This is a genomic window from Cupriavidus basilensis (assembly GCF_008801925.2).
Taxonomy (GTDB): domain Bacteria; phylum Pseudomonadota; class Gammaproteobacteria; order Burkholderiales; family Burkholderiaceae; genus Cupriavidus; species Cupriavidus basilensis.
The window spans coordinates 1,082,131-1,197,473 of record NZ_CP062804.1 but is presented as its reverse complement, the minus strand read 5'-3'; the positions used below and the strand labels follow the sequence as shown (position 1 = coordinate 1,197,473).

93 protein-coding genes and 1 riboswitch (2 of these 94 only partly in view) are annotated in these 115,343 nt (G+C 66.9%); of the genes, 44 read left to right on the top strand and 49 right to left on the bottom strand.

The genetic code is table 11. From position 1 onward, the window contains the following. A protein-coding gene (locus F7R26_RS26175; protein ID WP_150991309.1) for an aminotransferase-like domain-containing protein crosses the window boundary here: on the bottom strand, window positions 1–242 show its beginning. The gene continues 1,084 nt to the left of window position 1, outside the view; 242 of the gene's 1,326 nt are visible here — the first part of the coding sequence; its start codon is at window positions 240–242; its stop codon lies off the left edge, out of view. A 132-nt stretch (window positions 243–374) separates the two neighbouring features. Between F7R26_RS26175 and F7R26_RS26170 the strand changes: the two genes are divergently transcribed. After that, window positions 375–1,004, top strand: coding sequence for a LysE family translocator (locus tag F7R26_RS26170; protein WP_150991306.1), 630 nt, complete (start codon window positions 375–377; stop codon window positions 1,002–1,004). A gap of 216 nt (window positions 1,005–1,220) precedes the next feature. Here F7R26_RS26170 and F7R26_RS26165 read toward each other — a convergent pair whose 3' ends face one another. Next, a complete protein-coding gene (locus F7R26_RS26165; RefSeq protein WP_150991303.1) occupies window positions 1,221–2,303 on the bottom strand; it encodes a porin in 1,083 nt (360 codons plus the stop codon). Window positions 2,304–2,873: 570 nt separating this feature from the next. Between F7R26_RS26165 and F7R26_RS26160 the strand changes: the two genes are divergently transcribed. Further along, window positions 2,874–3,356 (top strand): tripartite tricarboxylate transporter TctB family protein, encoded by a 483-nt coding sequence (locus F7R26_RS26160; RefSeq protein ID WP_241754729.1) that lies wholly within the window; start codon window positions 2,874–2,876, stop codon window positions 3,354–3,356. Between the two features lie 5 nt (window positions 3,357–3,361). Then, on the top strand, window positions 3,362–4,903 hold the full coding sequence (locus tag F7R26_RS26155) for a tripartite tricarboxylate transporter permease (RefSeq protein ID WP_150991300.1): 1,542 nt from the start codon (window positions 3,362–3,364) through the stop codon (window positions 4,901–4,903). Window positions 4,904–4,930: 27 nt separating this feature from the next. Here the strand turns inward: F7R26_RS26155 and F7R26_RS26150 are convergent, their stop codons facing one another. Both F7R26_RS26150 and surE read right to left on the bottom strand, forming a co-directional pair. Next, the gene (locus F7R26_RS26150; protein WP_150991297.1) at window positions 4,931–5,845 is read right to left on the bottom strand and encodes a LysR family transcriptional regulator; all 915 of its coding nucleotides are present in this window, start codon (window positions 5,843–5,845) and stop codon (window positions 4,931–4,933) included. A gap of 149 nt (window positions 5,846–5,994) precedes the next feature. Next, complete coding sequence (gene surE, locus F7R26_RS26145) at window positions 5,995–6,765, bottom strand: 5'/3'-nucleotidase SurE (protein WP_150991294.1); 771 nt, start codon at window positions 6,763–6,765, stop codon at window positions 5,995–5,997. 221 nt (window positions 6,766–6,986) lie between these two features. Here surE and F7R26_RS26140 point away from each other — a divergent pair, with 221 nt between their 5' ends. The 4 genes from F7R26_RS26140 (at window position 6,987) to F7R26_RS26125 (ending at window position 11,077) form a co-directional block, all read left to right on the top strand. Further along, window positions 6,987–7,922, top strand: coding sequence for a DMT family transporter (locus F7R26_RS26140; RefSeq protein ID WP_150991292.1), 936 nt, complete (start codon window positions 6,987–6,989; stop codon window positions 7,920–7,922). Then, window positions 7,906–8,721, top strand: coding sequence for a helix-turn-helix transcriptional regulator (locus F7R26_RS26135; protein WP_150991288.1), 816 nt, complete (start codon window positions 7,906–7,908; stop codon window positions 8,719–8,721). The genes F7R26_RS26140 and F7R26_RS26135 overlap by 17 nt, the downstream gene beginning before the upstream one ends. Window positions 8,722–8,889: 168 nt before the next feature. After that, on the top strand, window positions 8,890–9,858 hold the full coding sequence (locus tag F7R26_RS26130) for a ferritin-like domain-containing protein (RefSeq protein WP_241754728.1): 969 nt from the start codon (window positions 8,890–8,892) through the stop codon (window positions 9,856–9,858). Window positions 9,859–9,937: 79 nt separating this feature from the next. Further along, entirely contained in the window at window positions 9,938–11,077 is a 1,140-nt protein-coding gene (locus F7R26_RS26125) for a glycosyltransferase (RefSeq protein ID WP_150991285.1), read from the top strand. Window positions 11,078–11,113: 36 nt separating this feature from the next. Here the strand turns inward: F7R26_RS26125 and hpnA are convergent, their stop codons facing one another. After that, complete coding sequence (gene hpnA, locus F7R26_RS26120) at window positions 11,114–12,115, bottom strand: hopanoid-associated sugar epimerase (RefSeq protein ID WP_150991282.1); 1,002 nt, start codon at window positions 12,113–12,115, stop codon at window positions 11,114–11,116. A gap of 158 nt (window positions 12,116–12,273) precedes the next feature. Here hpnA and ispH point away from each other — a divergent pair, with 158 nt between their 5' ends. Continuing rightward, window positions 12,274–13,275 (top strand): 4-hydroxy-3-methylbut-2-enyl diphosphate reductase, encoded by a 1,002-nt coding sequence (ispH, locus tag F7R26_RS26115; RefSeq protein WP_150991280.1) that lies wholly within the window; start codon window positions 12,274–12,276, stop codon window positions 13,273–13,275. Between the two features lie 33 nt (window positions 13,276–13,308). Beyond that, window positions 13,309–14,475 (top strand): adenosyl-hopene transferase HpnH, encoded by a 1,167-nt coding sequence (hpnH, locus tag F7R26_RS26110; RefSeq protein ID WP_150991278.1) that lies wholly within the window; start codon window positions 13,309–13,311, stop codon window positions 14,473–14,475. A 110-nt stretch (window positions 14,476–14,585) separates the two neighbouring features. Here the strand turns inward: hpnH and F7R26_RS26105 are convergent, their stop codons facing one another. Next, complete coding sequence (locus F7R26_RS26105) at window positions 14,586–15,233, bottom strand: MlaC/ttg2D family ABC transporter substrate-binding protein (RefSeq protein ID WP_150991276.1); 648 nt, start codon at window positions 15,231–15,233, stop codon at window positions 14,586–14,588. A gap of 281 nt (window positions 15,234–15,514) precedes the next feature. Between F7R26_RS26105 and hpnN the strand changes: the two genes are divergently transcribed. Both hpnN and F7R26_RS26095 read left to right on the top strand, forming a co-directional pair. Further along, the gene (gene hpnN / locus F7R26_RS26100) at window positions 15,515–18,184 is read left to right on the top strand and encodes a hopanoid transporter HpnN (RefSeq protein ID WP_150991274.1); all 2,670 of its coding nucleotides are present in this window, start codon (window positions 15,515–15,517) and stop codon (window positions 18,182–18,184) included. Window positions 18,185–18,204: 20 nt separating this feature from the next. Further along, window positions 18,205–19,005: an MlaA family lipoprotein gene (locus tag F7R26_RS26095; RefSeq protein WP_150991272.1), complete on the top strand. Its 801-nt coding sequence runs from the start codon at window positions 18,205–18,207 to the stop codon at window positions 19,003–19,005. Between the two features lie 25 nt (window positions 19,006–19,030). Here the strand turns inward: F7R26_RS26095 and F7R26_RS26090 are convergent, their stop codons facing one another. From F7R26_RS26090 to F7R26_RS26065, 6 genes are all read right to left on the bottom strand, one after another. Beyond that, window positions 19,031–19,666, bottom strand: a complete 636-nt coding sequence (locus tag F7R26_RS26090; protein WP_241754776.1) for a phosphorylase — start codon at window positions 19,664–19,666, stop codon at window positions 19,031–19,033. A 53-nt stretch (window positions 19,667–19,719) separates the two neighbouring features. Further along, window positions 19,720–21,735, bottom strand: coding sequence for a squalene--hopene cyclase (gene shc / locus F7R26_RS26085; protein ID WP_150991268.1), 2,016 nt, complete (start codon window positions 21,733–21,735; stop codon window positions 19,720–19,722). A gap of 93 nt (window positions 21,736–21,828) precedes the next feature. Next, window positions 21,829–22,677, bottom strand: a complete 849-nt coding sequence (gene hpnD / locus F7R26_RS26080) for a presqualene diphosphate synthase HpnD (protein ID WP_150991266.1) — start codon at window positions 22,675–22,677, stop codon at window positions 21,829–21,831. Window positions 22,678–22,930: 253 nt separating this feature from the next. After that, entirely contained in the window at window positions 22,931–23,182 is a 252-nt protein-coding gene (locus F7R26_RS26075; RefSeq protein WP_150991264.1) for a hypothetical protein, read from the bottom strand. Between the two features lie 146 nt (window positions 23,183–23,328). Continuing rightward, window positions 23,329–24,921: a gamma-glutamyltransferase family protein gene (locus F7R26_RS26070; protein WP_150991262.1), complete on the bottom strand. Its 1,593-nt coding sequence runs from the start codon at window positions 24,919–24,921 to the stop codon at window positions 23,329–23,331. Window positions 24,922–25,021: 100 nt separating this feature from the next. Further along, window positions 25,022–26,062 (bottom strand): Bug family tripartite tricarboxylate transporter substrate binding protein, encoded by a 1,041-nt coding sequence (locus tag F7R26_RS26065; RefSeq protein ID WP_150991260.1) that lies wholly within the window; start codon window positions 26,060–26,062, stop codon window positions 25,022–25,024. Between the two features lie 311 nt (window positions 26,063–26,373). Here F7R26_RS26065 and F7R26_RS26060 point away from each other — a divergent pair, with 311 nt between their 5' ends. Next, a complete protein-coding gene (locus F7R26_RS26060; protein ID WP_150991258.1) occupies window positions 26,374–27,312 on the top strand; it encodes a LysR substrate-binding domain-containing protein in 939 nt (312 codons plus the stop codon). 130 nt (window positions 27,313–27,442) lie between these two features. On the opposite strand, the gene F7R26_RS26055 is transcribed toward F7R26_RS26060, so the two are convergent. Beyond that, window positions 27,443–29,104 carry an S-layer protein gene (locus F7R26_RS26055; protein ID WP_150991256.1) on the bottom strand — a complete coding sequence of 554 codons (1,662 nt, stop codon included), beginning with the start codon at window positions 29,102–29,104 and terminating at the stop codon, window positions 27,443–27,445. A gap of 367 nt (window positions 29,105–29,471) precedes the next feature. Here F7R26_RS26055 and F7R26_RS26050 point away from each other — a divergent pair, with 367 nt between their 5' ends. Next, complete coding sequence (locus F7R26_RS26050) at window positions 29,472–29,948, top strand: YjjA family protein (RefSeq protein ID WP_150991255.1); 477 nt, start codon at window positions 29,472–29,474, stop codon at window positions 29,946–29,948. Window positions 29,949–29,993: 45 nt separating this feature from the next. On the opposite strand, the gene F7R26_RS26045 is transcribed toward F7R26_RS26050, so the two are convergent. Next, window positions 29,994–31,550 (bottom strand): methyl-accepting chemotaxis protein, encoded by a 1,557-nt coding sequence (locus F7R26_RS26045; RefSeq protein ID WP_150991253.1) that lies wholly within the window; start codon window positions 31,548–31,550, stop codon window positions 29,994–29,996. A gap of 300 nt (window positions 31,551–31,850) precedes the next feature. Then, a riboswitch (cobalamin riboswitch) is annotated at window positions 31,851–32,108 on the top strand. 125 nt (window positions 32,109–32,233) lie between these two features. Between F7R26_RS26045 and F7R26_RS26040 the strand changes: the two genes are divergently transcribed. Genes F7R26_RS26040 through F7R26_RS26030 form a run of 3 tightly spaced genes read left to right on the top strand, consistent with a single transcriptional unit; the run spans window position 32,234 to window position 37,132 of the window. Further along, window positions 32,234–34,498 (top strand): TonB-dependent receptor, encoded by a 2,265-nt coding sequence (locus F7R26_RS26040; protein WP_150991251.1) that lies wholly within the window; start codon window positions 32,234–32,236, stop codon window positions 34,496–34,498. Between the two features lie 7 nt (window positions 34,499–34,505). Then, a complete protein-coding gene (locus F7R26_RS26035) occupies window positions 34,506–36,020 on the top strand; it encodes a PepSY domain-containing protein (RefSeq protein WP_150991249.1) in 1,515 nt (504 codons plus the stop codon). Window positions 36,021–36,073: 53 nt separating this feature from the next. Next, complete coding sequence (locus F7R26_RS26030) at window positions 36,074–37,132, top strand: HoxN/HupN/NixA family nickel/cobalt transporter (RefSeq protein WP_150991247.1); 1,059 nt, start codon at window positions 36,074–36,076, stop codon at window positions 37,130–37,132. 117 nt (window positions 37,133–37,249) lie between these two features. Here the strand turns inward: F7R26_RS26030 and F7R26_RS26025 are convergent, their stop codons facing one another. From F7R26_RS26025 to F7R26_RS25975, 11 genes are all read right to left on the bottom strand, one after another. Further along, entirely contained in the window at window positions 37,250–37,567 is a 318-nt protein-coding gene (locus F7R26_RS26025) for a HigA family addiction module antitoxin (protein ID WP_150991245.1), read from the bottom strand. 33 nt (window positions 37,568–37,600) lie between these two features. Then, entirely contained in the window at window positions 37,601–37,879 is a 279-nt protein-coding gene (locus F7R26_RS26020; RefSeq protein ID WP_150991243.1) for a type II toxin-antitoxin system RelE/ParE family toxin, read from the bottom strand. 169 nt (window positions 37,880–38,048) lie between these two features. Continuing rightward, window positions 38,049–38,525 carry a vWA domain-containing protein gene (locus F7R26_RS26015; RefSeq protein ID WP_150991241.1) on the bottom strand — a complete coding sequence of 159 codons (477 nt, stop codon included), beginning with the start codon at window positions 38,523–38,525 and terminating at the stop codon, window positions 38,049–38,051. Between the two features lie 197 nt (window positions 38,526–38,722). After that, entirely contained in the window at window positions 38,723–39,787 is a 1,065-nt protein-coding gene (locus F7R26_RS26010; protein WP_150991239.1) for an ATP-binding protein, read from the bottom strand. Continuing rightward, window positions 39,784–43,614, bottom strand: a complete 3,831-nt coding sequence (gene cobN, locus F7R26_RS26005) for a cobaltochelatase subunit CobN (protein ID WP_150991237.1) — start codon at window positions 43,612–43,614, stop codon at window positions 39,784–39,786. Before cobN ends, F7R26_RS26010 begins: the two co-directional genes overlap by 4 nt. A gap of 72 nt (window positions 43,615–43,686) precedes the next feature. Beyond that, window positions 43,687–44,769, bottom strand: a complete 1,083-nt coding sequence (cobW, locus tag F7R26_RS26000; RefSeq protein WP_150991235.1) for a cobalamin biosynthesis protein CobW — start codon at window positions 44,767–44,769, stop codon at window positions 43,687–43,689. A gap of 215 nt (window positions 44,770–44,984) precedes the next feature. Next, window positions 44,985–49,103, bottom strand: coding sequence for a cobaltochelatase subunit CobN (locus tag F7R26_RS25995; RefSeq protein WP_193692247.1), 4,119 nt, complete (start codon window positions 49,101–49,103; stop codon window positions 44,985–44,987). Next, the gene (locus F7R26_RS25990; protein ID WP_150987263.1) at window positions 49,103–49,519 is read right to left on the bottom strand and encodes a DUF2149 domain-containing protein; all 417 of its coding nucleotides are present in this window, start codon (window positions 49,517–49,519) and stop codon (window positions 49,103–49,105) included. The genes F7R26_RS25995 and F7R26_RS25990 overlap by 1 nt, the downstream gene beginning before the upstream one ends. Then, entirely contained in the window at window positions 49,519–50,205 is a 687-nt protein-coding gene (locus F7R26_RS25985) for a MotA/TolQ/ExbB proton channel family protein (protein ID WP_150987261.1), read from the bottom strand. Before F7R26_RS25985 ends, F7R26_RS25990 begins: the two co-directional genes overlap by 1 nt. A 128-nt stretch (window positions 50,206–50,333) precedes the next feature. After that, window positions 50,334–51,236, bottom strand: coding sequence for a polysaccharide deacetylase family protein (locus F7R26_RS25980; protein ID WP_150987259.1), 903 nt, complete (start codon window positions 51,234–51,236; stop codon window positions 50,334–50,336). 561 nt (window positions 51,237–51,797) lie between these two features. Beyond that, complete coding sequence (locus F7R26_RS25975) at window positions 51,798–52,298, bottom strand: DUF6630 family protein (protein ID WP_241754726.1); 501 nt, start codon at window positions 52,296–52,298, stop codon at window positions 51,798–51,800. 654 nt (window positions 52,299–52,952) lie between these two features. Between F7R26_RS25975 and F7R26_RS25970 the strand changes: the two genes are divergently transcribed. The 6 genes from F7R26_RS25970 (at window position 52,953) to F7R26_RS25945 (ending at window position 61,036) form a co-directional block, all read left to right on the top strand. Next, window positions 52,953–53,120: a hypothetical protein gene (locus tag F7R26_RS25970; protein ID WP_170301916.1), complete on the top strand. Its 168-nt coding sequence runs from the start codon at window positions 52,953–52,955 to the stop codon at window positions 53,118–53,120. Between the two features lie 119 nt (window positions 53,121–53,239). Beyond that, window positions 53,240–55,996 carry a magnesium-translocating P-type ATPase gene (mgtA, locus tag F7R26_RS25965; RefSeq protein ID WP_150987255.1) on the top strand — a complete coding sequence of 919 codons (2,757 nt, stop codon included), beginning with the start codon at window positions 53,240–53,242 and terminating at the stop codon, window positions 55,994–55,996. 128 nt (window positions 55,997–56,124) lie between these two features. Beyond that, a complete protein-coding gene (locus F7R26_RS25960; RefSeq protein WP_150987253.1) occupies window positions 56,125–56,847 on the top strand; it encodes an MgtC/SapB family protein in 723 nt (240 codons plus the stop codon). Between the two features lie 1,076 nt (window positions 56,848–57,923). Continuing rightward, on the top strand, window positions 57,924–58,901 hold the full coding sequence (locus F7R26_RS25955; protein WP_150987251.1) for a Bug family tripartite tricarboxylate transporter substrate binding protein: 978 nt from the start codon (window positions 57,924–57,926) through the stop codon (window positions 58,899–58,901). 72 nt (window positions 58,902–58,973) lie between these two features. Continuing rightward, window positions 58,974–60,173, top strand: a complete 1,200-nt coding sequence (locus F7R26_RS25950) for a CaiB/BaiF CoA transferase family protein (protein WP_150987249.1) — start codon at window positions 58,974–58,976, stop codon at window positions 60,171–60,173. Next, on the top strand, window positions 60,170–61,036 hold the full coding sequence (locus tag F7R26_RS25945) for a citryl-CoA lyase (protein ID WP_150987247.1): 867 nt from the start codon (window positions 60,170–60,172) through the stop codon (window positions 61,034–61,036). Before F7R26_RS25950 ends, F7R26_RS25945 begins: the two co-directional genes overlap by 4 nt. A gap of 18 nt (window positions 61,037–61,054) precedes the next feature. Here F7R26_RS25945 and F7R26_RS25940 read toward each other — a convergent pair whose 3' ends face one another. The 3 genes from F7R26_RS25940 to F7R26_RS25930 form a co-directional block, all read right to left on the bottom strand. Beyond that, the gene (locus tag F7R26_RS25940) at window positions 61,055–62,284 is read right to left on the bottom strand and encodes a GGDEF domain-containing protein (RefSeq protein WP_170301915.1); all 1,230 of its coding nucleotides are present in this window, start codon (window positions 62,282–62,284) and stop codon (window positions 61,055–61,057) included. A 218-nt stretch (window positions 62,285–62,502) separates the two neighbouring features. Next, window positions 62,503–63,231, bottom strand: coding sequence for an IclR family transcriptional regulator (locus tag F7R26_RS25935; RefSeq protein ID WP_150987245.1), 729 nt, complete (start codon window positions 63,229–63,231; stop codon window positions 62,503–62,505). Between the two features lie 284 nt (window positions 63,232–63,515). Beyond that, complete coding sequence (locus F7R26_RS25930) at window positions 63,516–63,974, bottom strand: hypothetical protein (protein WP_150987243.1); 459 nt, start codon at window positions 63,972–63,974, stop codon at window positions 63,516–63,518. Between the two features lie 721 nt (window positions 63,975–64,695). Here F7R26_RS25930 and F7R26_RS25925 point away from each other — a divergent pair. From F7R26_RS25925 to F7R26_RS25915, 3 genes are read left to right on the top strand one after another with little or no spacing between them, the layout of a single operon-like run. Further along, window positions 64,696–65,928, top strand: a complete 1,233-nt coding sequence (locus F7R26_RS25925) for an efflux RND transporter periplasmic adaptor subunit (RefSeq protein WP_150987277.1) — start codon at window positions 64,696–64,698, stop codon at window positions 65,926–65,928. Window positions 65,929–65,943: 15 nt separating this feature from the next. Continuing rightward, window positions 65,944–69,174, top strand: coding sequence for an efflux RND transporter permease subunit (locus F7R26_RS25920; protein WP_150987242.1), 3,231 nt, complete (start codon window positions 65,944–65,946; stop codon window positions 69,172–69,174). Window position 69,175: 1 nt separating this feature from the next. Next, the gene (locus F7R26_RS25915) at window positions 69,176–70,675 is read left to right on the top strand and encodes an efflux transporter outer membrane subunit (protein ID WP_150987240.1); all 1,500 of its coding nucleotides are present in this window, start codon (window positions 69,176–69,178) and stop codon (window positions 70,673–70,675) included. Window positions 70,676–70,705: 30 nt separating this feature from the next. Here F7R26_RS25915 and F7R26_RS25910 read toward each other — a convergent pair whose 3' ends face one another. The 3 genes from F7R26_RS25910 to F7R26_RS25900 all read right to left on the bottom strand — a co-directional run bounded on the left by F7R26_RS25910 (window position 70,706) and on the right by F7R26_RS25900 (window position 73,928). Next, window positions 70,706–71,476, bottom strand: a complete 771-nt coding sequence (locus F7R26_RS25910; RefSeq protein ID WP_150987238.1) for a class I SAM-dependent methyltransferase — start codon at window positions 71,474–71,476, stop codon at window positions 70,706–70,708. A gap of 88 nt (window positions 71,477–71,564) precedes the next feature. Next, on the bottom strand, window positions 71,565–72,584 hold the full coding sequence (locus tag F7R26_RS25905) for a hypothetical protein (protein WP_150987236.1): 1,020 nt from the start codon (window positions 72,582–72,584) through the stop codon (window positions 71,565–71,567). Between the two features lie 195 nt (window positions 72,585–72,779). Further along, complete coding sequence (locus tag F7R26_RS25900; protein WP_150987234.1) at window positions 72,780–73,928, bottom strand: 4-hydroxyphenylpyruvate dioxygenase family protein; 1,149 nt, start codon at window positions 73,926–73,928, stop codon at window positions 72,780–72,782. A gap of 468 nt (window positions 73,929–74,396) precedes the next feature. Here F7R26_RS25900 and F7R26_RS25895 point away from each other — a divergent pair, with 468 nt between their 5' ends. Next, the gene (locus F7R26_RS25895) at window positions 74,397–75,230 is read left to right on the top strand and encodes a shikimate dehydrogenase family protein (RefSeq protein ID WP_150987232.1); all 834 of its coding nucleotides are present in this window, start codon (window positions 74,397–74,399) and stop codon (window positions 75,228–75,230) included. A gap of 398 nt (window positions 75,231–75,628) precedes the next feature. Here the strand turns inward: F7R26_RS25895 and aroQ are convergent, their stop codons facing one another. Together aroQ and F7R26_RS25885 are read right to left on the bottom strand one after the other, a co-directional pair. Then, window positions 75,629–76,078: a type II 3-dehydroquinate dehydratase gene (gene aroQ, locus F7R26_RS25890; RefSeq protein WP_150987230.1), complete on the bottom strand. Its 450-nt coding sequence runs from the start codon at window positions 76,076–76,078 to the stop codon at window positions 75,629–75,631. 77 nt (window positions 76,079–76,155) lie between these two features. Further along, the gene (locus F7R26_RS25885) at window positions 76,156–77,208 is read right to left on the bottom strand and encodes a Gfo/Idh/MocA family protein (RefSeq protein ID WP_150987228.1); all 1,053 of its coding nucleotides are present in this window, start codon (window positions 77,206–77,208) and stop codon (window positions 76,156–76,158) included. A gap of 130 nt (window positions 77,209–77,338) precedes the next feature. On the opposite strand from F7R26_RS25885, the gene F7R26_RS25880 reads away from it, so the two are divergent. The 4 genes from F7R26_RS25880 to F7R26_RS25865 all read left to right on the top strand — a co-directional run bounded on the left by F7R26_RS25880 (window position 77,339) and on the right by F7R26_RS25865 (window position 82,437). Beyond that, window positions 77,339–78,298, top strand: a complete 960-nt coding sequence (locus F7R26_RS25880) for a LysR family transcriptional regulator (RefSeq protein ID WP_150987226.1) — start codon at window positions 77,339–77,341, stop codon at window positions 78,296–78,298. Between the two features lie 291 nt (window positions 78,299–78,589). Beyond that, window positions 78,590–80,002, top strand: a complete 1,413-nt coding sequence (locus F7R26_RS25875) for an MFS transporter (protein ID WP_150987224.1) — start codon at window positions 78,590–78,592, stop codon at window positions 80,000–80,002. A gap of 341 nt (window positions 80,003–80,343) precedes the next feature. Further along, window positions 80,344–81,405, top strand: coding sequence for a porin (locus F7R26_RS25870; RefSeq protein ID WP_150987222.1), 1,062 nt, complete (start codon window positions 80,344–80,346; stop codon window positions 81,403–81,405). A 72-nt stretch (window positions 81,406–81,477) separates the two neighbouring features. Further along, window positions 81,478–82,437: an AEC family transporter gene (locus tag F7R26_RS25865; RefSeq protein WP_150987220.1), complete on the top strand. Its 960-nt coding sequence runs from the start codon at window positions 81,478–81,480 to the stop codon at window positions 82,435–82,437. A 24-nt stretch (window positions 82,438–82,461) separates the two neighbouring features. On the opposite strand, the gene F7R26_RS25860 is transcribed toward F7R26_RS25865, so the two are convergent. Beyond that, window positions 82,462–83,229 (bottom strand): IclR family transcriptional regulator domain-containing protein, encoded by a 768-nt coding sequence (locus tag F7R26_RS25860; protein WP_150987218.1) that lies wholly within the window; start codon window positions 83,227–83,229, stop codon window positions 82,462–82,464. A 131-nt stretch (window positions 83,230–83,360) separates the two neighbouring features. Between F7R26_RS25860 and F7R26_RS25855 the strand changes: the two genes are divergently transcribed. From F7R26_RS25855 to F7R26_RS25845, 3 genes are all read left to right on the top strand, one after another. Beyond that, complete coding sequence (locus tag F7R26_RS25855; protein WP_150987216.1) at window positions 83,361–85,244, top strand: bifunctional sugar phosphate isomerase/epimerase/4-hydroxyphenylpyruvate dioxygenase family protein; 1,884 nt, start codon at window positions 83,361–83,363, stop codon at window positions 85,242–85,244. A gap of 46 nt (window positions 85,245–85,290) precedes the next feature. Then, on the top strand, window positions 85,291–86,115 hold the full coding sequence (locus tag F7R26_RS25850) for a 3-oxoadipate:acetyl-CoA acetyltransferase (RefSeq protein ID WP_150987214.1): 825 nt from the start codon (window positions 85,291–85,293) through the stop codon (window positions 86,113–86,115). Window positions 86,116–86,203: 88 nt separating this feature from the next. Then, a complete protein-coding gene (locus F7R26_RS25845) occupies window positions 86,204–86,749 on the top strand; it encodes a shikimate kinase (protein WP_150987212.1) in 546 nt (181 codons plus the stop codon). A 54-nt stretch (window positions 86,750–86,803) separates the two neighbouring features. Here the strand turns inward: F7R26_RS25845 and F7R26_RS25840 are convergent, their stop codons facing one another. The 6 genes from F7R26_RS25840 to soxC all read right to left on the bottom strand — a co-directional run bounded on the left by F7R26_RS25840 (window position 86,804) and on the right by soxC (window position 92,697). Beyond that, the gene (locus F7R26_RS25840) at window positions 86,804–87,700 is read right to left on the bottom strand and encodes an ABC transporter permease (protein ID WP_150987210.1); all 897 of its coding nucleotides are present in this window, start codon (window positions 87,698–87,700) and stop codon (window positions 86,804–86,806) included. Window positions 87,701–87,719: 19 nt separating this feature from the next. Beyond that, window positions 87,720–88,568, bottom strand: coding sequence for an ABC transporter ATP-binding protein (locus F7R26_RS25835; protein ID WP_150987208.1), 849 nt, complete (start codon window positions 88,566–88,568; stop codon window positions 87,720–87,722). A gap of 1 nt (window position 88,569) precedes the next feature. After that, window positions 88,570–89,604 (bottom strand): ABC transporter substrate-binding protein, encoded by a 1,035-nt coding sequence (locus F7R26_RS25830; RefSeq protein WP_416351364.1) that lies wholly within the window; start codon window positions 89,602–89,604, stop codon window positions 88,570–88,572. 118 nt (window positions 89,605–89,722) lie between these two features. Next, window positions 89,723–90,640 carry a TauD/TfdA dioxygenase family protein gene (locus tag F7R26_RS25825; RefSeq protein WP_150987206.1) on the bottom strand — a complete coding sequence of 306 codons (918 nt, stop codon included), beginning with the start codon at window positions 90,638–90,640 and terminating at the stop codon, window positions 89,723–89,725. A 205-nt stretch (window positions 90,641–90,845) separates the two neighbouring features. Further along, on the bottom strand, window positions 90,846–91,445 hold the full coding sequence (locus F7R26_RS25820; protein ID WP_150987204.1) for a c-type cytochrome: 600 nt from the start codon (window positions 91,443–91,445) through the stop codon (window positions 90,846–90,848). Further along, window positions 91,432–92,697: a sulfite dehydrogenase gene (soxC, locus tag F7R26_RS25815; RefSeq protein WP_150987202.1), complete on the bottom strand. Its 1,266-nt coding sequence runs from the start codon at window positions 92,695–92,697 to the stop codon at window positions 91,432–91,434. The genes F7R26_RS25820 and soxC overlap by 14 nt, the downstream gene beginning before the upstream one ends. 251 nt (window positions 92,698–92,948) lie before the next feature. Here soxC and F7R26_RS25810 point away from each other — a divergent pair, with 251 nt between their 5' ends. Genes F7R26_RS25810 through F7R26_RS25785 form a run of 6 tightly spaced genes read left to right on the top strand, consistent with a single transcriptional unit; the run spans window position 92,949 to window position 99,012 of the window. After that, window positions 92,949–94,046 (top strand): ABC transporter substrate-binding protein, encoded by a 1,098-nt coding sequence (locus F7R26_RS25810; RefSeq protein WP_150987200.1) that lies wholly within the window; start codon window positions 92,949–92,951, stop codon window positions 94,044–94,046. 4 nt (window positions 94,047–94,050) lie between these two features. Continuing rightward, on the top strand, window positions 94,051–94,899 hold the full coding sequence (locus tag F7R26_RS25805) for an ABC transporter permease (RefSeq protein ID WP_150987198.1): 849 nt from the start codon (window positions 94,051–94,053) through the stop codon (window positions 94,897–94,899). Window positions 94,900–94,933: 34 nt separating this feature from the next. After that, window positions 94,934–95,755, top strand: coding sequence for an ABC transporter permease (locus F7R26_RS25800; protein WP_150987196.1), 822 nt, complete (start codon window positions 94,934–94,936; stop codon window positions 95,753–95,755). Between the two features lie 56 nt (window positions 95,756–95,811). Next, window positions 95,812–96,654, top strand: a complete 843-nt coding sequence (locus tag F7R26_RS25795) for an ABC transporter ATP-binding protein (RefSeq protein ID WP_150987194.1) — start codon at window positions 95,812–95,814, stop codon at window positions 96,652–96,654. Between the two features lie 31 nt (window positions 96,655–96,685). Further along, window positions 96,686–97,636 (top strand): TauD/TfdA dioxygenase family protein, encoded by a 951-nt coding sequence (locus F7R26_RS25790; protein WP_150987191.1) that lies wholly within the window; start codon window positions 96,686–96,688, stop codon window positions 97,634–97,636. A gap of 11 nt (window positions 97,637–97,647) precedes the next feature. After that, window positions 97,648–99,012 (top strand): LLM class flavin-dependent oxidoreductase, encoded by a 1,365-nt coding sequence (locus tag F7R26_RS25785; RefSeq protein ID WP_150987189.1) that lies wholly within the window; start codon window positions 97,648–97,650, stop codon window positions 99,010–99,012. A 91-nt stretch (window positions 99,013–99,103) separates the two neighbouring features. Here the strand turns inward: F7R26_RS25785 and F7R26_RS25780 are convergent, their stop codons facing one another. The 9 genes from F7R26_RS25780 to cyoA all read right to left on the bottom strand — a co-directional run bounded on the left by F7R26_RS25780 (window position 99,104) and on the right by cyoA (window position 108,922). Beyond that, entirely contained in the window at window positions 99,104–100,198 is a 1,095-nt protein-coding gene (locus tag F7R26_RS25780; RefSeq protein WP_150987187.1) for a porin, read from the bottom strand. A 91-nt stretch (window positions 100,199–100,289) separates the two neighbouring features. Continuing rightward, window positions 100,290–101,627, bottom strand: coding sequence for an MFS transporter (locus F7R26_RS25775; protein ID WP_150987185.1), 1,338 nt, complete (start codon window positions 101,625–101,627; stop codon window positions 100,290–100,292). Window positions 101,628–101,700: 73 nt separating this feature from the next. After that, window positions 101,701–102,645, bottom strand: a complete 945-nt coding sequence (locus F7R26_RS25770; RefSeq protein WP_150987183.1) for a PDR/VanB family oxidoreductase — start codon at window positions 102,643–102,645, stop codon at window positions 101,701–101,703. Then, window positions 102,645–103,700 carry an aromatic ring-hydroxylating oxygenase subunit alpha gene (locus tag F7R26_RS25765; RefSeq protein WP_150987181.1) on the bottom strand — a complete coding sequence of 352 codons (1,056 nt, stop codon included), beginning with the start codon at window positions 103,698–103,700 and terminating at the stop codon, window positions 102,645–102,647. Before F7R26_RS25765 ends, F7R26_RS25770 begins: the two co-directional genes overlap by 1 nt. 62 nt (window positions 103,701–103,762) lie before the next feature. Continuing rightward, window positions 103,763–104,551, bottom strand: a complete 789-nt coding sequence (locus tag F7R26_RS25760; protein WP_150987179.1) for a GntR family transcriptional regulator — start codon at window positions 104,549–104,551, stop codon at window positions 103,763–103,765. A 389-nt stretch (window positions 104,552–104,940) separates the two neighbouring features. After that, the gene (locus tag F7R26_RS25755) at window positions 104,941–105,315 is read right to left on the bottom strand and encodes a cytochrome o ubiquinol oxidase subunit IV (protein WP_150987177.1); all 375 of its coding nucleotides are present in this window, start codon (window positions 105,313–105,315) and stop codon (window positions 104,941–104,943) included. Further along, window positions 105,315–105,965: a cytochrome o ubiquinol oxidase subunit III gene (cyoC, locus tag F7R26_RS25750; protein ID WP_150987175.1), complete on the bottom strand. Its 651-nt coding sequence runs from the start codon at window positions 105,963–105,965 to the stop codon at window positions 105,315–105,317. The genes F7R26_RS25755 and cyoC overlap by 1 nt, the downstream gene beginning before the upstream one ends. Window positions 105,966–105,968: 3 nt before the next feature. Further along, on the bottom strand, window positions 105,969–107,945 hold the full coding sequence (cyoB, locus tag F7R26_RS25745) for a cytochrome o ubiquinol oxidase subunit I (protein WP_150987173.1): 1,977 nt from the start codon (window positions 107,943–107,945) through the stop codon (window positions 105,969–105,971). An 8-nt stretch (window positions 107,946–107,953) separates the two neighbouring features. After that, window positions 107,954–108,922, bottom strand: a complete 969-nt coding sequence (gene cyoA / locus F7R26_RS25740; RefSeq protein WP_150987171.1) for a ubiquinol oxidase subunit II — start codon at window positions 108,920–108,922, stop codon at window positions 107,954–107,956. A gap of 691 nt (window positions 108,923–109,613) precedes the next feature. On the opposite strand from cyoA, the gene F7R26_RS25735 reads away from it, so the two are divergent. The 5 genes from F7R26_RS25735 to F7R26_RS25715 all read left to right on the top strand — a co-directional run. Beyond that, on the top strand, window positions 109,614–110,582 hold the full coding sequence (locus tag F7R26_RS25735; protein WP_150987169.1) for an aliphatic sulfonate ABC transporter substrate-binding protein: 969 nt from the start codon (window positions 109,614–109,616) through the stop codon (window positions 110,580–110,582). Window positions 110,583–110,703: 121 nt separating this feature from the next. Then, entirely contained in the window at window positions 110,704–111,978 is a 1,275-nt protein-coding gene (locus F7R26_RS25730; protein ID WP_043356075.1) for an O-acetylhomoserine aminocarboxypropyltransferase/cysteine synthase family protein, read from the top strand. A gap of 463 nt (window positions 111,979–112,441) precedes the next feature. After that, window positions 112,442–113,254, top strand: a complete 813-nt coding sequence (locus F7R26_RS25725) for a MetQ/NlpA family ABC transporter substrate-binding protein (RefSeq protein WP_150987167.1) — start codon at window positions 112,442–112,444, stop codon at window positions 113,252–113,254. A 210-nt stretch (window positions 113,255–113,464) separates the two neighbouring features. Beyond that, window positions 113,465–114,448, top strand: a complete 984-nt coding sequence (locus F7R26_RS25720) for an aliphatic sulfonate ABC transporter substrate-binding protein (protein ID WP_150987165.1) — start codon at window positions 113,465–113,467, stop codon at window positions 114,446–114,448. Between the two features lie 375 nt (window positions 114,449–114,823). Continuing rightward, on the top strand, window positions 114,824–115,343 hold the beginning of the coding sequence (locus F7R26_RS25715; RefSeq protein WP_150987163.1) for a methyl-accepting chemotaxis protein. Its footprint extends 1,289 nt past the window's final position; only the first 520 of its 1,809 coding nucleotides appear in the window; it begins with the start codon at window positions 114,824–114,826; its stop codon lies off the right edge, out of view.

Below are 115,343 nucleotides of genomic sequence, written 5' to 3'. Positions count from 1 at the left end.
TGCTCCAGGCCCAGGCCGCGCGGCAGCGAGGTGTCGCGCACGAAAGTACCACGGCCGGTCTCGCCGACGACCAGCCCGATGGACTCCAGCTCCCGGTAGATGCGCGATGCGGTGGCCAGGGCGATGCCATGCTGCTTCATCAAGGCGCGAACGGTCGGCAATTGCGTGCCTGGCGGCAGCCCCCCCTCGCGAATGCGCCCCGCGATCTCGTCCATGATGGTTTTGTACCGGGCTGGGATCATGCCTTGGCCTGCGCGCCTTGATCGGATCGTTCTTTGTATCTAGAACAATTTTTTGTTTGTATCAGGCACAAAGATTACGCTACCAGCCTCGACAACGTAAAGGGCTCTGCGGAGCTATCTGGAAACCTGGGCATGACCGAATTCGCTACCTTGTCGGTGTTCGCCGCGGCCGTGATGGCGCTGCTGCTGTCACCCGGGCCAAACATGGCCTTCGTCATGGCACACGGCGTCACCTACGGCCCCGGCGGCGGCGCGGCGGCCGCGCTCGGCATTGCCGCGGCAGACCTCGTGCTGACCGTCCTGACGGCAACCGGCATCACCGCCGCAATTGCCGCCTGGACCCCGGCGCTCGACCTGATCCGTTATGCGGGGGCCCTGTACCTGCTGTGGATGGCCTGGAAAGCGCTGCGCCGCCCGCTGCTGCCGCTGGGCGCGGTGACCCGGCAGGCCTCGTTGAAATCGGTGTTTTTCCGCGCTACGCTGAACAGCTTGCTGAATCCGAAAGCGTTGCTGTTCTTCATGGTCTTCCTGCCGCAGTTCGTGGACCCGGGAAAAGGCAACGTGGCCCGGCAGCTGATTGTCCTGGGCTGCGTGCTGACGGCGATCAGCACCGTGTTCCACGGCCTGCTGGGCGCGGCTGGCGGGTCGGCACAGCGGTTCCTGAGCCGCAACCCGCGTGCCGCCGTGTTCCAGAAATACGGGCTTGCCGTGGTGCTGGCGCTGCTGGCGCTGAGGCTGCTGGCCATGCCGAGGGTGTCCTAGCTGGCGAAATGACCTCGCGGTATCAAAGGTCGATTGCGTCCATGGCGGCGGCGGCCTTGCTCACTTCACGCGGTTCGGCAAAAAAGAGAAAAAAGGCCGGTCAATCTGACCGGCCAAGCGATCCTCGCGCAAAAGCAAGGTCGATATGATTGTTGGCGGCATCCTCCATGCGCAGGATGCCGCCCAGGTGCTGCTCAGTGGCCGCTCGGATGCGGCTTAGAAGCGGTGACGCACGCCGACGGTGGCGCCGGTCTGGTTCGCGCCCGGCAGTGCCGTGCCGGCACCGTTCAGGCCCAGGGTGGAGCCCGACTTGTTCTTCACGTAGCCGATGTTCAGGTAGGCGTCGGTACGCTTGGACAGCGAGTAGTCGCCCGACAGCACGTACATCCACGAATCCGCGCCGCTGTTCTTCAGGTCGGTGTAGTACGCCGCGCCGGTCAGCTGGAACGCAGGCGTGAACTTGTACTGCGCGCCTGCCCAGTACACATTGCTGCGGGTGACGGTGGCCGTGGCGCTTGCCGTGCCGTCGTCACGCAGCCAGCGGTAGCCGGCAAACACCTTGGCATCGCCAAAGGCATAGGACGTGCCGATGGCCGCGCGCTTGGCGGTGCGATCCTGCAGAGCCACCGACGAACCCTGGAACTGGTCGTACGCGGCGCCAACGGAGAAGCCACCCGCCGCGTAGGCCAGGCCCGCGCCGTAGTTGCGCCCCACCTTGCTTGCGCCCGGCACTTCGCTGCCGTTGGTCACCGTGGCATCGCGCCCGGTGCTGTAGAAGCCGGTAGCCGTCAGGCCGCCGAACTTGCCCGTGTACTTGAAGGCGTTGTCGGCACGGCCGTTGAACAGCGAGTCGACACTGTTGAGCGAGTAGCGCGGGCCGACGGCCATCGGGTCATAGGCGCCGAACAGGTCATACAGCGAGTTTTGCTGGCGACCCAGCGTCACGGCGCCGAAATTGCCCTGCAGGCCCACGTACGACTGGCGGCCGAACAGGCGGTTGCCCTGGCCCGAGGCGCCGGTATCGATATCGAAGCCGCTTTCCAGCACGAAGATACCCTTCAGGCCACCGCCCAGGTCTTCGCTGCCGCGCAGGCCCCAGCGCGAGCCCGACAGGTTGCCGGAGTTCATGCGGGTAGCGGTGCCACCCGCGGAGCCAGTGGCCGGCATGTGGTTGATGACTTCAATGCCGACGTCGGCAATGCCGTACAGCGTGACGCTGGACGAGGAGGTTTGGGCGAACGCTGCGCCGGAGGCTGCGGCAGCAGCCGCGGCAGTCATTGCAAGGAGAGCTTTCTTCACTGATTTTCTCTGTCTTATGGATGGATGAGGCAGTCTTCCGCCAGCCGCGGGCAACCATGCGATAGACGCCGTGAACCGCACCCGTGGCGGCAGACCGCATTGTCTAGGTCTTTTGTGAAAGCTTGATGTCGCTTTGCATGGCTACATGTCTGCATGACTGTCATTGCAACCATCCAGGTACGCCTTACGCTGCAGCGATCCGGCTGGATATAGCACAACGTGATGCAAATGGATTTCCGCGGGTCGCTGGCGGCGGGTGAGCAGTGCACCACTTGGCCGCTGCATGGCTTGAGATCCGCCGCGGAAGTTCCCTGCCCCATGGATTTTCAGCGCTAGGGATTACGCGTAGCCACGAGAAATTCTCTTCAACATCTCTGTCCCGAAAGCCGATTGCAAGCCGTCGGAAAGCCGTTTGGAAGATGCCGTTCCTACAGTCTCGACACCCGCTCACGCCCGCGATGAAGTCGCGGCAAGGCAAGGGCGTAAAAACAGGAGACGGAGAGACCACCTCATGCATCGACACACCAACGCACGCTACCGCTCGGGTAGCCGGACCAGAGGGGACCTGCAATGAACACCCCCTCGCGTTTCAAGAAGGACTACTACGGCGGCGGGCTCATGACGCTGATCGGGCTCGCCACGCTAGTGGCCGGCCTGCAATATCGCACCGGTACGCTGAGCCACATGGGGCCCGGGTTCTTCCCGGCAGCGGTAGGCGCGCTACTGGCGATCGTCGGCATGCTCATCGCCATCTCGGCGCGCAAGGAGCCACCGGCGCAAGCCCAGGCATCCGGACACGGGCATGGCGCCGGGCTGCCGGATCTGCGCGGCTGTGCCTGCATCATCCTGGGCGTGCTCGCCTTCTTGCTGCTGGGCAAATATGGCGGCCTGATCCCCGCCACCTTCGCCATCGTGTTCATCTCGGCGCTGGGCGACCGGAGCAATACCGTGAAGCAAGCCGCCATCCTGGCACTGGCGATGTGCGTCATCGCCACGGTCGTGTTCTGGTGGGCGCTGCAGTTGCAGCTGCCGCTGTTTGCCTGGGGGGTCTGAACATCATGACCGCGAACGCTCTGCATGATCTCTGGTTCGGCTTTGGCGTTGCCTTCCAGGGCTCCAACCTGATGTGGTCCTTCTTCGGCGTGCTGATGGGAAACCTGATTGGCGTGCTGCCCGGCATGGGCGCGCTGTCGGCCATTTCCATCCTGCTGCCGCTGACCTATGCCATGCACCCGGTACCCGCCATCCTGATGCTGGCGGGGATCTTCTATGGCTCGCAATATGGCGGCGCCATCGGCGCGATCCTGCTCAACCTGCCCTCGCACCCGCCGCATGCGGTCACCTGCCTGGACGGCTATCCGATGACGCGCGCCGGCAAGGGCGGCACGGCGCTGGGCATCACCATGATCTGCTCATTCTTCGCCGCGTCGGTGGGCATCATCGTAATGATCTTCGCCTCGCCGCTGCTCACCGAGATTTCGTTCAAGTTTGGCCCAACCGAGATCTTCTCGATCATGCTGCTGGGCTTGCTGGCCGGCTCCACCATGTCGCGCGGGTCCCCGCTGAAAGGCGTGGCGATGACGCTGTTCGGCCTGATCTGCGGCTGCGTCGGCACCGACGTGAACAGCGGCACCTTCCGCCTGGCGATGAACATCCCCGAGCTTAGCGACGGGCTGGAACTGGTCGCCATCGCCATGGGCCTGTTCGGCGTGGCGGACTTCCTGCTCAATGTCAACCGGATGAGCGTGATCGCCAGCAAGGCCAAGCTGCGCATCCGCGACATGCGGCCCAGCCTGGCCGAGCTCAAGACCGCCTTCTGGCCGATGGTGCGAGGCACCGCGGTAGGCACCGTGTTCGGCGCCATGCCCGGGACCGGCCCCACCATCACGACCTTCGTCGCCTATGCCCTGGAGCGCAAGATCTCCAAGACGCCGGAGAAGTTCGGCACGGGCATGATCGCGGGTGTCGCCGGGCCGGAAGCCTCCGCGCACTCCAAGACGCAGGTCGATTTCATCCCCACCATGAGCCTCGGCATTCCGGGCGACGCCGTGATGGCGCTGATCCTTGGCGCGCTGATGATCCAGGGCATCGCCCCGGGGCCGCAGCTGATCAGCGATCACCCCGACATCTTCTGGGGCCTGATCGCCAGCTTCTGGATTGGCAACCTGCTGCTGATCGTGCTGAATGTCCCGCTGATCGGCGTGTGGGTCAAGCTGCTGCAGGTGCCCTACCGCTACCTGTTCCCCTCGGCCATGTTCTTCATCGTGGTCGGCGTGTTCAGCACGCAGAACAGCCTGTTCGAGATCTGGGAAGTACTGGCGTTCGGCGTCATCGGCGCGGTGCTCATGTGGCTCGGGTTCTCTGTCGCGCCCATCCTGCTTGGCTTCGTGCTCGGGCCGATGGTGGAAGAGAACTTCCGCCGCTCGCTGCTGCTGTCGCGCGGCGACATGATGGTGTTCGTGCATCGCCCCATCAGTTGCGTCTTCGTCGTGCTCTCAGCCCTGCTGCTGACCGGGGTCACGTACTCTGCGTGGCGAGCCAGCCGCGGCGCGGGCAAAGGGGCTGTGCTTGCCGCCGGCGAGCTTGCCGTCAACGAGTAGCCACGACGCAAGCCTGCACCGACGCGGCTAGCCCGGGAAAGGATAGTCCGCGTCGAACGCCGCGAAACGCGCCTGCAGGAACTCGATCAGGCGGCGCTGCCGGTAGGACGGAAACCGGCTCTGCAGGAACACCAGCTGCAGCGGCACGCTGTCCTGGTACCACTCGGGAAACAGCAGCACCAGGCGGGCGGCGCTGACGTCGGCCGCGACATCGAACCAGCTTTTGAAAGCGATGCCATGGCCCGCCAGCGCCCAGTCGCGCACCACCGCGCCATCATCGCTGGTGCGCCGCCCGTTCGCCTCCACCTCCAGCCGGGACTGGCGCGAGCGAAACGGCCAGCGCATGCGCGCCTGCCCGCCTGGCGCGAGGCATAGCATCTGGTGCTGCGCCAGCGCCTCGGGCGACGCGGGCGTGCCGCAACGCGCCAGGTACGCCGGCGCGGCCACCGCCACGCGGCGCGTCAGCGCAAGCTGCCGGCGCACCAGCCCCGAATCCTCCAGCCAGCCCACCCGCACCGCCAGGTCGACATTGCTGCGATACAGGTCAGCAAGCGTATCGCCGATGGACAGTTCAAGCGAAAGCTGCGGATGCGCCACCAGGAAATCGTCCAGCCAGCCACGCAACAAGGCGCGCCCCAGGTCGGCGGGCGCCGAGAGTCGCAGCGGCCCGGCCAGTTCCTCGCGCTGCTCCGCCAGTGCGCCCTCGCCCTCCTCCAGCGCCGCCAATGCCTTGCGCGCTGCCTCCAGGAACACCCGCCCCTCCTCGGTCAGGCGCATGCGGCGGGTGGTGCGGGCGAACAGGCGCGCGCTCAGGCGTTGCTCCAGGCGGATCAGGGCGGCGCTGGCGGTGGCGGCGGTCCGGCCCAGTTCGCGCGCGGCCGCGGAGAGGTTTTCAAGCTCGGCGGTGCGGACAAAGAGTTTCAGGTCGTCTAGGGAGTACATTCAAAGCAGTCCGGTACGCATTGCCGAGCGTCATCATGCAGGGCGACGTAATCGCCATGGGCATGCCGCCGGTATCCATGAAACCGGGCGACAGGATCGAAATCGATATCGGAGGCATTGGTGGACGAGCGCTTGAGGCGCGCATCACCTCAAAGGCGCCCCGCCAGCTCCGCGGCCGCCTCCTCGTCGGTGCGCTCGAAGCGCAGCGGCGTCACCGAAATGGCGCCCCGGCCGACCACCACCGCCTCGCTGTCGTCGGTATCCGGCTGCGGCCCGCGCGAAAACTGCAGCCAGTGATACGGAATGCCGCGCGGGTCGACATGGGCCCGCACGGCAAGATCCTTGACGAGGCCGACGCCCTGGCGGGTGACGGTGAGCGGGCCGGCTGACCCGGGCTCCACATCGGGGAAGTTGACGTTCAGGCAGGCCTGCGGGTTCCAGCCGGCGGCAAGCAGGCGGCGGATCACGCCGGGCGCCAGCGCGCGCGCCGTTTCCCAGCGCACCGCGTTGCGATCGGTGAAGGCCTGGCTCAGCGCAATGGCCGGGATGCCCAGCAGCACGCCGGTCATGGCGGCGCCGACGGTGCCGGAGAACACGGTTTCGAGGCCGAGGTTGGCGCCACGGTTGATGCCTGACAGGACCAGGCTCGGCGGGGTGTCGGCCATCAGGTGCCGGGCGGCCATGACGACGCAGTCGCCCGGGGTGCCGCTCACGCCGAAGCGGCGCTCGCCCTGCTGGCTGATGCGCAGCGGCGCGTGCAGGCTCAGGGAGTGCGAGGTGCCGCTCTGGTCATGCTCGGGCGCGACCACCCAGACCTCGCGCGCCAGCGTTGCCGCCACGGCTTCGAGCACGGCCAGGCCGGGGGCGTCGATGCCATCGTCGTTGGTGAGGAGTACGCGTTCCAATAAGGGTTCGGACATGGTGATAGAGGACCGTGGGTTGACGAATGCCGGGCTGCCCTTGCGCGGCACGGAGCGTGCGGCATCGCAGTCGGGGCCAGCGCCAGACTATAAACCGAAGCCGTGGCGGTTCGGCCGCGCGTTGCCGGATTTGCCAAGACAGGACGGCATCGGGCGACTAGCCTGCAGCCCATTGTCGATCATTGCCGCCCCCGCGCGCGCCGCCGGCGCGTTGAAACATCATGCCCTCATCCCGCCTCAGCGTCCCCGCCTCGGCCGCCTGGCTGTCCAGCCTGGCTTTTGTGCTGATCTGGTCGACCGGATTCATCGTGGGCCGGGCCATCGTGCCGCTAGCCCAGCCCAGCCTGTTCCTGCTGGCCCGCTTCTCCCTGGCGGCTGTGCTGTTCGCGGCCGTGGCCATGGCTGGCGCGGCGCGCTGGCCAGCATTGCGCGAAGTGCCGCGGCACTTGCTGGCGGGCGCGCTCCTGCATGGCAGCTACCTGGGTGGCGGCTACTGGGCCATCGCGCATGGCCTTGCGCCGTCGGCCATGGCCTTGCTCGGTGCCTTGCAACCGCCGCTGACCGCGCTGCTGGCAATCCCGTTGCTGGGGGAGTTTCCGTCCCGGCAGGGCTGGGGCGGGCTTGCACTGGGCTCCCTGGGCGTAGTATTGGTGGTGGCACCCGCCACCCTGGCCAGCGCACCCAGCCCCGTTTCGCCGTGGGTGGTACTGGTGGCGGTCATCTCCATTCTCTCCATCACCATGGGCACGATCCTGCAGAAAACCTCGATTGCCGCGGCCGACCTGCGCGCCAGCATGGCCTGGCAGAACGTGGGCGGCGCCCTGGTGGCCGGCGCGCTGGCATGGCTGCTGGGGGAGTCGCACTGGCAGCCGGGCATGGCGCTTTGGTCGGCACTGGCCTGGGCCACGCTGGTGCTGTCGGGCCTGGGCACCTATCTGCTGGTGCGCATCGTCAGGCGCGGGCAGGCTGCCACCGCCGCGTCGCTGATGTTCCTGGCGCCGCCGCTGGCGGCGCTGCAGGCCTGGCTGCTGTTTGGCGACAAGCTCGGGGTCCTGCAGTTACTTGGCCTGCTCGTTGCCGGCATTGGGGTCTGGCTATGCCAGGCCGCCCAGGGCGCCGGGACCCCGCGCAAAACCCGCCATGCCGCCGCACGATGAAGATGTTGTGCAGCTAGCCCAGGCGGGCCGGCCGGCGCCGCTGGTGGAGACCCGCGTCTACCAGCCGGAACGGCAGTGGCATCGCCATGACTACCACCAGGTCCTGTTCGGCCTGGACGGTGCCTGCGAGCTGGAAATCGGCGGCCACCTGCACCGGCTCGATCCCTGCGGCGGGCTGATCGTGCCCGCCGGGGAGCGTCACGACTTCCTGGGGCTGGACGACAACCGGCAGTTGGTGCTGGACATTCCGCCGGGCTCGCTCGCGTTGCCGGCCGCGCTGATGGACCGGCCCAAGGCGTTTGCCATCACGGACGGCTGGAGCGAACGCGTGCGGCGCCTGGCTACGCTGCCCCAGGCAACCAGCTCCCCGCAACATCACTGGCAACTGGCCGCTACCCTTGCCGCCGACCTGGCGCAGGCGTTGGGCGTGGGCGGCCGCGCCCGGCCCACGCATTTTCCGCTGGCGCAAATCGACGCCTACCTGCGCCAGCACCTGGATACGCCGCTGCGGGCCGACCAGCTCGCGGCACGGTTCGGCTGGAGCGTGCGGCGCTTCCACACCCTGTTCTGCGACGCCTTTGGCGATACGCCGCATCGCTACCAGACGCGCCTGCGGCTGGACCAGGCCGCGCGCCTGCTGGCGGACCGGACCCAGCCACTGGCGGATATCTCGCTGGCGCTAGGCTTTCCCGACCAGACCACCTTTACGCGCAGCTTCACCCAGCGCTTCGGCATGCCGCCGGGGGCATGGCGTGCGGGCCTCGGGCTGGCGAACATCGCCTTGCCGCCATCGCGCTAGCGCGCGAGCGGCGGTCCAGCACCAGGCCTAAGTCCCCCCCTGCGTTGCGTTGCGTTGCGTTGCCTTTCCATGCCGTACCCTGCGCGTGCCGTGATGCGGGTGCGGCACGCGCAAGCGCGCCGGCCACGCTAGAATTACCCCCGGACCATCAACCGCCAGGGGAGCAGGATGTCAGACGCGCTTGCCACACCCAGCAGGACCAGCGAGCCGAGCACCGAGGCCAGGGCCGCCGCCGTGGTCGCTGCCCTCGCCAAGGCCGAGATCGACCAGGCCGACCATGCCATGCGCAACTGGACCGACCCCGAGCCCGGGCCGGTCCGCATCGGCTCGCCGCAGCATCTGCGCATGTTCTGCAATATGCTGCTGCAAACCCACAACCCCTACAAACCCGCCGTCATCGATTGGCCCAGGCTTGACCCGGATGCCCTGCACCGGGTGACCTCGCTGCCAATATGGGATATCGCGGTGCAGACCGAAGGCCGCGCCTCCGTGCGGGTGCAGGCCTTCGCCGATACCGTGACCAACCCCCTGCTGCGCAGCGCGCTGGAAATGGATGGCGGCGAGGAGGCACGCCACAAGGTGGTGCTGTCGAAACTGGTGGAAGCCTACGGCATCGCCCTGGCCCCCGAGCCTGAGTACCGCCCGCCAGCTGACGTGGAGTGGGGCTGGCTGGTCACCGGCTACAGCGAGTGCATCGATAGTTTTTTTGCCTTTGGCCTGTTTGCCGCGGCCAAGCGCTCGGGCTTCTTCCCCGCGGAACTGGTGGAGACGTTCGAGCCGGTCATCCAGGAGGAAGGCCGCCACATCCTGTTCTTCGTCAACTGGGCGGCATGGTATCGCCGCAACCTGCCCTGGTGGCGGCGCCCGCTTTACACGCTCAAGGTGATGCGGGTGTGGGCCTTCCTGATCTGGGAGCGCGTTGGCATTGCGCGCGGTATCGATGCCGACGGCGTGGCCAAGGACGCCAATTTCCCCATGAACAGCACGTCCTCGCTAGCCGAAGCCCTGTCGCCGCGGGCGATGATCGAGCTTTGCCTGGCCGAGAACGATCGCCGCATGGCCGGCTACGATCCACGCCTGCTGCGCCCTGAAACCGTGCCCAAGCTGGCCCGGCTTGCCCGGCGCCTGTTGCGCTGATGCGTGATGCGTGATGCGTGATGCGCTAACACGCTGATGCCGTTGCTGCCCTACCCATCCTGTCCTGGAGTTTTTTGAGATGTTTGTGTTGTCCCTGATCTCGCTCGCCATCTGGTGCGTGCTGCTTGCCGGCCGTGCCGGCTTCTGGCGAGTGCGCAAGCCCGGCCCCGCGCCCGCGCCCGCGCAATGGCCTGAGGTGGTCGCCATCATCCCGGCTCGCAACGAGGCGGACGTGATTGGCGGCGCCGTCGCCAGCGTGCTGGGCCAGGACTATCCCGCTGCGCTGCGGCTGGTGGTGGTGGATGACCATAGCACCGACGGCACCGCCGACTTCGCGCGCAGCGCAGCGGCTGCGCTGGGCAAAGCGGATGCGCTGACCGTGATCACGGCGCGCGACCTGCCGGCCGGCTGGAGCGGCAAGGTCTGGGCGCAGTCCGAGGGCCTCGCCGCCGCCGACAAGGCAGCGCCCGGAGCCGGCTGGGTATGGCTGACGGACGCCGACATCCATCACGGCAATGGCGTGCTGGCCCGGTTGGTGGCGCGCGCCGCCCATGAGCAGCGGGACCTGGTGTCGTTGATGGTGCGGCTGCGCTGCGCATCTTGGTGGGAGCGCCTGATCGTCCCGGCCTTTGTGTTCTTCTTTGCCAAGCTCTACCCGTTTGCGCGGGTGAACAATCCGCGCAGCAGCGTGGCGGCGGCGGCCGGCGGCTGCATGCTGGCGCGCCGTGCCGCGCTGGCCCGCATTGGCGGATTTGCCGCGATCCGGGGCGAACTGATCGATGACTGCAGCCTGGCTGCCTGCATCAAGCAAGGTGGCTCGATCCGCCTTGACCTGGCCGACGACAGCATTTCCGTGCGCCCCTACGATGACTGGCGCAGCCTGTGGGACATGATTGCCCGCAGCGCCTACACCCAATTGCATTACTCGCCGCTGCTGCTGGCCGGCGCCGTGGCCGGCATGGTCCTCACCTACCTGGCGCCGCCCTTGCTGGCGCTGGGCGGCGGCCTGCGGCTGTGGCCGGCATGGGCGGCCTGGCTGGCCATGGCGCTGGCCTACGTACCGATGCTGCGTGAATACCGCCAGCCGCTCTGGCTGGCCCCCCTGCTGCCGGTGACGGCGTTGTTCTACCTCGGCGCCACGGTCGACTCCGCGCGCCGCTACTGGCTGCGCAAAGGCGGCCAGTGGAAGGGACGCGCGCAGGCGCCCCAACGGGGCTGATGGTCAGGACTGACCGTCGGGGCCGACCGTCGACGCTTATCCCAGGTAGCCAGCGCTACGGAACCAGTCGAGCGCTTCGCTCAGCCCTTGTTGATAAGGCCGCGCCTGATAGCCTAGCGCCAGGCGGGCCTTCTCCGAGCTGAAGAACATGCGGTACTTCGACATCGACAGGCCGTCCGCCGTCAGGAAAGGCTCCTTGCCGGTCATGCGCGCCACCGCCTCCGCCGCGTAGGCGAGCGGGTAAAGCGGCCAGCGCGGCAAGCGCATGGTGGGGGCACGCCGCCCCGTCATGGCCGCAATATCGGCCAGCATCTGTTGCAGGCCCACGTCCTGCCCGCCGAGGATGTAGCGTTCGCCGGTCACGCCGCGCGCCAGGGCCAGCATATGGCCTTCGGCCACGTCGTCCACGTGCACCAGGTTGAGGCCGGTATCGACGAAGGCGGGAATCTTGCCGGTGGCGGCCTCTACGATGATGCGCCCGGTGGGCGTGGGCCGCACGTCACGCGGACCGATCGGCGTGGAGGGGTTGACGATCACGGCAGCAAGCCCGTCGCGGGTCACCATGCGCTCCACCACGCGCTCAGCCAGCACCTTGCTGCGCTTGTAGGCGCCAATTGCCTCATGGCCGGCCATGGCGGCCTCTTCCGTCACCGGCGCGGTGGCGCCCGCCACGCGCAGGGTAGCCACGCTGCTGGTGTAGACGATGCGCTCGACCCCGCAAGCTTGTGCCGCCCCCATCACTGTCTCGGTGCCAGCCACATTGGTGCGCACGATTTCCTCGGGATCCGGCGCCCACAGGCGGTAGTCCGCCGCCACGTGGAAGAGATAACGCACCCCGCGCAGCGCGCTTTGCATGGCGCGCGCGTCGCGCATGTCGCCCTCGGCGATCTCTACGGGCAGGCCCTCCAGGTTGCGGCGCGGGCTGCCGGCGCGTACCATCGCCCGCACGCGAAAACCGCGCGCCAGTGCCTGCCGCGCCACTGCCGAGCCGAGAAAGCCGGATGCGCCGGTTACCAGGACGTAGTCCCCTGAACTCATATCACCCACCGAAAAAACCCTCAAAGTGTTGCTGGCCGTAGCCAGGTGCCAGGCAAAGGTTGCGGCACCGGTATATAGTAACCACCGTATGACGGGAAAGTGATTCCGGAATATCAACTTATGCTGAACCCGTTGACTGGGTCGGGGGGCCTATCTTTATGCAGGTGATTCTTGCTCAACCCCGTGGTTTTTGTGCTGGTGTGGTGCGCGCGATCGAGATTGTAGACCGTGCCCTCGTCAAACACGGAGCCCCGGTGTTCGTGCGACACGAAATCGTGCACAACAAGCACGTGGTCGAAGGGTTGAGACGCAAAGGCGCGCAATTTGTGGAAGAATTGGACGAAGTGCCGACCGGCGCCGTCACCATCTTCAGCGCGCATGGTGTCTCCAAGGATGTCGAGAGCGATGCGAAGGCCCGCCAGCTGCACTCGATCGACGCGACCTGCCCCCTGGTGATCAAGGTCCACACCCAGGGGCGCCAGTACGCCGCCAGTGGCCGCACCGTGATCCTGATCGGCCATGCCGGCCATCCGGAGGTCGAGGGCACGATGGGGCAAATTCCCGGCAAGGTGATCCTGGTGCAGAGCGAAGCGGAAGTCTCCCTGCTCGACCTGCCCGCGGACACCCCGGTTGCCTACGTGACCCAGACAACGCTCAGCGTGGACGACACACGTAATATAATTGCCGCCCTGAGCCGGCGTTTTGCCAATCTGGTCGGGCCGGATACGCGTGACATCTGCTACGCCACGCAAAACCGCCAAAGCGCCGTGCGCGAGCTCTCCAAGCAGGTGGAAGTGATCCTTGTGATCGGCGCCACCAATAGTTCCAACTCCAACCGCCTGCGTGAAATCGGCACGGAGAGCGGTGTGCCCAGCTATTTGATTGCCGATGGCAGCGAACTGAACCCCGAGTGGGTGCGCGGCGTCGAAGTTGTCGGGATCACGGCCGGCGCCTCCGCCCCCGAGGAAATGGTCAATGACGTGATCGCCACGTTGCGCCAGCTCGGGCCGGTGGACGTGTCGGTCATGGACGGCCGCGAGGAACACGCCGAATTCCGCTTGCCGGCCGAGCTGGCCGATCCGTCGCCACGCAGGCAGGCAGCCGGCACGGCCACCGCCGAAGCCGCGCCGCAGCCAGACCCGCAAACCGCCGCTGGCTAACGCCCGGGCGCCCCTATAACAAGGAAGTACATTTTGGCCATTCCCTTTTTGCAGGTTGCCCGCGTGGGCGCCTATGTCGTCAAGCAGCACCTCTCGGGCAACAAGCGCTATCCGCTCGCGCTGATGCTCGAGCCGCTGTTCCGCTGCAACCTGGCCTGTAACGGCTGCGGCAAGATCGACTATCCGGATCCCATCCTGAACCAGCGCCTGTCCGTCGAGCAGTGCCTGGGCGCGGTCGACGAATGCGGCGCGCCGGTGGTGTCCATTGCCGGTGGCGAGCCGCTGCTGCACAAGGACATGCCCACCATCGTCAAGGGCATCATTGCGCGCCGCAAGTTTGTGTACCTGTGCACCAATGCGCTGCTGATGGAAAAGAAGCTGGACCAGTACGAGCCGAGCCCGTACTTCGTCTGGTCGGTGCACCTGGACGGCGACCGCGAGATGCACGACCGCTCGGTGAGCCAGGAAGGCGTGTACGACCGTTGCGTCGAAGCCATCGCGGCGGCCAAGAAGCGCGGCTTCCGCGTCAACATCAACTGCACGCTGTTCAACGATGCCGAGCCGGAAAAAGTGGCCCGCTTCTTCGACTCCGTGAAGGCCATGGGCGTGGACGGCATCACCGTCTCGCCGGGCTACGCCTACGAGCGCGCACCCGACCAGCAGCACTTCCTGAACCGCGGCAAGACCCGCCAGCTGTTCCGCGACATCCTGTCGCGCGGCCGCGCCGGCAAGAACTGGGCGTTCAGCCAGTCCACGCTGTTCCTGGACTTCCTGGCCGGCAACCAGACCTACAAGTGCACGCCCTGGGGCAATCCGGCGCGCACCGTGTTTGGCTGGCAGCGTCCGTGCTACCTGCTCGGTGAAGGCTACGTCGACACCTTCAAGGAACTGATGGAAGGCACCGACTGGGACGCCTATGGTGTGGGCAACTACGAGAAGTGCGCCGACTGCATGGTCCATAGCGGTTTCGAGGCCACCGCGGTGGCGGACACCATCGCCCACCCGCTCAAGGCGTTGGGCGTGAGCCTGCGTGGCGTGCGTACATCGGGTCCGATGGCACCGGATATCGACCTGACCAAGCAGCGCCCGGCCGAGTACGTGTTCTCGAAGCACGTCGAGATCAAGCTCGAAGAGATCGGCCGCTCGAAGCCTTCCAAGGCAGCCAACGACGCCGCGGCACGCAAAGCTGCCGCGCACTAGGCACGCCGGAATGCATAAAGGCTCGCTCCCGGGTACGCGTGGTACCCGGGAGCGAGCCTTTTTTGTCTGACGCTGTCGCTGATGCGCCGGCTCAGGCCCGGCGCTCAGGCTCAGGCGTCGGCGGACTGCCGCGCGTTGTGGTTGGCCAGGTACTTGAGCAGGCCGTCGATGCCGTTGCGCGCGACGATATCGGCGAACTGGCGGCGGTACACCTCGATCAGCCAGGCGCCCATCATGTTGATGTCGTAGATCTTCCAGCCGTTGCCGCTGCGCTGCAGGCGGTAATCGATCTGCATTTCGTCGCCGTTGTTCAGCACGCGCGTCTCCACCACGACATCCGTGGCGCCGCTGGCGGCCAGCGTCGGCTTGTAGCTGAACTTCACGTTCTGCTCGCGCAGTTGCGACAGCGACACCGCGTAGCTGCGCACCAGCAAGGTCTGGAACTGCTCGTAGAGCTGCTTTTGCTGCTCAGGCGTGGCATTGCGCCAGGCGCTGCCGACCGCCAGCCGGGTGGTGCGCTCAAAATCGGTGTACGGCAGGAACTGGCGCTGCACGACCGCGGTGATCTTGGCGAGATCGCCGTTGCGGGTGTCGGGGCTGGACTGGATGGTGCCGATCACGCCCTCGACCGCCGCGCGTACCAGGCGGTCCGGCGAGGACCTGTCGGCCGTTTGCGCTTGCGCGGGGCAAACCATGGCCACGGCGGCAAGCGGAACGAGGGGGACGAGGGCCTGGAAAGCAATACCGTGTTTCTTCATGCGAATTTGGACCTGAAAATGCCAGTCGGTTCGCCGCCGGCATTGCCCGGCAGACTTGCCAGGAAAATCAAACAGGAAACGCGCGGCGCGGCGCCGCTGCAAGGCTGCAGCACGGTCCGCGCGCACGTGCCGGGGCAGTATAGCGTACCGGCGCGCACGCTCCGCGCAGCGCCACACCGTGCCGTCCCGTTATACTCGCGGCTGCCACTTTGCGCCCTGCTTTGCGCCTTTGACTACGCGCGTCGTTGCGCACCACACCGTTACTGCTCCCTATATCGCCCATGTTGACGTCGTTGGTCATCCGCATTGTCCAGTTTTCCACCCGCCGCGCGTGGCCCGTCATCGCGCTGGCGTTGCTGCTGACCGTCGTCAGCGGCGTCTATGTGGCCGGCCATTTCGCCATCAATACCGACATCAGCCGCCTGCTCGAGTCGGACCAGCCCTGGGCGCGCCGCGATGCCGCCGTCAGCGCCGCGTTTCCCCAACGCGACCAGATGATCCTGGCGGTACTGCAGGCGCCGGCCCCCGAGCTGGCGGACGCCGCCGCCAATGAACTGGCCGACGCGCTCGCCAAGCAAGGCAAGCTTTTTCGCGCCGTCAGCCAGCCTGGCGGCGGCGAGTTCTTCGAGCGCAACGGCCTGCTCTTCGTCGATACCGCCAAGCTGCGCGACGTGACGTCGCAGCTGACCCAGGCGCGGCCGCTCCTGAACGCGCTGGCGCATGACCCGACCCTGCGCGGCCTTTCCGATACGCTGTCGACCACGCTGTCGCTGCCGCTGCAACTAGGGCAGGTCAAGCTGAGCGACATGGCCAAGCTGCTCGGCAAGAGCGCGGATACGGTCGACCGGGTGCTGGCTGGCAAGCCGGGCGCCTTGTCCTGGACCGGGCTGGTGGATTCGAGCCAGGAGCCAGCCCCGGGCCACCCCGCCACGGCGTTCGTCGCGCTCAGCCCCGTGCTTGACTACGCTGGCCTGCAGGCCGGCGCGGATGCCGCCGATGCCATCCGTGCCACGGCCACCAAGCTGGGCCTGGCACAGCGCTACGGCGCCCAGGTACGCCTGACCGGCTCGCAAGCGCTGGCCGACGACGAGTTTGCCTCGGTCAAGGAAGGCGCGGCCTTCAATGGTGCGCTGACGGTGCTGGTGGTGATCCTGATCTTGTGGCTGGCGTTGCGCTCCAAGCGCCTGATCCTGGCCGTGCTGGCCAGCCTGGCGGTCGGACTGGCCATCACCGCCGCCCTCGGGCTGGCCATGGTGGGCGCGCTCAACATGATCTCCGTGGCCTTTGCTGTGCTGTTTGTCGGCCTGGGCGTGGATTTCGGCATCCAGTTTGGCGTGCGCTACCGTGCCGAGCGCCATGTGCATACCGACATCCCGGACGCGCTGGCCAGCACGGCACGGGCAGTCGGTGTGCCGCTGGCGCTGGCCGCGGCCTCCACCGCGGCGGCCTTCTTCTGCTTCCTGCCCACCAACTATCGCGGCGTGGCCGAGCTGGGCCAGATCGCCGGCGTGGGCATGCTGGTGGCCTTTCTCACCACCATCACGCTGCTGCCCGCCCTGATCACCGTGTTCCGCCCGAAGGACGAAGTGGGACGGGTCGAAGTGCCTGGCTTCAAATGGCTGGCGCCCGCCGACGAGTTCTTCGAGCGCAATCGCAAGGCCGTGCTGCTGGCAACCGCCGCCCTCATTCTGGCGGGGTCGCCGCTGCTGATGCACCTGCGCTTCGACTTCGATCCGCTGCACCTCAAGGATCCGCATTCCGAGTCGATGGCCACCTTGCTCTCGCTCAAGGATGCGCCCCAGGCCGGCACCGACAACGTCAGTGTGCTGGCGCCCTCGCTGGCCGCCGCGCAGACCGCCGCCGCCCGCCTGGCAGCGCTGCCGGAAGTCTCGCGCACCGTCACGCTGCAGACCTTCATCCCCGACGACCAGCCGGCGCGGCTCGCCTTGATCGCCGCCGCCTCGGCCAGCCTGATGCCGGTGCTGACGCAGGCAACGGCCACCCCTGCCAACGATGCCAGGCTCGTCAATTCCCTCAAGAACGCGGCACGCCAGCTCGCGCTGGCCGCGGACGAACATCCCGGGCCAGGCGCCGCCGAGGCGGCGCGCCTGGCGGCCTCGCTGCGAAAGCTGGCCGCCGCGGACGCGGCCACCCGCGAACGCGCCGAGCAAGCCATCGCCCAGCCGCTGCGCCTGGCGCTGGCGCGCCTGCAGCGCGCGCTAGCGCCACAGCCGATCACCCGCGAAACCCTGCCACCGGCACTGGTGCGCGACTGGGTTGCCCCGGATGGCCAGGCGCTCGTCAGCGTGAGCCCCAAGCTTCCCGTCGCGGCCAAGCCGGCAGACGCCGCCAGCACCAGCGACAGCGATGCGCGCGACGCCGCGCTCACGCGCTTTATCGACGCCGTCCAGCGCGTCGAGCCCACCGCGGTTGGCGGCCCGATCTCGATCCGCGGCTCCGCTGACACCATCATGACGGCCTTTGCCCAGGCCGGCGTGTGGGCCGTGCTGTCGATCACGCTGCTGCTGTGGATCACGCTGCGTCGCGTGGGTGATGTGCTGCGCACGCTGGTGCCGCTGCTGGTGTCCGCGCTGGTGACGCTGGAGCTGTGCGTGGTGTTCGGCATTCCGCTCAATTTCGCCAATGTCATCGCGCTGCCGCTGCTGTTCGGCATCGGCGTGGCCTTCAAGATCTACTATGTGATCGCGTGGCGCGAAGGCAAGACCCAACTGCTGCAATCCCCGCTGACGCACGCCGTGCTGTTCAGCGCCGCCACCACCGCCGCCGCGTTCGGCAGCCTGTGGCTGTCCCAGCATCCGGGCACGGCCAGCATGGGCAAGTTGCTGGCACTCGCGCTAGCCTGCACGCTGGTCGGTGCCGTATTCTTTCAGCCGATCCTGATGGGGCGGCCGCGCGAGCGGTCGGCCCCCGCCACCGGCCCGGCCCATTGATGTCTCGTCTCCATAGAACAATGACTCACCCCGACTCTCGCCTCTCTCGCCTCCTGCCGGCGCTCTCGTTCTCGCTGCTGGCCACAGCCTGCGCCAGCGGCCCGCAAGCCAGCCCCGACGACCCCCTGGAGCCGCTCAACCGCGTTGTCTTCAAGGTCAACGACAAGGCCGACGAGTACGTGGCGACGCCGCTGGCCAAGGGCTACCGCGCCGTCACGCCGCAACCGGTGCGCACCGCGGTCACCAATTTCTATTCGAACCTCGCCGACGTCGGCAATACGGTCAACAACCTGCTGCAAGGCAAGGGCGTGGATGCGGCGGAAAGCTTCATGCGGGTGGCGGTGAACTCCGTGCTGGGCATTGGCGGCCTGATCGATATCGCCACGCCCGCCGGCATCAGCAAGCACTCCCAGGACTTCGGGCTGACGCTAGGCGTGTGGGGCGTGCCGGCCGGCCCGTACCTGGTCCTGCCGCTGTTCGGCCCCAGCTCGATCCGCGACGGCGTGGGGCTGTATGTGAACTTCCAGCTGTCCCCAACCACGTGGGTAAACGATGAAAACGTGAAGTGGGGCCTGTGGGGCCTGGGCTTCCTGGACGCACGGACCAATGCGCTTGGCGCGACCGATCTGCTGTCGCTGGCGGCGCTGGATAAGTACAGCTTTGTGCGCGATGCTTACCGCCAGCGCAGGCAGTACCTGATCCAGGGCGGTCGCGGGAAGCTGCCGGATTATGAGGATACCGACGCGCCGGCCGAAAACGCGGCGCCTGCGCCTGGCGGCACGGAAGACAAAACGCCGGATGGCGAGGCGAAGAAGCCCTGAGCCTGACTTGCGCCTTATCCCAGGCCTAAGCCAATAAGCCAAACCCCATCCCCACCCTGCCCCTGGCGGCCAGCAGCGCAAGCCTGGCCAGCCTCGCATCCCTGCCCAGCCGGATCAGGTCCGGCACCTGTCCCGGCCCCGCCAGCAGCGCCTTGAGCAATGCCCAGATGTCGGTGCTGCCATCGGGACCCATGCCAGCCACCGCGGCGGGCGGCACTTCCCGCTGCGCGGGATCGATCACCACCCGGCAGGCGGCGAACGGCAGCCCGAATTCCTCGGCGACACGCGCCGCGATATGCGATTCCATGTCGACCGCCAGCGCACCGGTGGCCGCATGCAATGCCATCTTGGCCGCCACCGAGGTCACAGCCTGGTCAGCGCCGGCGAGCACGCCGGAAATGGCCTCGGGCAAGGCAAGCGAAAGCGAGCGCGACCAGCTGGCGTCAACGGGCCGCAATCGAGTCCCATCCTGGATGGCGGAGGCGACGATCAGCCGGCCTGGCAATAGCGCGGGGTCCAGCCCGCCGGCCACGCCAAAGCTGATCACGCCGGCGCAGGGACGCGCCAGGCGTTGCCGCAGGCCTTGCGCCAAGGCTTCGGCGCGCAGGCCGTGCAGGGTTTCAACGCCGGGGCCGGCGGCGATGCCGGCCTCGAAGCGCATGCCAGTCACCACCAGCGTGGGACCGGCATGGCGTTGCGGCGAGCTTGGCGTCGTCACATCCCCCACGCCACCACCCGCGTGCCGTCGCGGCGCAGGTTGCGGTAGCGCGCCAGCGCCCACAGCGGGAAGAAGCGCGCGTAGCCGTGGTAGCGCAGGTAGAACACGCGGGGGAAGCCCACCGCGGTGAAGCGCGCCTCGCTCCACAGGCCGTCGGCCTGCTGCATGCGCATGAGGTAGTCCACACCACGCGCCACGGCCGGATGATCGACCTGCCCCGCGGCCATCAGGCCCAGCATCGCCCAGGCGGTTTGCGACGGCACGCTCGGCGCGGTCTCGTAGCCCTGGTAGTCGAGGCGGTAGCTGCTGCCGTCCTCGCCCCAGCCGCCGTCGGCGTTCTGGATCGAGATCAGCCAGTCGGCGGCGCGGCGCATTTCCGGCGCTTCGGGCGCCATGCCGGCGGCATTGAGCGCGCACAGCGCGCTCCACGTGCCGTAGACATAGTTCGTGCCCCAGCGGCCATACCAGCTGCCGTCGGCCATCTGCTCGTCGAGCAGGTAACGCTGGGCGCGCCGGAAGGCTTGGCTGCTGGCCGCGGTCTCGCCCAGCTGCGCGAGCATCGACAGGCAGCGCGCCGACACGTCGGCGGTGGGCGGATCGAGCAAGGCGCCGTGATCCGCGAACGGGATATTGTTCAGGTACTCATGCGTGTTCTCGGGCTCGAACGCGCCCCAGCCGCCGTTGCCGCTCTGCATGCCCGCCACCCACTCGCGCGCACGGCTGACAGCCTCGTCGTAGCGTGAACGATGGCTGGCCGGCGCCACGGCCGGCGCGGCTGCGCCGGTGCGCGCCGCGCGGTCCATGGCCATCGCCACCACGGCGGTGTCGTCCACGTCCGGGTAATGCGGGTTGGCGTACTGGAAAGCCCAGCCGCCGGGACGCACGTCGGGGCGCCGCACGATCCAGTCGCCGCGCACGTCCAGCACCTGCAGCGGGCGCAGCCATTGCAAGCCGCGCTCAACGGCCGCCTCGGCACGCGGGCCACCCACCTCCAGCAAGGCGTGGCTGGCCAGCGAGGTGTCCCACACCGGCGACAGGCACGGCTGGCAATAGGCCTCGTCGCCATGCACCACCAGCAGCTTCTCGATGGAGGCGCGGGCCACCGCCACATCGGGATCGGTGCGCGGCACGCCAAGCACGTCGAACATCATCACGGCATTGGCCATGGCCGGAAAGATCGCGCCCAGGCCATCCTCGCCGTTCAGGCGCTCGCGCACGAACTTCTCGGCGCGGGCGATGGCGCGCGCGCGCAGGCTGCGGGGGAACAACGGCTCCGCCACGCGCAAGCCGGCGTCCAGCACACGGAACAGGCCGAACCACACGCGCTTCTGGTGCGGTGCGCGCGGGGCCAGCCGGGCTGCCTGGCAAGGACGGATGAACAGCTCGTCGATGCCTACGCCACGCGGGTTCCTGGCCTGGGGACGCAGGCTGTTGAGCACCAGCAGCGGCACGATCACCGTGCGGGCCCAGTACGCGACCTTGGACAGGTGGAACGGGAACCACAGCGGCAGCAGCATGATCTCCACCGGCATCATCGGCACCGCCTGCCACGGCATCACGCCGTACAGCGCGAGCAGCGTGCGGGTAAAGACATTGCTGGCCTCGGCACCACCCATCCCGTGGATGGCGGCGCGGGCACGGCGCATAGGCTCCGACTCGGTGTCGTCGCCAATCATCTTGAGCGCGAAATACGCCTTCACGCTGGCGCTGATGTCCGAGCGGCCCTGATGGAACAGCGGCCAGCCGCCGTCGGCATTCTGGATGCGGCGCAGGTAGCGCGCGATACGGGCTTCCAGCACGGTATCCGGGGTCTCGCCCAGGTAGTGCACCAGCAGTACATATTCCGCCGGAATCGTGGCGTCGGCCTCCAGCTCGAACACCCAGTGGCCATCCGGCCGCTGGCTGGCCAGCAAGGCGTCTAGCGCGCGGTCGAGCGTGCCTTCCAACTCGTCTGGCGCGGGCGCGGCATGCGCGGGCGCATTCGAATTGGGGGATAGTGCAACTTGGCTCATCGGTTTCGATGTCCTCTTTTCAACAACGCAATTACGGCAATGCCGCACGCGGCCGTGAGCGGCCATGGGCGGCAGTCAATCGGCGGATTCACCTCACACGAGGCCATGCCGCAGCAAAATCCATAGCAATCGCGGGCGCGGCACGCGCACCCGCGCCCGCGGGCTGGCCCAGCCGCGAGCCAGCAGACGCTGCAGGATCACGTGGTAGACCTCGCCCATGATGCGCGGCGAACGGACCGTGCGGCGCGGCGCCGCGTTCATGATGACGAATGCCTGGTCGTAGTACGCCTGCGCCTGCTGCGCGACGTCCAGGCACGCGCGGCCAACGGCAGGATGCCCGACGATGGCATGCGGCGTGCCGATCGGCACGCCCGCGCCCAGCAGCGCTTCGGCCGGCAGGTACACACGGCCCAGGTCCGCGTCTTCGTCGATATCGCGCAGGATATTGGTCAGTTGCAACGCGCGGCCAAGGTGATGCGCCAGCGCGACGCCGGCGTCGCGCTCCATGCCGAACACGCGCACGGCAAGGCGCCCCACCGCGCTGGCCACGCGGTCGCAATAGAGATCCAGCGTCGCGTTGTCCGGCGCGCGGATATCCGCGTGCACGTCCATGGCCATGCCATCGATCACGGCGAGGAAATCCTCCTGCTGCAAACCGAAGCGCTGGATCTGGGCGGACAGCCCGCGCAATGCCGCCGGCGGCGTGCCGGCATAGCACGCGGCAAGATCGGTGCGCCAGGCGTCGAGCCCGGCAAGGCGCGTGGCACGCGGGCCATCGCCATCGGCAATATCGTCCACCGCACGGCAAAAGCCATAGATCTCGAACATCGCCTCGCGTTGCGCGGCGGGCAGGATCTTGAGAGCGGTATGGAATGAGCTGCCGGACGATACGGCATGGCCCGCTTGTGGGACGGTTTGCACTGCGATTTCTGTTCCGGCCACGTAACTCCTCGTCACGCGTTGGACCGCCGTGCTGCTTTGCTGCCTGGGCCTGGCTTGTCGCCACAGCCCGGCACGCAGCGCCAGGCGGCATGTTTGGGGTAGTGGGCGATTATACCAACTCCGGCCATGGGCTCGGCCGCCAGCCGAAGAAGGGGGTTGGAGGGGGATGTGCCGTGCTGGCCACCGCCAGCGCCGCCGGGCCATGCACTGGCCTGAAGCGCGCGGCACCGCGTTCAGGTTGGCTGGCAAGCGCCTATCTAACGCGCGGGCTGGCGCGGCGGCGCTCCATCACGAATTTGCCGCGCCTTGGATCGTAGCGTGCTATTTCGATGTAGTTGGCATCGTTTAGCGGGTTGTTATCGCATCCTCCAGCACCTGCGCCACTTGCCGCAGCCTGTGCGGCCAGGGCACGCTCGGCCTCGGCGGCGGCGCGCATGCGGCGCAGGTCGGCCAGCACGGATGGCGAGATGCGATCGAGCAGACGGCTGGACCTCAGCTTGTTCATGGCGGCCTTCCTCGAAGGGATGGCGCCAGTGTAGGCCCGTGGTACGGCCGTTTAATGTGCCCTGGAGCACGCACCGGCGCATTTTTTTTGCGCCGTGGCTGGCGCGAGCCACGCCGGCGCCGCCAGCCCGCGGGCAGGGAACGTGCTCAGAACCCCAGCGGATAGCCGTCCTTACGGTGGTCCGAAGCCGCCGCGTAGCCATCCTCCAGGCGCATCGCGATCTGCGCGCCGCCGAATTCCAGGTTGCCTTGCGGCGCTACCTCCACCTTGTGGCCGCGCGCGCGCAAGCCTTCGACGGTGGCGGCGGGGCAATTCCACTCCACCGCGATGGTGGCGTTGTCGTCCAGCACGCGCCAGCGAGGCGCATCGCACGCGGCTTGCGGGTTCTGGCCGAAATCCGCGAGCCGGCTGGTCATTTGCAGGTGGCCTTGCGCCTGCATCGAGCCGCCCATCACGCCGAAGCTGGCCAGCGGCGCGCCCTTTCGCATCAGGAAGCCAGGAATGATGGTGTGGAACGGCCGCTTGCCAGGGCTTACCTGGTTGGGGTGGCCCGGCTTGAGATTGAAGCCCCAGCCACGGTTATGCAGCGCAATGCCGGTGCCGGGCACGACCACGCCGGAGCCAAAGCCTTTGAAGTTGGACTGGATGTACGACACCATCATGCCGCTCTTGTCAGCCGTGGTCAGGTACACGGTGCCGCCGCTGTGAGGCTTGCCCGGGCCGGCCGCCGCCGCGCGCTCCGGGTCGATGGCCTTGGCGCGGCTGGCCAGGTAGCCGCGATCGAGCAGGTGGGCGGCCTGCACCTCGGTCATTGCCTCAGGGTCACCCACGTACGCGTGCAGGTCGGCAAACGCCAGCTTCATGGCTTCCACCTGCACATGGATGGCGGCGGCGGAGTCCACGCCCATGGCCGCGACATCGAAATGCTCCAGCATGCCCAGCGCCATCAGCGCCCCGATGCCCTGCCCGTTCGGGCCGATCTCGAACAACGCCAGGTCGCGATAGGACATGCTGATCGGCTGGACCCAGTCCGCGCGATGGGCGGCGAGGTCGGCCTCGGTGATCAGCCCGCCGGTGGCGCGCGCATGCGCGGCGATGCGGCCGGCCAGTTCACCGTGATAGAAGTCGTCGCCCTTGGTCTCGGCGATGCGCGCCAGCGTCTGCGCCTGGCCCGTGCAGATGAAGCGCTCGCCCGGCAGCGGCGCACGCCCGTTCGGCGCGAAGGCGTCGGCAAAGCCCGGCTTGTCGATCAGCACGGGCACCTGTGCCTGCCACTGGCGGTGCACGGTGTGCGAGACCAGGAACCCGTTGCGCGCATATTCCAGCGCGGGCTCGAAGAGCTCGGCAAACGGCAGGCTGCCGAACTTTTCCCACGTGGCGCGCCAGCCGGAAACGGCACCAGGCACGGTCACGGTGTCCCAGCCGTTGACCGGCATGCTGCCGTAGCGCGAGAAATACTCGGGCGTCCACGCCGCCGGCGCCCGTCCACTGGCGTTCAGGCCGTGCAGTTCCTTGCCGTCCCAGATCAGCGCAAAGGCATCGCCGCCGATCCCGTTCATGCACGGCTCGACCACGGTCAGCGCGATCGCCGTGGCCAGCGCCGCGTCCACGGCATTGCCGCCACGGGCCAGCATGCGCAGGCCTGCCGCTGCCGCCAGCGGCTGCGAGGTGGCCACCACGTTGTCGGCCAGCACGGGCACGCGTTGCGAGGGATAGGGGAAATTCCAGAAATTGGTCATGGCTTTGCGAGGCTCCGAGGGTTGGGGGTTCTGGCCAGCGGCTTGCACGGCAGCGCCGGCCAGATGCGTTTGTGCTTTGTGCTTTGTGCTTGCGCGGTGGCTACTCGATCTTGATGTTGGCCGCGCGCGCCACCTTCTCCCACGCGCGCATCTCGTCGCCGATCATGCGGCCGAATGGCTCGGGTGCGGTGTACTTGATCTGCACGCCCTGTGCTTCCATGGCCGCGGCCAGCTCCGGCGAAGCCAGAACCTCCTTCATCGCGGCGCTGAGTTGCTTGAGCACCTGGGGCGGCGTGCCCTTGGGCGCAACCAGGCCGAACAGGTTGTCGGCACGGAAATCGCGGATGCCGGCCTCGGTCACTGTCTGGGCATCGGGCAAGGAGCTCAGACGGTGATCGGACGCCACCGCCAGCAACCGCAGCTTGCCGGATTTCACGTGCGGCAGGGCCGAGGGAATGCTGTCGAACATCATGCTCGCACGGCCTGCCATCAGGTCCGGCAGCGCGAAGGCGCTGCCCTTGTACGGCACGTGCACCACGTCCACGCCGGTACGCAGCTTGAACAGTTCCGACTCCAGGTGCGACAACGTGCCGGAGCCCTGCGAGGCAAAGTTGTACTTGCCGGGTGACGCCTTGAGCAGGCTGACCAGCTCAGGCACCGAATGCACCGGCAACGAGGCCGGCACCACCAGGATATGCGGCACGGTGCCGATGCCGGCAATGGGCACGAAATCGCGGGTGAGGCTGGCGGGCTGGTTGCTGTACGTGGCAGCCGCGATGGCGGCATTGCTGACAGCGGCCAGGTAAAGCGTATAGCCATCGGGCGCGGCCTTGGCCGCGAAGCTCATGCCGATGGCCCCGCCGGCGCCGGGGCGGTTGTCCACCACCACCGGCTGCTTGAGCACGGCGGACAAGCGCTGGCCCACCGCGCGCGCCAGCACATCGGTGGCGCCGGACGGCGGGAAGGACAGCACCAGCTGGACCGCGTGGTCCGGGTAGTCCGCGGCGGCGGCTGGCGTGGTGGTGGTTGCGGCGCACACGGCCAGCGCCAGCAGCAGGCCGGCTTGTGCCCGCTTGCCCCCAAGGAAGCGACGGGCTGGCCCCTGCAACGCGCGGGTACGGTAAAGCGACTGGATAAACATGATCAGGGTAGCTCCGGATAGCGTCGAAGACGTTAACTGCCGAGGTAGAGTCGGAACGTTCCGGGGCGCAGCCGCTTTGGCTGCCGGCTTGTTTGCGCGCCCCTGTCATGCTGGATCTGGCTTCGCCCTGGGGCGATATTGACTGACGGGAAGCGCAGATTTTAGGCGTGCCCGGCGGCCACCGGAATGCGGATCGGCCATAGAGCTATGCGAAAATGGAATACGCATTGCGGCCACCGCCTGGCGCCCTTGCCAGGCAAGACCGGCGGCAGGCTTTCCCTCATCGCCCGACGCTTCCGAAGACACATCCCATGCAGCTGAAATGGATCGACGACCTGCTGGTCCTGGAGAAGACGCGCAGCTTCTCGCGCGCCGCCGAGTTGCGGCATATCACGCAGTCAGCGCTGTCGCGGCGCATCCGCTCGCTGGAGGACTGGGCCGGTGCGGTGCTGGTCGACCGCAATACCTTCCCCATGGACCTGACCCCGGCCGGCAAAACCTTCTGCACCAGCGGGCGCGAGGCACTCACGCTGCTGATGGAGGCACGCGCCACGCTGCGCCAGGAAAGCCGCATGCCGGGCAAGGCGATCCAGATTGCCGCCGGGCATACCTTGTCGCTGACCTTCCTGCCGGGCTGGCTCAAGGCATGCCAGAAGCGCTACGGCCAGTTCAATGCCCGGGTCGTGGCCGCCAACGTGCTCGAAGCCGTGGTGGCGCTGTCGGAGGGCAACTGCGACCTGATGCTGGGCTACAACCATACGCGGGTGCCGGTCTCGCTGGACCCGGACAAGTTCCGCAGCCTCACGGTCGGGCACGACGTGCTGATGCCGCTGTGCGCGCCCAATGCGCGCGGCGCCCCGCTGTTCTCGCTAGGCAGCAGTGGCGCCAAGCCGATTCCCTACCTGGCCTACACGGCCAGCACCACGCTCGGCCGCATCGTCGAGGTGATCCTCGAAGACGCGCCGCCACGCCGTGCGCTGGCGCGTTGCTATGAGGCAGACATGGCAATCCTGTTGATGAAGATGGCCAGCGAGGGCCACGGCGTGGCCTGGCTGCCGCGCACCACCGCGGCCGATGCGCTCGCAGCGGGCACGCTGGTGCCGGCAGGAGACGCCACATGGTGCTCGGCATTCGATATCTGCGCGTATCGCGCCGCCCATGCCAGCAACCCTACCCTGCTGGCGCTCTGGGAGGTGCTGGAGCACGTTCCCGCCCATGGCGAGGGTGGTGGCCGTGAACCGAACTGCTAGTGGGAACCGTTTCACCCGGATAAGCAAGACGCGGCGCCGCGTGGCTGGGCCATGCGCGAGGATCCGAACACCGCGCGCGAAATCCTCCGGATCAGCGCGCGTTGCCCCGCCAGCGGGCGCGTCCCTTGCCTCAGGTGCTGGGAGCAACCGTCACGAACACGGGGTTCGAATAGAACCACAGGTCGTTGTAGTTGCGCGCGTTGATGGCATTGAAGCGTGGCGTGTTTTCCGTCAGGTCCGTCTTCAGGTCGGGCAGCGGGTTGCCGTTGGCGGTCTCGCCCGGCACGTTCATGCCAAGATTGGTGCCGCGCAGCCGGAAGTACTGGCTCTTGGCCGCATTGAAGGTGTAGGTCACCGTGTTGTAGCCGTCCTTGTCCAGCTTCCAGTCGGCCTTGGTGAACGTGGCGATGACCTTGGTGGAGTCGTTGGTGTCCTTGCTGTAGCCGGGCGTGCCGGGCAAGGCGCGCGGCGTGACGTCACCAGCGATCAGGTCGATGTGGTCCACCGTGGGCTTGACGTTGACGTTGGCGCCGCTGTCCAGCGGGTACTCGAAGTTGTTGCGGTCCGGGCTCTTGAAGCGGATGGTCACGGTCACGCTATCGCCGGCGCGGGCCTTGAGCTCACCGCCCATCTCGCGCTTGGTGCCGCTTGCGGCCACATTGAAGTCCAGCGCGTTGATGAGATCGCCGAACACCGAGAACGCCTTGCCCGCGCGCAAGCCATCCAACACCGACTTGATGCCGGTCCCCTCCAGCCAGACGTAGTTGCGGGCGTACTCGCCGGGGAAGTAGCCGCTGCTGAATAGCCCGCCGGCAGTCTTGAAATGGTGGTCCGAGTTGGCGATGTTCCAGAAGCGGCGGCCGTCGCCCAGCAGCGCGTCCCAGATCCCGCCGACCTGCGCGACCACGTAGTCCACGCCGCCGTAGGTGCGCGACTTCAGGTTCGCCGGGTCGTAGCTGCTGTTATAGCCGCCGCGGTCGGGCTCCATCTGATTGCCAACCATGCCTTCCACCGCGAACGCGATGTTCGGTGCGAGGTCATTGAACTCGCGGTAGTCGGCGACCGTGTACTTGCCCGGATTGCGCGACGGATGGTTGATCAGCGCGTAGCTGGTATCGGGGAAGTTGGTCTTGAGCCAGGTGAACGCCTGCACCGCATCGGCGTGGCTGGAGGCGGCGGTGCGCGGCGCCTTGGCGTTCCAGGCCGCCACGTCCGCCGGATCGAACATGGTGTCGGGACGGCCGGTGAAGAAATACTCGAATTCGTTGGCGCCCTTGACCGCCGTTGCGAGTGCGGGCGAACCGCTGAAGATGCCCACGTTGACGTGATCGTGGGTGGGCATGTCCCACTCGAAGGTCGAGAAGATCAGCTTGCCGGGATAGCGGCCATCGGCCTGCAGCTGCTTGAGCGCCGGGACTTCGTAGTTGGCCAGGGCCTTCGAGAACGGGATCGGGCCGCCCGGGATTGCCGTGCCCGTACTATCGCGATCCGACACGCGCAGGTGGTTCGACAAGGCCATCCAGTCGAGGTTGTTAGCGGTGAAGGCCTGGTCGAGCACCGTGGTGAGCGGACTCTGCGCGTCGTTCGATTCGATGGTGTGGACATGCAGGTCGCCGGTGGTCCACTTGCCGGTGACTTCGGCAACCGGCGTGACGGGCGTGATGGGCGTGCTCGGTGCGGGTGCGGCCGGCGCGCTGTTGCCGGACGGCTCGCCGTTGCCGTTGCAGCCGTAGAAGCCGCCGGCGATGCACAAGGAGGCCGCTAGGCCGAGGATGGATCTGGTGTGGCGCATTGGATTCGATTTCCCTGATGACACTGTTTTGTATTGACCCGGCTGGTCCGCGCGTCTTTCGTCCGGGCGCGCTGGCAAGGCTCTTATGGGCGCAGATAGTGATTGGCGTTCGTGACACAGAGGTGACGCAAAGACGACAAATTCAGCATTCAGGTAAATCGATGCACTTATTTGGGAAAATTCGTATCGTTGAGACGACATTCCGACTTACAGAATGATCAACCGCGTGTGCGAAGCCTCGCTTAATGCGCGCGTCATGCAAATCGGCTAGTGCGGAGAGAAGAAAGCGTCACTGAAGCGAATGGCGAAGGCCGATGCGGCAAGCACTATAGTGAAGACTGTTTCCACGCCGCCAGAAGGATGCAGCATGAACGCCAGCCTCTATCGCATCACCGCCGTGAAAATCCTGATCGCCGCGCTGCTACCGGTGGCAGCCGCGCATGCGCAGCTCGGGGATCTGCTCAAAGGCGCCACGCAGGGCGGCACCGAGAGTTCGTCCGGTGGCCTGAGCGGCCTGGGCGGCAGCCTGGGCGGGATGAGTGGAATGCCCTCGCTGCAATCGCTGAGTTCGGGCAGCACCGGCAATGTCGCCGGGATCCTGGAATACTGCGTGAAGAACAACTACCTTGGCGGCGCCAGCGGCGCCGCCTCGGTCAAAGACAAGCTGCTGGGCAAGGTCGGCGGCGACTCGCCCACATCGGACGCCGGCTACACCAGCGGCGCCAAGGGCATCCTGAGCAGCAGCGACGGCAAGCAGTTCGACCTGAGCGGTGGCGGCCTCAAGGACCAGGTCACCAAGCAGGTCTGCGACAAGATCCTCGCGCAGGGCAAGTCGCTGCTGTAGGGCCAGGCGCGCCGAGCGCCCCGTCAGCGCTCAGCGGCTCAGCGCTCAGGCGGGCGACAGGCGGAAGGCCGACACGGCATGGTGCAGCGCGCCGGCCTGGTCTTCCAGCGACGTGGCGGCCGCGCTCGCTTGCTCCACCAGCGCCGCGTTCTGCTGCGTCATCTGGTCCATCTGCGCGACCGCGCGATTGACCTCCTCGATGCCGGTGCGCTGCTCCGCGGTGGCCGAGGCAATGCCATCCATGATGGACGTCACGCGGCCGACCGCGTTGACGATCTCGGCCATGGTCTGCCCGGCCTGCTCCACCAGTGCCGAGCCGCTGTCGACCTGGCCCACGGACTCGACGATCAGCGTCTTGATTTCCTTGGCCGCGCCCGCGCTGCGCTGCGCCAGGTTGCGCACCTCACCGGCCACCACCGCAAACCCGCGGCCTTGCTCGCCGGCGCGCGCGGCTTCCACCGCAGCGTTAAGCGCCAGGATATTGGTCTGGAAAGCGATGCCGTCGATCACGCCGATGATGTCGTTGATCTTGCGCGAGCTGGCGGTGATGCCGCGCATCTTGTCCACCACCTGGCTGACCACGCTGCCGCCCTGCTGCGCGATCTGCGAGGCGTCGGCCACATACTGGCTAGCCTCCTTGGCGTTGTCGGCGTTCTGGCGCACCGTCGCGGTGATCTGCTCCATGCTGGCGGCGGTCTGCTGCAGCGAGGCCGCCTGCTGCTCGGTGCGGCTCGACAGGTCGCTATTGCCCGAGGCGATCTCCTGGGCCGCCGAGGTGATGGAATCGGCCGATTGCTGGATGCCCGCCACCGTGCCGGCGAGCTGGTCGCGCATATGGCCGATGGCGTACATCAGGCTGGAGCGGTCGTCCGGGTGGGTTTCGACGCGCGCCGTGAGGTCGCCGCTGGCCATGCGCAAGGCAACGGCCGCGGCGGTAGCGGGCTCGCCGCCCACCGAGCTCTGGATGCTGCGGATCAGCAGCGTGGCCACCGCGGAAATCACGATGCCCAGCAGCACCAGCAGCCCCAGCGATTGATACAGCGAGGCGCGGAACTGCGCTTGCACGTCATCCATGTACGTGCCGGCGACCAGGTCCCAGCCCCACGGCTTGAAGCGCGCCACGTAGCCGATCTTGGGGCTCGGCTGGTCGCTGCCCGGCTTGGGCCACCAGTAGTCCAGGTGGCCTGCGCCTTCGGCCGACGCGCCGCGGGCCGCGATATCGGCATACAAGGCGTTGCCCTTGGCGTCCTTGAAGTCGATCATGTTCTTGCCGTTGAGCTTGGGGTTGATGGGATGCATCAACAGCACGGAATCCGCGCCGACAATGGTGATGTAGCCATCCTTGCCATAACGCTGCGCGGCGACGCGGGCCGTGGCCTGGGCCTTGGCATCGGCCTCGGATATCTTACCCTGGCGCGCCTGCTCGGCATAGTCGCGCACCAGCGAGAGTGACATGTCGACGATGTTAGCCAGCTCGCCGCGGCGATCGGCCATTTGCAGCTGGCGGGTCTGGAAGGCGTGCATCACGGTCAGCAACAGCAGGCCGAGCCAGGCCAGCACAAGGGGAATCCACAGCTTTTTCCGCAGGGTCAGACGATTCATGGCATTCGCTTCTCGAGGCAATGGCCGGCCATGCAGGAGGCATGCGGCATCTCCGGATATCGGAGCCAGGCCCGCCTTCTTTAGCGAAAGGCGCGGCAGGACCGCAGGAAAGGCCACGAAGCGCAAAAAATATCGCATGAAGCACCAAAATGGCGACAGGTTGTGCCAGGCGCGAAACGCTCGCGCACCCGCACGGTGCAAAAAAACGCCTGCCATCTGCCCCCGAATGCGGCGCAAATACCGCTACAATGCGCCTCGCATGCCACTCAGTAATTGCAACCAACTTGCAAATACTGAGTGGCATGACAAGGGTTCGAAGGTGCCTCCGGCGCGCAGCACGCGGCGGGGGTTAAACGGGAAACAGGTGCGCCGCCGGCCATGCCACGGCTAATCCTGTGCTGCCCCCGCAACGGTCAGCAGGTACAAAGGTGTCACGCCGCGCCAACAGGCCGCGGCAGCCACTGCGCATCATCGCGCGGGAAGGCGGCACCCCGGACGCGCCCCAGCGGCAGGCGTCCCCCTGCAAGCCCGGATACCGGCCTTCGACCGATCACCGGGGCTGCGGACGGGCGGCCAGGCGTGAGACGGCTGGCCACGCGCCTGGCCGTCACTGCGCGCGCGTCCGCGGCTGGTTCGTTTATTGCCGCCGGGCGGGGTCGCCCGCGGCCAATGATGGAAAACGCATGTCCGCGCGCCCTCGCATTGCCCATACCGCCTCGCCGGCGGCCGCCAAGCCACCCCAACGTCGTCATGCGCCCAAGCCGCCACGCCAGCTCGCGCAGCATTGCGCGCTCGCGCTGTCGCTGGGGGCCTTCGCCGGCATCGGCGCCGATGCCGCCTGGGCGGCGGAAGATGCCCAACCTTCAGAGCGAGCGCAATCGCAGCGGTCGCGCGGCGACAGCACGGTGCTACCGCCGGTGGTCGTCAGCAGCGCCTCGCAGCCGCCCGGGCTGGCGCTGTCCGAGCCCACCAGCACCGGCAGCCGCCTTGGCCTGACCCCGCTGGAAACGCCTGCCAGCGTGGAAGTCCTGTCCGGCGACACCATTCGCGAACGCGGCGATTTGTCGGTGCGCGAGGCCGTGACCCGCGCCACCGGCATCACTTCCAATGGCGCGCCCGGCAACGGCGGCACGGCGCTCGCGGCACGCGGCTTTGCGGGACAAGGCTCGGTGATGCAGCTGTACGATGGCACGCGCCTCTACGTGGCCTCCGGCACTGTCACATTTCCCTTCGATACCTGGTCCGTGGACCGCATCGAGGTGCTGCGCGGCGCGGCCTCGGTCATGGTTGGCGAGGGCGCGATCGGCGGCGTGGTCAACGTGATTCCCAAGAAGCCGATGCCCGCGCCGATCGCCAACGAGCTGCAGCTCACCGGCGGCACGCAGAAAACAGCGCGCGCGGCGTTCGACAGCGGCGGCGCGGTCAACGAGACCCTCTCCTACCGCCTCAACGCCAGCTACGGCCGCTCCGGCGGCTGGGTGGACCGGGGCGACTCGCGCAGCCTAGCGGTGTCGGCCGCGGTGCGGCTGGACGTATCGCCCGAGTTCAACCTGACGCTGTCCTATGACGACGCCGACCAGCATCCGATGCAATACCTGGGCACGCCGCTGGCGGCCGGCAGCCTGGACACCTCGCTGCGCAAGAAGAACTACAACGTTGGCGACGCCGACATCACCTATCGCGACCGCTGGACCCGGCTCGCGGCGCAGTGGCAGCCCAACGAGCGCGTCACGGTGCGCAACCAGTTCTACTACCTCACCAGCCAGCGCCACTGGCGCGACGCCGAGTCCTATACCTTGCTGCCCGCGACGGGCCAGGTACGCCGCACCGACTACCTGGAGATCCTGCACGACCAGGAACAGGTGGGCGACCGCGCCGACCTGATGATCGATGGCCAGCTGTTCGGCATGGCCAATACCGCCATGGTGGGGTTCGACGTCAACCGCATCAACTTCACTCACAGCAACAACTCGCCCTATGGCGGCGCGTCCACGGTCAATGCCTACCAGTTCGACCCGGGCCAGTTCTTCAGCCCGCCGGGCATTGTCACGTCGCCGCGTTTTCGCACCCACACCACGCAAGCCGCACTGTTTGGCGAGGACCGCCTGCAGCTGACCCGGCAATGGTCGGTGATTGGCGGCGTGCGGCTGGACCATGCGCAGCTGGAACGCGGCAACCTGGTCACGGGCGACGACTGGACCCGCAGTTTCAACAACATCACGTGGCGCGCGGGCACGGTCTACGCATTCACGCCAGCCTTGTCGGTGTATGCGCAGTACGCCACCGCCACCGATCCCCTTGGCGCACTGATCTCCACCTCGGACGCACAGAAGGATTTCAAGCTGGCCACCGGCAGGCAGATCGAAGCCGGGGTCAAGCAATCGTTCTGGAACCAGCGCGGCGAGTGGACCTTTGCCGCCTACCAGATCGTCAAGAAGAACCTGCTGACACGCGACGCCAGCAACCCGGCGTTGTCGGTACAGGTGGGCGAGCAATCCTCGCGCGGGCTGGAGGCATCGGTCAGCGTGGCACTCATGCACGGGTTGCGCCTGGATGCCAACGGCACCGTGCTGCGCGCCCGCTACGACAACTTCGCGGAAAGCGTGAACGGCGCGCTGGTCTCGCGCAATGGCAACGTGCCCACCAGCGTTGCGCAGCAGGCGGCCAACCTGTGGCTGACATGGGCCTTCGCACCGCAGTGGCAGGCAGGCGGCGGCCTGCGCTACGTGGGCAAGCGCTACACCAACAACGCCAATACCACCGCCATGCCGTCGTACACGGTGGTGGATGCCTCGCTGCAATGGCGCGCATCGCGCAAGACGGCGCTGACGCTGCGCGTGTACAACCTGTTCAACCGAGACTACGCCGAGTCCGCCGGCAACAGCGGCGGCCAGTGGCTGCTGGGCCGGCCGCGCGCGGCCGAGCTGTCGGCCAACTTCTACTTCTAGGCCGGCCATGGCAAGCACACCCCTGCCCTGGCGTGAAGCCTGCTGGCGCTTCACGCGCCGCTGGCTCTACCTGGTGCACCGCTGGGCCGGGATCGCGGGCTGCCTGCTGATCGCCATGTGGTTTCTCTCGGGACTGGTCATGATGTATGTGGCCTTTCCCGCGCTGACCGATACCGAGCGCCACGCGGGGCTCCCGCCGCTGGACCTGCCCGGGGTAAGGATCACGCCGGATGCCGCGATGGCCAGCGCGGGCCTCACCCGCTTTCCGCGCAGCCTGCGCCTGGAGATGATGGGCGCGCACCCGGTCTACCGGATGATCGACTGGAACGGCAAGCCTTACACCATCTCCGCCCGCGACGCGGCGCGCATCGAACAGGTGGATGCCGCTGCCGCACAAGCCATCGCCCACCGTTTCTCCGGGGCGGCGGGCGCGCGCTGGGTGGAAACCGCGGAGCGCGACCAGTGGACCGTGCCCAACGGGCTCAATCCCTGGCGGCCGCTGCATCGCATTGCGCTGGACGATGCGGCCGGCTCCGAGCTGTATGTGTCGGCCCGGACCGGCGAGGTGATGCGCGACACGAACCGCGCCGAACGGTTCTGGAACTGGCTCGGCGCGGTGCCGCACTGGCTGTACTTCACGCCGGTGCGGGCCGACCCGCCGCTATGGCGGCAGGTCGTGCTGTGGACCTCCGGCGCATGCATTGCCGTGGCCGTCAGCGGCATCTGGATCGGCTGGCTGCGGCTGCGCGTGCGCCGCCGGTTTGCGCACGGCAGCGCCGGCGGCACCTCGCCCTATCACGGCTGGATGGCTTGGCACCATGTCGCCGGGCTGGCCGCATCGCTGTTCCTGCTGGCGTGGCTGGCCAGCGGCTGGCTATCGGTCAATCCCAATCAGTGGTTTCCCGGGCGCGCGTTTGCGCAGCCAGCGCTGGAACGCTACGCCGGAGAAACCCTGCCGCGCTTTCCCGCCGGCGACGGCACGGCGCTGGCGAGCCTGCTGTCCGACACCACGCTGCCTCCAAGGGAGATCAGGCTGGCCTGGCAGGCCGGCGTGCCGGTCATGCTGGTGGCGACCGCGGCCACGACGCACGCCTATCACGCCAACACCGGCGCGCCGCTGGCGCTCTCTGCCCAGACACTGGCCCAGGCAGCCGCGCAGCTGATGCCGGACGCCACCGTCGCCGGCCACGACCTGCTGCACGAGGACGACGCCTACTGGTACAGCCACCACCAGCCGCGCAAGCTGCCGGTACTGCGCGTGCGCTTTGACGACGACTGCGCCACGTGGGCGTACATCGACCCGGACACCGGCAACCTGCTGGGCCGCAGCGACCGCAGCCGCCGTGCCTACCGATGGCTGTTCCATGCCGCGCACAGCTGGGACTTTGGCTGGCTGGTGCGCCATCGCCCGGCCTGGGACGCGACGGTCTGGTTGCTTTCGCTTGCCGGGCTGGTAGTCTCGGTCAGTGGCGTGGTGATTGGCTGGCGCAGGTTGTTTCGCGGGCGCCGCCGGCGGGCATGAGTCCCGGCCTGGCGTCCATCCATTCAGAATTCCCGATCTTTCACGGACCGCTCATGTTCCGCTTTCTAGCCAGCATCTTCAACGACCAGGACGCCGATGTGCGCCGCAAGGTCATTACGCTCTACGTCTTCCTGATCGCCGCCAACGTGGGGGCCTGGCTGTGGGCACTGGCAGCGTTTCGCGACCACCCCATGCTGCTGGCGTCCGCCGTGCTCGCGTACACGCTCGGCCTGCGCCACGCCGTTGACGCCGACCATATTGCCGCCATCGACAACGTCACGCGCAAGCTGATGCAGGAAGGCAAGCGCCCCGTGACAGTCGGCTTCTTTTTCTCGCTCGGCCACTCCACCGTGGTCACGCTGATGTCGATCGGCATCGCGGTTGCCGCCGCCGCGCTGCAAACGCGCTTTGCCGACATGAAAGCCGTGGGCGGCATGATCGGCACCAGCGTCTCCGCGCTGTTCCTGTTCCTGCTGGCCTTCTTCAACCTGTTGATCCTGATCTCCGTGTGGCGTGCCTTCCGCGCGGTCAAGCGCGGCGAAGCGCTCAAGGAGCAGGACCTGGACCTGCTGCTGAACAACCGCGGCGTGCTCTCGCGGCTGTTCCGCCCGCTGTTCCGGCTGGCCAGCCGCAGCTGGCACCTGTTCCCCATGGGGCTGCTGTTCGGCCTGGGTTTCGACACCGCGACCGAGGTCGCGCTGTTCGGGCTGTCCGCCGCCGAAGCCGCCAAGGGCGTGCCCTTCTGGACCATCATGGTGTTCCCCGCCCTGTTTACCGCCGGCATGTCGCTGGTGGACACCACCGACGGCATCCTGATGCTGGGCGCTTACGGCTGGGCCTTCACCAAGCCGATCCGCAAGCTCTACTACAACATGACCATCACGCTGGTCTCGGTGGTGGTCGCGGTGGTCATCGGCGGCATCGAAGCGCTCGGGCTGATTGCCGACAAGCTCGGGCTGGAAGGCGGGCTGTGGGATGTGATCGGCGAGCTTAACGCGCATTTCGGCATGCTCGGCTATGTGATCATCGGCGTGTTCGTGCTGAGCTGGCTGATCTCGATGGTGGTGTACCGGGTGCGGCGCTATGACGAGATCGAGGTGAGGATGGGGTGAGATCTGGCGCGGCGGACCGACGCCGCTCGCTGAAACAGGAACCGGGTCGGCGCCCTTGCCCAAGCCATTGGGCGAGTCTGGCCGGCGCAGAACCTATACGGGTTGCCCGCCGGTGCCCTATGCGCAGGACGGCTCCGCTTCGTCCATGATCGGACGAACAATCGGCTTGATGTGTTTGCGGGGTTTCTGCGCGGCCATCCAGAGGTCGTAGGCGGTCTGCATACCGCACCACATCTCGCGGCTGGCACCCAACGCTTCTTCCAGGCGAATGGCAATATCGGGCGTAATTGCCGCATGGCCGTTCACGATACGCGAGAGCGTGGCGCGCGTCACTTCGATGTGCCCGGCGAACGCCGTGATCGTCATGTCGTCGAGGCCCGCCAGCCATTCAGCGAGAACCGTGCCGGGATGCGGAGGCTTGTGCATCCGAGTCATGATGGGCTCCTTGATGTCACAGTACGTTGGGGGTCAGTGGTAGTCGCGGTAGTCCACAACCAGCGCATCGCCATCCTCGAATCTGAAGGTTATGCGCCAATTCCCATTGACGGTGATTGACCAGTGTCCGGCCATGCGGCCTTTGAGTTCGTGCAATCTCCAGCCGGGCACGCCCATGTCCTCCGGCTTGATGGCGTGGTCTAAAGCACCAAGCTGTATCCGAAGTTTCTCGGCATGCCGAGGCTGAATCCCGGCTTTCGATCCGGTCTCGAAGAATCGCTGCAGGCCAGAGTGAGCGAAGCTTTTGATCATTGCGGAATCACACGGAGTGTATAGCCTAACTATACGAATGACAAGCCTGACGCCAATGCCCGAGGCCGCCATCCAGGCCGCCGAGTGTATGTTTCGCTTTCACGCGCATGATCCGGCGGAGGAAATGGCATCCTACACCGGCACTGTATAAACATACAGTGCCGGTATCTCATCCGATCAACGCATCCGCCACCAGATATTCCCCCTCCCATCCCAGCGCCAGCTGCCGGCAGCGCCCCAGCGCCACCGCCTGGCGCTCGAAATCCACCACCATCACCGCATCGGCCCAATGCGGGCGCGGCGGCTGCTCGGTGCTGCGGCCGTCGCTGAGCAGCCACAGCCAGCGCTGTTGCGCCGGGTGCCGTCGCGCGGCGTGGGCCAGCAACTGGCCGGCGCGCTCCATGCCGAGCGCGAGCGGCGTGCCGCCGCCGCCGGCGATCGGGCGGATCCAGGCTTCGCTCCATGGGCGGGCGCGTGCCGGCTGCAGGCGGACTTCGGCGCGGCCGGCGGCGAAGCACACCAGCGCCACCTCGGCGCGCGCCTGGTAGGCGCGTTGCAGCAGGCGCAGCAGCACGCCCTTGGCCAGCGCGAGCTGGCGGCCGTGCAGCATCGAGGCCGAGCAATCGAGCACGAAGCAGTGCAGCACGCCGGCGTGCGCCTGCTGTGCGCGCCAGCGCAGCTGGCTGGGCGCAAGCGGCTGGCTGCCCTTGGCGGCCAGCGTCCGTGTCCAGTGGATGCGCGAGCTGCCCGGGCTGCCGGGCGGCGCGGCGAGAAATGAGGCAAAACGAGGGGCTTGCCACCGGTTGCCGCCTTGCCTGGAATCGGTGGCGGCCTGCCGGTGGCTCAGGCTTTTTTTGTGGGCAGCGGCCTCACACCCTTGACCGGGGCAATGCCGGCCGCTGCGCTTGCCGGCGCAGGCGGGAGCGCCCCCCATGGGTTGTTGGCGGCGGCGTCGCCCGCATTGCGGCCATTGCCATCGCCGCTGCTATTCGCGCTGCCATTTGCGCTGCCATCGCCACCGGCCTGCCTGCCGGCGTTGTGCGGCGCCTGGCGCCGGTGGTGCAAGACCAGTTCCGCCACGGTGTCCACATGCGCGGGCACCACCGCCGCGTCGCACTGCAAGGCAGCCAGCGCGCGCGCCGCGCGCAGCATCACCAGGTCGGCTCGCACGCCATCGACGGCGGCGGCCAGGCACAGGTGGCTGACACGCTCGTGCACGGCATCGCTGAACGCAAGCGCAGACAGTGCGGCGCGCGCCAGCCGCACCTGCCGCGTGAGCGTTTCCTGTTCCGTGGCAAAGCGCGCGCACAAGGCCACCGGATCGTTGTCGAACGCGAGCCGGGCCTTGACGATCGCCTGGCGCTGCGCGGCGTCCGTGCAGTTCTCCAGCGCCAGCGACAGGCCGAAACGGTCCAGCAGCTGCGGGCGCAACTCGCCTTCTTCCGGGTTCATGGTGCCCACCAGCACAAAGCGCGCCTCGTGCTGGTGCGACACGCCGTCGCGCTCCACCACGTTGACGCCGCTGGCGGCCACGTCCAGCAACTGGTCGACGAGGTGATCCGGCAGCAGGTTGACTTCGTCCACATACAGCACGCCCTGGTGCGCGCGCGCCAGCAGGCCGGGGGCAAAGCGGACCTCGCTCTGCTTCAGTACGTGGCCGAGGTCGAGCGTGCCGATCAGTTGTTCCTCGCTGGCACCAAGCGGCAGCGTGACGAACTGGCCTTCGGGCAGCAATTCCGCCAGGGCTCGCGCCGCGGTCGACTTGGCCGTGCCGCGCGGGCCGCTGACCAGCACGCCGCCGATGCCGGGGTCCACCGCGGCGAGCAGCAGCGCTTGCTGCAGGCGCTGCTGGCCGACCAGGGCACTGAAGGGAAATGGCATGCGGGCGGGCCGGGCGGTTGCATTCATGAGGGGATTCCTTCGATTCCTTTGATTCCTTCGATTCCTTCAAGCGCCTGCTCGCTGTCGAGCAGGTGCTGTTCCAGTTGGGCGCGACGCTCGCCCGGCTCCTGCCACAGGCCGCGCTGCGCCGCTTCGAGCAGGCGCTCGCAGATGGCGTGCAGCGCGCGCGGATTGTGCTGGCGCAGGAAAGCGCGGGTGCCGGCGTCGTTCACATAGGCATCGGTCACCAGCGCGTACTGGTGATCGGCCACCACGCGGGTGGTGGCATCGAAGCCGAACAGGTAGTCCACCGTGGCGGCCATCTCGAACGCACCTTTGTAGCCGTGCCGCTTGACGCCGTCGAGCCACTTGGGATTGACCACGCGCGCACGGATCACGCGGCTGATTTCTTCCTGCAGCGTGCGGATGCGCGGCGCCGCCGGGTTGCTGTGGTCGCCGTGGTAGATCGCTGGCTGCGCGCCGCCGAACTCGCGCGCGGCCGCCACCATGCCGCCCTGGAACTGGTAGTAGTCGTTGGCGTCGAGCAGGTCGTGCTCGCGGTTGTCCTGGTTCTGCACGACCGCATCCAGGCTGGACAGGCGCTGGGCAAAGCTGGCGCGCGCCTCGACGCCATCCGTGCCTTGCCCATAGGCGTAGCCGCCGGCATGCAGGTAGGCCCGCGCCAGATCGCTGTCGTCCTGCCAGTTGCGGCTATCGACCAGGTCCTGCAGGCCGGTGCCGTAGCCGCCCGGGCGGGCGCCGAACACGCGCCAGCCGGCACGGCGGCGCGCCTCGGGAGCGGGCACGCCCTCGGCTTCCAGCCGCGCGCGCTCGCCCTCGATGCGGGCGCGCACGGGATTGACGTCGGCGGGTTCGTCAAGCTGCGCCACGGCCTGCACGGCGGCATCGAACAGGCGCATGACGTTGGCGAAGGCATCGCGGAAGAACCCCGACACGCGCAGCGTGACGTCGACGCGCGGACGGTCGAAGATCGCCATCGGCAAGATCTCGAAGTCGGTCACGCGGTAGCTGCCGGCTGCCCACTTGGGCCGCACGCCCAGCAGCGCGAAGGCCTGCGCGATGTCGTCGCCGCCGCTGCGCATGGTGGCGGTACCCCAGACGGACAGGCCAATGGATTGCGGATACTCGCCGTGCTCCTGCAGGTGGCGCTCGATCAACTGGTTGGCAGACTTCAGGCCCAGCGTCCATGCCGTGCGGGTTGGCACCGCACGCGTGTCGACCGAGTAGAAATTGCGCCCCGTGGGAAGGACATCCGGCCGGCCGCGCGAGGGCGCGCCGCTGGGGCCCGGCGGCACGAACTGCCCGGCCAGCCCGCGCGACAGTTGCCGCATTTCCTGCGGGCCGCAGGCATCCAGGCGCGGCATCACGTCCTGGCGCAGGCGCGCGAGCACGGCCGAGGCCCGCGGCAAGGCAACGTCGCCAGCCGCCTCGCCGAGCAACGCGGTGGCCAGCATCTCAAGGCGCTCGCGCGTATCGCCATGATGGCGCCACGGCCCGGCGTCCAGCGTGGCCAGTTGCGCCGGACGCGGCCCTTGCCAGGGCGCGGACCAGTCGGCATCGAGCGGGTCGAAGCCATCGCCCAATGCCAGGTCGGCGGCCAGCGCCGCCAGCAAGCTGGCTTGCGCGCCCTTGCCGTCGCCCACCGGAAAGCGCCCGAGCGCGAGCAGCGTATCGCGCCGCTGGCGGCCCTGCGGCGACACGCCGAACACATGCAGGCCATCGCGGATCTGGGATTCCTTCAGCTCGCACAGGTAAGCGTCGGTGCGGTTGAGCAGCGCATCTTCTCCATCGCTATCCGCCGGCGCATCCAGCCCCAGCTCGCGATGCAGCTGCTGGTCCACGATCAGCTTCAGGATCGCCTTGCGCAGCATCCGCGCGCGGCGCGGGTCCACCGCCAGCGCCTCGTAGTATTCGTCAACCTGCCGCTCCAGGTCCTGCAGCGGGCCATAACTCTCGGCGCGCGTGAGCGGCGGCATCAGGTGGTCGATGATGACGGCCTGCGCGCGCCGCTTGGCCTGCGCGCCCTCGCCCGGGTCATTGACGATAAAGGGATAGAGATGCGGCAGCGGCCCGAGGATGGCATCGGGCCAACAGGTATCGGCCAGCGCCACGCTCTTGCCGGGCAACCACTCCAGGTTGCCGTGCTTGCCCACGTGGACGATGGCGTCGGCGCCGAAGCTGTGGCGCAGCCAGAAGTAGAACGCCAGGTAGCCATGCGGCGGCACCAGATCGGCATCGTGGTAGCTGGCGTAGCTCTGGCTGCCTTGCTCGCCCGGCAGCGCGTACGTCCGGGCAGGCTGCAGCCCGACGAACAGATGCCCGCTGCGCACGCCGGCAATCATGAAGCGCCCTTGCCGCACCATCGGGTCCTGGTCCGGGCTGCCCCAGCGCTCGGCAAGGGCGCGCTGGTTGTCCGCCGGCAGGCGGCTCAGGTGCGCCAGGTAGTCGGCCATCGACAGGCTCTGGAATGCCGGGCGCAGGTCGCGGTGCGTCGGGTCGTTGGTGATGCCCTGCGTGAGCCCGCGCATCAGGTCGTCGCCGTCCGCAGGCAGGCCTTCGCAGTGGTAGCCCTGCTCGCGCAGCATGCCGAGAATGCCCACGACGGAGGCCGGCGTATCCAGCCCCACGCCGTTGCCGATGCGCCCTTCGTTGGCCGGATAGTTGGCCAGCACCAGCGCCACGCGCTTGTCGGCATTGTCCAGCTGCCGCAGGCGGCACCAGCGGCGGCTGAGCTCGGCCACGAAGGCGATGCGCTGCGCGTCGGGCTGGTAACGCACCACATCGACCTCGGTATGGGGGCAGCGATAGGCCAGCCCCTTGAAGCTGACGGCGCGCGTGATGATGCGCCCGTCCACCTCGGGCATGGCGATATGCATGGCCACGTCGCGTGGGCCCAGGCCCTGGCTGTCCTGCAGCCAGTCCTCGCGGTTGCCGCCGCTCAGGATCACCTGCAGCACCGGCGCGTCGCCGGCGAGCGCCAGGGTTTCAGGCGCGTCCAGCGACGAGACGGCGAACGCCGTGGTGTTCAGCACCAGCGCCGCGCCGTGCCCGGCGCACAGATGCTGCAGCACCTCGCGGCACAGCGTGTCCTTGAGTGAATTGACCGCCAGCGGCAGCGGGTTCATGCCCTGTGCGCGCAAGGCGGCGATGAGGGCATCGAACACAGCAGTGTTGCCAGCCTGCAGGTGGGCGCGGTAGAACACCAGCGCCACGACCGGCGCATCGGCATGGCCATCCTGCGCCCACGCCCGCTGCCAGTCCGCCGCGGTGGCCACGCCGTGTGCCGGGTGATAGATCGCCGCCTGCGGCAGCACGCGCGGCTGCAGGGCAGGCTCGCCCCAGCCGAAAGCGTGATGCGCCAGGCAGCGGAAGAACTGCTCGGCGTTGTCCGCGCCGCCCTCGCGCAGGTAACGCCACAGGTTGCTGGCCAGCGCTTGCGGCGCGTTGCCGCGCCCGAGCAGGTTGGCGTCCTCGGCCAGGTCGCCGGAGAACATCACCAGCAGCTGGTTGCGCGAGCGCGCCAGCTCGGTCAGCCGCTCCAGGCCATAGGGCCAGTCGCTGTCGCCGCCAAGATGGTCGACCACCACCACGCGCGCGTGCTGCAGCACGTCGTCCACATACATGTCGAGCGAAGCCGGCTGGCGCAGGTACATCTGGTTGGCCAGCCGCACCGTGGGAAAACCCGCTCCCAGGCGCGGGAAGACGCCGGCCAGCAGCGACAGCGTGGTATCCGCCGCGCTGAGCACCACGATTTGCGCCGGGCTTTGTGCAATGCGCACCACGCCGGCGTTATCGTCGACGAAGCCGCCCGGACGGGTGGAAAGCAGGTGCATCGGGTGCCTGGGCTGATGTGGACTGGTGTGGGCTGGTGCAGGCCTTTTGCCGTGTGTCTGGCGCCTTGCGCCTTACGCGGTACGCACGGCGGCGGCGCTCAGCGCGGCCTCCAGGGCAGCCTGCAGCGTGGGCTGGTCAAGCGCCTGGCCGATCAGCACGATACGCGTGGATTGCGCCTCGCCCGGCAGCCAGCGGCGGTCGAAGTAGCTGTCAAAGCGCCGTCCCACGCCATGCAGCACCAGCCGCATGGGCTTGGCGGGCAGCTTGGCAAAGCCCTTGATGCGGTAGATGGTGTGGCTTTCCACCAGCTGGCGCAAGCCATCGATCAACGGGTCGCGGTCCACCTCGCCCAGCTCTACGACGACGGAGTCGAACTCGTCGTGATGGTGGTCTGCGTGATCGGGATCGTCCGCGGAGCCGTGGTGATCCGGGCGCAGGTGAATGGTGTCTTCCGATGCGCGGTTCAGGCCCAGCAGCAACGCGATATCCAGCTTGCCGCCCTGCGCGCCGACGATCTTCACTTCGGCGGGGATCTCGGGGCGGATCAGCGCTTCCACGTCGGCGCGCTGCGCGTCGTCGATCAGGTCGGTCTTGTTGAGGATGACGAGATCGGCCGCGCCGAGCTGGTCTTCGAACAGCGCATGCAGCGGGGACTCGTGATCGAGGTTGGGATCGGCCTTGCGCTGCGCGTCCACGGCGTCCGGGTCGGCGGCGAACTGGCCGGCCGCGGCTGCCGCGCCGTCCACCACGGTGACGACCGCATCCACGGTGAAGGCGTTCTTGATGCTGGGCCAGTTGAAGGCCTGCACCAGCGGCTTGGGCAGCGCCAGGCCGGAGGTCTCGATCAGCACGTGGTCGATATCGCCGCGGCGCTCCAGCAATTGCTCCATCACCGGGAAGAATTCCTCCTGCACCGTGCAGCACAGGCAGCCGTTGGCGAGCTCATAGAGCTGGCCATTGCTCTGGCCGGATTCGTCGCAGCCGATGCCGCAGCCCTTCAGGATCTCGCCATCGATGCCCAGCTCGCCGAACTCGTTGACGATGACCGCAATGCGCCGTCCGTTGGCGTTCTCGAGGATATGGCGCAGCAAGGTGGTCTTGCCGCTGCCAAGGAAGCCGGTGACGATGGTGGCGGGGATTTTACGGGTCTGCATGGCGGATAGGAGAATTCAGCGCTGGCGCTGGGGTTGAATCGGGGCGCGCGATGCGCGGCGTGGCAGGCCCTTCGCAAGTTATGTTTTGCGCAGCCGGTAATCAGTATCGACAAACGCAGTATCGACAAACGCAGTGTCGGCAAACGGCGACGGGCCTGGCCGCGGCGAGGGATTCAGCATAAAGAGATCGCACGGTGCTGTCCACCCGCAGCGCGTCAGCGTGGCGCGGGCTGCCGCCGGCCACGGCCGCGCCACCACTCCGCAAAGGCGCCAGCGCCAACCAGCAGCAGCATCAGCGCAGCGGTCCACAGCGCCTCGCGCGGCGCCGGGCCACTAAGCGGGACGGGCGCCGCGAGCTTGAGCACGCGGCTTTCGAGCAACTGGCCTGTCACTTGGCCGGTCGCGGGATGCGGTGGCGCCGCCGGTGCTGGCTGCGGCCTGGCCTGCCGGGCCGGCGGCGGACTCGCACGGGATGCGTCGGGCGGTGCAGCCCGGCCAGACGCCGCGGCCGGCGCGGCTGGCTCGCGCCCCGGCATGGCTGTCGCCAGCCGCGCGGAGAATTCGCGCAGCGCATCCGTGGGCAGCCGGGCTTGCTGCCCCAGCCCGGCGATGTACTGCATCAGCACGGGATTGCCGCAGCTATTGGCCGAGCAGGACAAGCCGTCGCGATTGACCGACGCCACATAGCGTCGTGCCATATCGGCGCGCTCGGCAGGCGTGAAGCGGTAGCTCCCCTGCCGGTCCACTTCCAGCAGCCGGGCCAGGATGCCCTGCCGCGCGTGCGGGTTGTTTTGCGCAAAGAAAGCGTCCATGCCCAGGCCATTCTTGTCGGCCACATAGACGTCATAGGTGTTCTGCCAGAAGCTGCCGCTCATCTGCTCCGGGCTGGTGGCCTGGAAGCCGTAGAGATGCTCGATCTCCTTGAACATTTCGCGCGCGCCGGCATAGCCCGAGCGCTGCATGCCTTCGATCCAGCGCGGGTTCCAGTTGCGCGCGTTGAGCTCGGTGGCCAGCCAGGTACGGGCATCCACGGTCTGCTCTTCGCCGGCGCGGCGCAGGTTGTGCAGCCAGAAGCGCGGCGCCTGCCCGCTGACGGCGCGCGTGGCCATGTTGAGGCCGCCGGCGTACTGGTAGGTATCGTCGTTGTCGAGCGCACCATAAAGCGTGCTGGCGCGCGAGAACAGCACGGCCTGGTTGGATTTGAGGTGGCTGGCCAGCGCCTGCGGCGCGGTCTCGCCCCAGCCTTCGCTTGAGTACGCAAAGTTCATGTAGCGCAGGTACTGCCGCGCCAGCGCGCCCGGCGGCTCGCCGGCCTGCGCCGCGTCCTTGCTCTGCTCCACCATCTGCTGCACGCCGATGCTGTAGTTGCCGGGCTTGGCAGCGAACACGCGGGCGCGGGCCAGGCGCGCGGCCAGTTGCGGCTCCACGCCGGCTGCCAGCAGCGTGGCCTGCGCTTCGTGGTCGTGGCGGCTGATGGCGTTGTCGCCGGCTTCGGCGGCCAGGCGCGCGGCCTTGTCCAGCAGCGCCACCTTGTCGCCGAAGCCGTCGCGGTAGATGCCGGAAATGGTGAACAGCACATTGACGCGCGGGCGGCCGAGTTCGGCATCGGGGATCAGGCGCACATCCTCCACCACGCCGCGCGCGTTCCAGACCGGCTCCACGCCCATCAGGTAGAGCGCCTCGCTCTCCATCGCGCCTTGGTGGCGCTCGGTCTCGCCGTACCACAGCACCATCGAGACCTGCTCGGGCGCCTTGCCGGTTTCCTCGCGATAGCGCGCGAGCGTCTGCGCGGCCAGTTGCTTGCCGAGCTGCCAGGCCGCAGGCGTGGGGATCAGCGCACCGTCGAAGGCGTGCAGGTTGCGCCCGGTGGGCAGGCCCTGCGGGGTGCGCACGGGGTCGCCCAGCGGCGCGGTCGGCAGGTAGCGGCCGGACAGCACGGTCACCAGGCCATCGAGCTCGCGGCGCGGCGATTCGCGCAGATTGGCCAGCCAGGCGCGCGCGCTGGACAGCGCGGTTTTTACCTTGTCCGCCAGCGGCGGCGGCAAGGGCGCGCTGGCAGCGCCGTCCGGCTCGCGGCCTTCCGCCAAAGCGCCGGCCCAGCGCGCGAGCGTGTCCTTGCCGAGCACCCGCGCCTCGCTCGCGTCGAACGCGCTTTCCAGCACGGTGGCCAGCGCCTGGCGCTGCGCATCCAACGGCGGCAACTCGCCCAGCGTGTGAATGCCCAGCGGCACCGGCTCGGCTTCCACCTTATGCAAGAAGCGGTGGATCACCGGCTCGACCTGCTCCCATGGCGCGCCGGGATCCAGCCCAAGCTGGCCGTCCAGCCCGAGGGCGCGGATCTGAGCCAGCGCCTGCAGGCGGTACTGGTCCGCCAGCGCGGGGGAGCTGTCAGCGGCGGCCTCCTGCTGCTCGATCACCGCGTCGAGCTTGGCCAGTTTGTCCGGCCAGCCGGCACGGGCGATCAGTGGGGTGAGGTGGCTGACCAGCACGGCGGCGCTGCGGCGCTTGGCCTGGATGGCTTCGCCGCCGCCGTCCTGGATGTAGTAGTAGGCGTTGGGCAGGTCGCCCAGCAACACCTCGGCGCTGTCGTCGCCGCTTTGCCCTACCTGCTTGCCTGGCAGCCATTCGAGCGTGCCGTGGCGGCCCACGTGGACCATCGCGTCCGCGCCGAAGGCGTGGCGATACCACAGGTAGGCGGCGATATAGGAGTGCGGTGGCGGCGTCACCGTATCGTGCGAGCTGTCCATTGCTCGCGCGAAGGTGGAGCGCAGCGGCTGCGGGCCAACGAACAGATTGCCGAAGCGCAGGCCCGGAATCACGAAATCCTGCCCGCCATGGCCGTCACCCACCAGCATCAGCGGATTGCGCTCGGGCGGGCCCCAGGCGGCCACCACCGACTGGCGAAACGCCGCCGGCAAGGCATCGAACCAGCGCTTGTACTGCGCCATCGGCAGCAGCGTAACGCGGCCGCGCGACACCATCTCGGCCAGTTCGCCGGGCGACCATTCCTCCATATTGCGGCCATTGCGCTCCAGCAGCGCCGTCAGCTCGGCCGTGTCCGGCAGCGTGGCGCCCGTGCGGTAGCCCGCCTCGCGCAGCCGCGCCATGACCTGCACCAGCGAGGGCAGCGTGGCCAGGTAGCTGGCGCCGATATTGCCGCGGCCCGGCGGGTTGTTGTAGTAAAGGATAGCGATGCGCTTGTCCGCCGCGGGCTTGTCCTGCAGCGCGATCCAGCGCCGCACGCGGGCCACCGCCGCGTCTGCCCGCTCCGGCACGGCATGGCTGGCCTTGGCGCCGTGTTCGTCCTCCAGCGTGGCGAACAGGATCGGCTCCGAGGCGCCGGCCCGCTCGGGCGTGTTAAGCAGCAGCGGCAGGCGCTCGCCGCCAATGCCGCGCGCATCGGCCCGCCAGCCGGCCTGGCTGTCGCGCGTGGCGATCAGGTTGATGGCATGCAGGCCGTGGCGCTCCAGCCAGGCCTTGTCCTCGGCGCGGCTGATGGTGAGGTTCAGCGCCAGCAATGCGCGCAGCGGGCTTTGGCCGTCGACCGTGAGCATCGGATCCAGGCCGGACAGCGGCCAGCCGAACACCGGCACCGCGCCGATGCCCTGGCGCTCCAGCGCGGCGATCAGCGCATCGATATGCGCGAGATCCTGCTGGCGATAGTTGCTCGCATAGAAGGCAATGCCGACCAGCGGTGCGCCAGCCGGCAGGCCGCTTGCACCGGCGCGGTACCAGCCGAGATAGTCCTTGAGCGTGGCAAATGCTTGCGCTGCGCGCGGGTGATAGATGCCGGCCGCAGGCAGCGGGCGCGGCGGCGGCACGGCGATGACCTGCTCGCCGCGCACGGCGGCCACCAGCCAGGCCATCCAGCCCGCGAGGTTGTCGGCGCCGCCGGCGCTCCAGTAAGCCTCGGCAGCCTGGTTGCGCGCGGCGTCCAGGCCAAAGCCCCAGGCGGCCTCGGCGGACGCTGCCGGCGCGGCCAGCACCAGCGCGCCGCGCTGCCGCGCCTGGCGCACGGCCGGCGCCATCTGGCGCAGCACGGCCGTGGGAACGAAATACGCGTAGATGACATCGGCGGCGGCGACCTGCGCGGCATCGGGCGCTGCCGTCACGGCGTCCAGCACCACCCTGCCCGGCCCGGCCTGCTCGCGCAGGCGCGCTTCGGCCGCGGGCAGCAGGTGCGTGTTGGTGGTGACCAGCAGCACGCGTACCGGGGCTGACTGTCCGGGCTGAGCTGCGCGGGCGTGGCCAGGGCCGGCAAGGCACCCGCACAGCAGCCCAAGCATCAGCAGCAGCCAGCGCCGCCACAGCGAAACCCGCCGCGCCGAAGCCATCAACGCGCGCCCGGGGCCGAGGCCGCGCTGGCCGCCGCGCCTTCCGGCACATACACCACGCTGCCATCCGGCAACTGGTAAGCCACGCCCAGCCGGGTGCCCTCGCCCGTTTTCTGCTGCGGGGACATCTTGCTGACCTTGACCTCCTTGCGGTTCTTCTCCAGCCATTGCAGCTCGCCGGTGCGCGGATCGCGCTGGACCAGGGTGAACTGCGAGTCGGGATTGAGCAGCTGGGTCAGGCTGAACGCTTGCGTGAGCGCCACCATCAGGCCCACGGCAAAGACGATGGAGGCATCGAACAGGTTGGCCACGCCGGCCAGCGGGTCTTCCCGATGCACCGAGGCAAGCTCGCCCTGCGCGCGTCGCCGCCGCACAAAGCGCCGCCGCCTGAACTGGTGTCCCTGGCCCGCGTCCATCAGGCCTGGGTCCCGGCCAGATGGATGGCGGCGCGCGCGTGTGCCGCGGGCGCCACCGGTTCGGGCATGGCCCGCAGCACCAGCTCGCACAGGTTTTCCATTTCCTTGAGATCGCTGCGCGCCCAGCGCTCGCGCGTGAGCGTCAGCACGTAGGCAATGCCGCCCAGCACCAGCCCGCAGACGACCGCGCCAAAGCCGATCACCAGGTGGTTGACCATGCCGGCCATGTCGCCGCCGAGCAGCGATTGCAGCGCCGGCCCGAGCGGGATGATGGTGCCGGCCAGGCCCAGCATCGGCGCGATGCGCACCAGCGTGCGGGTCAGGTCGAGCCGGTTGGCCACGCGCATTTCCTCGCGCTGCAGCGTTTCGTCCAGCCACAGGTCAAGGTGTTCGTGCGAATCGAGCCGGGCGAGCCGTTCTTCCAGCATGCCCCAGAAGCGGGCTAGCGAAGGCGACAGCAATGCCGCGTCCAGATGCGCCCGCGTGCCATTTTGCAGGCTGGAGGCCAGCGCGTTGGCCAGCGCGGGGAGATCGCTGCGCGGCGCCACGGCGCGGCGCCGGGACTGCACGATCAGGCCGCCGAGATCGGCCAGCGAGAGCACGAACAGCACCAGCAACGCCAGCGCGACCGGCCAGAAGAACGCCGTGGAAAGGCGGAAGAAAATCTCGGTGACGACGCTTTCCATTGTGATTGGCGGCAATTGGGTTAGGGGGATCGGCAGGCCGCAGCCGGCCCCGGCGCAGTATTGTACGTCGCGGGCGCCCCGTTATCCCAAGCCAGGACCCGCCCCGCGATTACCTTGCCGCCAAGGCCTCAGGGCCAGCTGTCGCGCGCATATACGCCCGACTGCGCGCGCAGCCGCGCGGCGCGTTCGGCCACCCGCGCATCCGTGTAGAACGGCGGGTCCGCCAGCACCAGGCCGTTCTCCCGGGCTTCTTCCACCAGGATCTGCAGGTACTCGGTCATGTGCGAGGCCGTGTAGTCGTTGGTGTCATGAAAGCTCACCACGATCGGCACCACGCCCCCCATCAATGGCAGCCGCTGCTCGGCGATGGCCACCTTGACCTGCGCCAGCTCGCTATTCATATGCGAGCGGCGGCGCAGGCTGATATGCCAGCCGTAGATCTTGCCGTCGCGCGCGTTCACGTCCGACATCAGCATGCCCAGGCCGAGCTTGCGGTAGACCGCCTGCACCGCATCGTTGTAGGCCCAGTTGGGCGGGCGTACCAGCTGAGCCGCGCCGCGGCATTGCGCGATGATGTCGGCCTCGCCCGACAGCAGCGACGCCTCCAGTTCCTCGGGCGACATGCGTGTATGCGAGAGATGCCCGATCGGCAACCCGCTATGCACCGCCAGCCGATGGCCGGCGAGGCAGGTAGCATGCATCTGCGCTTTGCCGGCCTCGCCGCCGCCGCGCCTCGGGTGAGCGGTTTGCACGAAGAAGAGCGCTTTGATGCCCGGCGTCACCGGGTTGTCGGCAAGCTGGCGCAGGATCAGCGGCGTGCTGCCATCCTCGCCGGCATCGGGGCCGTCGTCGAAGGTGAGCAGGAAGCGGATGGGCGGGAGTGGCCGCTGCGCGCGCAGTGCGGCCAGCTGAATCTCAGGCAGTGCGCTCGCTGACATGTCGGCGAGGGCTGCCGGCGCGGCCACGCAGGCGAGACTCAGGCTGTACGCCAGGGTCCCGGCGGCGAGACGAACAAAATGGGAAAAGCGCATGCGGGGCGTCCGGCTGGCCACTTCGGGCGCTCTTTGGCGCGCTGCGCGGGCAATCCGGAATGAGTCTCAAGCAAAGAAAACGAGGGCGAACCGCAGCCATGTGCGCGAACCGCCGCAGCGATCGCCGTGGCCCCGGCAAAAAGCAAGATGGCATTGTGCCATATCGTGTTGGCGCGCTTTTGCGCTGGCGCGGCCGGGTCCGCGCAGCGAAAAAAACCAGGCCATGAGACATGGCCTGGCGGGCAAATCGGCAGCAGGGGGCACCGCTGCCTGCGGGCAAGGGATGCCGTTTTGGACACCCCGGCCGACAGGTTAGCGGCTCCCCCATCTTGCAAAGGCAAACAACTGTGTCACAGCGCCTTACCCGTTTGGCGATCCCGCCAGACGATACACATGGCACGCGCGTAGGGCGCATGGTCCGGCTTTGTCGAAAGGCGTGAAAGACAGCGGCAATGCGCAAAGCGCACAGGCATGCCGCCGAGCCAGCATCGGACAGCCACGAGGCTTTCGCTGCCGCCCGGTACAAATGTCAACAATTGTGAACGCTGAGTCGGAGCCGGCTCAGTAGGTTTCGTCCGCGGGATCGATCATCAGGTGAAGCTGCATGGCAAGCCTGGCCAGCACCGGCTCATCCGCGCTGCGGATCATCCATCCCGCGTAGGCGTCAGCCTGCGTGTCCCAGCACCACAGCGTAAAGCCAGCCGCTTGCAACGAGACCTGCGCGATCGCCATCAAGCCGGGCACATCCTTGCCCGCGAGGAAGGCTGCCGCGAGCGGCTCGGGCACGCCCCAGTCCACGCGCAGGCCGACCCGGTCGCACAACGCTTGCACACCGCGCACCACGGCGGCCGTGTCTTTCCATTCCACGTAGAAGCCCGCGGCGCCGATGGCTTCGGTCAGCGGCCATAGCAGCATATGGCCCTCGCAGCCGGTATCGGTGCGCGCAAGCGCATGCTGGAACGCGGTCCAGTATTTGTCAGCGGCATCCTGGTCGTGCAGAGAAATCAGCAGGATCAGCTCGCGCACGGCGTCCTGCGTTTCACTCGGGAGCACAGTGGTCATAGGCTTCTGGCAGGTTGGGAACACAGGGAACGGAAGGGGTTCGATGCTGGCAGGCCACAGCGTGATGCCGCGAGCCGGCGCGGTGGTTGACTCGGATGCCGGAACCTTGTGCGAGCATCCGAGTGGCCGAACGTCTGGCGGTGCTTTGCCCGACGCCGGGAAAATGGCAGCCCCCTATTCTGACAAAGGTTGGTGCGTGGCGCTACTACGCATACGCATGGAAGGGGCATCCCTAACGCGCGGATCGCCTCACCGGACCAGCGCAGTACAAGTTGCCTTACGGCACGAAAAACGCAAAGTTTAGGACGTGTCCTATCTGACGGAAAAAGCCGGAAGAAAAAGATTGCCAAGCGCGCGCCGCCTTTGTTACCCTTCGCCCCGTTATCGCTTCGGAGTCATCTCCATGGACAGTTGTTCTAGTTGGCCTTACGGCCAAACCTTGAACGGCTAGGCAAGTCCAGGCGTCTTACCGCCACTGCCTAGCCGATACCGGCGGGTAGTGGTCCGTTGCACGGGTTCTCCGTGCGACCCCCTCCCAGTTCGTTGTAAATGCCTGCGGCTATCCCGCCGCGAGAATGCGTTCGTCCGCAGTTTCGCGATGCGTTATCCGCCGCTGCCTGCGCGCGCCCTCGAGCGTTAGCGCCAGGAGGCCCCATGCCGTCCCTCTTCATCGCACAACATGCCTTGCTGGCGCTGCAGATCCTGCGCTGCCACGCCGGCGGGCCAGGCAGTGCCGCCGTCCTCCTGCTCACGCTGGCCCTGCCCCCCGCGCGCCGTGCCGCAGCGCGTCATGACGCCACGCGCCGGCCCCGGCCGGGCTGACGCGCGCGCCGCTGTCACGCTCACCGCATCCGGCGAAGGCGGCACGCCCGCCTTTGCCGCTCCTCGCCTCAATCCAGCATCGCTGCCCGGCACGCCGGGGCTTTTGGGAATCCGCACCGATGAACCTGATGAAAACGCTCTTTGTCGCCTTCCTGCGCACGCGCCGGGCGACCCACCACTTCCGCCGGCTGGCGATGTTCGAGTCGCTGGGCAAGCCAGGGCCGTCGCGCGCGGTGCCGGAGCAGTTGGCGCAATCGCTAAAGCGCGCCGCGCGCGAAGACGTGCCGGCCGTGCTGGTACGCATGCACTCCCACGAGGACGGGCTGACCAGCGCCGAGATGGAGGAAAAGCTCAAGCAGTTCGGCCCGAACGAGGTCGACCATGAGAAGCCGCTGCCGGCGTGGCTGCACCTGTGGCATTCGTACAGCAACCCCTTCAATCTGTTGCTGACACTGCTGGCGGCGATTTCCTATTTCACCGAGGACATGAAGGCAACGATCGTCATCGGCACCATGGTGACGCTGTCCACGCTGCTGCGCTTCGTGCAGGAGCGGCGCTCCAACCAGGCCGCGGAGAGCCTCAAGGCCATGGTCAGCACCACCGCCACGGTGATCCGGCGGGACCTTTCGGCCGGCGTTGCCGCCTTCAGCGCAGAGTACTTCAACGTGCACGTGCATTCCCGCCCGCCGCACAAGATCGAAGTGCCTATCCGCAAGCTGGTGCCGGGCGACCTGGTCGCACTCTCGGCTGGCGACATGATTCCCGCCGACTGCCGCATCATCGCGGCCAAGGACCTGTTCATCAGCCAGGCGGCCATGACGGGCGAATCGCTGCCCGTGGAAAAATTCGCCGAGCTGCGCGATCGCCACGACAGCCCGCTGGAGCTCTCCAACATCGCCTTCATGGGCACCAATGTGGTCTCGGGCGCTGCCACCGCCGTGGTGCTGGCCACCGGCAACCACACCTACTTCGGCACGCTGGCCGAGCGCGTCACCAGCACCGACCGCTCGGCCACGGCCTTCCAGGCGGGTGTCAACCAGGTGAGCTGGCTGCTGATCCGCTTCGCGCTGGTGATGGCGCCGCTGGTGCTGCTGGTCAACGGCTTCACCAAGGGCGACTGGACGCAGGCCTTCCTCTTTGCCTTGTCCGTCGCGGTAGGGCTCACGCCCGAGATGCTGCCGATGATCGTGACCTCCACGCTGGCCAAGGGCGCGGTGATGTTGTCGCGCCGCAAGGTCATCGTCAAGCGGCTCGACGCGATCCAGAATTTCGGCGCCATGGACGTGCTGTGCACCGACAAGACAGGCACGCTGACGCAGGACAAGATCGTGCTGGAGCGCCACACCGATGTGCTGGGCCGCATCAGCACCGACGTGCTCAAGCACGCTTACCTGAACAGCTACTACCAGACCGGCCTGAAGAACCTGCTCGACCGCGCGGTGCTCGATCACGTGGAGCTGCAAAGCGAGCTCAAGCTGACGCAGCATTACAGCAAGGTCGATGAGATCCCGTTCGATTTCGAGCGGCGCCGCATGTCGGTGGTGGTGGCCGAGCGCGAGGATCACAACGCGCTGATCTGCAAAGGCGCGGTGGAGGAAATGCTGGGCATCTGCACGCGCGTGCAGATCGATGGCGCGGCGCAAGCGCTGGACGCCGACATGCTGGCGCGCGTGCGCCAGGTGACGCACGACCTCAACGAGGAAGGCCTGCGCGTGGTCGCGGTGGCCATGAAGGAAACGCCCACCACGCAAACGCAGTACGGCGTGGCCGACGAATGCGAGCTGACGCTGGTCGGGTACATCGCTTTTCTCGATCCGCCCAAGGATTCCACGCTGCCCGCGCTCAAGGCGCTGGCCGAGCACGGCGTCACGGTGAAAGTGCTGACCGGCGACAACGAACTGGTCACCGCCAAGATCTGCCGCGAAGTCGGGTTGTCCGTCACGCGCGTGCTGCTGGGGCCGGACATCGAGAAGATGGACGCCCCGACGCTGGCCCGTGCCGTGGAAGATCACAACGTATTCGCACGCCTGTCGCCGCTGCACAAGGAGCAACTGGTGCTGGCGCTGCGCGCCAACGACCACGTGGTTGGCTTCATGGGCGACGGCATCAACGATGCACCCGCGCTGCGCGCGGCCGATATCGGCATCTCGGTAGACAGCGCGGTAGATATCGCCAAGGAAGCCGCCGACCTCATCCTGCTGGAAAAAAGCCTGATGGTGCTGGAAGAAGGCGTGATCGAAGGGCGGCGCACCTTCAGCAACATGCTGAAGTACATCCGCATGACGGCCAGCTCCAACTTCGGCAACGTGTTCTCGGTGCTGGTGGCCAGCGCCTTCCTGCCCTTCCTGCCGATGTTGCCGCTGCAACTGCTGGTGCAGAACCTGCTGTACGACGTCTCGCAGATCGCGATTCCGTTTGATCGCGTGGACAAGGAACTGGTGGCGCGGCCGCTGCGCTGGAACCCGGGCGACATCGGCCGCTTCATGGTGGTCTTCGGCCCGATCAGCTCGATCTTCGACATCACGACCTATGTGGTGATGTGGTACGTGTTCGCCGCCAACAACGTGGAGGCGCAGGCGCTGTTCCAGTCCGGCTGGTTCGTGGTCGGGCTGCTCACGCAAACGCTGATCGTGCACATGATCCGCACGCCCAAGCTGCCGTTCATCCAGAGCCGCGCGGCGTGGCCGCTGACGTTGGCCACGGTGGCCATCATGGCCGTGGGCATCTGGCTGCCAATGGGCCCGCTGGCGGCGTACTTCAAGCTGGAAGCATTGCCGCCGGGCTATTTTCCCTGGATGATCGGCATCGTGCTGGGCTACGCGCTGCTGGTGACGGCGGTCAAGCGGTTCTATATCCGACGCTTTGGCTGGCAATAAGCTTTGGGCGGCGCCTATCGCGATGCTTGCGCGAGAGGCGCCGCCCATGACATCGGCGTGACACCTGGCCGGCGTAAAAAGACGCGAGCGGTTCCATAACAATAACTTTCAAGCCCGGGAAAACCATCATGTCCCTCCAAGCCTTTCAGAACATCAACCTTGACTCGCTGCTCGACACCGCCGTCAGCCTGAGCACCGCCTTCATCCTCGGCGCGGTAATCGGCTACGAGCGGCAGATCCGCCAGCGCACGGCCGGCCTGCGCACCAATGTGCTGGTGGCGGTAGGCGCTGCCATCTTCGTCGACATGGCCAACCGCATGGCAGGGCACGACGGCGCGGTGCGCGTGGTGGCCTATGTGGTCTCGGGCATCGGCTTTCTCGGTGCCGGCGTGATCATGCGGGAAGAAGGCAATGTGCGGGGGTTGAATACCGCGGCCACGCTATGGGGCTCGGCGGCGATCGGCGCCAGTGCGGGAGCGGACCTGATTCTCGAGGCCGGGCTGGGCTGCCTGTTTGTGCTGGCGGCCAATACCCTGTTGCGGCCGGTGGTGAATCGCATCAACCAGCAGCCGATGGATACGACCGCGGTGGAGGTGACCAACACGGTCTATGTGATTGCGCCGCGCTCCGCGCAGAAGCTGGCGTTGCGCTTGCTTGAAGATAAGCTGGAAGCGGGGAACTACCCGACCCGGGACCTGGAGGTACATGCGTTCGGGGATAGCGATGTCGAGATTGAAGCGGTGCTCACGTCAACTTCCGTCGATGGGGATGTGCTGGATCGGTTGATGGCGGAGCTGGCGGAGTCGGAGCATATTCATCAGGCGTTTTGGAGTCCTAGTACGACGGATTGAATTTGGTTGGCTTGTGCTTGTGGTCTATTTGGGGCGGCGCTGTTTATTTCATCGGCGTTGGTTTTTGCACCCAAGGTGCCATACGACATCCCCCTGCGGGGGCTGCCGGTCACTCTTCTTTGCGTCGGCAAAGAAGACTAACGAGAAGAAAGCCGACCCTGCCGGGAGCAGAGCAATCAGGCTGTTTTTGCCTCGGTGGTTGCGTCGTACGGCCCGGAGTGTTGGCTGGCCTTTGCCATACCGGCTTGGAGGTCATCGCTACGGCATGACCCTATGGTCACGTGGTGGTGCCCCTGATCGCTTTGCTCGATGCGCGTTCGGGCATCTGCCGTTCGCGGTGCGCAGCACCACGATCCTGCCTGCCTTGGTGGTTTCGTGGTTTTGTCTCTGACGGCGGGCGCCCGGCCATTTGATGCCCTGCCGTACCGGCGCAGCCGACTCCTTGCTTTCAACTCCCTGGTTTCGTGGTGGGCACCGTGGCCCGTCCGCGAGGGCCGTGCTCACACTCACGACGCTCGTCCTCCGAGACAAAACCACGAAACCAGCCACACTCGAAACGGCGCAGCACGTTGCACCGCGAACGGCAGATGTGGGAACGGGCACCGCACACGAGGTCAGGGGCTGCACGGCGTAACCCATGGGTCATGCAGAAATGATGTCCTTGGGACCGGTAGGATCCGCCAGCCAACACTCCGGGCCGTACGACGCGACCACCGCCCCACATAAGCCTGATTGCTCTGCCCCCGGCAGGGCGGCTTTCTTTTCGTTAGTTTTCTTTGCCGGTCAAAGAAAAGTGACCGGCAGCCCCCGCAGGGGGATGTCGTATGGCTTTTGGGTCCAAAAACCAACGCCGCTCAAACAAACAGCGACCACCCCCGCAAGGGCGATGTCGTATGTATGGCACCTTGGCTGCAAAAGCCAACGCCGCAACAAATCCCCCAAACCCCACCCCTTGACATCCCCCTCCCCCTATCCTCCCACCTAAATTCCCTAAGTAAGACTAACGTTCCATTCTACAGAACGAAAAGAGCCATCCGCCGGTGCCGTGCACCACCCCGATCCGGAGACACAACACAATGAAACGCTTCCCCATCCGCGCCCTGCTGCTGCTCGCAGTCCCCGCCCTGCTCGCCGCAGGCGCCATCCCCGCTGCGGCGGACACCTATCCGAGCCAGCCGGTGCGCCTGGTGGTCCCCTTCCCGCCGGCCGGCGGCACCGACGTCATGGCGCGCCTGGTGTTCAACAAGGTGGGCATGACCACCCACTGGAACGTGGTGGTGGAAAACCGCGCCGGCGCGGGCGGCAATATCGGCATGGACGCGGTGGCCAAGGCCCGCCCCGATGGCTACACGCTCGGCATGGGCCAGACCGCCAACCTGGCGATCAATCCCACCCTGTACCCCAGGATGCCCTACGACGCGGTCAAGGACTTCACCCCGGTGGCGCTGGTTTCCGCGCAGCCGCTGGTGCTGATCGTGCGCAAGGACGCGCCGTACAAAAACCTGGCCGACCTGATCGCCGCCGGCAAAGCCCGGCAGCTCTCGATGGCGTCGGCCGGCACGGGCACCGTGGGCCACCTGACGGGCGAGATGTTCGCGCGCCGCACGGGCATCAAGATGCTGCATGTGCCCTACAAGGGCGCCTCGCCGGCGCTGACCGACCTGCTGGGCGGCCAGACCGACTTTTACTTCGCCACGCCGCCGATCGCGCTGCCGATGATCAAGGCCGGCAAGCTGCGCGCACTCGGCGTGACCTCGGCCAAGCGCCTGCCGCTGCTGGCCGACGTGCCGACCGTGATCGAAGGCGGCTATGCCGGCTTCCAGGCGGAGGACTGGAAGGCGCTGGTGGCGCCGGCGGGCACGCCGGCGGAGATCGTCAAGCGCGTCAACGAAGAGATCAACAAGGCCATCGCCCAGCCCGATACCCTCGCCAAGATGCGTGAGGAAGGCAGCGAGCCGCGCGGCGGCTCCCCGCAAGACCTGGCCGCGTTCATCAAAGCTGAAAACACCCGCTGGGGCACCCTCGTGCGCCAGTCCGGCGCCAAGGTAGAGTAACGCCTTCGCCGCTCGCCGCGGCCGGCTTCGCCACTGCGAAGCACCGCGGCACCGACACCTCAACGCCTCGCCATGCAAAAACCGCTACGCCATATCCGCGTCCTCGACCTCACCAACGTGCTGGCCGGACCCTTCTGCTGCCACCAGCTCGCCCATATGGGCGCCGAGGTCATCAAGGTGGAAACCCCGGGCACCGGCGACCTGGCCCGCCAGCTGGGCGCCGATGCCGAGCTCAACAGCCGGCTCATGGGCGTGTCCTTCCTGGCGCAGAACCCGGGGAAACGCTCCATCACCATCAACCTCAAGCACGCGAGCGGCAAGGAAGTCTTCCGCAAGCTGGTGCAGAGCGCCGACGTCCTGGTGGAGAACTTCCGCCCCGGCGTGATGGACCGCCTGGGGCTGGGCTTCGCGGCGCTCAAGCAGATCCATCCCAAGCTGATCTATTGCGCCATTTCCGGCTTCGGGCAGGACGGCCCGCTGTCGGACCTGCCGGCGTACGACCAGATCATCCAGGGAATGTCCGGGGTGATGAGCATCACCGGCGACCCGCAGACCGCGCCTTACCGCGTGGGCTACCCGGTCTCCGACACCATCGGCGGCATCACCGCGGCCTTTGCCGTGGCCGCCGCGCTGGCGGATCACCGGCGCACCGAGGGTTACTTCATCGACGTGTCGATGCTGGAAGCCACGCTGGCCACCATGGGCTGGGTGGTGTCCAACTACCTGATCGCAGGCAAGACCCCGGCGCCGATGGGCAATGAGAACATGACGGCCAGCCCGTCCGGCGCCTTCCACACCGGCGAGGGCCTGATCAATATTGCTGCCAACAAGCAGGAGCAGTTCGAAGCGGTCTGCCGCGTGGTGGGCCGCCCGGAACTTGCCACCGACGCGCGTTTCTCGCAGCGCCAGGCGCGGCTGGCCAACCGCGCCGAACTCACGCGCGAGCTGGAGGCAGAGCTGTCGAAGAAATCCGCCGATGCGTGGTGGAAACTGTTCAACGAGGCGGGCGTGCCGGCCGGCCCGGTCTATAGCGTGCCGCAAACGCTGGATCACCCGCAGGTAAGCGGGCGCGGCATGATCGGTGAGTTTGCCGAGGTGCCCGGCGTGGGCCGCGACATCCGGCTTGTGCGCACGGGCTTCAAGCTCAATGGCGAGGCCCCGTCGGTCGACACCCCGCCGCCGGAGCTCGGCCAGCACACCCGTGAGATCCTCGCCCAGCTTGGCTACGGCGAGGCGGATATCGAAACCCTGCAAAAGGAGCGCGCGGTATGAGTGAACCTGCCAAGCCAAACACCGGCACCCATGACATCAACGAAGGCCAGCGCCTCTCCCAGGACTGGTGGCGCACCGAGATCATCGACATGCAGCCCGGCGAGATCCGCTACCGCGGCTATCCCATCGAGCAACTGATCGGCCAGGTATCGTTCGCGCAGATGATCTGGCTGATGCTGCGCGGCGACCTGCCGGCGCGCGGGCAAGGCGAGTTGCTGGACGCCGCGCTGATGTCGGCGGTGGACCACGGCCCGCAAGCGCCGAGCATCGCCATCGCCCGCATGGCCGCCACCTGTGGCGTGGGCCTGAACAATGCGATGGCGTCCGCCGTCAACGTGCTGGGCGACGTGCACGGCGGCGCCGGCGAGCAGGCCGTGGAGCTGTACCAGGATGTGGCACGCCGTATCGACGGCGGCGCAACCCAGGAAGCCGCGGTCAAGGCCGCCCTGGCGGATTACCGCGACAACCACGGCAAGTTCGTGTCCGGATTCGGCCACCGCTTTCATCCGCTGGACCCGCGCGCCCCGCGCCTGCTGGCGCTGGTGGACCAGGCCGCGGCCGATGGCGTGGTCTCGGGCCGCTTCGCCACGATTGCACGCGCGGTGGAGGCCGAACTGGGCGCGGGCCGCAGCAAGCCGATTCCCATGAATATCGACGGTGCCACGGCCGTGATCTACGCGGAACTGGGCTTCCCGGCGCCGCTGGCGCGCGGGCTGTTCTGCCTGTCGCGCTCGGTCGGGATCCTGGCGCATGCCTGGGAGCAAACGCAGCAAGGCGGCCGCAACAAGGGCCCGATCCCGCGCCAGTACATCTGGACTTACGACGGCCACCCGCCCCGGGACGTGCCGACGGCGCAGGACTGATCCAGGCGAGAGAAAGCGCTAACGGCCAGGCACGTGGGCGGAGTCGCCCACGTCGCCGGGCACCGGGCGCGTGGAAGGCGCCATCCAGGACGCCAGCGCATAGCGGTCCCGGCCAAACTCCTTGGCCGCATAGAGCGCCCGGTCGGCCGCCGCGAACAAGGCGCGCCACAACCCTTCCACCCCCGCCGCCCCGCCCCGCAGCTCGGCCACGCCGATGCTGACGCTGGCAAACGCCGCCGACTCGCCGGGCAGCGCAATGCCGCGCACCTTTTTCAGGATCCGGTTGGCCAGCGCGGTGGCCTGGCCTTCGTCGGTATGCGGGCAGAGGATGCAGAATTCCTCGCCGCCGTAGCGCCCGGCCACATCGGAGGCACGCCGCGAGTTGTCGATGGCCTCGGCGATCAGCTTGAGCACGGTGTCGCCGGCATGGTGGCCATGCCGGTCGTTGACCTGCTTGAAATGGTCGATATCGATCACCAGGCAGGACAAGGGCTGGCCGTGGCGCTCCCAGGCGGCCACCAGGCTGATGGCTGACTTGTCGAGCGCGCCTCGGTTGAGCAGGCGCGTCAGCGCGTCGAGCCTGGCACCGTTTTCATTGGTAGCAATGACCTGCTCCATGGCCATGACCGTAAATCCGAACAGGGCCAGCAAGGTGCCCACCAGCGGCGCCACCAGCAAGATCCCGTTGGCACTGCTGGCATAGAACGGCCCCGAGGCCACGTTGCCTGCCAGCCCGGCGGCAAAGCCGGCCAGGTGCGTGGCCAGGTGAATCAGGCTGGCAATCACCACCAGGGGCGTGCCCACGCTGCGCCGGCCATCGTAGGCGTGCAGCAGGGTAACGACCGTCAGCACGGCCACCAGGGCCAGGCTGCCGTAGCCGATCACATGCATGCGCGCCGGGCCGCCAGCCATGCCGGCTGCGCCAGCCAGCGCCAGCGCGGCCACCGTCACGCCCACCGCGAGCGTGCGATCCCACGACGCCATGCCGTAGTACACCCGCACGCCGCGGTAGATCAGCAGCCTGCCGGCGATAAAGGCGGCCGCCCCGCCCGCGCTGACATAGACCTGCCTGGCCGAAGCGTTGGCCGCCAGCACCAGCCCGGCGGCCGACAACAGCAGATGCCCGAGCGCCCACAGGCGCCCGGCCGCGCTAGGCCGCAAGGCGCTGAGCAGGCCCGCCGAAATGGCCAGCGTGCTGGCATACACCACCACCATGACGACGACAATCGTTTGCTGGTCTAACTGCACGGAATTCCTTTGAAGATACCGTGTTGCCGGTGACGTTGACGGGAGGCTTCAGAGGCAGGCCCGGTTGGTTGGTCAACTTCGCAAAGGCGCATGATATCGCCACGGACGCCGACAGGGCCACCCCCGACAAGCCGGGCATCGGCCTGGATGCCGGGCACGGCACAAGATGCAAGGAGCAAGCGCCACGCCGAATCGGCTTTGCACCGATATGGGGCAGATCAGGCGGGAAACGGGAACGTCCCCCCCAGCGCCAGGGTCAGGTCGCGGGCCGCCCGCAGGACGTGCGGGCGGAAAGCCTCGTCAAAGCGCGGCGTCGGGCAGGTCAGGGTCAGCGCGCCCTTGAGCTCGCCGTCCGGGCCAAACACCGGCGACGATACGCCGGCAATCTCCGGCAGACGATCCCCGACCATCGCCGCGACGCCCTCTTCCCGTATTTTCTGGTAAAGCTCGCCCCGCGCCCCGCTGAACGCACGCAGCACGCGGCCACCGGCGCCGCGGTTGCGCGGCAGCAGCTCGCCCGCCTTGGCATGGTCGCGCACCGGCTGGGGCGAGTCGATGCGATACAGGCACAGGCGGTGCTCCCCCTGTTCGACGTGGTAAGCGGCGCTTTCGCGCGTGGCCTGCACCAGTTGGCGCAGCACCGGCATGACGATCAGCTCGAGCGAGAACGAAGCCGAATACACCGAGTTCAGCCGCGCCACTTCCGGGCCCAGCCCGTAGCGGCCATCGGTATGGCGCAGGATCAGCCTGGCGTGCTCCAGCGACGCCAGCAGGCGCAGCAGCGTGCTTTTGTAGAGCCCGGTGCGCTGGGCCAGCTCCACCAGGCTCAGCGTGGTGTCGCCCAGGCGGAACGCGGAAAGCACGAACAAGGCCCGGTCTACAGCTACGGCACCGCCTTCGGCGGCATGCTTGTCGGCTTCGGAGAGCTGGGCGGCTTTACGTGGCATGAAGGAAACAGGGCAGGAAAGGTCAGGAAAGCAGAAAAAGCGGAGCGGCGGCGTGGCACGGGGCCGGCATCCCGCCGGCCGGGGAAAGCCAGCAGCATAGCCGCACAGAATTCCACGGTACAGAACGGTACCAGCCTTGTCAATCGGTGCCGGGAGCGGGTGCAGAGGGACGCCCCGCTGGCCAGATGCCCTGCGGCGAAGCGACACGGGGCCCGCGCGAAGCGAGCGGCCAAGCCATCCGGTGGCAGCGCCTGTCGCGCATTCACACTGGGCGCCGTCCTGCGTCAATGATGATGGCCGCCACCATGGAACCCGCCCTGGAAGCCGCCGCGCGGCGCGCCGACAAACGACCCGCGCGAGCCGCCATGGAAGCCGCCGCCCGGGCGGGGCAGGAACACACGGCGCATGCTGTGCGCGTGATGAAAGCGGTCGACAAAGATAAAGCTCGCGCCAAAGCCGACGCCAACCGGCGTCCAGTACCAAGGGTCGTAGTAGTAAGCTGGCTGGCCATACGCCACCGCGCCGCCCGAGCTATCCACCATCTGCCAGGAGCCATCCGGCTGCAGGCAGGCCAGCCCCACCACCTGCTGCAGGTAGCCGTCAAGCTCCACCTGCCCCGCCATCGGCTGGCAAGGCGACGAATCGCCATTCCATGCGTCCGCGGCTACCACCTGCGCCGCCACGGGCGCGCTCAGGCCGAGGCCGGCAAGTAACGCCGCCACGGCACCCAGAGCCTTGCTCATGATGTCATCCCAGGATCGAATGCCCGACGTTGCGATGCGCCGGGACATTGCCCGAACCGCATCCTGCAGCACATCGGTTTGCCTGCCGGCCCGCTGGCACGCTTGCGCGGCGCGCGTTCCTGCATTTGGTAAACGCGTGGCGCCCCGGTTTTATTCCGCAAAGCGGATGTTTTGCCCCCGCTCCCACGCTGCGCGCTGCATGGCCCACATCTTGGCCCGGCGCCGTGCGGCACGCGATACTTCGAGACGTTTCTTGCTTTGTCATGCAAGTGATCTAGAGTGGTGTGGTGCACCATTTCGCCCGGCTGTGGCGGTGCTGGAAAGGCCACAGCGTGCAACGACACGATGGAGTGATCGCGCAATGGCTGGAGTGAGTGCACTGATACGGACGGGCTCGCATCCAGCTTGCGGAAATCATCTCCTTCCACCTTCTTCGTCTTCGTCCTGCCACCCGGCATGGCAAGGTCAGGCATCCAAGCTTTCGCGGCCACTCCCGCACGCCGCGCGAGGCTTGCGGCCATTGCAGGCGCCCCGATCGCCGCGTCTGTCCATAACCGAATCCACGACAACCGCCCAGCGGCAGGCAAGGCCGGGGAGGCAGTTGCCGGCGCGCGTCTTCGATCACCGTGCCGTGTTGCGGCTGCGCCTGTCCATGCCGCGTGGCCAGCGCATGCGCGTGTTTGCGCTTTCCGTCCACTTCCACCGATTCCGAGGTCCCTTCATGCACATCGAGCGGGTTCCCTTTCGCCATATCAGTGCCGCGACGGTTGCCGTAATTCTTGCTGCATGCGGACAGAAGCCCGCCGCGCCGCCGCCGCAGACGCTGGAGGTCGGCGTCGTCACCGTCAAGCCGGCCACCGTGCCCGTCACGTCCGAACTGCCGGGCCGCACCAGCGCCTTCCTGGTCGCGCAGGTGCGCGCGCGGGTCGACGGCATCGTGCTGCGCCGCGAGTTCACCGAGGGCGATGAAGTCAAGCTGGGCCAGCGCCTCTACAAGATCGACCCGACGCCCTACATTGCCGCGCTCAACAATGCCAAGGCCGTGCTGGCAAAGGCACAAGCCAACGTGGGCACGCAGAACGCACTAGTCCAGCGCTACAAGATCCTGGTGGCGGCCAACGCCGTGAGCAAGCAGGACTACGACAATGCCGTGGCCGCGCTGGGCCAGGCCGTGGCCGACGTGGCATCGGGCAAGGCGGGGGTGGAAACCGCGCAGATCAACCTGGGCTACACCGATGTCGTGTCCCCCATCAGCGGGCGCAGCGGCTTGTCGCAGGTGACGCCGGGCGCCTATGTGCAGGCCAGCCAGGCCACGCTGCTGACCACGGTCCAGCAACTGGATCCGGTCTACGTCAACCTGACGCAATCGAGCGTCGAGGGGCTGCGGCTGCGCCGCCAGATCCAGGAGGGCCGCCTGCAGACCACCGGCGCCAATGCCGCCAAGGTCACGCTGTTGCTGGAGGACGGACGCGCCTATCCGCAGCCCGGCCAGCTCCAGTTCACCGACGTGAGCGTGGACCAGAGCACGGGATCGGTGACGGTGCGTGCGATCTTCCCGAACAAGGATCGCGTGCTGCTGCCCGGGATGTTCGTGCGCGCGCGCATCGACGAGGGTGTCAACGACAAGGCCATCGTCGTGCCGCAGATCGGCGTCACGCATGATGCGAAGGGGCAGGCCGTGGCGCTGGTGGTCGGCCAGGACAACAAGGTGACGCAACGCCAGATTGTCACCACCGGCACCTACGGCAGCGGCTGGGTGGTGGACAGCGGCCTGCAGCCGGGCGATCGCGTGATCGTCAACGGCGTGGAGAAAGCCAAGCCGGGCATGACGGTCAAGCCGGTCGAAGCCCAGGTACCGGCACAGCCGGCCTCCGGCGCGCAGGCCATGGCTGGCGCCGGCGCGCCGGCGGCATCGGCGCCTTCCGCAGCATCGGCAGCATCGGCCGCGCAATAACCGGGAGCCAGCTTCATGGCAAAGTTCTTTATCGACCGGCCAATTTTTGCGTGGGTGATCGCGATCATCCTGATGCTGGCCGGCCTCGCCGCGACCACCACGCTGCCCATTGCCCAGTACCCCACGATTGCCCCGCCGGCCGTGCAGATCAGCGCCACCTACCCGGGCGCTTCCGCCAAGACCGTCGAAGACACCGTCACGCAGGTGATCGAGCAGCAGATGAGCGGCCTGGACCACCTGCTGTACCTGTCGTCGACCAGCGACGACTCCGGCACCGCCACCATCACGCTGACCTTCGCGGCCGGCACCAACCCGGACATTGCGCAGGTCCAGGTGCAGAACAAGCTGCAACTGGCCACCCCGCTGCTGCCGCAGGCCGTGCAGCAACTGGGCACCAAGGTCACCAAGTCGAGCAGCAGCTTCTTGCTGATCCTCGCCTTCGTGTCCAAGGACGGCAGCATGGGCCGCTACGACCTGGCGAACTACGTGGCGTCGAAGGTGCTGGACCCGGTCAGCCGGATCGACGGCGTCGGCACGGTGACGCTGTTCGGCTCGCAGTACGCCATGCGGATCTGGCTCGACGCGACCAAGCTGAACAACTACAGCCTGACCCCGATCGACGTCAAGAACGCGGTGGCCGCGCAGAACGTGCAGGTTGCCGGCGGCAGCCTGGGCGGCACGCCGTCGGTGCCGGGCCAGATGCTGCAAGCCACCATCACCGAGGCCACGCTGCTGCAAACCCCCGAACAGTTCGGCAATATCCTGCTCAAGGTGAATACCGACGGCTCGCAGGTGCGCCTCAGGGATGTGGCGCGCATCGAGCTGGGCGGCGAGAACTATAACTTCGACACCAAGTACAACGGCCAGCCGACCGCAGCCTTCGGCATCCAGCTCGCCACCGGCGCCAACGCGCTGGCCACGGCCAAGGCGGTGCGCGCCAAGATGGCCGACCTGCAGCGCTACGCACCGCAAGGCGTGGTGGTGGAGTATCCGTACGACATCACGCCGTTCATCACGCTGTCGATCGAGGAAGTGATCAAGACGCTGATCGAAGGCATCGTGCTGGTGTTCCTGGTGATGTACCTGTTCCTGCAGAACCTGCGCGCCACGCTGATCCCGACCATCGCGGTGCCCGTGGTGCTGCTGGGCACCTTCGCGGTGATGTCGGTGGTTGGCTTCTCGATCAACACGCTGTCGATGTTCGGCATGGTGCTGGCCATCGGCCTGCTGGTGGACGATGCGATCGTGGTGGTGGAAAACGTCGAGCGGGTCATGGCCGAGGAAGGCTTGTCGCCGCGCGACGCCACGCGCAAGGCCATGGAGCAGATCACCGGCGCGCTGGTGGGCGTGGCGCTGGTGCTCTCGGCGGTGTTCGTGCCGGTGGCATTCTCCGGCGGCTCGGTGGGGGCGATCTACCGGCAGTTCTCGCTGACCATCGTTGCCGCCATGGTGCTGTCCGTCCTGGTGGCCCTGATCCTGACGCCGGCGCTGTGCGCGACCATGCTCGAGCCGATCCCGAAAGGCCACCACGATGAAAAGACCGGCTTCTTCGGCTGGTTCAACCGCACCTTCGCCAGGAGCCAGAAGCAGTACCACGGCGGCGTGGAACACGTGATCCGGCGCTCGGGCCGCTGGCTGGTCATCTACCTGATGGTGATCCTGCTGGTGGGCTTGCTGTTCGTGCGGCTGCCGAAAGCCTTCCTGCCCGAAGAGGACCAGGGCACCATGTTCGTGCTGGTGCAGGCGCCCGTGGGCTCCACGCAGGAGCGTACCGCCAAGGTGCTGCTGGATGTGCAGGAGTACCTGCTCAACAGCGAGAAGGAATCCGTGGAAGCGGTGCTGACGGTCAACGGCTTCAGCTTTGCCGGGCGCGGCCAGAACTCGGGCCTGGTGTTCGTGCGGCTCAAGGACTTCTCCCAACGGGAGTCCGCCAATCTGAAAGCACCCGCTTTGGTCGGGCGGATTTTCGGGCACTTTGCGGGATACAAGGACGCCAACGTGTTCCCGTTGAACCCCCCTTCCATTCCGGAACTCGGCACGGCCGCAGGCTTCGACTTCGAGTTGCAGGACCGTGCCGGCGTGGGCCACGAAAAGCTGATGCAGGCGCGCAACATGCTGCTCGGCATGGCGGCCAAGGACGCGCTGCTGGCACAGGTGCGCCCGAACGGCCTGAACGACACGCCGCAGTTCAAGGTCGACATCGACCGCGAAAAGGCCAATGCGCTGGGCGTCAGCGCCGCCGACATCGACCAGACCTTCTCGACTGCCTGGGCGTCGCTATACGTGAACAACTTCCTCGATACCGACAACCGGATCAAGAAGGTCTACGTGCAGGGCGAACCGAGGTTCCGCATGAACCCGGAGGACCTGAACGCCTGGTACGTGCGCAATGCGGCTGGCACGATGGTGCCGTTCGGCGCCTTCGGCTCGGGGGCGTGGATCTTCGGCTCCCCCAAGCTCGAGCGCTTCAACGGCATCCCGGCGGTCGAGATCCAGGGCTCGGCGGCGGCGGGCAAATCGACCGGCCAGGCCATGAACGCCATGGAAGCCATCGCGCAGAAGCTGCCCGACGGCATTGGCTACGAATGGACCGGCTTGTCGTACCAGGAGCGCCAGTCCGGCTCGCAGGCGCCACTGCTCTATGGCATCTCGATCCTCGTCGTGTTCCTTTGCCTGGCCGCGCTGTATGAGAGCTGGTCGATCCCGTTCTCGGTGATCATGGTGGTGCCGCTGGGGATATTGGGCGCGCTGCTGGCCGCCACCCTGCGCGGGCTGGAGAACGACGTCTTCTTCCAGGTCGGCCTGCTGACCACGGTGGGGCTGTCGGCGAAGAACGCCATCCTGATCGTGGAGTTCGCCCGCGACCTGCGCGACCAGGGCATGAGCACCGTCGACGCGGCGGTGGAGGCGGCACGCCTGCGCTTGCGCCCGATCCTGATGACATCGCTGGCCTTCATCCTTGGCGTGCTGCCGCTGGCGCTCAGCAATGGCGCCGGCTCCGGCAGCCAGCATGCGATCGGCACCGGCGTGATCGGCGGGATGCTGACCGCCACCTTCCTCGCGATCTTCATGATCCCGATGTTCTTCGTCGTGATCGGCAAGTTCAGCAAGACCAAGCACAAGCCCGGGTCGCCGCCTGCGCCCGTCCCGTCCGGCCATGCGGGCGGCGGCAATGACGATGGCAGCGGTAGCAGCGACAGCAGCGACAGCGGCGCCGGCGCCGGCACGCCTGGCCAAGGACATTGAGATGCCCAGACTCGCACTGATCGCCACCGCCGCCACCGCCATCCTGGCCGCCGGCTGCACGCTCCAGCCGCGCTATGAGCGCCCCGCCGCCCCCGTTGCCCCCACCTTCCCGGCCGGCGGCGTCTACGACACCCAGCCGGAAGCCGCCAGTGCCACGGCCAACACGCCGGCCCCGGAGATCGGCTGGCGGGACTTCTTTACCGATGCGCGCCTGCAGCGCCTGCTGGAACTCGCACTCAAGAACAACCGCGACCTGCGCGTGTCGGTGCTGAACATGGAGGCGGCGCGCGCGCAGTACCAGATCAGCCGCGCCGGCCTGTTCCCGGCCGTCAACGCGGTGGCCTCGCAGAGCCGCTCGCGCACGCCGGAGAACCTGTCCTTCCTTGGCAAGACCATCTCCGGCGAGTATTCAGTTGGGCTCAGCGCGTCGTGGGAAATCGACTTCTTCGGCCGCATCCGCAGCCTGAACGACCAGGCCCTCGCGCAGTTCCTGTCGCTGGCGGAAAGCCGCAGGGCGGCGGAGCTGGCCTTGCTGTCGTCGGTGGCGAACCAGTACCTCACCATGCTCGGCTACGACGACGCGCTGGCCGTCACGCGCGCAACGCTGGTGACGGCCGAGGAGTCCTTGCGCATCACCAGCCTGCAGTTTGACGTCGGCACGGGCTCGGAGCTGGCCCTGCGCCAGGCCGAGGGCGTGGTCGAGCAGGCGCGCGCCAACCTGGAAACGGAAAGCCGGTTGCGCGCGCAGTCCGAGAATGCGCTGGTGCTGCTGGTGGGCGAGCCGCTGCCGGATGACCTGCCGCCTGGCCTGCCGCTCAACAGCCAGGCCCTGCTGGCCGACATCCCGGCGGGCTTGCCGTCCGACCTGCTGACCCGGCGCCCGGACATCGCCGCCGCGGAGCAATCGCTGCGGGCAGCCAATGCCAACATCGGCGCGGCGCGCGCGGCGTTTTTCCCGCGGGTGACGCTCACCGGCAGCGCGGGCACGCTCTCGCCCACGCTGGGCGGCTTGTTCAAGCCGGGCTCCGCCGCCTGGTCGTTCGCGCCGCAGATCACCTTGCCGATCTTCCAGGGCGGCCAGAACGTCGCCGCGCTGGACCTGGCGCAGGTACAGAAGCGCATCGAGATCGCCACCTACGAGAAGGCCATCCAGACCGCCTTTCGGGAGGTGTCCGATGGTCTGGCGGCGCGCGGCACCTTCGACAACCAGATCAAGGCGCTAGAGCGCTTCACCGGCTCGCAAGAACGGCGGCTGGTGCTGTCGGACCTACGCTTTCGCAACGGGGTGGACAGCTACCTGAGCGTGCTGACCGCGCAGAACGACCTCTACAGCGCGCAACTGCTGCTGATCAACGCCCGGCTGCAACGGCTGACCAACCTGGTCGATCTCTACCAGTTCCTCGGCGGCGGCTGGATCGAGCATGCGGGCGACACGCCTCGCCCTTCGGACGCGCCGCTCGACTACAGCGCGAACGCGCCGGGCCCGGCGGCCGCGCCGTAGCGTGCCCGCCGTGTGTCCGCAGCGTGTCCGTCAGGCCAGCCGCTGGCAGCTATACGCCTCGGTCCGGTAGGGAAACGCCACGCTGGCCTTGCCGGCCAGCGCCGGGCTGCCGTCGATCACGGCCAGCAGCCGGGCGCGCACCGCGTCCTGCTCCGCGGCCGGCAGCGAGGCAATGAAGCTGACCGACATCACCCGGTCCACGATCACCTGCTGCGCGGGACCAACGTGCTCGTAAGGCAGGCTGGCCAGCCCCAGCTCGCCGAAGCCGCTGGCCGGGAACACCTTCTTCCAGTCACCCTTGTAGAAGCGCGGCGCGTCGCCCTCGAGCGGGGTCATGATGGCGGTCAGCTGCGCCACCCAGTCGACCGACTCATCGCGCACGTTCCACACCAGGCCGAGCTTGCCACCCGGGCGCAGCACACGGCCGATCTCGGCCATGGCCGCGGCGTTGGCAAACCAGTGGAACGCCTGCGCGCAGACCACCGCGTCGACGCTGGCGTCGGGCAGCGGGATGGCCTCGGCCGTGCCCGCCAGCGCCTGCACGGCGGGCAAGGCGGCGCTTAGCTGGGCGCGCATCGCCGCCACGGGTTCCACCGCGATCACGCTGGCGCCGGTGGCCAGCAGCAGGCGGCTGAACTTGCCGGTGCCGGCGCCCAGGTCCAGCACCGTCTTGCCGGGCTGCAGGCCAAGCTCCGTCGTCAGCCAGGCGCCAAGCGCGCTCGGATAGTCGGGGCGCCCGCGGGCGTAGGTATCGGCCTGGCTGGAAAAGCCCTGGGCAGCGGCGTGGTGGATGTCGGTCATGGTGTGCGTCTCTCTCTCGTGCGTTGGACAGGCACTCCGGAGCCAGCCCCTTGCCGCAGCGGCCCTGGAGTGGGGCAAGGAAGTGGAACTAGAACGAAGGCACCGGGTTCTCGCCCTGGCTTACCTGATACTTGCCGTCCTGGAAGCGATAGCGCACCACCGCATCCAGCGATTTGCGCCGCGGCTTGGCCGCGCCTCCCGGTACTTTGACCTCCTGGCCCCGGAACGTCACGGTCAGGTCACCCGGCGTGTCCGCGCCAAGGGCAAATGCCGGTTTGCCCTCTACCGCAAAGCAGACCTGCTCGCCGGCGTCCTGGCTATCCGCGCCGCGTTGCGCGAGCACGTCGGACTTGCCTGACAGCGCCTGCTCGCATGGCTCGAGCGCGCCGGCATTCTCCGCGCTCATGGCCTCGCCGGCCAGCAGGGTGGAGATCTGCCCCGGCGCCAGGCGATAGAACGAGGCCCAGCTGCCGCAATAGCCTTGCCAGCAACCGCCCCAGGTCAGGGTGAGCGCAAAGTCCGTGGCCGATATCTGCGCGATCGAGGACTCGCCGAGCGAGCCTCGCCCGCCTGAGAAGTCGTAGCCATCAACACGCCGGCTGAGCCGCCATCCGCCGGGGCTTTCGCCACTGGCCGTGGCCTCGCGCGTAAAGAAGTACGCGCCCAGCCAGGCACCCGCCGCGTAGCTATTGTTGCGCGTGCCGCCTTCCTCCACCACCATGCCCTCGGTCAGCATCACCGCATGGGTGTCGTCCAGCCGGATCACCTGGATCGGCTTGACATCGATGGTGCCCTCCACCAGCGGCGGCTCGCCCGTGCCCTTGTAGTCCGGGTCCGGCAACGCGGCGCGCACCACGCGGCCTTTGTCGTCGTCGCGCCAGGCGGGAAAGGCCAGCAGGATCAACGCCTCGCGCTTGAGGGTGTCAGCCTGCGCCACCGCGGCGGAGGCCGGCGCGGCCTGCGCGGAAGCAGCGCCAGCCGCCGCGGGCGGGGCCTCATGCCGCGAGCAGGCGGACAAGCCAAGGCAAAGCGCCAGGGCCGGCGCCAGCATCCGCCTGGCAATATGTCGGGAATCCGCGGAGGCGGCACCAAGCGAGCAAAAGGTCATGTTGACGGCGGGCGCAAGGGCCGCGGCTGCGCGGCCAGGAATAGGGAGGCAAAGCGGGAGGCAAAGCGAGAATCACGCACAGCAGGAACCGCAGGAACCGTGGAAACCTTGGGAAAGGGCCACGCGGATACCGCGCACCGCACTATCCGCGAGCCGGTCCGCGCCGTCAAGGCGGGCCGGCTGCCATCCGGGCCCTCAAGCCGGGGTGTTGGGCGTAGAGGCAGAGCCCATGGCGGCCTCCAGCGCGGGCAGGTTGCCCTCGCCGAAGCCATGGTAGTTGTCGCGCTGGACGATTTCGAAGAAGAACTCGCCGGCCTCGCGGCGTGCAAAGGCTTGCAGGAAGGCCTCGCGCGTGCCATCGGCACGCAGCGCACCGTCTACCAGGATGCCGTAGCGCCGCAGGGCCGCCAGATCCAGCCCGTGGCCCGGCACGCGTGCGTCGACAGTGTCGTAGTAGGCCGCGGGCGGCTCGACAAAGCGCACGCCGTTGCGCGCCAGGGCGGCGGCGCTGGCCACCAGGTCGTCGGTCGCCAGCGCAATATGCTGGATGCCCTCGCCATGATGCCCTGACAGGTAGTGCTCCATCTGGTCGTGGCGCTGCGTGCCTTTCTCGTAGATCGGGATGCGGATCAGGCCGCAGGGCGAGAGCAGCACGCGGGAATCGCTCGCGACATGCCAGCCGGCATTGACCTCATGGATCTCGCGAAAGCCCAGCACCTTGCGATAGAAATCGAGCCACTCCTCCAGATGCCCGGGGTCGACCGCCTGCGTCACGTGATCCACGCGGGCCAGGCCAGCGCCAGCGGTGGTAGTGGCGGCAGTATCCGTGGCGGCAGGCGCCAGCGCGCGGAAATCCACATCGTAGATGGAGATGTCGCCCACGTCGCCGGGCCGCCCCTCCTTGCCGCGCCAGCGGTCGATAAAGTAGATGATGGAGCGGCCAATGCCCTGGATGGCCGGGATATTCAGCTCCATCGGGCCAACCGTGCCGGCCTCGAACGGCCATGCACCGGCATCGACCGCGCGCGCGAATGCCGTGGCGGCATCGTTCACGCGGATGCCGACCGCGCAGATCGAGAGGCCATACTCGGAGGCATAGCGGGTGGCAAAGGAATCCGGCTCCGCGTCAACGATGAAATTCATCTCGCCCTGGCGGAACAGCTTCACGTTCTTGTGCCGGTGCTGGGCGATGGCACGAAAGCCGAAACGCTCGAAGGTACGCCCAAGCGCCGCGGGATCGGGGGACGCAAATTCGACGAACTCATAACCCATGATGCCCAGCGGGTTCTCCCAAGGCTGGAAATCGTCGGCGCGCGGCGAAAAAACGTCTGCCGGTCGGCTCATGTGTGCTCCTTTCTATGTGGTCCGTGGTGGCTGCGGGTGTGAGCCATCATAGCAAGGGCCATGGCTTCGCTCTAGCCCGGGCGCCGTGCCCCCCGTGGCGCCGTGCCGGGGTCGGCCGTCGGCCGTCGGCCGTCGGCCGTCGGCAGCCGAAGCGTAGCCGGCGCCCCGCGTGCCAACAATGGGAGCGCCCCGGCCTGTCGCGCTATTCGTGCGCCGACGCGCGATGAACGCACAAATCAAGGGTAAACCCTTATCTTCGATACCATCCCCGCAAAATGGGCTCATCCACCGGGGCAAACCCGAATTTCGCCCCATAAGCGCGCACATACGTCCGCCTATCGCGCATATTGCGCACTACACCTCTTGGTTCGCCTCATTTCACCGCTTAAGCTTGCGCTACCCACCTCGCTTCCGCGTTGCGGAACAGACAGCAACAAGCAGCAGGCAACAGGTAATACGGACACCACCATGATCGACGGCAAGACCACCCTCATCGCGCATATCGGCTACCCCACCGAGTCCTTCAAGGCGCCGATGATCTACAACCCCTGGTTCGCGCAGCGCGGCATCAATGCCGTCGTGGTGCCCATGGGCCTGAAAGCCGAGCACTTCGCCGAGGGCTTGCGCACGCTGTTCCGGCTGACCAACCTGCGCGGCGCGCTTATCACCATGCCGCACAAGGTCTCCACCATGGCGCTGGTGGACGCGCTCACCCCGACGGCCCGCATCGCCGGTGCCTGCAACGCGGTACTGCTGCGCGACGACGGCACCCTGCTCGGCGATCAGTTCGATGGCGCGGGCTTCGTGCGCGGCATCCAGCGCAAAGGCTGCCAGCTGCAGGGCGCCAGCGTGCTGGTGTCCGGCTGCGGCGGCGTGGGTTCGGCCATTGCCGCGTCGCTGGCCGGCGCCGGGGTGGCGCGGCTAGGCCTGTTCGATGCGCGCGACGCCTCGGCGCAGGCACTGGCCGCGCGGCTGCAGGCGCACTACCCGCAATTGCAGGTCGGCACCGGCTCGAACGATCCTGCCGGCTACCAGCTGGTGGTCAACGCCACGCCGCTGGGCATGAACGAGGCCGATCCCCTGCCCTTCGACGTCAGCCGCATCGACCCGCAAGCCTGGGTAGGCGAGGTGGTGATGAAGACGGAGTACACGCCTTTGCTGCGCGCGGCGCTGGAGCGCGGCTGCCAGGTCCAGGTGGGCACCGACATGTTGTTCGAGATGATTCCTGCCTATCTTGAATTCTTTGGTTTTGGCACGGCGACGGCCGAGGAATTGCGCGCCGTTGCCAGGATTGCCTATTGAGTGTTTGCCATTCGTGCGGTTTTCACTGTGAATTCAACGGCTTAACTGCTTAACTGCTTAAAGTCAAAGGCGGTTTCACCTCCCCTGCGGGGAGGCGACCTACTTTCTTGTCTTGCCAAGAAAGTAGGCAAAGAAGGCGCGCCGGATGGGGCGACTACCCCAGAGCGCCCCATACGGCCTGGGTGAACCTTCACGGCTCGCTTCGCATCGCGCTGGGGTGATTCCCGCCCTTCGTGCGGGATCACGGCTACACCGAATCGATGTTCAAAATCTCCTGCCGGTTGGCTCCCCTCCCCCACTTGTGGGAGGGGCCAGGGGAGTGAGAGAGACAGCCGTCGTCATGGCACGCGGCTTTGGCCTGTGCTTCGGCTTCGGCTTCGGCTTGTGCATTGGATTTGTCAGGCCGGCGTGCCCGCCAGTTTCGCGGCGATGAACTGCAACGCCAGTCCGTACCCCTGGGTGCCGAACCCCGCCATTACCGCCTCCGCGATATCCGACAGGTAGGAGTGGTGGCGGAACGCCTCGCGCTTGTGGACATTCGAGATATGGACCTCGACGAAGGGAATGGCGACTCCGGCAAACGCGTCGCGGATCGCCACGCTGGTGTGGGTGAAGGCGCCTGGATTGATCAGGATAAAGCTGACGCCTTCGGTGCGCGCTGCGTGGATGCGATCGACGATGGCGCCCTCATGGTTGCTCTGGAAGCAGGCCAGGGACAGACCCAGCTGGCCGGCCTGCTGGCGCAGGCTGGCCTCGACATCGGCTAGCGTGGTCGAGCCATAGATCTGCGGCTCGCGCGTGCCCAGCAGGTTCAGGTTGGGCCCATTCAGGACGAGTACGGATTTCATGGTGGTTCCTCTGGTTTCCTCTGATGGGTCTGGTTGATTGTTGCCGGCCGGTTGCCGCCGGCGTGAAGACACCCGGCTCAGGCGTCCATCGTCTCGACAATGCGCCCGCTGCGCGCGGCTTCGGCGATGGCTTCGGTCACGCGCAGATTCTGCAGCCCGTCATGCACGGTGACAAGCGGCGCGGCAGCGCCGCGGATCACATCGCAGAAATGCGCGAGCTGGCGCGCGAGCGGGTCCTCGCGCGTGAGCTCGACCACGCTGGCCAGCAAGGGCTTGAACCACGAGCGGTCCTGGTCTTGCGCATAGGTCTTGAGCCGCATGGTGGGCACCGCGAGCGAGCCGCGCGTGCCGGCAATCACATAGCAATCCTCGTCCGGATAGCTGGCATAGTCCGCGTTCTCCCGCGAAGTCTGCTCCCAGCTGCGCGCCGAAGCCGCGCTATCGGACAGCATGAACGTGCCGAGCGCGCCGTTGGCAAAGCGCAGGTTGATCGCCACCGTGTCCTCGACCGGAAACTGCCGCGCGGCGTTCGACGCCATCGCCTGCACCGCCACGATTTCGCCGCACAAGGCCCGCAGGTTGCCGATCTCGTGAATCATGTTGATCAGGATCGGCCCACCGCCGCGCTGGCGGCGCCACGGCGCCGCCGCGAAGTAGTCATCGGGCTTGCAGAACATCGCCGTGCCAACCACCGCCACGGGCGTGCCCAGCACGCCTTCCTGCACGATCGCGCGCGCGCGGGCCAGCAGCGGGCTGTGCGCGCGGTGATGTCCTACCAGCAGCTTTGCATTGGCGGCCTCGGCTGCCCGGCGCAGGCGCATGCCCTCTTCCAGGCTGTGCGCCACGGGCTTCTCGATCAACGCCGGAACGCCCGCGCGCAAGCAGGCCAGCGCGCCTGCCACATGCAGCTTGTTTGGCGTGGCGAGGATCACGCCATCGAGCCGTTGCGCTGCAAGGAGTGCATCTAGCGAAGCGTACAAGGGCACGCCCGTCGCGCGCGCCACCTCGGCCGCGGCCGCTGCGGGGTCGGCAATGGCAGCCAGCTCGCAGGCCGGGCTGGCCTGCACCAGTTCCATATGGCGGCGGCCAATCAGGCCGGCGCCGGCAATGCCGATTCTGAGCTTTGTCATTTGCTGTGCTGGTGAGGGATGACTGTGGGGTGACCCCGGGTGAGCCCCCGGGTGAATCCCATCTCCGGCCGCCTGGACGGGGGCCATCGGCACAGCGTACTGTTATACGTCGATACGATAATCAGGCGTCATGGAAACTCACAATGTCCCATCAGCGAACAATGATCCCTTCCTCCGGGATCTACGCCTGTTCTGCACCGTGGCCCGGCGCGCCAGCTTTAGCGCCGGCGCCAACGAGATGGGCCTGTCCGCCGCGCATGTGAGCAAGCGCATCGCCGCCCTCGAGACCATGCTCGGCGTCAAATTGTTCCACCGCACCACGCGCCGTGTCAGCGTGAGCGCCGACGGTGAAGCGGCCTTCCTGTGGGCGCAGAAGATCCTGGATGACGTCGAAAGCATGCTGGAAGCGGTTGGCGGCGCAAGCGCGGAGCCACGGGGCCTGCTGCGCATCAGCACCAGCTTGCGGCTCGGGCGCGACCACCTCTGCCCGGCGCTGTCCCTGCTGCGCCAGCGCCATCCCGCGCTCGAAGTCTGGCTGGAACTGCTGGACCGCCGCGTCGACCTGATCGCCGAGAACTTCGACCTCGACATCCGCGTGGGCGAGGTCCTGGAACCTCACCTGATTGCCCACAAGATCGCCCCGGGCAGCCGCATCCTGTGCGCCGCGCCCGCCTACCTGGCCCGGCACGGCCCGCCCCGGACGCTCGCGGAACTGGCACAGCACGACTGCCTGCCGTTTCGGGACCGCGACCAGCGCTTCGGGGTGTGGCGCATGGCCGGGCCCAGCGGCACGGAAACCGTCAAGATCACCGGGCCCATGGCGTCCAACCACAGCGATATCGTGCGCCAATGGGCGCACGAAGGCTACGGCATCATCATGGCCTCGATATGGGACGTGGCCAGCAGCATCCGCAGCGGCGCACTGGTGCGCGTGCTACCCGCGTACCACCAGCCGGCCGACGTATGGGCGGTGACCACCGCGCGCGCCTCAAGCTCGGCCAAGATGCGGGCCTGCATCGATTTCCTCAAGGCGCAGCTGACGCAAGGACCACACGCGCTGGCAACCAGCCTGGAAGCCGGAGCAGAGTAGCGTGCCGCACCTTGGAAAAAAGGGCGTGAACCGACACCAACCAGCGTCGAATGATCTAAAAATCACTTTTCTGATCGGGCAGACAACCCCGGTGAGGCTGCCACACCCCTGAGACGGACGTGGAATCCGACCACTCCTCGCAACGGATTGGGGTGCTATCCCTCTGGTAGAAACCCGACTTTTGCGCGCATATCGCCCCGTCTGCGCGAATAGCGCGCAAATTGCGAGAATTCGCCTTGTCGACGATCAAGGGATCGCTTAATTTCCAGCCAACAATGATTGGAGACGAAATTGGCTACTACCCTCAATGACCGTGACCTGCACGGCGAGCGCCAAACCAAGAAGGCGACTGCAAGCGGCTGGATCGGCTCGGCACTCGAGTACTACGATTTCTTCATCTACGCGACGGCGGCGTCGCTGATCTTCCCCCAGATCTTCTTCCCCTCGGGCAACCCCAAGGTCGCCATCGTTGCTTCGCTGGCAACCTACGGTGTCGGCTATATCGCCCGGCCCATCGGCGCCCTCTTCCTGGGCCACTGGGGCGACACTCATGGGCGCAAGAACGTGCTGGTGCTGTGCATGTTCCTGATGGGCTTCTCGACCGTGGCAGTCGGCCTGCTGCCGACCTACAGCCAGGTTGGCATGCTCGCGCCGGTGCTCCTGGTAATCCTGCGCCTGATCCAGGGCTTCGCGGTCGCCGGTGAAATCTCCGGCGCCAGCTCGATGATCCTGGAGCACGCGCCGTTCGGGCGCCGCGGCTACTACGCCAGCTTCACGCTCCAGGGCGTGCAGGCCGGCCAGATCCTGGCCGCCGCAGTCTTCCTGCCGCTCGCCTATTACATGCCGTCGGACGCGTTCAATGCCTGGGGCTGGCGCATTCCCTTCCTGCTGAGCGCCGGCGTGCTGGTGGCCGGCTTCATCATCCGCCGTGAAGTCTCCGAGACGCCAGCGTTTGCCAAGGAAGCCAAGGCTGGCGAAGTGGTGCGTTCGCCCATCATCGAAGCCTTCAAGTTCAGCTGGCGCGACATGGTCCGCGTGGTGTGCATGTCCCTGATGAACGTGATCCCGGTGGTAGCCACGATCTTCGGCGCGGCCTATGCGGTGCAGCCGGCGTACGGCATCAGCTTCGACAAGAGCCTTTACCTGTGGATTCCGGTGGCAGGCAATATTCTCGCGGTGCTGGTCATTCCGATTGTCGGCAACCTCTCCGACAAGATCGGCCGCAAGCCGCCGGTCGTCATTGGCGCGCTTAGCTCCGGGTTGCTTTCCTTCCTCTATCTCTACGCCATCAGCATCCATAACGTGCCGCTTGCCATCGTGGCATCGCTGTTGATGTGGGGCATCGTCTACCAGGGCTACAACGCGGTTTTCCCGAGCTTCTTCCCCGAGCTGTTCCCGACACGCTCGCGCGTGTCGGCCATGGCCATCGCGCAGAATATCGGCACCGCCGTGACCGCCTTGCTTCCCGCGCTGTTCGCCACCGTGGCACCTCCGGGATCGACCGATATCCCGCTGACGATCGGCGCGATTACCCTCGCCGTGACGATCGTTGCCGCCCTGGCAGCCCTGAGTGCCCGCGAAACCCACCGCATCCGCATGAGCGAGCTCGGCGAGCCCAACGCCGCCCCCATGGACAAGCAGGACTACGACCGGCTGCGCGCCGAGGCCATGGGCGAGACAAAGGTGGCCCGGGCAACCGCCTGAGCGCACCACAGCCTGGCTAGGGAGCACAGAGCAGCCGGTCCGCCGCGGACCAGCGCTCCCTGAAGCCAGGGTCTACCTCCGCCGCCCACCACCGATATGCACTAGTTGGCGATATCGGCGATACCGCCGATATCACGGCCCTGTCACGCTCCTTTCACCGGATGTCGGTGCGATCGCACGCACCGAAGGGGGGCCCGTTTCTCCGAAAGCGCTGAAACAAGAAAAGCGCAATCGAATGAAATTGAATCGAATCGAATCGAATTGAATTACCAAGCCCACGTTTTTAAAAAAACAATACCAATATTGATATCCATATGAAAAGTATCTGGAGGAGTATCGACATGAACAAGAAAGCCGCCGCCCTGCTCGTTCTGGGGAGCGCCGCCCTGCCCGCATTCGCCCAGCAATCCGGCGTCACCCTGTATGGTCTTGTCGACACCACCATCCGCTACAGCACCCATGCGAACGCCGCCGGCAACAGCAAGTGGGAAATGACCGATGGCGAACTCACCGGTAGCCGCTGGGGCCTGCGCGGCACCGAAGATCTCGGCAATAACCTGAAGGCCTTTTACATCCTCGAATCGGGTTTCAGCCCGGATACCGGCAGCAGCCAGCAAGGCGGCCGCCTGTTCGGGCGCACCGCGGTGATCGGCCTGGACGGCGATTTCGGCAAGCTTGCGCTGGGCCGGCAATACACGCTCGCCCACGAAATCCTGTCCTCCTACGAGGCCATGGCCTTCGCCAACAACTCCATCGTCGGCTACCAGGGCGGCAACTACACCGGCCTGCGCTACGACAACACCATCAAGTACATCAAATCGTTCGGCGGGCTGCAGGCGGCGGCGGCCTATACCTTCGGCGAGGTCGCGGGCAGCATCAAGGCCAGCAACGCCAGTGCCGGATCGCTGGTCTACAGCACCGGGCCCATCGAGGTTGGCGCCGTCTACCAGGTCACGCACGATGTCTCCTCCGCCTTCTTCGGCGCCGTGCCAGCCGCGCAGGCCAGCAAGCAAACCGTGTGGGGCCTGGGGGGTACCTGGAAGGCGTCGCGCGCGCAGTATTACCTGGGCTATACCAACAACCGCCTAGATGTAGCCGACTACCGCAACAACGTTGGCTATATCGGCGCGCGCGTGAATATCACCGAAGCGCTCAGCTTGATCGGCACCTTCCAGTACGACTGGCTCAAGCATGCCGGCGAGAGCGGCAAGCGCATGACCACCGCGGGCATGCTGGACTACAACTTCAGCAAGCGCACGGACGTCTATGTGGCAGTCGATTACACCCACCTGAGCGGCGCCTGGATCCCGCTGAACAGTTCGCCAAACTTCAACAACAGCGGCAATACGTTCGGCAACACGACCCGGCTGGGCTTCATGGCCGGCCTTCGCCACAAGTTCTGAGGCGCGTAGCCGGACCTAGACAGGCAAGCAGACAGTCCGACAAATACCGACAAGAATTCCGACAAGACTCGCATGCTCAATATCCTGGCGATCATCGCGCCGATCTACATCCTCATCCTGATGGGATTCGCGACGACCCGCGCCGGGCTGTTTGCCAAGGCCGACATGCGCGTGCTCGGGAAGTTCGTGATCAACCTGGCATTGCCGGCGCTGCTATTGCGCGCGCTGTCGCAACGCCAGGTTGGCGAGATTCTCAACGTCAGCTACCTGCTTGCTTATTGTATCGGGTCGTGGGCGGTGATCGGCCTGGGCTATGCCTGGTGCCGCCGCGTCAGCCGGCTGAATCCGGCCACCAGCGCGTTCTATGCGATGGGCATGTCGTGTGCGAACAGCGGGTTCATCGGCTATCCCATCCTCCTGTTGACGCTGGCGCCGGTAGCGGGCGTTTCGCTCGCGCTCAACATGGTGGTGGAAAACCTGCTGGTGATTCCTTTCCTGCTCTTTATGGCGGAGCGCAAACCGGGCAGCGCGGGCCGGTGGCAATCGTTAGGCAAAGCGCTGGCCCGGCTGATCTGCAACCCGCTGATCCTTGGCTTGCTCGCGGGGCTGACGGTGTCGGTGCTTGGCTTGACATTGCCCGCGCCGGTCACGCGTACCGTCGATACGCTGGCAAGCGCCTGCAGTGCGCTCTCCCTGTTTGTCATCGGCGGCACGCTGGTCGGACTGCCCATGGGCGGGCTCGGCTCGCGCATTGTGCCCATAGTCGTGGGCAAGCTGGTGCTGCATCCGTTGTGCGTATTGCTGGCGATCACGATGCTGCCGATGCTCGGGCTGCCCGAGATCGACCGCTCGCTTAGCGCAGCGGCTGTGCTGATGGCGGCCATGCCCATGATGGGCATCTACGCCACCCTGGGCCAGGCCTACGGGCAGGAAGATTTCAGCGCTGTGACCTTGCTGATCACAACCATCGCTTCCTTCTTCACGCTCAGCGCTTTGCTCTTTTTGCTCGGCGCATTTCACGCGCTCCCCTGACAGGCCTGCCGGGTGCGGCGAGTCTCACAACACCCGCATGATCGAGATCGCCGTATCCTGCAGCACCCGCAGCACCCGCTCCAGGGCCTGCTCCGCGCTCTCGTCCCCGATCTGCATATTCACGCTGAGCGCGGCGATCACCTTCCCATGGCGATCCCGCAGCGGCACCGCCACTCCCCGCACGCCGATCTGCAACTGCTGCTCGACCAGGGCATAGCCCTGCGCGCCGGCACGGCGGATTTCCGCCATCAGCCGGTCCTGCTGCATGATGGTGTACGGCGTGTAAGGCGTGAGCACGCAGCCTTCCAGCCAGGCCTTGACCTTATCCTCCGGCTCGGACGCCAGCATCATCACGCCGGCGGACGCCAGCGGCGCCGGCACGCGCGCGCCCAGCACGAAGCCTGTGTTCATCACCCGGCTGGTGCCGGTGCGGCAGATAAACACCAGTTCCCAGTCGTCCAGCACGCTCAGGTAAGCCGGCTCGCCAACGGCGGCGGTGATCTGCTGCAGGAAGGGCTGCACGGTGCGCGGCAGGCGCGCGGAGTCGAAGTACGACCAGCCGACCTTGAGCACGCGTGGGGTGAGGCTGAACAAGGTGCCATCGCTGGTGGTATAGCCCAGATGCTCCAGGGTCAGCAGGTAGCGCCGCGCCGCGGTGCGCGTGAGACCGGTGAGCTGTGCCGCCTGCGTGGGCGTCAGGCGCGGATGGTCGTTATCGAATGCCTCCAGGATGGCCAGGCCCTTCTCCAGCCCGGCAATCCAGTCCCGACGGCTCAATGGTGCTTTATCCATAGCGAAAACCCTAGTCCCGAGCGCCAGTCGCTCGCATACGCGCGATTGTCGCACGTCTACGCGCGAATTGCGCTTGTTGTCACCTACGATCAGTCCTAATCTTGCCCCACACGAAGCACGCAGGATCTGACATGGACACCACCGCCTGGCGCCACCCGAAATCGATCGCTACCGTATCGCTCTCCGGCACGCTCCCTGAAAAACTCGAGGCCGCCGCCGCGGCCGGCTTCGATGGGGTCGAGATCTTCGAGAACGACCTGCTGAACTTCGACGGCTCGCCAGCCGACGTGCGCCGCATCGCGGCCGACCTCGGCCTGGCCATCATGCTGTACCAGCCCTTCCGCGATTTCGAGGCCATGCCGGATGCGATCCGCGAGCGCAACATGGCGCGGGCCGAGCGCAAGTTCGACGTGATGGAAGAGCTCGGTGCGCGCATGGTGCTGGTCTGCAGCAATGTGCAGGAGATCACCATCGACGATCCCGCGCGCGCGGCAGCCGACCTGCGCGCCATGGCCGAGGCCGCGGCAAAACGCGGGCTGTCGGTCGCCTACGAGGCGCTGGCCTGGGGCCGCCACACCCGGCGCTGGCGCCAGGCGTGGGAGATCGTGCGGCAGGCCGACCACCCCGCGCTGGGCCTGGTGCTGGATAGCTTTCACACCCTCGCGCTTGGCGACACGCTCGAAGGCATCGGCGAAGTGCCGGCGGAAAAGCTCTTCTTCATGCAACTGGCCGACGCGCCGCGGATGAGCATGGACGTGCTGTCGTGGAGCCGGCATTACCGCAATTTCCCCGGGCAGGGCGATCTGGCTGTCACCGAGTTTGCGCGCGCGGCAATGGACGCGGGCTATCGCGGGCCGCTCTCGCTGGAGATCTTCAATGACGAATTCCGAGCGGCACCCGCGCGCCTGACCGCGCTCGATGGGCTGCGCTCACTGATCTGGCTCGAGTCCGAGGCGGGCGGCCCGCCCCTGCCGGCGCCGCCGCGCTTTGGCGGCGTGGACTTCCTGGAGTTCGCGGTGGACTACGTGACCGGGCGCGAGCTGGGCGCGCGCCTGCGCTCGCTGGGCTTTGGCCATGCGGGCCGCCACCGCTCCAAGGCGGTGGAGCTCTACCGGCAGGGCGGCGTCAACATCATCCTCAATGCCGAGCAGGACAGCGCCGCGGCCGAGCACTTCCAGTTGCACGGCCCCTCCGTGTGTGCGCTGGGCCTGAAGGTGGACGATGCCCAACGCGCCGTCACGCGTGCCCGGGCCCTGTTGTGCAAGGAGTGGCGCGAGCGCATCGGCCCGCACGAGCGCAGCATTCCGGCATTGCGCGCGCCTGACGGCATGCTGTTCTACCTGATCGACGAACAGGGCTCGGACCGCAGCATCTACGAAAGCGACTTCGTGCTCGAACCTGGCGGCGCCGGCAGCGCGGGCGCGGGGCTGATGGCCATCGACCATATCGCCCAGGCGCTGCCGCCGCACAGGCTCGACAGCTTCGTGCTGTTCTACAAGACGGTGTTTGGCCTGCAGGCGCAGGCGCTGCACGAAATCGCCGATCCCTACGGACTGGTCAAGAGCCGCGCCATGGTCAGCGCGGAGCAGAGCCTGCGGATTCCGCTCAATGTCTCGGAGAGCAGCCGCACCGCGACCGGCCGGTTCATCACCGCCTACTCGGGCTCGGGCATCCACCACATCGCATTCCGCACGCCGGATCTGTGCGCGACGCTGGCGCAGGTCGTGCCCGCCGAGGCCGCCATGCTCCACGTGCCGGACAACTACTACGACGATGTCGGCGCCCGGCTCGGGCTGGACGATGCCGCGCTGGAACGCCTGAGGCAACACCAGCTGCTGTACGACCGGGATGCCGGTGGTGAATTCCTGCACGCATACACCGAGCCCTTCCACGACCGCTTCTTCTTCGAGCTGGTGCAGCGCGATGGCTACCTCGGCTTCGGCGCGGCCAACGCCTCGCTGCGCATGGCCGCGCAAGCCCTGGCCAGCCGCAACCGCCAGGCCCGTCCGGCCTGAAGCCGGCGGCGTCATCCCTTATCGGAGCCTCACAATGGAGCCTCACATGCAAGATCCCTGCATCATCTCAGTCGCCATCACCGGCTCGGTGCCCCGCAAGAAAGACAATCCCGCCATCCCGATCTCGGTGGCCGAGCAGATCGAGAGCACGCAGCAGAGCTTCGAGGCAGGCGCCACGCTGGTGCATCTGCACGTGCGCGACGATGCCGGGAATTCCAGCTCGGACCCGGCGCGCTTCGCCGCGCTGCAGGAAGGCATCCGCAAGTATTGCCCGGGCATGATCGTGCAGTTCTCCACCGGCGGGCGCGGGCGCGCCATGGAGCAGCGCGGCGCCATGCTCGACCTGCGCCCGGACATGGCCTCGCTGGCCACGGGCTCGGTCAACTTCCCCACCACCGTCTACGAGAACCCGCCCGACTTCGTGCGGGCGCTGGCCAAGGCCATGCGCGATTACCACATCAAGCCCGAGATCGAGATCTTCGACCTGGCGATGCTCTACAACACGGCGGACCTGGTCAAGGAGGGCTTGCTGCTGCCTCCGGTGCATGTGCAATTTGTGTTCGGCATCAAGAATGCGCTGCCGGCGCGCAAGGACATCCTCGAATTCCAGGTGGCGCAACTGGGCAAGGTACTGCCCGGCGCGACCTGGACCGCGGCGGGCATCGGCCGGCACCAACTGGAGGTCAATCACTGGACGCTCCAGCTCGGCGGCCACTGCCGCACCGGCCTGGAAGACAATGTGCGCTGGGACAAGGACACATTGGCCGCCAGCAACGCGCAGCTGGTGGGCCGGGTGGCGGCGCTGTGCGCACAGTACGGCCGCGCCGTGGCCACGCCGCAAGAGGCTCGCCAGCTGCTCGGCCTGGCATGAGCTTCTTACCCAACCGTTTTGATCGCCACGCATCTCGTGCTACCGTAGAGAAGACCGGATCCGGAGCCGAAAACGGCTCAACGCAAACTTGGATTTCGATAATCTCTTCTTCGTGGGCTTCATGGGCGCCGGCAAGACCACCATCGGCAGGACGGTGGCGCGCCGGCTCGGGCTGCCTTTTTTCGATTCCGACCACGAAATCGAGGCGCGTTGCGGCGTGCGGATACCCACGATCTTCGAGCTGGAAGGCGAGGAAGGCTTTCGCGAGCGCGAAAGCCGGGTGCTGGATGAGCTCAGCCAGCGCCGCGGCATCGTGATGGCCACCGGCGGCGGCGCCGTGCTGCGCCCGGAAAACCGCGAGATGCTGCGCTCGCGCGGCTGCGTGATCTACCTGTGCGCCTCGCCCGCCGAGCTGTGGCACCGCACGCGGCGCAACCGCAACCGCCCGTTGCTGCAGGTTGCCAACCCGCGCGCCACGCTGGAAGCGCTGTTCCAGGTGCGCGACCCGCTCTATCGCGAGACGGCGCACCTGATCATGCCCCCGCATGGCGACAGCGTGGCGAATGCCGCCGGCCGCGTGCTGGAGCGCCTGGGCTTGAGCGAGCGGGTTCTGCCGCCTCCGGTCGATCCCTGAAGCCGCCCCGGCGCCGCGTGCCGGCTACAGCACTATTTCCCATTACCGCCAGCGTCAGTGCTGCATGCCCCAGCGGCGCACGGTCACACGCTCCAGCGTCCTGAACACCAGGTTCTCCACCAGCAGCCCGATCAGGATCACCATGGCCAGGCCGGCGAAGACGCGGTCGGTGTACAGCTCATTGCGGTTCTGGAAGATGTACCAGCCCAGCCCGCCCTTGCCCGACGATGCGCCAAACACCAGCTCCGCCGCGATCAGCGTGCGCCAGGCAAAGGCCCAGCCTATCTTCAGCCCGGACAGGATGGCCGGCAGCGCGGCGGGCACCAGGATCAGCAGCACGTAGCGCAGCCCGCGCAGGCCGTAGTTGCGCCCGGCCATGCGCAAGGTGGCCGGCACCCCGCGAAAGCCCGCATAGGTATTGAGCGCCAGCGGCCACAGCACCGAATGGATCAGCACGAACACCAGGCTCTTGCTGCCAAGGCCAAACCACAGCAGCGCCAGCGGCAGCAGCGCAATGGCCGGCAGCGGATTGAACATGGCGGTGAGCGTGTCCAGCACATCGCGCCCCAGCTCGGTCGACACCGCCAGCGTGGTCAGCACGAAGGCCAGCACAATGCCGCCGGCATAGCCTTGCAGCAGCACCGACATGGAGATGCCGGCCTTGGCCAGCAGCTCGCCATTGCCGATGCCTTCGGCAAAAGCGCGTGCGGTGGCGAGAAAGCCCGGCAACAGCAGGTCGTTGTCCTGCACGCGCGCGATGATTTCCCACAGGCAGGCCAGCACCACCAGGATCAGCGCCTTGCGCAGCCAGCCCTGCTGCCACAGGCGTTGCGGCCAGGGCAAGGCGCGCGCCACCGGCAAGGCGGTGAAGGGCTCGAGCTTGCGCTCGTATTCGGCGCGGACCACCGTGGTGGCGGAAAGAGAGGTGGTGCTCGTGTATGTACTCGTCATGGTCAATCCTGGCGGGCGTTCAGCGCGCCTGCGCGGTGCGCGCCGGCGACGGCGCCGGGTGCGGCGCTTCGTCGAACAGCAGATGGTGGATGCGTTGCGCGGTAGCCTGGAACTCCGCCCCGCCCTGGCTGGCCAGGTCGAACTGGTGGCTGTTGAGCTCGGCGCGCACGCGCCCCGGATGCGGCGACAGCAGCAGGATGCGGCTGCCCACCACCAGCGCCTCTTCGATCGAATGCGTGACAAACAGCAGCGTGAAGGCGGCGTCGTGCCACAGCGCCAGCAACTCCTCCTGCATGCGCCGGCGCGTAAGCGCATCCAGCGCGGCAAAGGGCTCGTCCATCAGCAGTACCTTGGGGCGCATCGCCAGCGCGCGGGCAATCGCCACGCGCTGCTTCATGCCGCCCGACAGGGTATGCGGATAGGCATCGGCAAAGTTGGCCAGCCCCACCTTGTCGAGGAAATGCAGTGCGCATTCGGACGCCTCGCAGCGCGACATGCCGCGCGACTGCATGAGCGGGAACATCACGTTCTGCCGCACCGTCTTCCAGGGCGGCAACTGGTCGAACTCCTGGAACACCACGATGCGGTCGGGGCCGGGCGCGCTGACGGGCGCACCTTCGAGCCGGATCTCGCCCTCGCACGGCGCAACGAAGCCCGCCACGGCCTTGAGCAAGGTCGACTTGCCGCAGCCCGACGGGCCGAGCAGCACAAAGCGATCGGCCGCATGGACATCGAAGCTGACCTGATGGGTGGCACGCACCACGCGCTCGGGGGTGCGGTATTCCAGCGAGACGCCGTCGACCTGCAACAGCGGCGCGGGGGCAGCGCGGGCGGAAACCACGCGTAGCGGGGAAGGTTGCGCGCTCATGTCAGCTGCCCTGCGCGGTGACCGGATCCTGGAAGAAATAATCCTGCCAGGATTCCGGCTGGTTGCGGATGGCGCCCACCCGGTGCATGAACTCGGCCAGCGCAAAGGTGTTCTGCGGCGCAACCTTGAACTGCACCTGCGGGTTCTTCAGGATCTTGACCAGCAGCGCGCGATCGATCTTGGCCTTGTTGACGCGGATATACAGGTCGGCGGCGGCTTCCGGGTTGGCGGTGGCAAACCTGGCCGCCTCGGCCAGCGCATCGACAAAGGCGCGGTAGGTCTTGGGGTTGTCGTTGCGGAATTTCTCGGTGGCATAGAGCACCGTGGCCGAGCTAGGGCCGCCCAGCACGTCATACGAGTTGAGCACGATGCGCGCATTGGGATTGCCGGCCAGCTCCTGCTCCTGGAACGGCGGGTTGCCGAAGTGGCCGCTGATCTCGGTGCCACCGGCGATGATGGCCGCAGCGGCATCGGGATGCGGCACCGCCACCGTCCACTTGTCCAGCCGGTTGAATTCCTTGTCGCCCCATTGCTTGGCCGCAGCCAGTTGCAGCACGCGCGACTGCACCGAGACCGATACCGCGGGCAGCGCGATGCGGTCCTTGTCGGTAAAGTCGGCGATGGTCTTGACCTTGGGATTGTTGCTGACCAGGTAGTAAGGGAAGTTGCCGAGCGATGCCACGCCCTTCACGTTCTGCTTGCCGTGCGTGCGGTCCCACACCGTCAGCAAGGGGCCCACGCCCGCGCCGGCGATATCGATGGCGCCGGACAGCAGCGCATCGTTGACGGCGGCGCCGCCGGAGAGCTGGGTCCATTCCACCTTGACGTCCACGCCCTGCTGCTTGCCTTGCTTCTCGATCAGCTGCTGGTCGCGCGCCACGTTGAGCAGCAGGTAGACCACGCCGAACTGCTCGGCGATGCGGATCTTCCCCTCCGCGTGGGCCGCGCCCGTGGCCGCCATGCCGGCGGCGAGCGTCAGCGCGACGACGCCACGCGGCCAGCGGGCGGAGAAAAGACGGGAACGTAGCAGGGACATGCGGGACTCCGGTGGATATTGTGAGTATTGCGGATACTGTGGATACGATAAAAGCCGTGAATTCGGCAGCGTGCAGGAGACGGGCCAGGCCCGCCCTGCCACGTGCGATGCGTGCCGCTCAGACGGGCAGATCGCCTTCGATGGTGGTGCGGTACATCACGCGGCGCATGGCCTGCGGGCAGCCTGCAGCCAGATGCAGCAGCGAGCGGTTGTCCCAGAACACCAGGTCATGTTCCTGCCAGGCGTGGCGGTAGATATGCTCGGGCTTGACGCTATGCGCGAACAGCTGCGCCAGCAGGTCGCGGCTTTCGTCTTCGGGCAGCCCCTTGATGCGCGTGGTGAAATGCTCGCTGACGAACAGTGCGCGCCGCCCGGTCTCCGGGTGCGTGCGCACCACCGGCTGCAGCACGGGGGCCACTTGCGCGATCTGCTCGGGCGTCAGGTTGGGACGCCACGGGCTGCGCTGTTGCAGCTCGGCGTATCTGGCCAGGTAGGTGTGCTCGGCCTTGAGCCCGTCCACCTTCGCCTTGAGATGCGCGGGCAGCGTTTCCCAGGCCAGGTGCATGTTGGCGAACAAGGTGTCGCCGCCCTCGGCCGGCAATTCCTGGGCATGCAGCAGCGAGCCCAGGCTGGGCTTTTCCTTGTACGAGAGATCGGAATGCCAGAAATGCCCGGCATCGCCCAGCCCGATCGGCTTGCCGTCCTTGAGCACGTTGGAGACGATCAGGATCTCGGGGTGGTTGGCAAGCTGGAACTGGTGCAGCACATGGATCTGCAGCGGGCCAAAGCGGCGGCTGAACGCGATCTGCTGCGCGGGCGTGATGCGCTGATCACGGAAGACCACCACGTGGTAATCGAGATGCGCGCGGTGGATGCGGGCGAAGTCTTCCGCGGACAGCGGCTCGGCGAGGTCCAGGCCGACGATCTCGGCGCCCAGCGGCGCGTCGAAGGGGCGGATCTCGAACCGGGCGCTGCCGGCGAAAGCAGCGGGCGCGGTGGCGCGGGAAATTGAGGCCGGGTGGGTTCCAATCGTCATGACAAGCTCTTAAGCGGGGGACCGAAAGTGCGTAGCGGCAAGCGCGCGGCTCCGCACCTGGCTGCTCAAGGCAACAGGCAGGCCTGCACCGCTTGTTCTTAAGCTTTGCACTGTAGTGATCCCGGACTGGAGCGGTCAACGAATGTAATCGCTGCCGCTTATTCGCTTATCGCATATGGGCGTCTCGCGTGATGTCCGCGCAGGCTCAACGTGCCGGTGCGCCACAGCCGCGGCGGCAAGGCACATTCGCGGTATCGGGCCGCGCGTCCGCGACGAAGCCATCGCGATTCGGCATGCGCACCTGCGGCAACGTGCGTGCATCCAGCACGGCATCCGCCGGCACGATGCCGTTCAGGTGCAGCAGATAGGCGGTGACGGCATAGACCTCATCCGCCTTGAGGCTCTGCGGCGCGTTGTATGGCATGGCCCGGTTGATAAAGTCGAACACTGTCGTCGCATACGGCCAGAAGCTGCCGATGGTTTTCAACGGCGGCTTGCCATTGACGCCACCGCCTTTCAGGCTGCCATGCCCGCCGGCCAGCGCATCGGCCGGCTTGCCTTCTCCTTTCAAGCCGTGGCACGCGGCGCACTGGTTCTCGTAGACCTGCTTGCCAAGCGTCACGCTGCCGCTGCCTGGCGGCAGCCCGGCGCCATCTGGCGTGACATCGATGTTCCAGGCGGCGAGATCGCGCTCGCTGGCCAGCAAGCCAATGCCGTAGGTTTGCGCCTGTGCCTGTGCGCAAACCGCGGCCATCGCCAGTACGGCGGCGGCAAGGTGAGGACGGTGGGATTCAAGCGCGCGCATTGGCAATGCTCCCGTCGGCGCTGACGCGCCAGGCTTGTATGGCGTTGTAGTGGTAGGTGGACTCATAGCCGCGCGCGGCCACCAGCTGGTCCGGCAAGGGCTGCACATTGCCCGCCTCGTCGATGGCGCGGCTTTGCAGCACGGCCGGGCCGCCCTCCCAGCGCCATGGCGTGCGAAAGCGCGTGAGCGCGCGGTCCAGCACGGGATCCTGCAACTGCGCCTCGCGCCAGTTGCGCCCGCCGTCCACCGACACTTCCACGCGCCGGATGCGGCCGTAGCCGGACCAGGCGAGGCCGGAGATTTCGTAAAAGCCCTTGTCGCGCAGCCGGTGGTCCGGCGCGGGAAAGGTGATCACGGACTTCACGTCCATCATGAAGGTGAACTGACGCGCGCTGCCGTCCGGCAATGAGTCCGTGTACTTGGATGTCTCCTCGCGCGTCATGAAGGGCGCGCGGCCGAGCTTGAGCCGGCGCAGCCATTTGATGCTCATATTGCCCTCGAAGCCCGGCAGGAACAGCCGCAGCGGGTAGCCGTGCTCGGGCCGCAGCGCCTCGCCGTTCTGCGCGTAGACCAGCAGCGCGTCTTCCATCGCCTTGGCCATCGGCACGCTGCGCGTCATGGTGGCGGAGTCAGCGCCCTCGGCCAGCAGCCAGGCGGCTTCGGGGCGCACGCCCACCTCATCCAGCACGACGGGAAGCGGCACGCCCGTCCATTCGCAGCACGACAGCAAGCCGTGGCTGATCTGCACGGAAGTAGCGCTGGGCGCGCGCCATTCGCGCCCGGTATTGCCTGAGCACTCCAGGAAGTGGATGCGCGAGACCGATGGCAAGCGCACCAGGTCGTCCATGGTGAAGATGCGCGGGCGCTCCACCAGGCCATGCACAGCGAGGCGATGCTGCGCCGGATCGATCTGCGGGATGCCCGCGTGGTGGCGCTCGAACACCAGGCCCGTGGGCGTGATGATGCCGCGCAGGTCCTGCAGCGGCGTCATGGAGGAGTTCGCGCCGGGCATCGGCGCGGGGCCGCGGTTGCGCCGGATCACGTTCTTCTCGAACGCGGAGGGCTGGCCGTAGGCGTGCCACAGCACCGGCTCGCCGGGCGTGCGGGTCCAGGGCGGCACCGTCAGTACTTCGGCCCGCACGGGGGTGGGCGCACCGGCGGCGAGCGCCACGCCACCCAGGCCCGCGCCCTGGCGCAGGAAGCGGCGCCGGGCCGGCTGCGGCCGCCCGTTCTTTTCGTTGTTGCTGGTCATTGGCTCAGCCCTTGTGCGTTCGGCACATAGCGAAAATGGCGCACTCTATGCCACCGAGCCGCCTCATGGAACGAAGGAAAGCGCATGCCCATATGCGTTGCCGCGTCACCATCGCCATCTGTGGCGCATATGCGCGCAGGCCATATCCAAAAGCAGAAACATTCGTTCTGCCATGCCGATGGCGCCGCGTATCTTGAGAGCCGTTGGTGGAATTCTTCCCCACGAGCATAAGACACAGGACCACATCCAAGATGGCAATCACGCGACGAACCCTTCTTAAACGCCTTGCGGTGTCCGGCCTGGGTGCCGCCGCGTCCGCTGGCCCGCTCAGCGTATTTGGCGCGTCGGGCGCGGCGCGGCCCGACGTGATCCGCATTGGCGTGGCGCAGCCGGCCACCGGCACGCCGCCCACTTTCGCGGGCAGCTCCATCGCCATCGCGCATGCGCGCGGCTGGCTGGAAGAGGCGTTCAAGCCGTCAGGCACGCGCATCGAATGGCTGTTCTTCAAGGGCGCGGGGCCGGCCGTGAACGAAGCCATCAGCACCAACCAGCTCGATTTCGCGATGCAGGGCGACCTGCCCGCCATCGTGGCGCGCGCCGCCGGTCTCAAGACGCGGCTGGTGCTGGCCACGGGCGTGCGCACCAACATCTATATCGGCGTGCCGCCCGACTCCCCGCTCAAGACGGTGGCGGACCTGCGCGGCAAGCGCGTGTCGCTGTTCAAGGGCACCAATATGCATCTGCCGGCATTGCGCCTGCTTGAGGCCAACGGCCTGGCCGAGAAGGACCTGCGCTTGCTGAACCTGGACACCGCCGGCTACCTGGCCGCGCTCACCACGCGGGATATCGACGGGGCCATCGGCGCCATGGATATCCTGCGCCTGCGCGACAAGGGCGCGGTGCGCATCCTGTACTCCAGCAAGAACCAGTCGCCCATCTACACGCGCCAGAGCCATGTGCTGGTGACCGATGCGTTCGCCAGCAAGTACCCCGAGGCCACCCAGCACCTGGTCAAGACCGCGGTGCAGGCCGCGCGCTGGGCCTCCGACGAAAAGAACCGCGAAGACGTGCTGCGCACCTGGGCGCGCGCCGGCACGCCCTATGAGCACTGGAAAGAAGACTACGAAGGCGAACCGCTGCGCGTGCGGCTGAACCCGAACTTCGACCCCTTCCTGGTCAACCGCTACAAGGACGCCACCGAGCAGGCGTACCGCCTGCGGCTCTCCCGCGCGAAGTTCGACGTGGACCAGTGGATCGACCCGAGCTTCCTGAAGGCCGCGCTGAACGACCTGAGCCTGCAGAGCTACTGGCCGGTCTACCAGCCCAACGGCAAGATCCTCGGAGCCTGACGCGATGGCAGCCAACGATACCCTGGCGCTGCCGGCCGCGGCGGGCACCGCCCCCGCGCAACGCGGCAAGCGGTTGCACGGCTGGCGGCCCACCCGGCAGCATGCCGCGTGGCTGCTGGCCTGGCCGGTGCCGCTGACGCTGCTGCTGGTCTGGTACGTGGCGGCGCGCTTCGCGTGGATTCCGCCGCAGGTGCTGCCCGCCCCCGACACCGTCTGGCACACCCTCACCGAGCTGTACCAGAGCGGCGAGCTGCAGGCCAACCTGGCCGTCAGCGCGTTGCGCGTGGCGGGCGGCTTTGCACTAGGCCTGGCCGGCGGGCTGGCGCTGGGCGTGGCGATGGGCCTGTCGCCCGGCTTCCGCGATTATGTCTATCCCACCTTCAAGGCCTTCAGCCAGGTGCCCGTGCTGGGCTGGCTGCCGCTGCTGATGCTGCTGGTCGGCATTGACGAAGCGCTCAAGATCATCCTGATTGCCAAGGCCTCGCTGGTACCGATCGCGCTCAATACCTACAAGGGCATCCAGAACGTGCCCACGCGCTATATCGAGGTGGCGCGGGTGCTGCGCTTCACGCGCTGGCAACTGCTGTCGCGGGTGGTGTTTCCCGCTGCCGCCGCGCCGATCTGGAGCGGCATCCGCTACGGGCTGACGCACGCGTGGCTGGCGCTGGTGGTGGTGGAGCTGCTGGCCTCCTCCGAAGGGCTGGGCTACATGATCGTGTACGGCCGGCAGCTGTTCCAGCTCGACATGGTGATTGCCGCGGTGATCGTGGTGGGCGCGGTGGGCTTCGCGCTGGACAAGGTGCTGGCGCTGGCCGAGCGCGCGGTATTGCGCTGGCGCAAGCCGGGGCTCTGAGTTGCGGCGCAAACCAACAGCAAAGGAAAACAACATGGCCGATGCCTCCACGACGCCGGCAACGAAATCCGGCAACCCGCGCTCCCTGCGCCTCCCGCGCGCGTTGCGCGGCTGGGTCCTTCCTGTTGGCCTGATCGTCCTGTGGTGGGCCGCGGTACGTTTTGGCTGGAGCACGTCACCGCTGCTGGTGCCGGTGTCCAAGGTCTGGGCCACGGCGGTGGAGCAGGTGCGCAGCGGCGCGCTGTTTGTCGCGCTGTCGGCCAGCCTGTGGCGCGACATTGCCGGCTTCGCGCTGGGTGCCAGCGCGGGCCTGTTGTTTGGCACGGCGCTGGGGCTGTCGCGGCTGTTCGAGCAACTGGTGGGGCCGACGTTCCATACCATCAAGCAGATCTCGCTGTTCGCCTGGATCCCGCTGATCTCGGTCTGGTTCGGGCTGGGCGACACCGCCAAGGTGGTGTTCCTGTCGCTCGCGGCCTTCTTCCCCGTGGTGCTCAACACCTTCGAGGGGATCCGCGCCGTGCCCGCCGATCTGCTGGAAGTGGCCAACGTGCTGAAGTATTCGCGCCGGCAGGTGCTGTTGCGCGTGGTGCTGCCGTCGGCCTCGCCGTCGATCTTCGCCGGCATCCACCTGGCACTGATCTACGCCTGGCTGGCCACGCTCGGCGCCGAGTACATGCTGGTGTCCGGCAAGGGCATCGGCAACACCCTGACCGATGGCCGCGAGAATTTCTGGATGGACCTGGTGATCTTCGGCGTGATCGTGGTCGGGCTGGTCGGCTTTACGCTGAACTGGATCGCCAGCCGCATCGAGAGCCGCCTGCTGGCGTGGCGCGGGCGCTCCGTCGCCGCCTTCTGATCCTGAACCCGTTGCGTCTGAACCCGTTGCTTCTGAACCCATCCCGGAGACCTGTCATGGCCCGAGCCGGCACGCTCGATATCGCGCACCTGCGCAAGCAATACGAAGTCAAGGGCGAGCCCCTGCCCGTCCTCGAAGACATCACGCTGTCCATCGCGCCCGGCGAGTTTGTCAGCATCGTCGGCGCCAGCGGCTGCGGCAAATCGACCTTGCTGCGGCTGGTGGTGGGGCTGGAGGAAGACTACAAGGGAGAGATCCTGCTCGACGGCAAGCGCGTGGTGGGCACCAGCCTGGACCGCGGCATCGTGTTCCAGGAGCACCGGCTGTTCCCGTGGCTGACGGTGGAGCAGAACATCCGCACGGCGCTGCTCAACGCCAACCTGACCGAGACCGAGAAGCGCCGCACGGTGCGCGAGCATATCGCGCTGGTGGGGCTGGCCGGCTTCGAGACCGCGTTCCCCCACCAGCTATCGGGCGGCATGTCCCAGCGCGTGGCCATTGCCCGCGCGCTCGTCACGCGCCCGGAGATCCTGCTGCTCGACGAGCCCTTCGGCGCGCTCGACGCCCTGACCCGCGCCTACCTGCAGCAGGAGCTGCACCGCATCTGGCAGGCCGAGGGCATCACCATGATCCTGGTCACGCACGATGTCGAAGAAGCCATCTACCTGGGCGATCGCGTGGTGGTGATGGAGCCGCGGCCCGGACGCATCCGGCGCATCCTGCCGGTGCCGCTGGCCCATCCGCGCGACCGCGCCGCGCTGGGCTTCGCGCGCGTCAAGGACGACGTGCTGCAGGAATTCACCGGGCGCCTGGCCGATCTCGCGGAGGCGCCCATCAAGCGCGAACCCGATCCGGACACCACCGACCGGCTGCCACCTCATATCCAGTTCGCGATCTGAATCGCGCCCCTCGCCCACAGGAGAATCCCAGATGACCCAGCAGCAAGCCGCAACACAAGTCACGCTAGACATCCACCCGGTAGCCGGGCGCATCGGCGCCGAGATCCGCGGACTAAAGCTCGCGCCGGACCTCGATGCCGCCACCTTCGGCGCCGTGCGCGCCGCGCTGCTGCGCTACAAGGTGCTGTTCTTGCGCGACCAGGACCACCTGGACGACAAAGCCCAGGAGGGCTTTGCCAGCCTGTTCGGCACGCCCGTGCCCCACCCCACCGTGCCCTCGCGCGACGGCACGCGGTTCCTGCTCGAACTCGATTCCGAGCACGGCGGCCGCGCCAACTCCTGGCATACCGACGTGACCTTCGACCTGGCCTACCCGCAGGTGTCCGTGCTGCGCGGCGTGGTCATTCCCGCCGCCGGCGGCGACACCGTATGGGCCAATACGGCGGCGGCCTACCAGGATCTGCCCGAGGCGCTGCGCGAACTGGCCGACCGCCTGTGGGCGCTGCATACCAACGACTACGATTACGCCGCCACCCGCAACACGGTCAGCACCGAAGCCATCAAGCGCTACCGCGAGGTCTTCACCGCCGCTATCTACGAGACCGAGCATCCGGTGGTGCGCGTGCACCCGGAAACCGGCGAGCGCACGCTCGTGCTGGGGCATTTCGTGAAGAAGCTGCTTGGCTTCTCGTCCTCCGACTCGCAGCATCTGGTCTCCTTACTGCAAGACCACGTCCATCGCCTTGAGAACACGGTGCGCTGGCGCTGGCGCGCCAACGACGTGGCGATCTGGGACAACCGCGCCACCCAGCACTACGCCATCAACGACTACGGCGACGCCAAACGCGTGGTACGCCGCGTGACCATCGCGGGCGATGTGCCGGTCAGCGTGGACGGACGCCGCAGCGTGTCGGTGAAGTCTGCGGCGCCCAAGCAAGCCGAGCCGGCCAACCACGCGGCGCCGGCGCGCGCCGCCGCGTAAGGGAGCCACGAATGAGCCAACCCGCACAGAAGCGCCAGCTCAAGCTCGGCGCCTTCCTGCAAGCCACCGGCCACCATGTGGCCGGCTGGCGCCACCCCGGCGCGCAGGCCGACGCCGGGCAGAATCTTGCGCACTATGTGCGGCTGGCGCAAAGCGCCGAGGCCGCGCAGTTCGATACGATCTTTCTCGCCGACGGCGTCGCAATCCGCGCGCTTGACGACGCCACCCTGCCCCGCACGGCGCGCGCCGCCAGCTTCGAGCCGCTGACGCTGCTCTCGGCACTGGCCGCGGTAACCGAGCGCATCGGCCTGGTGGCCACCGTCTCCACCACCTACAACGAGCCCTTTCACGTCGCGCGCAAGTTCGCCTCGCTCGATCACCTGAGCGGCGGCCGCGCCGGCTGGAATGTGGTGACGTCGTGGTCCGACGCCGAGGCGCGCAACTTCAACCTGGACAAGCACCCCGAGCACGCCGACCGCTACGCGCGCGCCGAGGAATTCGTGGATGTGGTGACAGGGCTCTGGGACACCTGGGAAGACGACGCCCTCCTCTACGACAAGGCAAGCGGCCTGCATTTCGCGGCGGACAAGCTGCACGCACTGGATCACCACGGCAAGCATTTCCAGGTGCGCGGGCCGCTCAACGTGTCACGCCCGCCGCAGGGCCATCCGGTCATCGTGCAGGCGGGCTCATCCGAGGCCGGACAGGAGCTGGCGGCGCGCACGGCGGAGGTCATCTTTACCGCGCAGCAGTCGCTGGAGGATGCCCAGGCCTTTTACCAGGGCCTGAAAGGCCGGCTGGCGCGCTATGGCCGCACGCCTGACCAACTCAAGATCATGCCGGGCGTGTTCCCCGTGATCGGGCGCAGCGAAGCCGAAGCGAAGGAGAAATTCGAAGCACTGCAAAGCCTGATCCATCCGGCCGTTGGGCTGGCCCTGCTGTCGCAGAACCTCGGCGGCGTGGATCTCTCCGGCTACCCGCTCGACGGGCCGCTGCCCGACGACCTGCCCGAGCCCAACGGCGCCAAGAGCCGTTTCCAGCTGGTGACCGGGCTAGCCCGGCGCGAGGGACTGACCATTCGCCAGCTCTACCTGCGCGTGGCTACCGCGCGCGGGCACTGGTCCATTCATGGCACCGCCGAGAGCATCGCCGATCAGTTGCAGGCGTGGTTCGAAGGCGGCGCCGCCGACGGCTTCAACATCATGCCGCCATGGCTGCCGGGCGGGCTCGACGACTTCATCGAACTGGTGCTGCCGGAGTTGCGCCGGCGCGGGCTGTTTCGCGAGCGCTACGCGGGCAGCACCTTGCGCGAGCACCTGGGTCTCGCGCGGCCGGCGCATCCGCGCGCGTTCGGCGACGCGCGGCAGGTGGCCTGACGGGCCAGGGCTTCCCTTGCGAAGAAGCAAGGCTTGCCCGTTGGCCCGTCCGAGGCAACAGGGCTGCGCAAGCACAGCCATGCGTGCACGGTCAGAACACGTGTTTCATCCCGACCATGGCACCAAGCTGGCTACCGCCGGGTGCGGGATTGGTGCCCGTTCCCGCATTGCTGACGGACAGCGCCAGGTTGCCGCCGTTGTTGATGAAGCCGGCCGTGCCATAGACGGAGGTGCGCTTGGTGAAGGCATAGACGCCGCGCGCCGCGAACAGCCAGGCCTTGTCGGCGCTGTTGTGATAGCGCAGGTTGAACACTTCGCCGTCGACGCTGAAGGCCGGCGTCACCTGATACGTCACGCCGCCGTAGAACATGTCGCTCACCGGGGCCGGGCTGGCCCGGTTGTCCCGGCGCAGCCAGCCCAGGCCGATCTTGGTGTCCCGGTTGACCAGTACATAGCCGTTGATGGACAGGCGGTCATCCGTCAGGCTGCTGCGGTTCAGCCCGGCGAAGGCACCCGGGCCGCCGCGCAGCGAATCGTAGGCGGCTGCCACACTCCAGGTCGCGGTGTCGTACTTGAGCATCGCGGACCACTCCCGACAGGCGCGCTGGTCCGCCGGATTCTCCCCGGCGCAGTTGGCGCCCGAGGGGCTCGGGCCCGCGTTGACCGTATCGCGGCCGAAACTGTAGGTGGCGCCGGCGGTCAGTCCGCCGAAGGTACCCTTGTACGAGATGGCATTGTCCGTGCGTGTGTTGGGCAGGTAGCTATCCAGCGAGCCCGACCCGAAGGCGTTCGGCCCCAGGATGTCGGGGTCGGCCATGGCCCAGAACAGCATGGTGTACTGCCGTCCCAGCGCGACCTGCCCCCAGTTCCCCGACAGGCCCACCAGCGCCTGGCGGCCGAACAGGCGTCCACCCTGGTTGCTGGCGCCGCTATCGGGCCCGAACCCGGACTCCAGCCAGAAGATCGCCTTCATGCCGCCGCCCAGGTCCTCGGTGCCGCGCAAGCCCCAGCGCGACGGCACCGTGCCGGTCAGGTTCGGCATGCGCAAGACATTGTCCTTGGCCGCGCCGATATGGGAGATGTATTCCACGCCCGTATCCACCACCCCATAAGCCGTCACGTTCTGCGCCGCGGCAACCACCGGGATCGCTGCCACGAAGGCTGCGACCGTATGTCCAAATTTCATTGTCATCCTCCCGTTTCTTCTAATGTTTGGGGCAAGCCGGGGGCCTGCCGCCCGATGTCGGCACGCTATTGCGTGTTCTATGTGGTACCGCTCAGTGCGCGGCGATACGTACCGCTTGTCCGTCTGCGGCCGGGGACCGGCCAAGCAAGCCGACGCTGGCGATGGCTACCAGCAGCGGCAGCGCGAAGACGTAGTACAGGTTTGCGGTGGGCCAGCCCGCGTCGACCAGCGCGCCGGCGACCAGCGGGGCCAGCACCGCGCCGAAGCGGCCCATGCCGATCGACCAGCCCATGCCCGTGGTGCGGTTCTGCGCCGGATAGAGAATCGGCGCGTAGGCATACAAGCCAACCATGCAGCCAAAGATGCCGCCACCGATAAACAAGGCCAGCACGAACGCCACCGACAAGGTATTGGCGTACATGCCGAATGCCACCAGCAACAAGGCGGTCAGGACAAAGCAGCTCCACAGCAGCGGCTTGAGCCCGATGCGTGCGGCAAGGAAACCGAACAACGTGCCGCCCACGATGCCGCCGACGTTGAGCAGCACGCCGCCGGTAATCCCCTGCTGCGCCGACATGCCGGCCGCCACCAGCAGCTTCGGCGTCCAGCTCAGGACAAAGTAAAAGCTGAACATCACCAGGAAGAACGAAGTCCAGATCATCAGCGTCTGCATGGCGAGGCGGCCGCCAAACAAGCTGCGAACCCCGCCCTGGGCTGGCGTCTGCGCGGCAGCGCGTGCCGGCATTTCGGCAATGCGTTCGCGCCCCATGCCGGCGAGAAGCTTGTTGAGCTTGTCGACCGCGCCGGCCGGGCGCCTGGCGATCAGGAAGTCCAGCGATTCAGGCAAGCGCGCCAGCACCACCGGGATCATGGCCAGCGTGACCAGCCCGCCAAAAACGAAGACGCTGCGCCAGCCGTAGTGCAGCAACAGCACGCCGGCGATGGCGCCGCCAATCGTGGCGCCCACCGGATAACCGGTGGCCTGCAGCACGATCGCGGTGCTGCGCCACTTGTCGGAGGCGTATTCGCCGGTAATGACGTTGATGCTGGCCAGCATGCCGCCGATGCCCAGCCCGGTGATCGCCCGCATGGCCGCCAGTTGGGTCACGCTCTGCGCGAACGCGGAGCAAAGCATGCCCGCCGAGATCGTCACCAGGCAGATCAGGATGACGGGGCGGCGCCCGAGCCGGTCGGCCCAGGGCGCCAGGAACAGCGATCCCGCCGCCATGCCGAACAGCCCGGCACTGAGCAGCACGCCAATCTCCTTGCCGCTCAGGTGCCAGTCGGCCGAGATATGCGAGGCGGTGAACGCCATCGCCAGTACGTCAAAGCCGTCGAGCATATTGAGCACGATGCAGATCGCTACCGCCATGATCTGGAACCGGCTCATCTCGCCCTGGTTGATGGTTTCCCTGATGTCGAGCTTCATTGTCTACCTCCATGGTTTTATTTTGATTTACCCGGCCGATCCGATCGATCCGATCGATCTGGATTGACGGCAACTACAAATCCAGCACCAGCAAACCCGTCCGGGCGCGCGAGCAGCACGGCAGGAACTGATCGTTGGCGGCGCGTTCCTCGTCAGTCAGATAGGCATCGCGATGGTCCGGCTCGCCCGCCAGCACACGCGTCAGGCAGGTTCCGCACACGCCCTGCTCGCAGGAGGTCTGGATCTCCACGCCATTGGCCGACAGCGCCTGCACCACCGTCTGTTCCGGCTCGACATCGATCACCAGCCCGCTGCTCTGGACCTTCACCTGGAAGGCCCCGGCGACGGCGCCCGGCACCTCGGGCGCGGCGAAATACTCCCGGTGGAGATTCGCCTCCGGCCAGCCGGCCTCCTTCGCCTGGCGCAGCACCGCATCCATGAAGCCGGCGGGGCCGCACACGTAGAGATGCGTCTGCGCGCCGTGGCCAGCGAGCAAGCGCGGCAGGTCGGCACGATGGCCCTGCGGCTCGTCGACATAGAAATGCGTGCGGTCCCGCAGGTCGTCGTGCGCAAGCCGCTCGCGGAACGCCGTGTGCGCCGCCGAGCGGGTGCAGTAGTGCAACTCGAACGACGCGCCGGTCCGCGCCAGGCGCTGCGCCATGGCCAGGATGGGCGTGACACCGATGCCACCGGCAAGCAGGATCGAATGCGCGGCGCCGGTAGCCAGCGCGAAGTGGTTCTTCGGCTCGCTGATCTCCAGCGTGGCGCCCACTGCCAGCGCGTGCATGGCCACCGATCCGCCCCGGGAGGCGGGGTCGCGCAGCACGCCGATCTGGTAGCGGTGGGTCTCGGCGGGGTCGTTGCACAGGGAGTACTGGCGCACCAGTCCCGGCCCGATCCGTACGTCGATATGGGCGCCCGCGGTGAATGCCGGCAGGGTGCCGCCGTGCGGGGCGACCAGTTCGAACACGGCGATGCCCGACGCCGCGTCGGCCTTGCTTGCAATCCTGACCTGCATCACGCGCCCTCCGCCTGCCCGGCACGACCGGCCTGTTCTTGCTGCAGCAGGCGATCGAGAATCCGCCGCGCCTGGACGCCGCCGGCATCGATGTTCAGCTTGAGCAGCTTGCGCTCGGGATTGGCCAGGATGTTGCGTTGCTGCGCCTCCAGCATTTCCAGGTCTTCGGCGAAGATCTTGCCCTGCCCTTCGCGGATGGTTTCGGTCAGCTGCGCGTCGTCTGCCTTGAAGTTGCGCGCCATGCCCCAGAAGTACCAGATCGACGTCTCGGTTTCCGGCGTGATGAAATCCACCACGATGCTCGACGCCTTGTGCTGCGGCTCGGCGTGATACCCACCCTTGCCCGCGTGCGCCACGCCCACCTCGATCATGACGTGGCTTGGCGGCGTGAAGCGGCAGATCTGCCAGCGGTCGCAAGGCACATCGTGCGCAAGGCCATTGCCGCGCAATGCCGCGGCCCAGAACGGCGGCGGCATGATGCCCTCCATTTGCCGGCCGGTCACGACCATGTCGCCTTCAACCTTGGTGGCCGGTGCCGACTCTTCGATTTCGGCCTGCCCGATGCTGGAGGCATGGACGTAGGTCTCATGGGTCAGGTCCATGAGGTTGTCGATCATCAGCCGGTAGTCGCAATGGATGTGATACAGGCCGCCGCCGTGGGCCCAGTCCGCGCTTACCGCCCACTCCAGGTGCGGGATCGCTGCCGCGTCGGCCAGCGCGGCGTCGCCCGGCCAGACCCAGACAAAACCATAACGCTCGACGGCCGGATAGTTGCGGATCGAAGGAAACCCGCCGACGCGCTGCCCGGCCATCCTGGCGCATTTGCCGTCGCGGCCCATGGTCAGGCCGTGGTAGCCGCAGACCAGTTGCCCGTCGCGGACAAAGCCCAGCGAAAGCGGCGCGCCACGGTGCGGGCAAAAGTCCTCCAGCGCGGCGACGTTGCCGTCGTCGCCCCGGAACAGCACCATTTTTTCATTGCAGATCGTGCGGCCAAGCGGCTTTCCCGCGAGTTCGTCCGGCGTGCAGGCCACGTACCAGGTGTTTTTCAGAAACATAGCGATCCCCTCCCTGGCGCCCGAGCGCGCCAAGGTTCAGTGACTTACGAAAGTGGATTAGGTCAGGCCGGGCGGCCTGCCCGGCGAATCAGGCTGCCGCCGAGCACCTGCGACATCGCCTGCTGGTTCTGCATGGCGATCTTGAGGTTGCGGTTGGCGATGCGGCTGTGTTCGCGCATCAGCGCTTCGGCGCGGGTGCCTTCGCGCAGCTCGATCGCCTCGACCACCGAGCGGTGCTGCGCCTGCGCAAGCAGCAGCATTTCGCGCGCGCTTTCATCGATGGACTGGACCATCACGAAGGCGCTCGCGGAGGCGAACGGGATATTCATCACTTTCTCGATCTGCCGTGCAACCAGGGGGCTGCCGGCCGCTTCGGCCAGCAACTGGTGGAAGCGCGCGTTGAGATCGACATACGTGGAGAACTTGACCGCGGTCAGCTCGCCGGTGAGTGCCGTGTCGATTTGCGTGATGCAGTCGCGCAGGCCGCTCAGGATGGTCTGGCCGACGCCGCGCTCCGCGGCAAGCCGCGCCGCCATGCCTTCCATGGTGCCCCGCAATTCGATCGCATCGCTGATTTCACTTTCGGCGAAGGAACGGACCGCAAAGCCGCCGGACGGGATGGGCTCGACCAGGCCTTCTTCCTGCAAGCGGATCAACGCGGCCCGGATCGGGGTGCGGGAGACGCCGAGGCGCTCAACCACCCACAGCTCGGAGATACGGGCGCCCGGCGCGAGATCGCCGCCGAGAATCAGCTCCCGCAATCCGAGCAGGGCCCGGACCGCCTGGGACGCACTGGCGCCGGCTTTGCTGTCGCTGAGATTGTCGTTGTCGTTGTCGTTGTCGGTCTGCATGATGCGCTGTCTCTCATTGTGGGGGCGAGCGTGTCCGGTGATGCAATATGGCCGCTATTGAATACAGAGTGTATCCACAAGAAACAGACCCGGCAATGCGAAAGCTGCAAACCGAGGGTAAACGTCAATAAAACGCGAAAAATCAGAGAATAACTGGAAGGCAGGCAGCGTATTTCTGGCGGATGCTCGGCATAACAGATCTTGTTGTATACAGCGAAGAATCAAGGCCTGGCGGGGCAAAACCCACTGCCCGCGAAGCCAGAAACACACGTTCCGCTGCCGCACAAAGAAAAACGACCCGGGCGCTCACGCGACCGGGTCGTTTTTTTACGTTGCTTGCGTGACGCGGTTCACCAGAAAGCCGAACCAAGCCTCGTCACGCGTAACGCTCAATGCACCATCATATTGGCGTTCATGTTGTGCATGATCCACAGCGAGCCCGCCACCACGATCAGCAGGATCAGCGCGGTGAAGGCCAGGGCCATCACGTTCCAGCGCTGCTCCGACGAGCTGTCCAGGTGCAGGAAGTAGATCAGGTGCACGACGATCTGCACGACCGCCAGGCCCAGGATCACGGCCAGCGTGGTCGAGGCTTCCAGCGTGCCGCCCATCACCAGCTTGAACGGGATGACGGTCAGGATCACCGCCAGCACGAAGCCGATCACATACGACTTGACGCTGCCATGGCTGGCGCCCGCGGACGTGGTGCCGTGCCCGTCGTGGGCGCGGTGAGCGCCGGCGGCAGAGACGTTGCTATGTTCCATTACATCGCTCCCATCAGGTAGACCACGGTGAACACGCCGATCCAGACGATGTCCAGAAAGTGCCAGAACAAGGCGAAACAGGCCAGGCGCTTGGTCATGGTCGGGGTCAGGCCCTTGCGGGAGATCTGCCACATCAGCACGGCCATCCACAGCAGGCCGCTCGCCACGTGCAGGCCGTGGGTGCCGACCAGCGTGAAGAACGACGACAGGAAGGCGCTGCGCTGGGGGCCGGCGCCTTCGGCGATCATGTGATGGAACTCGTTGATTTCCATGCCGATGAACGCCACGCCCAGCAAGAACGTGATGCCGAGCCAGAACTGCAGGCGGGCACGCTGGCCGTTATGCAGGGAGATCATTGCCATGCCCGAGGTCAAGCTGCTGAACAACAGCAGGAAGGTCTCGACCAGGACGTAGTTCAGCTCGAACAATTCCTTGCCCGACGGGCCGCCTGCCACTTCGCCGCGCAGCACCGCGAACGCGGCGAACAACCCGGCGAAGATGATGCAGTCGCTCATCAGGTACACCCAGAAACCAAACACCGTGTTGGCGCTGGTGTCGTGATGGGCGTGATCGTGCGAATGATCGTGCGAGTGGGCATGCGCCTGGGTGGCGCCATGCGCGGGATAACGCTGTAGGACTTCAGTCGTCATGGTTCAGGCCTGTGACGCAATTCGCTGGAAATGGCTCGTTTCGACCGCCTGGACTTCGTGCGCGGGCACGTAGTAGTCGATGTGGTCGTCGTTGCTGCGGAAGATGAAGCTGACGATCATGCCAACCAGGCCTACCGCCGCCAGCCACCAGATATGCCAGGTCAGGGCAAAGCCCAGCGCCAGGCTGAAGGCACCGATGTAGAAGCCGGCGCCGGTGTTCTTCGGCATGTGGATCTGCTCGTAGTGCGCTTGTTGCTGCGGCACTTCGCCACGCGCCTTCATGTCGGCGAACGCGTCCAGGTCACGCACCACCGGGGTGTGCGCGAAGTTGTAGAACGGCGGCGGCGACGAAGTTGCCCACTCCAGCGTACGGCCACCCCAGGGGTCGCCGGTCACGTCGAGGAGTTCCTTGCGGCGGCGCACGCTGACCACGATCTGCAGGATCTGGAACAGGATGCCCAGGCCGACAAACGCGGCGCCGAGCACGGCCACATACAGGTACGGGTTCCACGCCGGATTGTCGGTGTGGTTCAGGCGACGGGTCATGCCCATGAAGCCCAGTGCGTACAGCGGCATGAAGGCCAGGTAGAAACCGATGATCCAGCACCAGAACGCGCACTTGCCCAGGCGCTCGTCGAGCTTGAAGCCGAAGGCCTTCGGGAACCAGTAGGTAATGCCGGCGATGTAGCCGAACAGCACGCCACCGATGATCACGTTGTGGAAGTGGGCGATCAGGAACAGGCTGTTGTGCAGCACGAAGTCAGCCGCCGGCACTGCCATCAGCACGCCGGTCATGCCGCCGATCACGAAGGTGACCATGAAGCCCAGCGTCCACAGCACGGGCGTGGTCATCTGCACACGGCCGCGGTACATGGTGAACAGCCAGTTGAAGATCTTCACCCCGGTCGGGATGGAGATGATCATCGTGGTGATGCCGAAGAACGCGTTCACGTTGGCGCCGGAGCCCATCGTGAAGAAGTGGTGCAGCCAGACCAGGAACGACAGCACCATGATGGCGCAGGTCGCGTAGACCATGCCCTTGTAGCCGAACAGCTTCTTGCCGGAGAACGTCGAGATGATTTCCGAGAAGATGCCGAACGCCGGCAGGATCAGGATGTAGACCTCGGGGTGGCCCCAGATCCAGATCAGGTTCACGTACATCATGGCGTTGCCGCCCATTTCGTTCGTGAAGAAGTGCATGCCCAGGTAGCGGTCAAGGCCCAGCAGGCCCAGCGTGACGGTCAGCACCGGGAAAGCGGCGATGATCAGCACGTTGGTGCACAGCGCGGTCCAGGTGAATACCGGCATGCGCATCAGGGTCATGCCCGGGGCGCGCATCTTGAGGATGGTCACCAGGAAGTTGACGCCGGTCAGCAAGGTGCCCAGGCCCGAGATCTGCAAGCTCCAGAGGTAGTAGTCCACCCCCACGCCAGGGCTGTAAGCAATGCCGGACAGCGGCGGATAGGCCAGCCAGCCGGTGCGCGCGAACTCGCCGACGCCCAGCGAGACGTTGACCAGCATCGCGCCGGCAACGAACAGCCAGAAGCTCAGCGTGTTGAGGAACGGGAAGGCCACGTCGCGCGCACCGATCTGCAGCGGCACGACCAGGTTCATCAGGCCCGTCATCAGCGGCATCGCCACGAAGAAGATCATGATCACGCCGTGGGCGGTGAAGATCTGGTCGTAGTGCTCAGGCGGCAGGATGCCCGGCGAGCCGTTGGTGGACAACGCCAGCTGGGTACGCATCATGATGGCGTCGGCAAAGCCGCGCAGCAGCATGATCAGCGCAACCACGGAATACATGATGCCGATCTTCTTGTGGTCGACCGAGGTGAACCAGTCGTTCCACAGCCATTTCCACTTGCCGAAATAGGTGATCAGCGCGCATAGCGCCACGCCACCCAGCGCTACCATCGTCAACGTGCCCATGATGATGGGCTCGTGGAACGGGATGGCATCCAAACTCAATTTGCCAAACATCTCTACTCCTAGGAATTCGAGCCCGGCGCCGGCGTAGCGGGCGCGGCCATGGACACCTGGCTCACGCCGAGGGTGTTGCGCGAGGTGCAGACGGGACCAAACGAGGTGCCGTTGCCGGCGATAGCGCCACCGGCGCCGTCCATGTACTTGTGCAGGATGCCGTGGTACAGCTGCGGATCGACCTTGGCGTACAGCGCCACGGGATTCGCCTCGCTGGGCTTGGCCAGCGCGCTGTAGTCAGCCAGCGTCAGCTGGTTCGACGAGGCGCGGACCTGCTTGACCCACGCCTCGAAGTCGAAGTTCGACACCGACTTGGCCTTGAACTTCATGCCCGAGAAGCCGCCGCCGCTGTAGTTGGCCGACATGCCGTCGAACGCGCCGGTCTCGCTGGCGATCAGGTGCAGCTTGGTCTCCATGCCCGCCATGGCGTACACCTGGCTGCCCAGTTGCGGGATGAAGAAGGAATTCATGATCGAATCCGACGTGATCTTGAAGTTCACGGGGGTGTTCACCGGGAACGCGATCTCGTTGACCGTGGCGATGCCCAGGTCCGGATAGATGAACAGCCATTTCCAGTTCAGCGCAACCGCCTCGATGGTGATCGGCTTGACGTTGGATTCGATGGGCTCGTAGGGGTCCAGGTCGTGCGAGGACTTCCACGTGATGATGCCCAGCACCAGGATGATCAGGCAGGGAATCAGCCAGACCACGACTTCGATCCCGGTCGAGTGGGACCAGTCCGGCTCGTAGCGGGCCGACTTGTTGCTGGCGCGGTACTTCCAGGCGAAGGTGAAAACCAGCACGATCACCGGCACCACCACGAGCAGCATCAACCAGGTCGCGATCAGGATGATGTTTTTGACGTCGGCGCCAATCTGGCCCTTCGGATCTAGCACGGCCATGTTGCATCCGGCCAGCAAGAGCAGGGCGGCGCAAGGCATTAGCCGCGTCCAACGCGGAAGTTTGGGTATCTTCATGTCACGACTGGTTGAGTTGGCCACGGCAGCGACGGCGCGGCGTGATTTTGCTGCCAGATGCGGGAGCAGGAGGCAGGCTTAAGGCTTGGGGGAAACTGGGTCAGATCCGGGTCAAGCGACCGGTGTGCCGGGGGACGCGCCGATCAGCGGCAGCCTGGCTTGGTCCTTGTGGGACGGATCAAAGTGGGACTGCGGCGGTCCACACAGGAGGACGTCAGCGTGGCGCAGCCCGGCGAGCTTGCCTGGTGGGCAAGCAGGGTGTTCGGGTGAGGTTCGCGGTACGTCAGACATCGTGGCCGCGAATCTACCGCATCGCAGCATTGAGGGTAAACCCGTGATCTGGAACACACTGTTCGGAAAACCGGACAATGCAGCTTCTTCTTCCATCTCACTGGCAACACCCAATTAAGCCGAGACATTTTTGACTGCGGCAAGGTGTCGCAGGGGTGCGCGCCCTTGAAAGCAGCTGCACAAACCGCAACGCGCGTGCGGTGAGCAATTCGATGGGCGATTGGGGGGAAAGCAGAATGCCACGGACCGCCAAAGCGTGCTTGCCACCGCGCGGCGCCCGCCGCGGTTCTATGCAAATGCAATAACCTTCGTTCCCCTCCTCGCGCGATTTCGCAACCATAGGGCCGCATCCCAACCTCAGACCCTTGCTACCGCATCGTCGACTTCGGAGAACATCGCAATGCATCCTTTCCGCCAATGGCTACCCGTTGTCGGCCGCGCCCTGGCCATCGCCGCGCTGTCCTGGTCCGCCGCCGGCCATGCCGCCGACGCGTCGGTCCGCGTGGGCTACCAGAAGGCCGGCCTGCTGGCCGTGCTCAAAGCGCAGGGCTCGCTGGAGAAAAAGCTCGCCCCGCTTGGCTTCAAGGTGGAGTGGAAGGAATTCCCCGCCGGCCCGCAGTTGCTGGAGGCGCTCAATGCCGGCGGCATCGACTTTGGCTACACCGGTGCGCCGCCGGCAGTGTTCGCCCAGGCGGCGCGCGCCAACTTTGTCTACGTGGGTGCAGAGCCCGGCGGCAAGACCAACGAGGCGCTGTTCGTGCTGGAGAAGTCGCCGATCCGCTCGGTGGCCGACCTGCGCGGCAAGCGCATCGCCTTGCAAAAGGGCTCCAGCTCCAACTACCTGCTGGTGCAGCTGCTAAAGAAGCATGGGCTGGCCCTGCAGGATATCCAGCCGATCTACCTGCCGCCCGCCGATGCACGCGCCGCCTTCGAGAGCGGCAACGTGGACGCCTGGGTGGTCTGGGACCCGTACTACGCCCTGGCGCAGAAGGCGCTGAAGGTGCGCACCATCGCCGACTATGAAGGCGTGCCCTCCCCCTTCAACTTCTATGAAGCCGCCAACGGCTTCGTCAAGGCGCAGCCGCAAGTGGTCAATGCCATCCTGGAGCAACTGCGCACGACCGGCCTGTGGGTGGTGAAGAACCCCGGCGAGACTGCCGCCCTGCTAGCGCCTGCCGTGGGCCTGGACACGCAGGTCGTGGAGACCTGGCTCAAGCGCGTACCCTACGGCGCCACCCCGGTGACGCCGGAGGTGATCGCCGCCCAGCAGCGGGTGGCCGACCTGTTCCATGAGCAGAAACTGATCCCCACCGCCGTCAAGGTCAAGGACAACGTCTGGCAGGCGAGCTTCCCCCTGGCCAGCCAGTAAGTGGGCCAAGGCCAAATCCGGGGCGGGCCCACGCGGCCCGCCCCGGATGACACACGCGAACCACGGCTGCTACCATGCCCGTTCCTGAGCGTATTCATTCCAACAAGAAGACAACGACATCATGAAAATCGAGACAATTGCCGTTCACGGCGGCTACTCCCCGGACCCCACCACGCGTGCCGTGGCCGTGCCGATCTACCAGACCGTTGCATATGCGTTCGACAACGCGCAGCACGGCGCCGACCTGTTCGACCTCAAGGTGCCCGGCAATATCTACAGCCGCATCATGAACCCCACCAACGACGTGCTGGAGCAGCGGCTGGCCGCGCTCGAGGGCGGCGTGGGCGCGCTGGCGCTGGCGTCCGGCATGGCGGCCATCACCTATGCCATCCAGACCATCGCCGAGGCCGGCGACAACATCATCTCGGCCAGCCAGCTCTATGGCGGCACCTACAACCTGTTCGCGCACACGCTGCCCCTGTCCGGCATCGAGACCCGCTTTGCCGATGGCCGCAACCCGGCCGCCTTCGGCGACCTGGTGGATGCGCGCACCAAGGCGATCTTCGTGGAGTCGGTTGGCAACCCGCTGGGCAACATCGTCGATATCGAAGCCATCGCCAAGGTGGCGCATAGCCATGGCATCCCGCTGATCGTGGACAACACCGTGCCCTCGCCCTACCTGTGCCGTCCGTTCGAGCATGGCGCGGACATCGTCGTGCACTCGCTCACCAAATACCTGGGCGGCCACGGCAACAGCGTGGGCGGCGCCATCGTCGATAGCGGCAAGTTCCCGTGGGCCGAGCACAAGGCGCGCTTCAAGCGCCTGAACGAGCCGGATGTGTCGTACCACGGCGTGGTCTACACCGAGGCGCTCGGCGCCGCCGCCTATATCGGCCGCGCCCGCGTGGTGCCGCTGCGCAATACCGGCGCGGCGCTGTCGCCGTTCAATGCCTTCCTGATCCTGCAAGGCATCGAGACCCTGGCGCTGCGCCTGGACCGCATCACCGAGAACGCGCTGGCTGTCGCACGCCACCTGAAGGCCAGCCCCAAGGTGGAGTGGGTCAACTTTGCCGGCCTGCCGGAGCACCCGGACCACGCGCTGGTGCAGCGCTACCTGGGCGGACGCGGCCCCGGCATCCTGTCGTTCGGCCTGAAGAGCGGCGGCCGCGAAGCCGGCGCGCGCTTCCTGGACGCGCTGCAACTGTTCACCCGCCTGGTCAACATCGGCGACGCCAAGTCGCTGGCGACGCATCCGGCCTCCACCACGCACCGGCAGCTCGACGCCGCCGAGCTGAAGGCCGCCGGTGTCAGCGAAGACATGGTGCGCCTGTCGATCGGCATCGAGCACATCGACGACCTGCTGGAAGACCTGGAGCGCGCGCTGGCCGCGGCCTGAGGGGTCGCGTGGTAGCGCAGTAGCTGGCGCCGCAACGCGGCGCTCGCAACAAGAAGGGCCGGTGGCACATGGATGCCACCGGCCCTTCTAGATTTGCGCCGCGCTGGCGACCGCTTAAGCCCGCTTGGGAAGCACAAAAATGGGAAGCACAAATAAAAACGCCCACCAATGAGGCGGGCGCGAATCCAATTCCTTGGTGGGATTGGAGGAGACAGTTCAATCATAACCGCAATACGGGTTATCCCGCAACCACTACCCGATTGCGTAGGCATATTCCGCAGCGCAACAGCCGTTGGCGTCACACGAACGCCTGCAAACCCGCATACACGCATATGCAAGTCCGTTATAAGACTATGCATTTTTACTCGTTCCTTGAACGTATGCACTTCCCTACAATGGGCATCCTTGCTGGCCGCCATCCCGGCAAGCCACGATGCACACAAACGATACGGGGGAGCTTTAGATGAAACTGGGTTTCGGAATTCGACTGATTGCCGCGGTGCTCGCGCTCGGCGTGATCCAGACGGCCGGCGCGGCTGATCCGGACAAGAAGGAAATCCGCTTTGGCGCCACCGCTGGCCCCTACTCCGACCAGATCCGCTACGGCATCAAGCCTCTGCTGGAAAAAAAGGGCTACAAGGTCACTATCGTTGAGTTCAGCGACTATGTGCAGCCCAACCTGGCGCTGGCCGATGGCGCCATCGATGCCAATGCCTTCCAGCACGTGGCCTACCTGAAGAAGTTCTCCGGCGACCGCAAGCTGCAATTGTCCGAAGTCATCCAGGTCCCCACGGCCCCGATCGGTATCTACAGCCGCAAGCACAAGTCGCTCACGGAAGTGAAGCCGGGCGCGTCGGTGTCGCTGCCTAACGATCCGTCCAACCTGGCACGCGCCATCGCCATGCTCCAGCAGATCGGCTGGATCACGCTCAAGGCCGGCACCGACCCGATCCGCGCCAGCGAGCGCGACATCGAAGGCAACCCGAACAAGCTCAAGCTGATCCAACTCGAAGCCGCGCAGCTGCCACGCTCGCTCGACGACGTGGACTTCGCCTTCGTCAACGGCAACTTCGCGCTGTCCTCCGGCCTGAAGCTGACCGAAGCGCTCAGCCTGGAGAAGATTCCCGACTACTACATGAACCTGGTCGCCGTGCGCACCGCCGACACTGGCAAGCCGTTCGTCAAGGACATCCGCGAGGCTTACCAGTCGCCGGAATTCAAGGCGACCACACAGCAACGCTTCGCCGGCTTCCTGCCGCCGGCCTATCAGCGCTGAGCCAGGCCGCGCACCGATGGCGCGGCGCTGTCAGGGAGCCCCCATGCGGGGCTCTTTTTCTTTGACGCGCCATCATGCACATCGGCAAGCACCGGCGCCGGCTTATCCACACCTCCCCGCATAAGCAACTGCGACATTCTTCGTTCCTTGCGGCATGGCTTTCGCCTACCCTCTTCCCCTTACAACTTGAACGACACGCGGGGAGCGGCAATGACAAACGAACTCAACCAGCGGCGGCGGAGAATCGTTGTCAGCAGCATGCTGACCGCCGGCATGGCCGGCGCGCTCGGCACGGCGTTGCCGGCACGCGCGCAGGCGCCAAAGCACACGCTGCGCATCGGCTTCCAGAAATCATCCACGCTGATGATCCTGCTGAAGTCGCGCGAGACGCTGGAGAAAGCGCTCGCGCCGCTGGGCGCGTCGGTGCAATGGTATGAATTCACCTCGGGCCTACCGCTGCTGGAATCCCTCAATATCGGCAACCTCGACCTGAGCGCGGACGTGGCCGACGCGGTGCCGCCGTTCGCGCTCGCGGCCGGCGCCAACCTGACCTACTACGCCATCGAGACGCCCTCGCCTGAAGCACAGGCCATCGTGGTGCGGCAGGATTCGCCGATCAAGGAAATCGCTCAGCTCAAAGGCCAGCGCATTGCCTTTGCCAAGGGCGCGGGTGCGCACTACCTGCTGCTGGAAGCGCTGGCCAGCGCCGGGCTGTCGATCCGCGACATCGAGCCCGCCTACCTGAGCCCGGCCGACGCGCGCGCCGCCTTCGAGCGCGGCAGCGTGGCCGCCTGGGTGATCTGGGACCCATTCCTGGCGGCGGTACAACGCCAGGCCAATGCGCGCATCCTGCGCGATGGCAAGGGGTTATCGAGCTACCGGCGCTTCTACCTCGCCGCCACGCCGTACGCGCACAAGCATGCGGATGTGCTGGCCGTGGTCTACGAAGAACTGCGCCGCGCCGGCGAATGGATCAAGCAAAACCCCGCGGCCGCCGCGCAGTGGCATGCGCCGCTGATCGGCCTGGACGCGCCCACGGTGGAAGCCGCCAACCGCCGCCGGACCTACCAGGTGCAAACCGTGGATGCCGCCTCGCTCGATGAGCAGCAGCGCATCGCGGATGCATTCACCAGCCAGAAGATCCTGCCGCGCAAGGTGGTGGTGGCGGAGTCGCCGGTATGGCGGCGCGCTTGACCCTCGGGACCTGCGCCTGCCGCCACGCTAGCCGTTGAAGGTCCGCGCGCTCTCACGCGCAGAACACGACCTCACACAGACGAGAGGCCTCCACTTCGGAGGCCTCTCTTTTTTTGCGCGAGGCGGCCCCCCCCTCATGCCCACAGACGCACCACTTCGGTGCTAAACACCCGCAAAAGCCAGGGCATCCGGATATCCGAACAGCCAGATCACGATTTATCCGGATATCCGAATGGCGCTTTTTTCACTTTGAAAATAGGCTGCCGGGCGGTCCTAAATTCGCCGGCAACAATGCCGTAAGAGCGAGCCAGGACCCTTCGCCCCCACCGCTCCAAAGGCTATCCGCCCGATGAGCCAAACATAAAAGACCCAATTATGCTGTCCTCCCTCCGCGCGCGCATCGTGGCCCTATCCGTGGCCATCGTCGTGGTGGCGCTCATCGCCAATGCCGTTATCAATCACGTGGTGGCCAGTTCGTACAACGACGACGCCATCGACAGCAACCTGGCCGCCGTGCAGAACGGCCACGTCGGCGCCATCGCCGACTGGGTGGCGAGCCACATGCAGATGATCGACTCGCTGCAGGACGCGGCAACGCAGCCCGACACCAACGCCGCCATCGCCGCGCTCAAGCAGGTCGCCAGCGCCGGCGGCTTCGTCATGACCTACATCGGTTTTCCCGACAAGTCCCACCGGTTTTCCGATACCGAAAGCCTGCGGACCAACTACGATCCCACGTCCCGCCCCTGGTACAAGCAAGCCGTGGCCGCGGGCAAGCCGGTGGTCACGCCGCCCTACGTGGCCGCCAGCAGCGGCAAGCTGGTCGTGACCTTCGCCGTGCCCATCCTGCGCGACGGCGTGCTCAAGGGCGTGGTGGCCGGCGACGTGTCCATGG

What these genes read in the sequence shown, in the direction of transcription:
- F7R26_RS26025 (WP_150991245.1), bottom strand. Translation starts at nt 37,567, where the DNA reads ATGACTCGGATGCACAAGCCTCCGCATCCCGGCACGGTTCTCGCTGAA.
- F7R26_RS25790 (WP_150987191.1), top strand. Translation starts at nt 96,686, where the DNA reads ATGACCCAGCAGCAAGCCGCAACACAAGTCACGCTAGACATCCACCCG.
- F7R26_RS26010 (WP_150991239.1), bottom strand. Translation starts at nt 39,787, where the DNA reads ATGAATGCAACCGCCCGGCCCGCCCGCATGCCATTTCCCTTCAGTGCC.
- F7R26_RS25970 (WP_170301916.1), top strand. Translation starts at nt 52,953, where the DNA reads ATGCCGTCCCTCTTCATCGCACAACATGCCTTGCTGGCGCTGCAGATC.
- F7R26_RS25980 (WP_150987259.1), bottom strand. Translation starts at nt 51,236, where the DNA reads ATGCGCTTTTCCCATTTTGTTCGTCTCGCCGCCGGGACCCTGGCGTAC.
- F7R26_RS25905 (WP_150987236.1), bottom strand. Translation starts at nt 72,584, where the DNA reads ATGACCTTTTGCTCGCTTGGTGCCGCCTCCGCGGATTCCCGACATATT.
- F7R26_RS25885 (WP_150987228.1), bottom strand. Translation starts at nt 77,208, where the DNA reads ATGACAAAGCTCAGAATCGGCATTGCCGGCGCCGGCCTGATTGGCCGC.
- F7R26_RS25930 (WP_150987243.1), bottom strand. Translation starts at nt 63,974, where the DNA reads ATGAGCAAGGCTCTGGGTGCCGTGGCGGCGTTACTTGCCGGCCTCGGC.
- F7R26_RS25865 (WP_150987220.1), top strand. Translation starts at nt 81,478, where the DNA reads ATGCTCAATATCCTGGCGATCATCGCGCCGATCTACATCCTCATCCTG.
- F7R26_RS25840 (WP_150987210.1), bottom strand. Translation starts at nt 87,700, where the DNA reads ATGACGAGTACATACACGAGCACCACCTCTCTTTCCGCCACCACGGTG.
- F7R26_RS25900 (WP_150987234.1), bottom strand. Translation starts at nt 73,928, where the DNA reads ATGAGCCGACCGGCAGACGTTTTTTCGCCGCGCGCCGACGATTTCCAG.
- F7R26_RS26105 (WP_150991276.1), bottom strand. Translation starts at nt 15,233, where the DNA reads ATGAAGAAACACGGTATTGCTTTCCAGGCCCTCGTCCCCCTCGTTCCG.
- F7R26_RS25960 (WP_150987253.1), top strand. Translation starts at nt 56,125, where the DNA reads ATGTCCCTCCAAGCCTTTCAGAACATCAACCTTGACTCGCTGCTCGAC.
- F7R26_RS26135 (WP_150991288.1), top strand. Translation starts at nt 7,906, where the DNA reads ATGCCGCCGCACGATGAAGATGTTGTGCAGCTAGCCCAGGCGGGCCGG.
- shc (WP_150991268.1), bottom strand. Translation starts at nt 21,735, where the DNA reads ATGAGCCAAGTTGCACTATCCCCCAATTCGAATGCGCCCGCGCATGCC.
- F7R26_RS25775 (WP_150987185.1), bottom strand. Translation starts at nt 101,627, where the DNA reads ATGAAGCTCGACATCAGGGAAACCATCAACCAGGGCGAGATGAGCCGG.
- F7R26_RS26020 (WP_150991243.1), bottom strand. Translation starts at nt 37,879, where the DNA reads ATGATCAAAAGCTTCGCTCACTCTGGCCTGCAGCGATTCTTCGAGACC.
- F7R26_RS26045 (WP_150991253.1), bottom strand. Translation starts at nt 31,550, where the DNA reads ATGAATCGTCTGACCCTGCGGAAAAAGCTGTGGATTCCCCTTGTGCTG.
- F7R26_RS25785 (WP_150987189.1), top strand. Translation starts at nt 97,648, where the DNA reads ATGAGCCAACCCGCACAGAAGCGCCAGCTCAAGCTCGGCGCCTTCCTG.
- F7R26_RS25765 (WP_150987181.1), bottom strand. Translation starts at nt 103,700, where the DNA reads ATGTTTCTGAAAAACACCTGGTACGTGGCCTGCACGCCGGACGAACTC.
- F7R26_RS26130 (WP_241754728.1), top strand. Translation starts at nt 8,890, where the DNA reads ATGTCAGACGCGCTTGCCACACCCAGCAGGACCAGCGAGCCGAGCACC.
- F7R26_RS26030 (WP_150991247.1), top strand. Translation starts at nt 36,074, where the DNA reads ATGTTCCGCTTTCTAGCCAGCATCTTCAACGACCAGGACGCCGATGTG.
- F7R26_RS25730 (WP_043356075.1), top strand. Translation starts at nt 110,704, where the DNA reads ATGAAAATCGAGACAATTGCCGTTCACGGCGGCTACTCCCCGGACCCC.
- hpnN (WP_150991274.1), top strand. Translation starts at nt 15,515, where the DNA reads ATGTTGACGTCGTTGGTCATCCGCATTGTCCAGTTTTCCACCCGCCGC.
- soxC (WP_150987202.1), bottom strand. Translation starts at nt 92,697, where the DNA reads ATGACCAGCAACAACGAAAAGAACGGGCGGCCGCAGCCGGCCCGGCGC.
- F7R26_RS25780 (WP_150987187.1), bottom strand. Translation starts at nt 100,198, where the DNA reads ATGAAATTTGGACATACGGTCGCAGCCTTCGTGGCAGCGATCCCGGTG.
- F7R26_RS26090 (WP_241754776.1), bottom strand. Translation starts at nt 19,666, where the DNA reads ATGCGCTTCGAGGCCGGCATCGCCGCCGGCCCCGGCGTTGAAACCCTG.
- F7R26_RS25910 (WP_150987238.1), bottom strand. Translation starts at nt 71,476, where the DNA reads ATGACCGACATCCACCACGCCGCTGCCCAGGGCTTTTCCAGCCAGGCC.
- F7R26_RS25975 (WP_241754726.1), bottom strand. Translation starts at nt 52,298, where the DNA reads ATGACCACTGTGCTCCCGAGTGAAACGCAGGACGCCGTGCGCGAGCTG.
- F7R26_RS26035 (WP_150991249.1), top strand. Translation starts at nt 34,506, where the DNA reads ATGGCAAGCACACCCCTGCCCTGGCGTGAAGCCTGCTGGCGCTTCACG.
- cobN (WP_150991237.1), bottom strand. Translation starts at nt 43,614, where the DNA reads ATGCACCTGCTTTCCACCCGTCCGGGCGGCTTCGTCGACGATAACGCC.
- F7R26_RS26160 (WP_241754729.1), top strand. Translation starts at nt 2,874, where the DNA reads ATGAACACCCCCTCGCGTTTCAAGAAGGACTACTACGGCGGCGGGCTC.
- F7R26_RS25835 (WP_150987208.1), bottom strand. Translation starts at nt 88,568, where the DNA reads ATGAGCGCGCAACCTTCCCCGCTACGCGTGGTTTCCGCCCGCGCTGCC.
- F7R26_RS25990 (WP_150987263.1), bottom strand. Translation starts at nt 49,519, where the DNA reads ATGGACGCGGGCCAGGGACACCAGTTCAGGCGGCGGCGCTTTGTGCGG.
- F7R26_RS25995 (WP_193692247.1), bottom strand. Translation starts at nt 49,103, where the DNA reads ATGGCTTCGGCGCGGCGGGTTTCGCTGTGGCGGCGCTGGCTGCTGCTG.
- F7R26_RS25735 (WP_150987169.1), top strand. Translation starts at nt 109,614, where the DNA reads ATGCATCCTTTCCGCCAATGGCTACCCGTTGTCGGCCGCGCCCTGGCC.
- F7R26_RS25795 (WP_150987194.1), top strand. Translation starts at nt 95,812, where the DNA reads ATGGCCCGAGCCGGCACGCTCGATATCGCGCACCTGCGCAAGCAATAC.
- F7R26_RS26055 (WP_150991256.1), bottom strand. Translation starts at nt 29,104, where the DNA reads ATGCGCCACACCAGATCCATCCTCGGCCTAGCGGCCTCCTTGTGCATC.
- mgtA (WP_150987255.1), top strand. Translation starts at nt 53,240, where the DNA reads ATGAACCTGATGAAAACGCTCTTTGTCGCCTTCCTGCGCACGCGCCGG.
- surE (WP_150991294.1), bottom strand. Translation starts at nt 6,765, where the DNA reads ATGTCCGAACCCTTATTGGAACGCGTACTCCTCACCAACGACGATGGC.
- F7R26_RS26070 (WP_150991262.1), bottom strand. Translation starts at nt 24,921, where the DNA reads ATGACCAATTTCTGGAATTTCCCCTATCCCTCGCAACGCGTGCCCGTG.
- F7R26_RS26060 (WP_150991258.1), top strand. Translation starts at nt 26,374, where the DNA reads ATGCAGCTGAAATGGATCGACGACCTGCTGGTCCTGGAGAAGACGCGC.
- aroQ (WP_150987230.1), bottom strand. Translation starts at nt 76,078, where the DNA reads ATGAAATCCGTACTCGTCCTGAATGGGCCCAACCTGAACCTGCTGGGC.
- F7R26_RS25770 (WP_150987183.1), bottom strand. Translation starts at nt 102,645, where the DNA reads ATGCAGGTCAGGATTGCAAGCAAGGCCGACGCGGCGTCGGGCATCGCC.
- F7R26_RS25950 (WP_150987249.1), top strand. Translation starts at nt 58,974, where the DNA reads ATGCAAAAACCGCTACGCCATATCCGCGTCCTCGACCTCACCAACGTG.
- F7R26_RS25935 (WP_150987245.1), bottom strand. Translation starts at nt 63,231, where the DNA reads ATGCCACGTAAAGCCGCCCAGCTCTCCGAAGCCGACAAGCATGCCGCC.
- F7R26_RS25805 (WP_150987198.1), top strand. Translation starts at nt 94,051, where the DNA reads ATGGCAGCCAACGATACCCTGGCGCTGCCGGCCGCGGCGGGCACCGCC.
- F7R26_RS26140 (WP_150991292.1), top strand. Translation starts at nt 6,987, where the DNA reads ATGCCCTCATCCCGCCTCAGCGTCCCCGCCTCGGCCGCCTGGCTGTCC.
- ispH (WP_150991280.1), top strand. Translation starts at nt 12,274, where the DNA reads ATGCAGGTGATTCTTGCTCAACCCCGTGGTTTTTGTGCTGGTGTGGTG.
- F7R26_RS25760 (WP_150987179.1), bottom strand. Translation starts at nt 104,551, where the DNA reads ATGCAGACCGACAACGACAACGACAACGACAATCTCAGCGACAGCAAA.
- F7R26_RS25915 (WP_150987240.1), top strand. Translation starts at nt 69,176, where the DNA reads ATGCCCAGACTCGCACTGATCGCCACCGCCGCCACCGCCATCCTGGCC.
- cobW (WP_150991235.1), bottom strand. Translation starts at nt 44,769, where the DNA reads ATGCAGACCCGTAAAATCCCCGCCACCATCGTCACCGGCTTCCTTGGC.
- cyoA (WP_150987171.1), bottom strand. Translation starts at nt 108,922, where the DNA reads ATGAAGATACCCAAACTTCCGCGTTGGACGCGGCTAATGCCTTGCGCC.
- F7R26_RS26040 (WP_150991251.1), top strand. Translation starts at nt 32,234, where the DNA reads ATGTCCGCGCGCCCTCGCATTGCCCATACCGCCTCGCCGGCGGCCGCC.
- F7R26_RS25955 (WP_150987251.1), top strand. Translation starts at nt 57,924, where the DNA reads ATGAAACGCTTCCCCATCCGCGCCCTGCTGCTGCTCGCAGTCCCCGCC.
- F7R26_RS25850 (WP_150987214.1), top strand. Translation starts at nt 85,291, where the DNA reads ATGCAAGATCCCTGCATCATCTCAGTCGCCATCACCGGCTCGGTGCCC.
- F7R26_RS25830 (WP_416351364.1), bottom strand. Translation starts at nt 89,604, where the DNA reads ATGTCCCTGCTACGTTCCCGTCTTTTCTCCGCCCGCTGGCCGCGTGGC.
- F7R26_RS25925 (WP_150987277.1), top strand. Translation starts at nt 64,696, where the DNA reads ATGCACATCGAGCGGGTTCCCTTTCGCCATATCAGTGCCGCGACGGTT.
- F7R26_RS26065 (WP_150991260.1), bottom strand. Translation starts at nt 26,062, where the DNA reads ATGTTTATCCAGTCGCTTTACCGTACCCGCGCGTTGCAGGGGCCAGCC.
- F7R26_RS25820 (WP_150987204.1), bottom strand. Translation starts at nt 91,445, where the DNA reads ATGCGCGCGCTTGAATCCCACCGTCCTCACCTTGCCGCCGCCGTACTG.
- F7R26_RS25725 (WP_150987167.1), top strand. Translation starts at nt 112,442, where the DNA reads ATGAAACTGGGTTTCGGAATTCGACTGATTGCCGCGGTGCTCGCGCTC.
- F7R26_RS25720 (WP_150987165.1), top strand. Translation starts at nt 113,465, where the DNA reads ATGACAAACGAACTCAACCAGCGGCGGCGGAGAATCGTTGTCAGCAGC.
- F7R26_RS25895 (WP_150987232.1), top strand. Translation starts at nt 74,397, where the DNA reads ATGATCGACGGCAAGACCACCCTCATCGCGCATATCGGCTACCCCACC.
- F7R26_RS25985 (WP_150987261.1), bottom strand. Translation starts at nt 50,205, where the DNA reads ATGGAAAGCGTCGTCACCGAGATTTTCTTCCGCCTTTCCACGGCGTTC.
- hpnA (WP_150991282.1), bottom strand. Translation starts at nt 12,115, where the DNA reads ATGAGTTCAGGGGACTACGTCCTGGTAACCGGCGCATCCGGCTTTCTC.
- cyoC (WP_150987175.1), bottom strand. Translation starts at nt 105,965, where the DNA reads ATGACGACTGAAGTCCTACAGCGTTATCCCGCGCATGGCGCCACCCAG.
- F7R26_RS25810 (WP_150987200.1), top strand. Translation starts at nt 92,949, where the DNA reads ATGGCAATCACGCGACGAACCCTTCTTAAACGCCTTGCGGTGTCCGGC.
- F7R26_RS26150 (WP_150991297.1), bottom strand. Translation starts at nt 5,845, where the DNA reads ATGTACTCCCTAGACGACCTGAAACTCTTTGTCCGCACCGCCGAGCTT.
- F7R26_RS25825 (WP_150987206.1), bottom strand. Translation starts at nt 90,640, where the DNA reads ATGACGATTGGAACCCACCCGGCCTCAATTTCCCGCGCCACCGCGCCC.
- F7R26_RS25855 (WP_150987216.1), top strand. Translation starts at nt 83,361, where the DNA reads ATGGACACCACCGCCTGGCGCCACCCGAAATCGATCGCTACCGTATCG.
- cyoB (WP_150987173.1), bottom strand. Translation starts at nt 107,945, where the DNA reads ATGTTTGGCAAATTGAGTTTGGATGCCATCCCGTTCCACGAGCCCATC.
- F7R26_RS26095 (WP_150991272.1), top strand. Translation starts at nt 18,205, where the DNA reads ATGACTCACCCCGACTCTCGCCTCTCTCGCCTCCTGCCGGCGCTCTCG.
- F7R26_RS25800 (WP_150987196.1), top strand. Translation starts at nt 94,934, where the DNA reads ATGGCCGATGCCTCCACGACGCCGGCAACGAAATCCGGCAACCCGCGC.
- F7R26_RS26075 (WP_150991264.1), bottom strand. Translation starts at nt 23,182, where the DNA reads ATGAACAAGCTGAGGTCCAGCCGTCTGCTCGATCGCATCTCGCCATCC.
- F7R26_RS25755 (WP_150987177.1), bottom strand. Translation starts at nt 105,315, where the DNA reads ATGGAACATAGCAACGTCTCTGCCGCCGGCGCTCACCGCGCCCACGAC.
- F7R26_RS26050 (WP_150991255.1), top strand. Translation starts at nt 29,472, where the DNA reads ATGAACGCCAGCCTCTATCGCATCACCGCCGTGAAAATCCTGATCGCC.
- F7R26_RS25945 (WP_150987247.1), top strand. Translation starts at nt 60,170, where the DNA reads ATGAGTGAACCTGCCAAGCCAAACACCGGCACCCATGACATCAACGAA.
- F7R26_RS25880 (WP_150987226.1), top strand. Translation starts at nt 77,339, where the DNA reads ATGGAAACTCACAATGTCCCATCAGCGAACAATGATCCCTTCCTCCGG.
- F7R26_RS25870 (WP_150987222.1), top strand. Translation starts at nt 80,344, where the DNA reads ATGAACAAGAAAGCCGCCGCCCTGCTCGTTCTGGGGAGCGCCGCCCTG.
- F7R26_RS26170 (WP_150991306.1), top strand. Translation starts at nt 375, where the DNA reads ATGACCGAATTCGCTACCTTGTCGGTGTTCGCCGCGGCCGTGATGGCG.
- F7R26_RS25860 (WP_150987218.1), bottom strand. Translation starts at nt 83,229, where the DNA reads ATGGATAAAGCACCATTGAGCCGTCGGGACTGGATTGCCGGGCTGGAG.
- F7R26_RS26125 (WP_150991285.1), top strand. Translation starts at nt 9,938, where the DNA reads ATGTTTGTGTTGTCCCTGATCTCGCTCGCCATCTGGTGCGTGCTGCTT.
- F7R26_RS26155 (WP_150991300.1), top strand. Translation starts at nt 3,362, where the DNA reads ATGACCGCGAACGCTCTGCATGATCTCTGGTTCGGCTTTGGCGTTGCC.
- F7R26_RS25920 (WP_150987242.1), top strand. Translation starts at nt 65,944, where the DNA reads ATGGCAAAGTTCTTTATCGACCGGCCAATTTTTGCGTGGGTGATCGCG.